The organism is Stenotrophomonas sp. 93052_Sma (assembly GCF_056481145.1).
Genome location: NZ_CM151134.1, coordinates 2401414 through 2514068, shown reverse-complemented (window position 1 = coordinate 2514068; position 112655 = coordinate 2401414). Strand labels below are relative to the sequence as shown.

107 protein-coding genes and 4 pseudogenes (1 of these 111 running past the window's edge) are annotated in these 112655 nt (G+C 63.1%); 70 read left to right on the top strand and 41 right to left on the bottom strand.

The genetic code is table 11. The annotated features are described in order from the left end of the window. From ACZK2V_RS11790 to ACZK2V_RS11780, 3 genes are all read right to left on the bottom strand, one after another. Positions 1 to 64, bottom strand: the start of a protein-coding gene (locus tag ACZK2V_RS11790) for a cysteine hydrolase family protein (protein ID WP_329810064.1). The gene continues 488 nt to the left of window position 1, outside the view; 64 of the gene's 552 nt are visible here — the first part of the coding sequence; it begins with the start codon at positions 62 to 64; its stop codon lies beyond the left edge, outside the window. A 3-nt stretch (positions 65 to 67) separates the two neighbouring features. Further along, complete coding sequence (locus ACZK2V_RS11785) at positions 68 to 706, bottom strand: DUF6766 family protein (protein ID WP_486322349.1); 639 nt, start codon at positions 704 to 706, stop codon at positions 68 to 70. A 99-nt stretch (positions 707 to 805) separates the two neighbouring features. Further along, positions 806 to 994 carry a hypothetical protein gene (locus tag ACZK2V_RS11780; RefSeq protein WP_080355380.1) on the bottom strand — a complete coding sequence of 63 codons (189 nt, stop codon included), beginning with the start codon at positions 992 to 994 and terminating at the stop codon, positions 806 to 808. Between the two features lie 148 nt (positions 995 to 1142). On the opposite strand from ACZK2V_RS11780, the gene ACZK2V_RS11775 reads away from it, so the two are divergent. From ACZK2V_RS11775 to ACZK2V_RS11750, 6 genes and pseudogenes are all read left to right on the top strand, one after another. Then, a complete protein-coding gene (locus ACZK2V_RS11775) occupies positions 1143 to 2306 on the top strand; it encodes a zinc-dependent alcohol dehydrogenase (protein WP_262082674.1) in 1164 nt (387 codons plus the stop codon). Positions 2307 to 2316: 10 nt separating this feature from the next. Beyond that, the gene (locus ACZK2V_RS11770) at positions 2317 to 2823 is read left to right on the top strand and encodes a hypothetical protein (protein ID WP_154352610.1); all 507 of its coding nucleotides are present in this window, start codon (positions 2317 to 2319) and stop codon (positions 2821 to 2823) included. Positions 2824 to 2925: 102 nt separating this feature from the next. Beyond that, positions 2926 to 3865: pseudogene (locus ACZK2V_RS11765) on the top strand (acyl-CoA dehydrogenase). Next, the gene (locus tag ACZK2V_RS11760; RefSeq protein ID WP_486322348.1) at positions 3853 to 4611 is read left to right on the top strand and encodes a PIG-L deacetylase family protein; all 759 of its coding nucleotides are present in this window, start codon (positions 3853 to 3855) and stop codon (positions 4609 to 4611) included. The pseudogene ACZK2V_RS11765 and the gene ACZK2V_RS11760 overlap by 13 nt, the downstream one beginning before the upstream one ends. Then, on the top strand, positions 4608 to 5195 hold the full coding sequence (locus ACZK2V_RS11755; protein ID WP_486322347.1) for a class I SAM-dependent DNA methyltransferase: 588 nt from the start codon (positions 4608 to 4610) through the stop codon (positions 5193 to 5195). The genes ACZK2V_RS11760 and ACZK2V_RS11755 overlap by 4 nt, the downstream gene beginning before the upstream one ends. Beyond that, positions 5192 to 5884 carry a glycosyltransferase family 2 protein gene (locus ACZK2V_RS11750; protein WP_486322346.1) on the top strand — a complete coding sequence of 231 codons (693 nt, stop codon included), beginning with the start codon at positions 5192 to 5194 and terminating at the stop codon, positions 5882 to 5884. Before ACZK2V_RS11755 ends, ACZK2V_RS11750 begins: the two co-directional genes overlap by 4 nt. 231 nt (positions 5885 to 6115) lie before the next feature. Here the strand turns inward: ACZK2V_RS11750 and ACZK2V_RS11745 are convergent, their stop codons facing one another. Then, positions 6116 to 6508, bottom strand: a complete 393-nt coding sequence (locus ACZK2V_RS11745) for a response regulator (protein WP_486322345.1) — start codon at positions 6506 to 6508, stop codon at positions 6116 to 6118. Between the two features lie 319 nt (positions 6509 to 6827). Here ACZK2V_RS11745 and ACZK2V_RS11740 point away from each other — a divergent pair, with 319 nt between their 5' ends. From ACZK2V_RS11740 to ACZK2V_RS11725, 4 genes are all read left to right on the top strand, one after another. Continuing rightward, positions 6828 to 7046 carry a hypothetical protein gene (locus tag ACZK2V_RS11740; RefSeq protein WP_486323323.1) on the top strand — a complete coding sequence of 73 codons (219 nt, stop codon included), beginning with the start codon at positions 6828 to 6830 and terminating at the stop codon, positions 7044 to 7046. Between the two features lie 100 nt (positions 7047 to 7146). Beyond that, a complete protein-coding gene (locus tag ACZK2V_RS11735) occupies positions 7147 to 7614 on the top strand; it encodes a BLUF domain-containing protein (protein ID WP_262226570.1) in 468 nt (155 codons plus the stop codon). Next, on the top strand, positions 7611 to 8378 hold the full coding sequence (locus ACZK2V_RS11730) for a DUF72 domain-containing protein (protein ID WP_486322344.1): 768 nt from the start codon (positions 7611 to 7613) through the stop codon (positions 8376 to 8378). The genes ACZK2V_RS11735 and ACZK2V_RS11730 overlap by 4 nt, the downstream gene beginning before the upstream one ends. After that, a complete protein-coding gene (locus ACZK2V_RS11725; protein ID WP_486323322.1) occupies positions 8371 to 9105 on the top strand; it encodes a DNA-formamidopyrimidine glycosylase family protein in 735 nt (244 codons plus the stop codon). The genes ACZK2V_RS11730 and ACZK2V_RS11725 overlap by 8 nt, the downstream gene beginning before the upstream one ends. Positions 9106 to 9144: 39 nt before the next feature. Here ACZK2V_RS11725 and ACZK2V_RS11720 read toward each other — a convergent pair whose 3' ends face one another. The 4 genes from ACZK2V_RS11720 to ACZK2V_RS11705 form a co-directional block, all read right to left on the bottom strand. Then, positions 9145 to 9642 carry a YciE/YciF ferroxidase family protein gene (locus ACZK2V_RS11720; RefSeq protein ID WP_049463394.1) on the bottom strand — a complete coding sequence of 166 codons (498 nt, stop codon included), beginning with the start codon at positions 9640 to 9642 and terminating at the stop codon, positions 9145 to 9147. Positions 9643 to 9955: 313 nt separating this feature from the next. Next, complete coding sequence (locus ACZK2V_RS11715) at positions 9956 to 10378, bottom strand: low affinity iron permease family protein (RefSeq protein ID WP_486322343.1); 423 nt, start codon at positions 10376 to 10378, stop codon at positions 9956 to 9958. Beyond that, complete coding sequence (locus ACZK2V_RS11710) at positions 10375 to 10629, bottom strand: hypothetical protein (protein WP_486322342.1); 255 nt, start codon at positions 10627 to 10629, stop codon at positions 10375 to 10377. The genes ACZK2V_RS11715 and ACZK2V_RS11710 overlap by 4 nt, the downstream gene beginning before the upstream one ends. 125 nt (positions 10630 to 10754) lie before the next feature. After that, positions 10755 to 11033 (bottom strand): hypothetical protein, encoded by a 279-nt coding sequence (locus tag ACZK2V_RS11705; protein ID WP_486322341.1) that lies wholly within the window; start codon positions 11031 to 11033, stop codon positions 10755 to 10757. Between the two features lie 179 nt (positions 11034 to 11212). Between ACZK2V_RS11705 and ACZK2V_RS11700 the strand changes: the two genes are divergently transcribed. After that, positions 11213 to 13861: an excinuclease ABC subunit UvrA gene (locus ACZK2V_RS11700; RefSeq protein ID WP_486322340.1), complete on the top strand. Its 2649-nt coding sequence runs from the start codon at positions 11213 to 11215 to the stop codon at positions 13859 to 13861. Positions 13862 to 14081: 220 nt separating this feature from the next. On the opposite strand, the gene ACZK2V_RS11695 is transcribed toward ACZK2V_RS11700, so the two are convergent. Then, a complete protein-coding gene (locus ACZK2V_RS11695) occupies positions 14082 to 14969 on the bottom strand; it encodes a LysR family transcriptional regulator (protein ID WP_100472358.1) in 888 nt (295 codons plus the stop codon). A gap of 225 nt (positions 14970 to 15194) precedes the next feature. Here ACZK2V_RS11695 and ACZK2V_RS11690 point away from each other — a divergent pair, with 225 nt between their 5' ends. The 3 genes from ACZK2V_RS11690 to ACZK2V_RS11680 all read left to right on the top strand — a co-directional run bounded on the left by ACZK2V_RS11690 (position 15195) and on the right by ACZK2V_RS11680 (position 17893). Continuing rightward, positions 15195 to 16157 (top strand): alpha/beta hydrolase, encoded by a 963-nt coding sequence (locus ACZK2V_RS11690; protein ID WP_486322339.1) that lies wholly within the window; start codon positions 15195 to 15197, stop codon positions 16155 to 16157. Beyond that, on the top strand, positions 16154 to 17368 hold the full coding sequence (locus ACZK2V_RS11685; protein ID WP_201119207.1) for an MFS transporter: 1215 nt from the start codon (positions 16154 to 16156) through the stop codon (positions 17366 to 17368). Before ACZK2V_RS11690 ends, ACZK2V_RS11685 begins: the two co-directional genes overlap by 4 nt. 186 nt (positions 17369 to 17554) lie before the next feature. After that, positions 17555 to 17893 carry a cyclophilin-like fold protein gene (locus ACZK2V_RS11680; RefSeq protein WP_201119344.1) on the top strand — a complete coding sequence of 113 codons (339 nt, stop codon included), beginning with the start codon at positions 17555 to 17557 and terminating at the stop codon, positions 17891 to 17893. Positions 17894 to 17992: 99 nt separating this feature from the next. Here the strand turns inward: ACZK2V_RS11680 and ACZK2V_RS11675 are convergent, their stop codons facing one another. Then, on the bottom strand, positions 17993 to 18946 hold the full coding sequence (locus tag ACZK2V_RS11675; protein WP_201119205.1) for an alpha/beta fold hydrolase: 954 nt from the start codon (positions 18944 to 18946) through the stop codon (positions 17993 to 17995). A gap of 169 nt (positions 18947 to 19115) precedes the next feature. Here ACZK2V_RS11675 and ACZK2V_RS11670 point away from each other — a divergent pair, with 169 nt between their 5' ends. From ACZK2V_RS11670 to ACZK2V_RS11605, 14 genes and pseudogenes are all read left to right on the top strand, one after another. Then, positions 19116 to 19685 (top strand): TetR/AcrR family transcriptional regulator, encoded by a 570-nt coding sequence (locus ACZK2V_RS11670; RefSeq protein ID WP_201119342.1) that lies wholly within the window; start codon positions 19116 to 19118, stop codon positions 19683 to 19685. A 61-nt stretch (positions 19686 to 19746) separates the two neighbouring features. Next, positions 19747 to 20223 carry a nuclear transport factor 2 family protein gene (locus ACZK2V_RS11665; RefSeq protein WP_201119204.1) on the top strand — a complete coding sequence of 159 codons (477 nt, stop codon included), beginning with the start codon at positions 19747 to 19749 and terminating at the stop codon, positions 20221 to 20223. 117 nt (positions 20224 to 20340) lie between these two features. Beyond that, positions 20341 to 20781 carry a hypothetical protein gene (locus tag ACZK2V_RS11660; protein ID WP_201119202.1) on the top strand — a complete coding sequence of 147 codons (441 nt, stop codon included), beginning with the start codon at positions 20341 to 20343 and terminating at the stop codon, positions 20779 to 20781. Between the two features lie 241 nt (positions 20782 to 21022). Further along, positions 21023 to 21859 carry a CHAD domain-containing protein gene (locus ACZK2V_RS11655; RefSeq protein ID WP_486322338.1) on the top strand — a complete coding sequence of 279 codons (837 nt, stop codon included), beginning with the start codon at positions 21023 to 21025 and terminating at the stop codon, positions 21857 to 21859. Positions 21860 to 21969: 110 nt separating this feature from the next. Next, the gene (locus ACZK2V_RS11650; protein ID WP_429000647.1) at positions 21970 to 22461 is read left to right on the top strand and encodes an RNA polymerase sigma factor; all 492 of its coding nucleotides are present in this window, start codon (positions 21970 to 21972) and stop codon (positions 22459 to 22461) included. Next, positions 22458 to 23507, top strand: coding sequence for a FecR family protein (locus ACZK2V_RS11645; protein WP_429000638.1), 1050 nt, complete (start codon positions 22458 to 22460; stop codon positions 23505 to 23507). The genes ACZK2V_RS11650 and ACZK2V_RS11645 overlap by 4 nt, the downstream gene beginning before the upstream one ends. A 113-nt stretch (positions 23508 to 23620) precedes the next feature. Continuing rightward, positions 23621 to 24355, top strand: a pseudogene (locus tag ACZK2V_RS11640) (STN domain-containing protein); the annotation flags it as partial. A 961-nt stretch (positions 24356 to 25316) separates the two neighbouring features. Beyond that, a complete protein-coding gene (locus ACZK2V_RS11635; RefSeq protein ID WP_486322337.1) occupies positions 25317 to 26687 on the top strand; it encodes a TonB-dependent receptor in 1371 nt (456 codons plus the stop codon). Between the two features lie 610 nt (positions 26688 to 27297). Beyond that, positions 27298 to 28155 carry a CehA/McbA family metallohydrolase domain-containing protein gene (locus ACZK2V_RS11630; RefSeq protein WP_486322336.1) on the top strand — a complete coding sequence of 286 codons (858 nt, stop codon included), beginning with the start codon at positions 27298 to 27300 and terminating at the stop codon, positions 28153 to 28155. A gap of 656 nt (positions 28156 to 28811) precedes the next feature. Next, a pseudogene (paoA, locus tag ACZK2V_RS11625) lies at positions 28812 to 29457 on the top strand (aldehyde dehydrogenase iron-sulfur subunit PaoA). Next, a complete protein-coding gene (locus ACZK2V_RS11620; RefSeq protein WP_486323299.1) occupies positions 29454 to 30404 on the top strand; it encodes an FAD binding domain-containing protein in 951 nt (316 codons plus the stop codon). The pseudogene paoA and the gene ACZK2V_RS11620 overlap by 4 nt, the downstream one beginning before the upstream one ends. After that, positions 30404 to 32613, top strand: a pseudogene (paoC, locus tag ACZK2V_RS11615) (aldehyde oxidoreductase molybdenum-binding subunit PaoC). The gene ACZK2V_RS11620 and the pseudogene paoC overlap by 1 nt, the downstream one beginning before the upstream one ends. 9 nt (positions 32614 to 32622) lie before the next feature. After that, on the top strand, positions 32623 to 33684 hold the full coding sequence (locus tag ACZK2V_RS11610) for an XdhC family protein (RefSeq protein ID WP_486323298.1): 1062 nt from the start codon (positions 32623 to 32625) through the stop codon (positions 33682 to 33684). Then, positions 33660 to 34166, top strand: coding sequence for a nucleotidyltransferase family protein (locus ACZK2V_RS11605; RefSeq protein WP_486323297.1), 507 nt, complete (start codon positions 33660 to 33662; stop codon positions 34164 to 34166). The genes ACZK2V_RS11610 and ACZK2V_RS11605 overlap by 25 nt, the downstream gene beginning before the upstream one ends. A 209-nt stretch (positions 34167 to 34375) precedes the next feature. Here the strand turns inward: ACZK2V_RS11605 and ACZK2V_RS11600 are convergent, their stop codons facing one another. The 3 genes from ACZK2V_RS11600 to ACZK2V_RS11590 all read right to left on the bottom strand — a co-directional run bounded on the left by ACZK2V_RS11600 (position 34376) and on the right by ACZK2V_RS11590 (position 36418). Continuing rightward, positions 34376 to 34846 (bottom strand): hypothetical protein, encoded by a 471-nt coding sequence (locus ACZK2V_RS11600; protein ID WP_486323296.1) that lies wholly within the window; start codon positions 34844 to 34846, stop codon positions 34376 to 34378. Beyond that, positions 34847 to 35203, bottom strand: coding sequence for a hypothetical protein (locus tag ACZK2V_RS11595; protein WP_486323295.1), 357 nt, complete (start codon positions 35201 to 35203; stop codon positions 34847 to 34849). Between the two features lie 459 nt (positions 35204 to 35662). Beyond that, positions 35663 to 36418, bottom strand: a complete 756-nt coding sequence (locus ACZK2V_RS11590) for a tetratricopeptide repeat protein (RefSeq protein ID WP_486323294.1) — start codon at positions 36416 to 36418, stop codon at positions 35663 to 35665. Between the two features lie 217 nt (positions 36419 to 36635). On the opposite strand from ACZK2V_RS11590, the gene ACZK2V_RS11585 reads away from it, so the two are divergent. Further along, entirely contained in the window at positions 36636 to 37412 is a 777-nt protein-coding gene (locus tag ACZK2V_RS11585; RefSeq protein WP_486323293.1) for a DUF4145 domain-containing protein, read from the top strand. A 105-nt stretch (positions 37413 to 37517) separates the two neighbouring features. Here the strand turns inward: ACZK2V_RS11585 and ACZK2V_RS11580 are convergent, their stop codons facing one another. Next, complete coding sequence (locus tag ACZK2V_RS11580) at positions 37518 to 37694, bottom strand: hypothetical protein (RefSeq protein WP_486323292.1); 177 nt, start codon at positions 37692 to 37694, stop codon at positions 37518 to 37520. Between the two features lie 757 nt (positions 37695 to 38451). Here ACZK2V_RS11580 and ACZK2V_RS11575 point away from each other — a divergent pair. From ACZK2V_RS11575 to ACZK2V_RS11560, 4 genes are all read left to right on the top strand, one after another. After that, positions 38452 to 39312, top strand: coding sequence for a hypothetical protein (locus ACZK2V_RS11575; RefSeq protein ID WP_486323291.1), 861 nt, complete (start codon positions 38452 to 38454; stop codon positions 39310 to 39312). Positions 39313 to 39316: 4 nt separating this feature from the next. Beyond that, positions 39317 to 41542 (top strand): UvrD-helicase domain-containing protein, encoded by a 2226-nt coding sequence (locus ACZK2V_RS11570; protein WP_486323290.1) that lies wholly within the window; start codon positions 39317 to 39319, stop codon positions 41540 to 41542. Between the two features lie 1297 nt (positions 41543 to 42839). Then, positions 42840 to 44582, top strand: coding sequence for a Mu transposase C-terminal domain-containing protein (locus tag ACZK2V_RS11565; RefSeq protein WP_486323289.1), 1743 nt, complete (start codon positions 42840 to 42842; stop codon positions 44580 to 44582). Between the two features lie 205 nt (positions 44583 to 44787). Further along, positions 44788 to 45798: an ATP-binding protein gene (locus ACZK2V_RS11560; protein WP_486323288.1), complete on the top strand. Its 1011-nt coding sequence runs from the start codon at positions 44788 to 44790 to the stop codon at positions 45796 to 45798. Between the two features lie 1753 nt (positions 45799 to 47551). On the opposite strand, the gene ACZK2V_RS11555 is transcribed toward ACZK2V_RS11560, so the two are convergent. The 4 genes from ACZK2V_RS11555 to ACZK2V_RS11540 form a co-directional block, all read right to left on the bottom strand. Further along, a protein-coding gene (locus tag ACZK2V_RS11555; RefSeq protein ID WP_086009122.1) for an IS3-like element ISPa39 family transposase occupies positions 47552 to 48711 on the bottom strand; the annotation gives its coding sequence in 2 pieces (ribosomal slippage) (positions 47552 to 48453 and positions 48453 to 48711; 1161 coding nt in all). Between the two features lie 203 nt (positions 48712 to 48914). After that, positions 48915 to 50048: a nucleotidyltransferase-like protein gene (locus ACZK2V_RS11550; protein WP_065723286.1), complete on the bottom strand. Its 1134-nt coding sequence runs from the start codon at positions 50046 to 50048 to the stop codon at positions 48915 to 48917. Beyond that, entirely contained in the window at positions 50045 to 50680 is a 636-nt protein-coding gene (locus ACZK2V_RS11545; protein WP_012480241.1) for a Cap15 family cyclic dinucleotide receptor domain-containing protein, read from the bottom strand. The genes ACZK2V_RS11550 and ACZK2V_RS11545 overlap by 4 nt, the downstream gene beginning before the upstream one ends. Before the next feature lie 167 nt (positions 50681 to 50847). After that, complete coding sequence (locus ACZK2V_RS11540) at positions 50848 to 51075, bottom strand: YegP family protein (RefSeq protein ID WP_049886009.1); 228 nt, start codon at positions 51073 to 51075, stop codon at positions 50848 to 50850. A gap of 188 nt (positions 51076 to 51263) precedes the next feature. On the opposite strand from ACZK2V_RS11540, the gene ACZK2V_RS11535 reads away from it, so the two are divergent. Continuing rightward, positions 51264 to 52157 carry a BrxR family transcriptional regulator gene (locus ACZK2V_RS11535; protein ID WP_044570182.1) on the top strand — a complete coding sequence of 298 codons (894 nt, stop codon included), beginning with the start codon at positions 51264 to 51266 and terminating at the stop codon, positions 52155 to 52157. A gap of 1 nt (position 52158) precedes the next feature. On the opposite strand, the gene ACZK2V_RS11530 is transcribed toward ACZK2V_RS11535, so the two are convergent. Both ACZK2V_RS11530 and ACZK2V_RS11525 read right to left on the bottom strand, forming a co-directional pair. Then, positions 52159 to 55122 (bottom strand): hypothetical protein, encoded by a 2964-nt coding sequence (locus ACZK2V_RS11530; protein WP_139103663.1) that lies wholly within the window; start codon positions 55120 to 55122, stop codon positions 52159 to 52161. A gap of 153 nt (positions 55123 to 55275) precedes the next feature. Beyond that, complete coding sequence (locus tag ACZK2V_RS11525) at positions 55276 to 56355, bottom strand: site-specific integrase (RefSeq protein ID WP_044570177.1); 1080 nt, start codon at positions 56353 to 56355, stop codon at positions 55276 to 55278. 105 nt (positions 56356 to 56460) lie between these two features. Here ACZK2V_RS11525 and ACZK2V_RS11520 point away from each other — a divergent pair, with 105 nt between their 5' ends. From ACZK2V_RS11520 to ACZK2V_RS11510, 3 genes are read left to right on the top strand one after another with little or no spacing between them, the layout of a single operon-like run. Further along, on the top strand, positions 56461 to 57405 hold the full coding sequence (locus tag ACZK2V_RS11520; protein ID WP_012480237.1) for a DNA-binding protein: 945 nt from the start codon (positions 56461 to 56463) through the stop codon (positions 57403 to 57405). Then, complete coding sequence (locus ACZK2V_RS11515; protein WP_049460393.1) at positions 57402 to 58298, top strand: hypothetical protein; 897 nt, start codon at positions 57402 to 57404, stop codon at positions 58296 to 58298. The genes ACZK2V_RS11520 and ACZK2V_RS11515 overlap by 4 nt, the downstream gene beginning before the upstream one ends. Beyond that, positions 58291 to 60201 carry a DUF4209 domain-containing protein gene (locus tag ACZK2V_RS11510; RefSeq protein WP_139103662.1) on the top strand — a complete coding sequence of 637 codons (1911 nt, stop codon included), beginning with the start codon at positions 58291 to 58293 and terminating at the stop codon, positions 60199 to 60201. The genes ACZK2V_RS11515 and ACZK2V_RS11510 overlap by 8 nt, the downstream gene beginning before the upstream one ends. Before the next feature lie 50 nt (positions 60202 to 60251). On the opposite strand, the gene ACZK2V_RS11505 is transcribed toward ACZK2V_RS11510, so the two are convergent. After that, positions 60252 to 60710, bottom strand: a complete 459-nt coding sequence (locus ACZK2V_RS11505) for a hypothetical protein (RefSeq protein WP_012480233.1) — start codon at positions 60708 to 60710, stop codon at positions 60252 to 60254. 443 nt (positions 60711 to 61153) lie between these two features. Here ACZK2V_RS11505 and ACZK2V_RS11500 point away from each other — a divergent pair, with 443 nt between their 5' ends. Then, positions 61154 to 61354, top strand: a complete 201-nt coding sequence (locus tag ACZK2V_RS11500) for a hypothetical protein (RefSeq protein ID WP_012480232.1) — start codon at positions 61154 to 61156, stop codon at positions 61352 to 61354. A gap of 143 nt (positions 61355 to 61497) precedes the next feature. On the opposite strand, the gene ACZK2V_RS11495 is transcribed toward ACZK2V_RS11500, so the two are convergent. Genes ACZK2V_RS11495 through ACZK2V_RS11485 form a run of 3 tightly spaced genes read right to left on the bottom strand, consistent with a single transcriptional unit; the run spans position 61498 to position 66197 of the window. After that, entirely contained in the window at positions 61498 to 64491 is a 2994-nt protein-coding gene (locus ACZK2V_RS11495) for a Tn3 family transposase (protein WP_486323287.1), read from the bottom strand. A gap of 24 nt (positions 64492 to 64515) precedes the next feature. Continuing rightward, on the bottom strand, positions 64516 to 65787 hold the full coding sequence (locus ACZK2V_RS11490) for a site-specific integrase (RefSeq protein WP_005413373.1): 1272 nt from the start codon (positions 65785 to 65787) through the stop codon (positions 64516 to 64518). After that, positions 65784 to 66197: a MerR family transcriptional regulator gene (locus tag ACZK2V_RS11485; protein ID WP_012480230.1), complete on the bottom strand. Its 414-nt coding sequence runs from the start codon at positions 66195 to 66197 to the stop codon at positions 65784 to 65786. The genes ACZK2V_RS11490 and ACZK2V_RS11485 overlap by 4 nt, the downstream gene beginning before the upstream one ends. Before the next feature lie 90 nt (positions 66198 to 66287). Between ACZK2V_RS11485 and ACZK2V_RS11480 the strand changes: the two genes are divergently transcribed. Genes ACZK2V_RS11480 through ACZK2V_RS11450 form a run of 7 tightly spaced genes read left to right on the top strand, consistent with a single transcriptional unit; the run spans position 66288 to position 74993 of the window. Continuing rightward, complete coding sequence (locus ACZK2V_RS11480; protein WP_012480229.1) at positions 66288 to 68246, top strand: FTR1 family protein; 1959 nt, start codon at positions 66288 to 66290, stop codon at positions 68244 to 68246. 24 nt (positions 68247 to 68270) lie between these two features. Then, positions 68271 to 68888 (top strand): cation efflux transmembrane domain-containing protein, encoded by a 618-nt coding sequence (locus ACZK2V_RS11475; protein WP_005413376.1) that lies wholly within the window; start codon positions 68271 to 68273, stop codon positions 68886 to 68888. After that, positions 68885 to 69241, top strand: coding sequence for a hypothetical protein (locus ACZK2V_RS11470; protein ID WP_012480228.1), 357 nt, complete (start codon positions 68885 to 68887; stop codon positions 69239 to 69241). Before ACZK2V_RS11475 ends, ACZK2V_RS11470 begins: the two co-directional genes overlap by 4 nt. Positions 69242 to 69296: 55 nt before the next feature. After that, positions 69297 to 70574, top strand: coding sequence for a TolC family protein (locus ACZK2V_RS11465; protein ID WP_012480227.1), 1278 nt, complete (start codon positions 69297 to 69299; stop codon positions 70572 to 70574). Further along, on the top strand, positions 70571 to 71521 hold the full coding sequence (locus ACZK2V_RS11460; protein ID WP_021201906.1) for an efflux RND transporter periplasmic adaptor subunit: 951 nt from the start codon (positions 70571 to 70573) through the stop codon (positions 71519 to 71521). Before ACZK2V_RS11465 ends, ACZK2V_RS11460 begins: the two co-directional genes overlap by 4 nt. 8 nt (positions 71522 to 71529) lie before the next feature. Continuing rightward, positions 71530 to 74721, top strand: coding sequence for an efflux RND transporter permease subunit (locus ACZK2V_RS11455; RefSeq protein ID WP_019184736.1), 3192 nt, complete (start codon positions 71530 to 71532; stop codon positions 74719 to 74721). Further along, a complete protein-coding gene (locus ACZK2V_RS11450; RefSeq protein ID WP_019184735.1) occupies positions 74718 to 74993 on the top strand; it encodes a hypothetical protein in 276 nt (91 codons plus the stop codon). The genes ACZK2V_RS11455 and ACZK2V_RS11450 overlap by 4 nt, the downstream gene beginning before the upstream one ends. Positions 74994 to 75008: 15 nt before the next feature. Here ACZK2V_RS11450 and ACZK2V_RS11445 read toward each other — a convergent pair whose 3' ends face one another. After that, complete coding sequence (locus tag ACZK2V_RS11445) at positions 75009 to 76106, bottom strand: UvrD-helicase domain-containing protein (protein ID WP_012480224.1); 1098 nt, start codon at positions 76104 to 76106, stop codon at positions 75009 to 75011. Next, complete coding sequence (locus ACZK2V_RS11440; RefSeq protein WP_012480223.1) at positions 76084 to 77664, bottom strand: ATP-dependent nuclease; 1581 nt, start codon at positions 77662 to 77664, stop codon at positions 76084 to 76086. The genes ACZK2V_RS11445 and ACZK2V_RS11440 overlap by 23 nt, the downstream gene beginning before the upstream one ends. 266 nt (positions 77665 to 77930) lie before the next feature. On the opposite strand from ACZK2V_RS11440, the gene ACZK2V_RS11435 reads away from it, so the two are divergent. Beyond that, complete coding sequence (locus ACZK2V_RS11435) at positions 77931 to 78917, top strand: DNA-binding protein (RefSeq protein ID WP_486323286.1); 987 nt, start codon at positions 77931 to 77933, stop codon at positions 78915 to 78917. 94 nt (positions 78918 to 79011) lie between these two features. On the opposite strand, the gene ACZK2V_RS11430 is transcribed toward ACZK2V_RS11435, so the two are convergent. Together ACZK2V_RS11430 and ACZK2V_RS11425 are read right to left on the bottom strand one after the other, a co-directional pair. After that, entirely contained in the window at positions 79012 to 79233 is a 222-nt protein-coding gene (locus tag ACZK2V_RS11430; protein WP_012480221.1) for a hypothetical protein, read from the bottom strand. Between the two features lie 39 nt (positions 79234 to 79272). After that, the gene (locus ACZK2V_RS11425) at positions 79273 to 79770 is read right to left on the bottom strand and encodes a hypothetical protein (RefSeq protein ID WP_254657487.1); all 498 of its coding nucleotides are present in this window, start codon (positions 79768 to 79770) and stop codon (positions 79273 to 79275) included. A gap of 126 nt (positions 79771 to 79896) precedes the next feature. Between ACZK2V_RS11425 and ACZK2V_RS11420 the strand changes: the two genes are divergently transcribed. The 14 genes from ACZK2V_RS11420 to ACZK2V_RS11355 all read left to right on the top strand — a co-directional run bounded on the left by ACZK2V_RS11420 (position 79897) and on the right by ACZK2V_RS11355 (position 91156). Beyond that, positions 79897 to 80247: a helix-turn-helix domain-containing protein gene (locus ACZK2V_RS11420; protein WP_043033515.1), complete on the top strand. Its 351-nt coding sequence runs from the start codon at positions 79897 to 79899 to the stop codon at positions 80245 to 80247. A gap of 174 nt (positions 80248 to 80421) precedes the next feature. Next, positions 80422 to 80841 (top strand): transcriptional regulator CopL, encoded by a 420-nt coding sequence (gene copL, locus ACZK2V_RS11415; RefSeq protein WP_012480218.1) that lies wholly within the window; start codon positions 80422 to 80424, stop codon positions 80839 to 80841. A gap of 113 nt (positions 80842 to 80954) precedes the next feature. Beyond that, positions 80955 to 82823: a copper resistance system multicopper oxidase gene (locus ACZK2V_RS11410; RefSeq protein ID WP_012480217.1), complete on the top strand. Its 1869-nt coding sequence runs from the start codon at positions 80955 to 80957 to the stop codon at positions 82821 to 82823. Then, complete coding sequence (locus ACZK2V_RS11405) at positions 82820 to 84088, top strand: copper-binding protein CopB (protein WP_005413421.1); 1269 nt, start codon at positions 82820 to 82822, stop codon at positions 84086 to 84088. The genes ACZK2V_RS11410 and ACZK2V_RS11405 overlap by 4 nt, the downstream gene beginning before the upstream one ends. A 12-nt stretch (positions 84089 to 84100) precedes the next feature. Then, positions 84101 to 84451: a hypothetical protein gene (locus ACZK2V_RS11400; RefSeq protein WP_254657486.1), complete on the top strand. Its 351-nt coding sequence runs from the start codon at positions 84101 to 84103 to the stop codon at positions 84449 to 84451. Continuing rightward, the gene (locus ACZK2V_RS11395; protein WP_254657485.1) at positions 84448 to 84852 is read left to right on the top strand and encodes a c-type cytochrome; all 405 of its coding nucleotides are present in this window, start codon (positions 84448 to 84450) and stop codon (positions 84850 to 84852) included. The genes ACZK2V_RS11400 and ACZK2V_RS11395 overlap by 4 nt, the downstream gene beginning before the upstream one ends. A 19-nt stretch (positions 84853 to 84871) precedes the next feature. Continuing rightward, complete coding sequence (locus ACZK2V_RS11390; protein WP_012480215.1) at positions 84872 to 85381, top strand: nuclear transport factor 2 family protein; 510 nt, start codon at positions 84872 to 84874, stop codon at positions 85379 to 85381. A gap of 14 nt (positions 85382 to 85395) precedes the next feature. Beyond that, positions 85396 to 85920 (top strand): DUF411 domain-containing protein, encoded by a 525-nt coding sequence (locus tag ACZK2V_RS11385; RefSeq protein ID WP_012480214.1) that lies wholly within the window; start codon positions 85396 to 85398, stop codon positions 85918 to 85920. A gap of 70 nt (positions 85921 to 85990) precedes the next feature. After that, positions 85991 to 86341: a four-helix bundle copper-binding protein gene (locus ACZK2V_RS11380; RefSeq protein WP_012480213.1), complete on the top strand. Its 351-nt coding sequence runs from the start codon at positions 85991 to 85993 to the stop codon at positions 86339 to 86341. Positions 86342 to 86519: 178 nt separating this feature from the next. After that, a complete protein-coding gene (copC, locus tag ACZK2V_RS11375; protein ID WP_005413416.1) occupies positions 86520 to 86903 on the top strand; it encodes a copper homeostasis periplasmic binding protein CopC in 384 nt (127 codons plus the stop codon). A 10-nt stretch (positions 86904 to 86913) separates the two neighbouring features. Next, positions 86914 to 87843 carry a copper homeostasis membrane protein CopD gene (gene copD, locus ACZK2V_RS11370; protein ID WP_017354978.1) on the top strand — a complete coding sequence of 310 codons (930 nt, stop codon included), beginning with the start codon at positions 86914 to 86916 and terminating at the stop codon, positions 87841 to 87843. A 247-nt stretch (positions 87844 to 88090) separates the two neighbouring features. Then, positions 88091 to 90226: a copper-transporting P-type ATPase gene (locus ACZK2V_RS11365; RefSeq protein ID WP_024957401.1), complete on the top strand. Its 2136-nt coding sequence runs from the start codon at positions 88091 to 88093 to the stop codon at positions 90224 to 90226. A gap of 28 nt (positions 90227 to 90254) precedes the next feature. Continuing rightward, positions 90255 to 90530 carry a hypothetical protein gene (locus ACZK2V_RS11360; protein WP_005413412.1) on the top strand — a complete coding sequence of 92 codons (276 nt, stop codon included), beginning with the start codon at positions 90255 to 90257 and terminating at the stop codon, positions 90528 to 90530. A gap of 74 nt (positions 90531 to 90604) precedes the next feature. Then, a complete protein-coding gene (locus ACZK2V_RS11355; protein ID WP_005995733.1) occupies positions 90605 to 91156 on the top strand; it encodes a DUF305 domain-containing protein in 552 nt (183 codons plus the stop codon). A gap of 29 nt (positions 91157 to 91185) precedes the next feature. Here ACZK2V_RS11355 and ACZK2V_RS11350 read toward each other — a convergent pair whose 3' ends face one another. Next, positions 91186 to 91392, bottom strand: a complete 207-nt coding sequence (locus ACZK2V_RS11350; RefSeq protein WP_005413410.1) for an arginase family protein — start codon at positions 91390 to 91392, stop codon at positions 91186 to 91188. On the opposite strand from ACZK2V_RS11350, the gene ACZK2V_RS11345 reads away from it, so the two are divergent. Beyond that, on the top strand, positions 91310 to 91750 hold the full coding sequence (locus ACZK2V_RS11345; RefSeq protein WP_486323285.1) for a TonB-dependent receptor: 441 nt from the start codon (positions 91310 to 91312) through the stop codon (positions 91748 to 91750). The genes ACZK2V_RS11350 and ACZK2V_RS11345 overlap by 83 nt on opposite strands. Positions 91751 to 91776: 26 nt before the next feature. Then, positions 91777 to 92607, top strand: a complete 831-nt coding sequence (locus ACZK2V_RS11340) for a DUF4198 domain-containing protein (RefSeq protein ID WP_012480210.1) — start codon at positions 91777 to 91779, stop codon at positions 92605 to 92607. A 104-nt stretch (positions 92608 to 92711) separates the two neighbouring features. Here the strand turns inward: ACZK2V_RS11340 and ACZK2V_RS11335 are convergent, their stop codons facing one another. The 5 genes from ACZK2V_RS11335 to ACZK2V_RS11315 form a co-directional block, all read right to left on the bottom strand. After that, the gene (locus tag ACZK2V_RS11335) at positions 92712 to 95852 is read right to left on the bottom strand and encodes an efflux RND transporter permease subunit (RefSeq protein WP_005413407.1); all 3141 of its coding nucleotides are present in this window, start codon (positions 95850 to 95852) and stop codon (positions 92712 to 92714) included. Then, entirely contained in the window at positions 95849 to 97363 is a 1515-nt protein-coding gene (locus ACZK2V_RS11330; RefSeq protein WP_012480209.1) for an efflux RND transporter periplasmic adaptor subunit, read from the bottom strand. The genes ACZK2V_RS11335 and ACZK2V_RS11330 overlap by 4 nt, the downstream gene beginning before the upstream one ends. Further along, positions 97360 to 98664 (bottom strand): TolC family protein, encoded by a 1305-nt coding sequence (locus tag ACZK2V_RS11325; RefSeq protein WP_486323284.1) that lies wholly within the window; start codon positions 98662 to 98664, stop codon positions 97360 to 97362. The genes ACZK2V_RS11330 and ACZK2V_RS11325 overlap by 4 nt, the downstream gene beginning before the upstream one ends. Before the next feature lie 73 nt (positions 98665 to 98737). Further along, positions 98738 to 99133: a hypothetical protein gene (locus tag ACZK2V_RS11320; protein WP_005413404.1), complete on the bottom strand. Its 396-nt coding sequence runs from the start codon at positions 99131 to 99133 to the stop codon at positions 98738 to 98740. Between the two features lie 137 nt (positions 99134 to 99270). Next, the gene (locus tag ACZK2V_RS11315) at positions 99271 to 99513 is read right to left on the bottom strand and encodes a heavy-metal-associated domain-containing protein (protein ID WP_224482004.1); all 243 of its coding nucleotides are present in this window, start codon (positions 99511 to 99513) and stop codon (positions 99271 to 99273) included. Between the two features lie 336 nt (positions 99514 to 99849). On the opposite strand from ACZK2V_RS11315, the gene ACZK2V_RS11310 reads away from it, so the two are divergent. From ACZK2V_RS11310 to ACZK2V_RS11290, 5 genes are all read left to right on the top strand, one after another. Next, positions 99850 to 100122, top strand: coding sequence for a BPSL0761 family protein (locus ACZK2V_RS11310; RefSeq protein WP_019184714.1), 273 nt, complete (start codon positions 99850 to 99852; stop codon positions 100120 to 100122). A 2-nt stretch (positions 100123 to 100124) separates the two neighbouring features. Then, the gene (locus tag ACZK2V_RS11305) at positions 100125 to 101066 is read left to right on the top strand and encodes an SseB family protein (protein WP_049401588.1); all 942 of its coding nucleotides are present in this window, start codon (positions 100125 to 100127) and stop codon (positions 101064 to 101066) included. A gap of 175 nt (positions 101067 to 101241) precedes the next feature. Continuing rightward, positions 101242 to 101871 (top strand): hypothetical protein, encoded by a 630-nt coding sequence (locus ACZK2V_RS11300; RefSeq protein WP_136191796.1) that lies wholly within the window; start codon positions 101242 to 101244, stop codon positions 101869 to 101871. An 88-nt stretch (positions 101872 to 101959) separates the two neighbouring features. Further along, entirely contained in the window at positions 101960 to 102391 is a 432-nt protein-coding gene (locus ACZK2V_RS11295; protein ID WP_031269101.1) for an NIF family HAD-type phosphatase, read from the top strand. A 1098-nt stretch (positions 102392 to 103489) separates the two neighbouring features. Beyond that, positions 103490 to 104119 (top strand): cyclin-dependent kinase inhibitor 3 family protein, encoded by a 630-nt coding sequence (locus ACZK2V_RS11290; protein ID WP_306341171.1) that lies wholly within the window; start codon positions 103490 to 103492, stop codon positions 104117 to 104119. A gap of 314 nt (positions 104120 to 104433) precedes the next feature. Here ACZK2V_RS11290 and ACZK2V_RS11285 read toward each other — a convergent pair whose 3' ends face one another. The 3 genes from ACZK2V_RS11285 to ACZK2V_RS11275 all read right to left on the bottom strand — a co-directional run bounded on the left by ACZK2V_RS11285 (position 104434) and on the right by ACZK2V_RS11275 (position 106575). After that, positions 104434 to 105108 carry a helix-turn-helix domain-containing protein gene (locus ACZK2V_RS11285; protein ID WP_005413401.1) on the bottom strand — a complete coding sequence of 225 codons (675 nt, stop codon included), beginning with the start codon at positions 105106 to 105108 and terminating at the stop codon, positions 104434 to 104436. 242 nt (positions 105109 to 105350) lie between these two features. Then, positions 105351 to 105878, bottom strand: a complete 528-nt coding sequence (locus ACZK2V_RS11280) for a DUF6988 family protein (RefSeq protein ID WP_031741319.1) — start codon at positions 105876 to 105878, stop codon at positions 105351 to 105353. 436 nt (positions 105879 to 106314) lie between these two features. Further along, positions 106315 to 106575: a hypothetical protein gene (locus tag ACZK2V_RS11275; protein WP_049401600.1), complete on the bottom strand. Its 261-nt coding sequence runs from the start codon at positions 106573 to 106575 to the stop codon at positions 106315 to 106317. Positions 106576 to 106636: 61 nt separating this feature from the next. Here ACZK2V_RS11275 and ACZK2V_RS11270 point away from each other — a divergent pair, with 61 nt between their 5' ends. Then, a complete protein-coding gene (locus ACZK2V_RS11270) occupies positions 106637 to 107251 on the top strand; it encodes a hypothetical protein (protein ID WP_033835133.1) in 615 nt (204 codons plus the stop codon). Between the two features lie 896 nt (positions 107252 to 108147). Here ACZK2V_RS11270 and ACZK2V_RS11265 read toward each other — a convergent pair. Beyond that, on the bottom strand, positions 108148 to 108597 hold the full coding sequence (locus ACZK2V_RS11265; RefSeq protein WP_141653545.1) for a hypothetical protein: 450 nt from the start codon (positions 108595 to 108597) through the stop codon (positions 108148 to 108150). A gap of 642 nt (positions 108598 to 109239) precedes the next feature. Here ACZK2V_RS11265 and ACZK2V_RS11260 point away from each other — a divergent pair. Together ACZK2V_RS11260 and ACZK2V_RS11255 are read left to right on the top strand one after the other, a co-directional pair. After that, positions 109240 to 110399, top strand: a protein-coding gene (locus tag ACZK2V_RS11260; RefSeq protein ID WP_086009122.1) for an IS3-like element ISPa39 family transposase whose coding sequence is annotated in 2 segments (ribosomal slippage) — positions 109240 to 109498 and positions 109498 to 110399 — 1161 coding nt in all. Because the reading frame shifts where the segments join, the coding sequence is not laid out codon by codon here. A gap of 72 nt (positions 110400 to 110471) precedes the next feature. Beyond that, positions 110472 to 111170 carry a hypothetical protein gene (locus ACZK2V_RS11255; RefSeq protein ID WP_257471010.1) on the top strand — a complete coding sequence of 233 codons (699 nt, stop codon included), beginning with the start codon at positions 110472 to 110474 and terminating at the stop codon, positions 111168 to 111170. Here the strand turns inward: ACZK2V_RS11255 and ACZK2V_RS11250 are convergent. The 3 genes from ACZK2V_RS11250 to ACZK2V_RS11240 form a co-directional block, all read right to left on the bottom strand. Further along, entirely contained in the window at positions 111167 to 111493 is a 327-nt protein-coding gene (locus ACZK2V_RS11250; RefSeq protein WP_323162603.1) for an HNH endonuclease, read from the bottom strand. The genes ACZK2V_RS11255 and ACZK2V_RS11250 overlap by 4 nt on opposite strands. A 284-nt stretch (positions 111494 to 111777) precedes the next feature. Next, on the bottom strand, positions 111778 to 111897 hold the full coding sequence (locus ACZK2V_RS11245) for a hypothetical protein (RefSeq protein ID WP_331852310.1): 120 nt from the start codon (positions 111895 to 111897) through the stop codon (positions 111778 to 111780). A gap of 153 nt (positions 111898 to 112050) precedes the next feature. Continuing rightward, positions 112051 to 112599, bottom strand: a complete 549-nt coding sequence (locus ACZK2V_RS11240) for a DUF3693 domain-containing protein (RefSeq protein ID WP_486323283.1) — start codon at positions 112597 to 112599, stop codon at positions 112051 to 112053. Positions 112600 to 112655 lie beyond the last annotated feature (56 nt).

Here is a 112655-nt window from a genome sequence, read left to right as displayed (position 1 = left end):
CTGGGAAGTCGAAACGACTGAACATGTCGACGATCAGCAGGGCGGTAGAAGGGCGGCGTGCCATGCCTCAATCTCCTGTCTGCGCATGCGGCGCTTCGACCGGCTTGGACTGTGGCGAATCCTTCTGGCGCAGGAAGATGGTCAGCACAACCAGAGACAGCACGGCCAGAAACTCACTTTGCCAGTTCTGCATCGATTCGAACCAGAACGTGCTGCTGGCCAGGTGCTCGAGAAAGCCCGGTACTGGCAGGCCCTGCAGCTGCTGCTCGGCCTGTTCGGCTCGCCAGCTTCCCAATGCGTGCAGCGTAAAGCTGGCCAGGAACAACAGGCCGAAGGCGATCGCAAGCGAATGGCCGTAGATGACTTTCCATGCGCCACCACGCCTGACGGGCCAAGGCGCCGGCCCCGGCTCGATGCGATTCTGTTCCTGCACAGGGTCCAAGGGCCGCGATTCGGCCGAACCGCGCTGGCGCAGGCTCACTGTCAGAAGAACATACATCCCCATCTGCAGGAACTCGCTCTCCCAGTTCTCGAATGTGGCGCTGACGAAATGCCCGGTTGCCAGGTAGTGCCAGAGATCGATCGGCGTGCGTCCGTGCTGCACCAGCTCCTGGTTGTGCACGTGATGTCCCGCAACTGCCTGCCCACCAATGAATACGACGGTGAGCACGAGCAACACCAGCGAGAGACCGTTGCGTTTCCACATGCAACACCTCGTTCAGGCTGTTTCAATGGCCGTGATGAAGCTTGCGCCGCCAGCGGGCCATGAGCTGTGAATCCGGCGCATCCAGTATGTGAGGCGGTCTCAACGTTTCCCTGTTGGATCGGGATCAGGACGCTCGTAGTCCTCGGGTACAGCCTTGGGGCCATCGCCGTCGTCGGGCATGTCGTGCTCCTTCCATCTGGCTCGATCATTGCGCCGCTTGTCCGGCGTATGTGCCTTCGACTGATCATCCACGTCCGTGGTCGGATTGAAGGGAAGCTTGTCGGTCATGGATGGCTCCTGCGGCGGAAACCTGCACCTTGCACCGGGCTGGGTTAACGCCACGACGCCGCAGAATGAACGCCGCGCACACCGGGATGTCACCGCGGCGGGATGGCGGCCTTGCGATGCTGGAGATCCGAACTCCTGGAGACGCACGATGCAGGCATTGACCTACCACGGCCGCAAGGATGTACGTGTCGAGACCGTGCCGGACCCGGTACTGGCCGCAGACGACGACCTGATCCTGCGTGTCACCGCTACCGCCATCTGCGGCTCCGATCTGCATCTGTATCGCGGCAAGATTCCCGATCTGCACGACGGCGATGTGCTGGGCCACGAGTTCATGGGCATCGTGGAGGAGGTCGGCAGCGGGGTGACCCAGGTGAAGCCAGGTGATCGTGTTGTCATTCCCTTCGTGATCGCCTGTGGTGAGTGCTTCCACTGTCGGCTGGCCGAGTATGCCGCCTGCGAAACCACCAACCCGGGCAAGGGCGCCGCGCTGAATCAGAAGGGCCTTCTGCCGCCGGCCGCGCTGTTCGGATACAGCCATCTGTATGGCGGAGTTGCCGGTGGCCAAGCGGAGTTCGTGCGCGTGCCCAAGGCGAATGTGGGTCCGCTACGTATTCCGGAAGGCGTTGCCGACGAGCAGGTCCTGTTCCTGTCTGACATCCTCCCCACCGGCTACCAGGCCGCGCTGAACGCAGGGGTGAAGCCGGGCTCAACGGTGGCCATCTTCGGTGCGGGCCCGGTCGGGCTGATGAGCGCGGCCTGCTGCCGCCTGCTGGGGGCCGAGACCATCTTCATGATCGATCATCTTCGGTACCGCCTTGACTATGCGCGCAGGGCCTACGGGGTGACCCCCATTGATTTCAACGAGATTGACGATCCGGCCGATTTCATTCTTGCCCAAACCAGTGGGCGGGGCGTGGATGCGTGCATCGAGGCTGTAGGTTTCGAGGCTGAGGGCAGTGCGCTGGAGTCAGCGTTGACCGCTGTAAAGCTGGAAGGCAGCAGCGGCGTGGCGATCCGGCAATGTATTGCAGCCGCACGCCGCGGTGGCGTGGTCAGTATTCCAGGTGTCTACGCCGGCTTCATCCATGGATTCCTGTTGGGCGACGCGTTCGACAAGGGGCTGACATTCAAGATGGGGCAGACCCATGTGCAGGGACTGATGCCGGAACTGCTCGACGCAATCATGGAAGGAAAGCTGGACCCGGGTGACATCATCTCGCACCGGATGCGCCTGGCCGATGCAGCGCAAGGCTATGCAATGTTTGATGCCAAGGACGACGACTGCCGCAAGATCGTATTGACACCCTGAGCATGCCGCAATGAGCGCGATCGTCATGGCATGCGTCTATGCGCTCTGGTTGGCCGCCGGTTGGCTCGACTTCCATTTCCACCGGCGAACCGACCTGCCGCACACTTCCGCGATGCGCGAAAGCCTCCTGCATGGGGTACAGCTTCTGCTGATCGGCAGCGGGGTGCTTGCGTGGCTGGCGCTGGAAAACACGTTGTCGCTCGTCACGTTCCTGACACTGCTGGTCATCGCACACGCGGTCGCCGGTTACTTCGACACCGTCAGCGCGGACGGCCGCAGGCGCATCAGTCCAGCGGAACAGCATGTGCACAGCGTGCTCGATGCTGCGCCATGGGTGCTGCTGGGCTGGATCGGCTGGCAGGCCCCGTCGCGGTGGTCGCTCAACGTGAAGGCTGCAGCACCGGAAATCTGGTGCCTGATACTGCTGCCGGCGCTGGGCCTGGTGGTGCTGCCATGGTTGTGGGAGCTGCTGCAGTGTTTCCGTGCACGAGAACAGCGGCGGCAGATAGGCGCGTGAGGATCGTTGCGCGGGGCATTCATGTGCCCGCCACACCTCCAAGACAGTCGTATGACTGCCTGCCGCCTACGTTCATGGCGTATCTCCATTGCAGACCCGCCCATGCAGGATGTGACGCCGCCTTCTCCGTTGTTCAACCACGCACGCCAGGTGCTGGTCCAGCAGCCTGTACTGCCTTTGCCCGGAGGCGGCCAGACGCTGCAGCGTTGGCAGGCGCTGGCGGCCTGGGGGGCAGAGGATCTCTGCCTGGCCAAGGTGCTGGAGGCCCACTATGACGCCCAGGCGATCATTGCCGAGCTGAAAGCGCCTGCCGTTGCAGAGGACCAGTTGCTGGCCGTCTGGGCTGCAGAGGGCCCGGCCAACACCCTTCGCATCGATGCCGGCGGTAGTCTCTACGGTGACAAGCCCTGGTGTTCCGGCAGCGCGTGGGTGGATGCGGCACTGGTCACGGTCCGCAACGCCCAGGGCGTATGGCTCTGCCATGTGGCGGCAGAGCATTGGCGCACACTTGCAGGCGAGCCATGGGCCGCCGTTGGCATGGCCGGAATCCCATCCACCACGGTGCGGTTTGACGCTGCACCGATGGTGATCCTGGGCGCGCGACGACTACCTGCAGCGGCCGGGTTTCTGGCATGGCGGGGCAGGCATTGCGGCGGTCTGGTTTGGCGCAGCGGTCGCGTTGGCCGAGCGCATGCGACAGGCCTGCACCGAGGGGAATCGAGCACGACTACTGGGTGAAGTGGACCTCGCATTGGCGCCGGCCGCGGCGCTGCTTCGCGAGCTGGCGGCACGCATCGATGCCGAGCCCGAATTGGCGCATCGCGAGGACGTGGTGCGGGTACGCTGCGTGGTCGAGCGTGCGGCCACCCGCGTGCTGGATCTGGCGGGCCGGGCGTTGGGCCCGGCCCCCATGTGCCTGGAAGACGCCCATGCCCACCGTTGCGCTGACCTGACCGTGTTCCTCCGCCAGTGCCACGCTGATCGCGATTGGGAATGGCTGGGCGGGCAGCGGGCGGCCCAGGAGGCGGCATGGGCGCTGTAGGCAGGGCACCGCTGCAAGGCGAAGGAACCCACGAGCAGGCATGGCTGCGCTGCCATTGGCTCCGGCAGCAGCCGATCACAACGGCAACCGCACTGTGCACCGGGCATGACCGCCTGGTAGTGGTCGCGCCGCATCCGGACGACGAGATCCTCGGTTGTGGCGGGCTGCTCCATCACGCAGTGGGGCAGGGCATGGATGTGAGCGTCGTTGCAGTGACGGATGGCGAAGCATGCTATCCGGGCGAGCCGTGGTGGACGCCAGAGCGCCTGCGGTCGGCACGACGGGCGGAGCTTGCCGCGGCACTTCGCGAACTCGGCATCGGGGCCGGCTCGGTGTTTCATCTGGGCATCTCCGACGGCGCGGTCAGCGCGCACGAACAGGGCCTGGAAGGCTGGCTGCAACAGCATCTGCAGCCGCGCGACCTGGTCCTCGCGCCTTGGCGGTTTGATGGCCACCCCGACCATGAAGCGGCAGGGCGTGCTGCCTGCAGCGCTGCGCGGGCAGTGGGTTGCCGCCGGCTGGAGTACCCGGTATGGGGATGGCACTGGCTGGATCCGGCCTGCGCACATATGGCGTGGGAGGTCCCCAGGCTGGTCGACATCTCAGCCGTGGCGGCCGCGAAACGAAACGCGATCGCCCAGTTCCGGACGCAGACGGGCGAAGTGCCGGAGCTGAACAGCCCTCCGGTGCTGCCCGCGCATGTACTGGCCCGGTTTTTCCGAACCTACGAGGTATTCCTTGCATGAGCGCACAGCCGTACTTTGATGACCTGCATGAGCAGGAGGACCCCTTCGGCTACCGCAGCCGCTGGTATGAAGAGCGCAAGCGTGCACTGCTGCTGGCAAGCCTGAGCCAGCGTCATTTCAACCGTGGCTGGGAGCTGGGTTGCTCCAATGGCGTGCTGACCGAGGCCCTGGCCACCCGCTGCGAGCGCTTGCTGGCGACCGACATCAGCCCGCGAGCGGCATTCCAGGCCCGCCGCAACCTGGCCCACCTGCCGCACGTGCAGGTCCACTGCGCCAGCCATCCTGAGCACTGGCCGCCGGGCCGCTTCGATCTGATCGTCTGCGGCGAGATGGGCTACTACCTGGGAGCTGGCGCACTGCGTGAGCTGCGCGCCGGTATCGGGGAAGCACTTCGCGATGACGGGCTGCTGGTGGCCTGCCATTGGCTGCCTTCGTTCCCGGGACGCGCGAGCCGCACCGAAGTCGTGCATCGATACCTGGGTGAAGGCCTGCAGGAAGCCTTCCACTATCGCGACGCAGACTTCGTACTGCAGGGGTGGACGCGCGGCGCGATGTCGTTGGCCCGCCTGGAGGGCCTGCGGTGATAGGCGTGCTGGTTCCGGCCCACAACGAGGCAGCCAGCATCGAGCGGTGCCTGCAGTCGATCAGGAGGGCGGCCCTGAATCCTGGCCTGGGCGGTGAAGCGGTGGAGGTGATTGTTGCGCTGGACGACTGCTCGGACGCCACGGAATCCATCTGCGGCCAACAGCGGGTCGATACGCTGCGGTTGGATGCACGCTGCGTCGGCATCGCCCGGGCCGCGGCCGCCGCTGAACTGCTGGGGCGGGGTGCGAGGTGGCTGGCGAGCACGGACGCAGACAGCGAGGTGCCCGCGGAGTGGTTGGTTGCACAGCTTGAGGGGCGCTGGGACGCTTTCTGTGGGCTGGTGGACATTGCAACGACCTGTAGGGCCGAAGAGCGCCTGCGCAAGGCCTTTCAGGGACGGCAGAAATGGGGAGACGATCATGGACGTATCCATGGTGCGAACCTTGGGGTTTCCTCCCAGGCCTATCTGGCGGCAGGCGGCTTCGCGGCGCTGCATTGCGCAGAAGACGTCCAGTTGGTGGAGACGCTGCAGCGCCTCGGCGCTGATGTGCGATGGGCCGGTGCGCCCGTGGTCATGACCAGTGCGCGCCTGGCAGGCCGCGCGGCAGGAGGGTTTTCAGCCTACCTGGCGGAGATGGGAGTGGCGGGATCCGCCTCGGCGGCAGGCCGGCCAATCGTGCTGGCCTGACGATCGGCCGTTCTGGCGCGCCGTGGCAGGCAACAGCGGAAATGCGGTGACGTCCTCAGCTCACCGGGCAAAGTGTGCCCAGTTCACGTTTGGCGTTTGCGGTCTCTCAACCGCACCGCCCTTGGACTGGAATCGATCAGCGGGGTCACCCGGTTCCTGTTGCCAGGACCGGTCGCATCTTCACACCCAAGCGCCCGGACACTGGAACAGCCGGGTGTCCAGGCAGCACAGTCAGTGCGTGGCCGAAGAGGTGCAGGTGTTTCCCACCACATGTTGAACGGCTTGTTGCAACTGGTCGATGTGGAACGGCTTGGCCACAAAGGCCGCACGCCGGTGGCGCTGCGGCACCAGCTGGTCATACACCGCAGAGACAAACAGGAAGGGGATGCCGAGCTCGGCCAGCCGATCGGCAACGGGAAAGACCACACCGTCACGAAGCTCCACATCCAGAACGGCGCCATCAAACGTCTGTGTTTCCAGCAGACCCATCGCATCAAACACGCTGTAGGCATGGGTCACCTGGCCACCGCTGTCTTCCAGCGCCTGCTCCATCAGCGCGGCCAGGTCGAACTGGTCTTCCACCAGCAGCAGGTTGCATCGGTGCTGGTTCGTATCGCGTTGCATGCATGAATGCCTGTCTTGCCTGGGGAGCTGCAGTGTGTGCTGCGCAGCATCAACGCCGCGAGTGTGGAATGTCAGCCCGGTGCGAAGCCACGCAGGTGGCACTGCTGCCGTCGATGTGGCGTGGAAAGAGGCCCGGCGTTTCTTGACGGCGTTTTGGCAGGGGCCATGGATTACTGCCGCCAACTTCCGCAATGGAGCTTCTGACATGCATCGCCCTGATCCCGCTTCGCCACGTGTGCTCCGTGTTGAGAGCATGTCACTGGACTGCGGCGGTGCCGCCGTGGTTGCAGAGCTGGACCGCACACCTGAACGGGCGTGGATGAAGTCGTTGAAGCGAGCCCTTCTGGCTGACAACGTTCTGGACGGCGCGCAGGCCAAGTTTGATGGCCGCTTCGTGTACGTCGTGGGCATGGAAGAGAGCGGGCATCGCGTCCAGCATCGCGTGGTGCAGGCGCTGGTGTCGGCGGAACCGGGGCGGGACCCGGCCAGGCTCAAGGGTTTCCCGGGTGCGGCACTCTCCGGTTCAGTGACCGCCTGAGTGCGGCCAGGCCACAGCTCAACGCAGCCTCCACACGGATCTCACCGCGCGTACGATCCGCGTCGCTAAGGTAGCGCTGTCTGCAGCAACCGGTGGTGTCATGCCCCTTCGTGCGATTGCCTATGTGAGTGAAGCCTCCCGCAACCTGACCGCAGAGCGGCTGCAGCAGCTTGTGGCGGAGGCAGTGCTGTTCAATGAATCTGTCGATGTCACCGGCACGCTGTTGTTCGATGGCTCGCGCTTCCTGCAGTATCTGGAGGGCCCGGAGTCCGGGGTCAATGCGGCATACGCGCGCATTCTGGCGGCCAGCAGCCACAGCGGGATGGTCGAACTCAACCGGGGCAGGCTGGGACGGCGACAGTTTCCGCACTGGCGGATGAACTGCGTGAGGGTGGATGAGCTGGCCCTTGGAAAAATCGCCATTTCCGACTGGACGGGTTTCGTGCGCGGCGCGTCGATGCTCGCCCTTGGGACCAGCGCGCTCGATCGGCTGCAGTGGGTGGCGCAGTCGCCTTCGGAAGGCGGGGGCGGCAGGTTGCTGGAACCGGACGGCCCGACGGCGCGATGAACGCAGTGCCTTCCCCGAATGCGCCAGGCCTGATACGCATCGGCTGCGCCGGCTGGTCGTTGTCGCGGGCTGGGCAGGCAGCCTTCGGCGCAGGCGCCAGCGTCCTGCAGCGCTATGCCACCTGCTTGCCCATGGTGGAGATCAACTCTTCCTTCTACCGTCCCCATCAGGCCGGAACGTATGCGCGGTGGGCCGCGAGCGTGCCAGGCGGTTTCCGCTTCGCTGTGAAGCTGCCACGCACGATCAGTCATGAACGCCGGCTGCGCAACGCGATGCAGCCGCTGGAGCAGTTCCTCGGCGGCGTGATGGCGCTGGGTGACAAGCTGGGTCCGCTGTTGCTTCAGCTACCGCCCAGCCTGGAATACGACCCAGCGACAGTGGCGGAGTTCCTGCAGGGCCTGCTTGTACGCACCACGCGTGATGTCGCCTGTGAGCCACGCCATCCCAGTTGGTTCACCCCGGAAGTGGACGCCCTGCTGAGTGACCATGGTGTCGCCCGGGTTGCGGCAGACCCTGCACGGGTGCCAGCCGCGGCGATTCCCGGCGGAGACTGCACGTGGAGCTACTGGCGCTGGCACGGGCAACCGCAGATCTATCGGAGCGCTTACAGTGAGCAGGTGCTTGAGGGCCTGGCACAGCAGCTGCAGCGTGAATCCGATGCACAACGTCCCATCTGGTTCGTGCTGGACAATACCGCGCTGGGACACGCCTCCGGCAACGCCCTGCGCCTGCAGGCCCTGTTGCGTGAGCCTGCGCATGCCTGAGGGCCCGTCCATCGTCCTGCTTCGGGAGGCTGCGGCTCACTTCAGGGGGCACGTGGTACGCGCCGTATCGGGAAACAGCCGGATCGACCTGTCATCGCTGCAGGGCCGCAGGGTCAAGGCGGTCCGCAGCTGGGGCAAGCACTTTCTGTTGGAGTTCAGCCACCAGACCCTGCGCATCCATCTGATGATGTTCGGCAGCTGGCGCATCGACGAACGGAAGCCAACCCCGGCGCGGGTATCCCTGGTGTTCGACAATGGGGAACTGAACTTCTATGCCTGTTCCGTAAAGCTCATTGGCGAGCCATTGGACGACGTCTACGACTGGCGCGCGGACGTGATGAACGATGCCTGGGATCCGAAGCTGGCCCGGCGCAAGCTGAAGGCAATGCCGGACGTCCTGGTCTGCGATGCGCTTCTGGACCAGACTGTCTTCGCCGGCGTAGGCAACATCATCAAGAACGAAGTGCTGTTCCGCATACGCGTGCACCCGGCCACTCGCCTGGGCAACCTGCCGCCGCGCAAGCTCACCGCCTTGATCACGCAGGCACGCGCCTACAGCTTCGATTTCCTGGAGTGGAAGCGCCGCTTCGCGTTGAAGAAGCACTGGCAGGTACATATGCGCAGGATCTGCCCGGTCTGCGGTGGCCCGATCAGCAAGCTGTACATGGGTACCACCCGGCGGCGCACCTTCTTCTGCCCGAACGACCAGGTGCTGTACGGACCCTGAGGCCGCCTTCCATGGCGGCCGTGCTGCATTCCACGCGGCTCAGGCAGCCTGCGCGGCCTTGGCGTTACCGCCGCCCTTGGCCAGCAGGGTGAGCTTTTCATCGGTCGCCTTCTCTTCCTCCAGCGTCTCCAGCAGCAAGGGGAGGGCATCCTTGTAGCCCAGCTGTTTGGCCAGCGCGGCGATGGTGCCGTAGGACGCAATTTCGTAATGCTCGACCTTCTGCGCGCCACCAATCAGCGCGGCATCACGCACAGGGCCCATGTCGATGCTGTCAATCACCTCCTTGCCTTCCTCTACAAGACCCTCCATCGCCGCGCACTTGATGCGCTTCAGGCGGATGCCAAGCACCTCCACCACCTGGTCGATGCGCTCGATCTGGCCCTGGGTTTCTTCCAGATGCGTTTCGAACGCCGCCGCCAGATCCGGATTCTCGGCCGCACGGGCCAGGCGCGGGAGGGCCTTGGTCAGCTGCTTCTCGGCGCTGTAGATGTCCGAGAGTTCGTGGATGAACAGGTCTTCCGCCGTCTTGATAGCCATAGTGGGCTCCGCGTTGAGTGGAGCGCTCAGCGTAGGCGTCGCCCGGTTGCGCCAAAGCAGGGGCCAGGTGAAGGCTGCATGGGAACGTCAGCAGAAAGCCTGTGCGCCGTCTTCACGAAGCGGCGCCCGTCACCGTGTGTGGCTGCATTTCGCTGCCGGCAGGCCTTCGGCATGGCTTCACGATGGCATCGTAGCTTGGGGCTGCTTGCGTCCCCGGTCGATGGCCTCCGTCGGAACAGCGCTGCAAGGCCCTGCCGGGCAGCGCCTTGCACCAGGACATCCCCACGCGGGTCTGCCGCCGTCGCGGCCCCCTTCAGGCCTCGGCGGCCGCGTCCGCATCGCAAGGCATGCAACGCTCTTTCTTGAACTTGATGTCTGCAGCGGTCTTCGCCAGTGCCTCGTAACGCTGGCGTATCTCTTCAAGGTGAGCGGGCTCCATCGATTCCAGGTTCAACAGCTCCTGGTTGGCATCCTTGCTGACCCGGATGAGTTCATCCAGCTTGATGTGCAGCGCGGCCGTATCGGCGTTCTGCGTATGCTGGATCAGGAACACCATCAGGAAGGTCACGATGGTCGTCCCCGTATTCACCACCAGCTGCCACGTATCATTGAAGTGGAAGGCCGGCCCGCTGGCGGCCCAGGTGATGATCCCCCCCAGCGCGGCGACGAATGCGCCCAGGCTGCCGGACAATCGTGCCGTTGCGGCCGCCACACGGGCAAAACCGCGCCCGATCACGCGTCACCTCCCGCGGCCTCCTTATCCGTGCGGCGGTCTGGCAGCGTGACCCGCTCCCCAAGGCGCTTGGCCTGCTCTTCCGGGGTTGGTGCAGCAACAAAGGGAGAGATCGGGTCACCGGCGGGGAAGGTTTCCTGCAGCGCTTCGTCATGGTTGCGGCGGTTGTGCAGCTTCGCCTGCAGTGGACTGACAGGATCGGGATTCTGCGCTTGCGGGTCCGGGTGGGGAAGGTCTTTCTGATCACGTTGCATGGTGCGGTCTCCAGGTTGGGTGCCACGGCTCAGGTGGCGCGCCCAGCATAGGAACTGCATCGTGAGCGGCCCCATCAAGGGCGGAGCAACGTGGCGTCAAGCCTTCAGGCAAAACGCGTTAACAATCAGCAGGGCGGGGGTGTTCGGGGTCGGCCACGACGGCGACAGGCCATCACCTGGCCCACCACGGCCGTCAACAGCAACATCGCATTGGTCACCACGAAGACGGTGCTGCCCAGCATCGCGCTGTAGACGGTAAACAGCGCGGACGCGGTCATCTGGCCCACGAACAGCCACTTCGATACCACCTCGGGGTTTGGCGACTGCCACTGCTTCACCATCTGCCGGATCAACGTCGCCATCAGGACCGCCGTGGCGATCCAGCCAAGTACATCGGGATGCATGATCGCCTCCTATCGTGCAGATGACTCACGCTAGCCCTTGGCCGCGCAACGGCGTAGCAAGGGGGGTGAAGGTGGCATTCCACCTCCTGCGCCCTCACACCATTCACTCCGCAGCAGCGAGAATGGCCTACCGGGCGCGCCCATTGCGCGGCCCGCCCGCCGAATGCAGGAACGCTGAAATGTCCAACACCCCCTTTGGTGAATCGTCATGCGCTGCCGCCGCCAGCGGTTGCGTCGAGGTGCGTGGTGCCCGCGAGCACAACCTCAAGAATGTCGACGTTTCCATTCCGCGTAACGCACTGGTGGTGTTCTCCGGCGTATCAGGTTCCGGCAAGTCATCGCTGGCCTTCGGTACCGTCTTCGCTGAAGCGCAGCGGCGTTACTTCGAGTCCGTTGCGCCCTATGCACGCCGCCTGATCGATCAGGCGGGCGTGCCCGATGTGGACGCCATCGATGGCCTGCCGCCGGCAGTGGCCCTGCAGCAGCAGCGCGGGGCCAGCAATGCGCGTTCGTCAGTGGGCAGCGTGACCACGCTGTCCAGCCTGGTGCGCATGATGTACTCGCGTGCGGGGGCGTACCCGGCCAACCAACCCATGCTGTATGCCGAGGACTTCTCACCCAACACGCCGCAGGGCGCCTGCAGCACCTGCCATGGCCTGGGGCATGTCTACGAAGTGACCGAAGCGCTGATGGTTCCGGACCCCTCGCTGAGCATCCGCGAGCGCGCCATCGCCTCCTGGCCGCCGGCCTGGCATGGCCAGAACCTGCGCGACATCCTGGTCACGCTGGGCTACGACATCGACGTGCCGTGGAAGAAGCTGCCGAAGAAGGACCGGGACTGGATCCTGTTCACCGAGGAAGCGCCCAGCGTGCCCGTCTATGCCGGGTTCACGCCCGCCGAGACCCGTGCCGCGCTGAAACGCAAGCAGGAGCCCAGCTACATGGGCACCTATACCGGCGCGCGGCGTTACGTGCTGCACACCTTTGCCAACACCCAGAGCGCGCTGATGCGCAAGCGCGTTTCGCGCTACATGGAAGGCCGGTTGTGCCCGGCCTGCCACGGAAAACGCCTGAAGCCGGAGGCGCTTTCGGTCACCTTTGCCGGCGTGGATATCGGCGAGTTCATGCGGCTGCCGCTGGACCAGCTGGCGGCGCTGCTGGGGCCCATCGCGCAAGGCGACTTCAGTGCCCACAGCACCGGCGCGCGTACCAGCAGGCGCGCGACACCCCGCGATCGCGCCCGTCGGGCCGCGAGTGGCCAGGCGACCCACGAGGGTGCCCCCGACGTGCGGCTGACCTCCGCCCTGTCGGAAGAGAAGCGCCTGGCAGCACAACGACTGGCAGGCGGGGTCATGGCCCGTGTACGGCAATTGCGTGACCTGGGCCTGGGGTACCTCTCGCTGGATCGCGCCACGCCCACGCTGTCGGCCGGCGAACTTCAGCGCCTGCGGCTGGCCACGCAGCTCAGCTCCTTGCTGTTTGGCGTGCTGTACGTTCTCGACGAACCCTCGGCCGGCCTGCATCCGGCCGACAGCCAGGCGCTGTACGACGCGCTGGAGCGCCTGCGCGACGGCGGAAACTCGGTGTTCGTTGTTGAACACGATCTGGAGCTGATGCGCCGCGCGCAGTGGCTGGTGGATGTTGGGCCAGAGGCGGGCGAGCACGGTGGCCAGGTCCTTTACAGTGGCGAGCCCGACGGCCTGCGCCAGACCCAGGGGTCGCGCACGGCGCAGTACCTGTTCGACCAGGTGCCCGCACCCGCCAGCCGGCAGCGCAACGCCAGCAGCTGGCTGGAACTGAAGGGCATCCACCGCCACAACCTGCGGGGCGTGGACGCACAGGTGCCATTGGGGCTGTTGACCGCAGTGACCGGCATTTCCGGTTCGGGCAAGTCCAGTCTGATGGCGCAGGCGCTGCCCGAGCTGTTGCTGCTGCACCTCGGGCATGAGCCCGCGGACGACAGCGCCGATAGCGCGCCCACCGACGGGCCAACCGTGATCGAAACGACCCGGGGCACATTGGCAGGCGACATGAACGCCATACAGCGGGTGGTGCAGGTCGACCAGAAGCCCATCGGCCGCACGCCACGCTCCAACCTTGCCACCTATACCGGCTTGTTCGATCACGTGCGCAAGCTGTTCGCCGCGACACCCGCCGCGCGCCGCCGCCGTTTCGATGCGGGGCGCTTCTCGTTCAACGTGGCCAAGGGCCGGTGCGAGACCTGCGAAGGCGAGGGTTTCGTCAGCGTCGAACTGCTGTTCATGCCCAGCGTCTACGCGCCGTGCCCCACCTGCCACGGTGCGCGATACAACGAAGCGACGCTGAAAGTGCAGTGGAACGGCCGCAACATCGCCGAGGTCCTGCAGATGACGGTGGACCAGGCGCATGCGTTCTTCAGCGAGGAAGAGGTCATTGCCCGGCCGCTGCAGTTGCTGCAGGAGATCGGCCTGGGCTATCTGAGGCTGGGCCAGCCGGCCACGGAACTTTCAGGCGGCGAAGCGCAGCGCATCAAGCTGGCCACAGAGCTGCAGCGCAGCCAGCGCGGGCGCACGCTGTACGTGCTGGACGAGCCCACCACCGGCCTGCATGCGTCGGACGCGGACAGGCTGCTGGTGCAGCTGCAGCGGCTGGTGGACGCGGGCAATACGGTGGTGATGATCGAGCATGACATGCGCGCGGTTGCGCAGGCGGACTGGGTAATTGATGTCGGGCCTGGCGCAGGCGGGGCAGGGGGCACCATCGTGGCGAAGGGCACGCCGCAACAGGTGGCTCGGGCCAAGGGCAGCAGGACGGCGCCGTTCCTGGCGCGGGAGCTGGCTTCCGCGTAGCGCCGAGCCATGCTCGGCTGTCGATTTCCGCCGCATCGAGCCTCCCAGGTAGCGGGTGCTGCGAACTCCAGTCCAGCCATGGCACCGGAAGGACAACATCGAGGCCGCGCTTCCAGATCTCGACTTGACCGAGAGTGTCCGCGGCTGGCCGAAGTCAGAGGTGCCGGCGCCAGACAACCCGGCCAAGAGTGCTGGAGCCCCCGATCGATCCTGGGCAGGCCTAGACGCGCAGCGCATCGACCACCAACCGGAATGCTGGCGATGACTGCCGTCGGCTGGGGTAATACAGGTGGTATCCGGGAAACGGCGGACACCAGCGTGCCAGCACCCGCACCAGTTCGCCCGTTTCGATGTGGGGCGCGAACTCATCTTCGGGCAGGAAGGCGACACCCAGGCCCTCCAGCGCCGCAGCAACGATATGGTGACTGGCATTGAAGATGACTTGCCCTTCGACGCGCACGTTCTGCTCTCGCCCGGCTCGCTCGAATTCCCAAACGTAAAGGCCGCCATGGGTCGGGAACCGGATGTTGATGCAGCGATGGCCGACCAGATCACGCGGCGCCTTCGGCGGCGGATGCTTTTCCCAGTACGCAGGTGAAGCCACTGCCGCCATGCGCAACTGCGGCCCGATGGGCACGGCGATCATGTCCCTGTCGATCTCTTCGCCCATCCGCACGCCAGCGTCGAAACGATCCGCCACGATGTCCCGCAGGCCATAGGAGACGTCGAACTCGATATGGATGTCAGGGTACTGGTGCATCAACGGCGTGAGCTTGGGCAACAGCGTCGTGCGCAGCACGTGGTCGCCGCTGGTGATGCGCACCGTTCCGGCAGGCTTATCCCGCAGTTCGGTGATGGCGTCGAGTTCGGCTTCGATCTCGTCGAAGCGATGCCCGATGGCCCGCATCAGGCGCTCGCCGGCAGGTGTCGGCGCCACGCTGCGCGTGGTTCGGGTGAGCAGGCGGATCTGCATCCGCGCCTCCAAGCCGCTGACCGCCTGGCTGACCGCCGATTGGGTGACTCCCAATTGGGCGGCTGCGCGCGTGAAGCTGCCCTCGCGCGCTACCGCGATGAATGCAAGCAGATCGTTGAGGTTGCTCCTGGCCATGGGGCCCAGTGTGCCATGCACATTCATTAGAAGCACTAATAGACGCATTCACTAGCCAGTACCTAGTCGCAGAAGCGTCCGGGGACCAGACTGCACCGGCAATGGTGGTCGCCCGACCCCCAGGAGAGCCATATGAAAGCCCTTGCTCTGTCCGCCGCGCTGCTATTGGCCCTGGTGCCTGTCGCTGGCAGCGCCCAGGACGCCCCGACATCAGGAGGATATGCCATGACACTGACGCAGACCTGGGACAAGGTGTTCCCGAAAAGCGACAAGGTCGATCACCGCAAGGTGATGTTCAAGAACCGCTATGGCATCACCTTGGCGGCCGACCTGTATCGGCCGAAAAATGCCAGTGGCAAATTGGCGGCGATCGCCGTCGGCGGCCCGTTCGGCGCGGTGAAGGAACAGTCGTCCGGCCTGTATGCGCAAACGATGGCCGAGCGCGGTTTCGTCACTCTGGCGTTCGACCCGTCCTATACAGGCGAAAGCGGTGGCGAGCCGCGCAATGTCGCCTCGCCAGACATCAATACCGAGGATTTCAGCGCCGCCGTCGATTTCCTCGGCCTGCAACCCAACGTCGATCGCGAGCGCATCGGCATCATCGGCATCTGCGGCTGGGGCGGAATGGCCTTGAATGCCACCGCCGTTGACAAGCGGGTCAAGGCCGTCGTGGCCAGCACCATGTACGACATGACGCGCGTCATGTCCAAGGGCTACAACGACCGCGTGACGCCGCAGCAGCGCACGCAGACGCTGGAGCAACTGAGTCGGCAGCGCTGGAAGGATGCGGAGGCCGGCAAGCCCGCCTACCAGCCACCCTACAACGAACTGAAGGGTGGCGAGGCGCAGTTCCTGGTCGAGTACCACGACTACTACCGCACGAAGCGCGGGTATCACGCACGCTCGGTCAATTCCGGCAACGCCTGGACGATCACGACGCCGCTGTCCTTCATGAACATGCCGATCCTGACCTACATCAAGGAGATTTCGCCGCGCCCGATCCTGTTCATCCACGCTGAAAACGCCCACTCCCGCTACTTCAGCGAAACCGCGTACGCCGCTGCGGCGCAGCCGAAGGAACTGGTGATCGTACCGGGCGCCAACCACGTCGACCTGTACGACCAGATGGACAAGATTCCGTTCGACAGGATGGCGGACTTCTTCAATCAGAACCTGGCGGCGAAATGAGCATGCCGGTGGATATGCCGGCGGTCGTCGACCAAGGCGGGGGGGCGGCGCAACCTGCACATTGGGGCGGGGTCTTCGCCATGACCCTGTGCGTGTTCGCGCTGATCGCGTCCGAGTTCATGCCCGTGAGCCTACTGACGCCGATGGCCGCCGACCTTCGCGTCAGCGAAGGTTGGGCGGGTTACGGCATTGCCATTTCCGGGGCGTTCGCCGTGCTCACGAGCCTGTCCATCTCCACGCTGGCCGGCAGCATGAACCGCAAGACCGTGCTGCTGGCACTGACCGGCCTGATGGCATTGTCAGGCACCGTGGTCGCGCTGGCGACGAACTATTTTGTCTATATGGCCGGACGTGCGCTGATCGGCGTGGTGATCGGCGGCTTCTGGTCGATGTCGGCGGCCACCGCGATGCGCCTGGTGCCGCCGGACCAGGTGCCGCGCGCCTTGGCCATCTTCAATGGCGGCAACGCCCTGGCCACGGTCATTGCCGCGCCCTTGGGCAGCTACCTGGGTTCGGTCATCGGCTGGCGCGGGGCCTTCTTCTGCCTGGTGCCGGTGGCGGCGATGGCGCTCGTCTGGCAGTGGATCAGCGTGCCAGACATGGACGTGGAGCCGGCAAGCAAGCCGGCGAACGTGTTCCGTCTGTTCAAGCGCCGATCGGTCGCATTGGGCATGGCTGCCTGTGGTGCGTTCTTCCTGGGGCAGTTCGCCTTGTTCACCTATGTGCGACCGTTCCTGGAAACAGTGGTGCGCGTGAACGTATCCACGCTGTCGCTCATCCTGCTCGGGATTGGTGTGGCCGGCGTCATCGGCACCGCAATCATCGGGACATTCCTCAAACAAGGTCTGTATCGAACCCTGATTGTCATTCCCGTCCTGATGGCGGCCATCGCCCTGGCCCTGATCCCCTTCGGTACCGGGCTCGGCACCTCGGCCGCCCTCCTGGCAATGTGGGGCCTGCTCGCTACGGCGGCGCCCGTAGGTTGGTGGAGCTGGATCGCGCAGGCCCTGCCGGGGGATGCCGAGGCCGGCGGTGGATTGATGGTGGCGGTGATCCAGTTGGCGATTGCCTTGGGCTCCACCATTGGCGGGATGCTGTTCGACGGCAGCGGCTATCAAGGCACCTTCGTGGTGAGTGCAGCCGTCCTCCTTTTGGGTGCCTTCCTGACCCTGCTGGCATCGCGCTCACAAGCGCCGCGGGGCGTTGCATGAGCGGCACGACCATGACCTCGAATTACTCTCGCCCCACCCTTGGACCGTCGGAGAAGAAGGCTCTGCGCGCTTGGCGTAGTGCTCGGCCTGTCGGTCATGGGTGGGTGCAAGGCCAGCCAGCCAGAGGCGTCCGTAGCCGTCGCCCAGGATGCCGTTACGGCATCCACCAGGCAGGAGGAGTCCCGAATGTGGATGACCATCGGCGAACGCCGCTTCGCCATCACCTTGGCCGACAACGAAACCGCAAGGACTTTCGCCACGCGATGCCCATTAACGCTGGACATGGCCGAGCTCAACGGCAACGAAAAGCACGCTGAACTCTCGCAAGCGCTTCCGGCCGATGCCAGTCGCCCCGGGACGATCCACAGCGGCGACCTGATGCTCTATGGATCGAGTACGGTCGTCGTCTTCTACAGAACCTTCCGCTCGTCTTACGCCTACACCCCGCTGGCGCGCGTGGATGATCCTGTTGGCCTGGGTCAGGAGCTCGGTCAAGGCAGTGTACAGGTGACTTTTTCGCAATGACCGCTCCTGGCCGAGAGCGGAAGCACACCAGGGCAGGGCGCCGTAATGACACTCTGCGGCCCGGGACGGGCTCCGGCGCGGTGCCGGAGCCCCTGTTGCTCACTTTTCCTGCAGGAACGTCAGCAGATCCTGGTTGACCTTGTCCTTGTGGGTATCGGTCAGGCCATGCGGCGCACCCGGGTACACAATCAGCCTGGCGCCCTTGATCAGCTTCGCCGACTGGCGGCCAGAGATGTCGATTGGCACGATCTGATCGTCGTCACCGTGGATCACCAGCGTCGGCACGTCGAACTTCTTCAGGTCGGCGCGGAAGTCGGTGGCCGAGAATGCAGCGATCGAATCGTACGTGTTCTTGTGGCCACCCTGCATGCCCTGCGCCCACCAGGCATCGATCAGGCCCTGCGACACCTTCGCGCCCGGGCGGTTGAAGCCGTAGAACGGGCCGGACGGGATGTCCTTGTACAGCTGTGCGCGGTTGTCCATCTGCGCCTTGCGGATGCCATCGAACACTTCGATCGGCAGCCCGTTGGGGTTGTCGGCGGTCTTCAGCATGAGCGGCGGCACCGAGCTGATCAGCACCGCCTTCTTCACCCGGCCGGTGCCATGGCGACCGATGTAGCGCGCCACTTCGCCGCCGCCAGTGGAGAAGCCCACCAGGGTGACGTCGTGCAGGTCCAGCGTGTTGATCACCGTGGCCAGGTCATCGGCGTAGTGATCCATGTCGTTGCCATCCCAGGGCTGGCTGGAACGACCGTGGCCGCGACGGTCATGCGCGATGACGCGGTAGCCGTGGTTGGCGAGGAAGATCATCTGCGATTCCCAGCTGTCCGAGTTCAGCGGCCAGCCGTGGCTGAAGGTAACCACCGGGCCGTCCTTCGGGCCCCAGTCCTTGTAGTAGAGCTGCACGCCATCGGCGGTGGTGATGTAGCTGGCGGTGCGCGCGATGCTGGTAACTGCCGCCGGCTTGGCCGGTTCGGCGGCTTGCGCGGACAGGCCGGCCTGGACCGACAGGGCGAGGGTGGCAATGGCCAGGGTGCGGGCGAAGGTGTTCATGCGGAAACTCTCATGGGTGGGTGGTGAGGCGTACTTTGCGCCTGCAACCAGGCGCCTGGGTGATGAACTGTCCGGATTTCTTGATGGATCGTCTTGCACGGTTGTGCGCGTACGAACCGCCCGCCATCGCTTGTTGACATGGGTAGAACGATCGTTCTACCTTGTGGCCATGAGCAAGGCTGGCACCGACACCCAACAGAAGATCCTGGCTACGGCCGAGGCGCTGATCTACCAGAACGGGATCCATGCCACCGGCATGGACCTGCTGGTGAAAACTTCCGGCGTTGCCCGGAAGAGCATCTACCGTCACTTTGAAAACAAGGACCAGGTGGCCGCAGCTGCGTTGAACGCGCGCGACGTTCGTTGGCTTCAGTGGTTCCAGCAGGAGTGCGACAAGGCCGACACCCCGGAGGCGCGCATCCTCGGCATGTTCACCGTGCTCAAGGACTGGTTCCAGTCCGAGGGCTATCGCGGCTGTGCCTTCATCAACACCGCAGGCGAGGTCGGCGACCCCGACGATCCGATTCGCCACATCGCAAGACATCACAAGCAGAAGCTGCTGGATTACACGCTGGAACTGACCGCACAGCTGGATATCGAGCAACCGGCTGCCTTGGCGCGGCAGCTGCTGGTTCTCATGGAAGGCGCCATCACCGTCTCGCGCGTGATGGGCGACTACAACGCCGCAGACACTGCAAGGGATGTTGCAGCGGTGTTGTTGGAGCAGGCCAGGCGCTGACGCCTGAGTCATCAAAACCCGTCGAAGCACCCCGTTCATCCATTTGATTGGAGGCCCCACCGTGTCCACTGAATCAGCCCGCCCGCCACTTCCCCCGTTCACCCGTGAATCGGCCATCGAGAAGGTTCGTCTTGCCGAAGACGGCTGGAACACCCGCGATGCCGACAAAGTCTCGCTGGCCTATTCGCTGGACACCGAGTGGCGCAACCGTGCCGAGTTCACCCATGGCCGCGAGGAAGCCCGGCAGTTCCTGGCCCGCAAGTGGAAAAAGGAGCTTGAGTACCGCCTGATCAAGGAGCTATGGGCCTTCACCGACAACCGTATTGCCGTGCGCTACGCCTATGAGTGGCATGACGACTCCGGCAACTGGTTCCGCTCCTATGGAAACGAGAACTGGGAATTCGGCGCCGATGGCCTGATGCAGCGCCGCTTTTCGTGCATCAACGACATGCCGATCAAGGAAAGCGATCGCAGGTTCCACTGGCCACTAGGGCGTCGGCCGGATGATCATCCGGGGCTGTCTGACCTGGGCATGTGAGCGACCGCAGTGGCGCCACCGGAAGTTCGCCTCGGCCAGGATGAAGCGGTCGGCATCATTCAGGGGGTTCCTGGCAGGATCACCATAAAAAAGTGCCCGTCGTGAGAGGTAGACAGCTTGACCCAACGAAACCTGCGTGCAGGACTGTTGCTTGTCTATATGATGCTTCTTGCCTTGCTGGCATCTACTCCTTGGATCTGGCAGAAGTGGTCGCCCGGTGGCTTTGCAGCACCCGGCCCATTCTTCTGCAAAGAGCTTTTAAGCTCGGGCGGCGATGATGATGTAATGATCATGGCGTTTGTCGTCTTTGCGCTGCCACTGGTGCTGCGAGTCATTCGCCTGCTGTGTCCCGTTGGGGTTTACGAGGTCTGGCTTTTCTACATTTGCGTGGGCTTTGTAGGCTTCTCGCTGATGCTGGCCAGCCTCGATTGCGCGGATGTCTTCTACACGGCGTTCGTGCTTCCTGATCCCGCGTTGGCAGCGGCATTGCTGGCGATACCCGTTGCGGCTTTGGTGCTCGCTTATCTCCGGGCCAAATCGCGCCCAACTGCGCGCTGAACTGCACCATCGTCATTCGCAGCTGTTTCCGCTGCCACGCGATGCTGCCCAGGCCTCGTGGGTGCCGTAGCCGCTCTGGCGCAGATGCGCCGGACGATGTCGATCACTGTATCGGTTGTCCGGCAGAGGTGGCTCCGTCCGTCGCCCATTGCGACGGTGGTGATACGGCGATGCAGCACACCCCCCCCCAAGGACTCGTCGTTGGTCTGTTCGCGACCGGCGGGTACACTCGGGCCGACCCATGCGATGGACAACCCCATGCCAGCCGTCGGTGCAGGGCCGATCATCAGCAAGCGCGCAGCAGCGTGAGTGCCAGGAGGCACTCCAGCAGCTTTCGCTGCTCGCCGATCCGCATGCCGCGATCCATTCCGTCCGCAAGCACATCAGGAAACTGCGTTCGCTGCTGGCGCTGGTGCGCAATCCAGCGTTCGATCTGCAGGACCTGGATGCCACGCTGCGCCGCCTGGGCGTCAGCCTGTCCGATGCACGCGATGCGCATGTCGTGGTGGAAGCGGCGCAGCGGCTGCAGCAGCTTCATCCGGCACCGGGCTGGGCAGCGGTGATCGATGTGCTCTCGGCCAGGCGTGCACGCATTCTCGAGCAGCTGCTGCGGCGGGATCCCGGGCTGCAGCGCAGGGCCATGACGCTTCGGCGCGTCGCCCGGCAGCTGCAGGACCAGCCCTGGCACGCACTGCGCCGTCGGGACGTCCGCGCCGGGCTGGAGCGGACCCGGCGCCGGGTCCGCAAGGCCGCAACCCGCGCGACCCATGGCGGTACCCACGACGTCGAAGGCGTCCACCGCTGGCGCCGGCGCGCGCGGCGGCTGCGCATGCAGCTGGAACTGCTCAAGGACATGAAGCTGCGCCCTGGACGCTCCCGCGAAGGGCCGGAACACGGCAAGGCCGCTCGATCGCTGCATCAGCTCAGCGATCGACTGGGCGACATGCAGGATCTGCGGCTCCTGCGCAATCTGGTGCGGGCGATGCCCGCCTGCAGCGGCAAAGCGGTGGTGCTGCAGCTGATCGACGCAGCGCGCCACCCGCTGCCCGTCGACGCCGACGCAGGGACCGGCGCCTGACGGCGAGGCGGCCGTCATGAACGCGTCATACGGCACGCTTACCTTGCGGCGCACTTCAGGGGGTAAAGGCGACGCAGGTGGCCGAGCAGGCAAGACGGCGCCTGGCGCGCATGTTCGAGGACCACGCGCCGCTGCTGCGCGGCTTTTTCGTGCGGCGCGGCGCGCGTCAGGATGCCGAGGACCTGGTGCAGGAAACTTATCTGCGCCTGCTGCGTGCGCATGAAGGCAAGGGCGAGCCGATCGCCAACCCGGAAGCGTACCTGTTCACTGTCGCGCAGAATCTGGCACGCGAGCAGGCCGCGCGCCGGCGCTGGTCGACGCTGTCCATCGAAGAGATCGAAGGCCCGGGCCAAAGCCTGGCCAGCGGGGAATGCGTGGAAGATGCCGCCGAACGCGAACAGCGCCGTCAACGCCTGCAGGCGGCACTGGGAACCCTTCCCGAGCACACCCGGGCGGTGCTGGTCATGCAGTACCGCGATGGATTGAGCTACAAGCAGATCGCCGAACGCATGGGTGTTTCACCGCACATGGTGAAGAAGCACGTGATACGCGGGCTGTCGGTATGCCGCCGGGCGATGGCCGAACCGGCGGGGAGGTCGTGAGCGTGGCCATTGAACACCCGTCGGCGCTGACCCGGGCCGCCGCGCACTGGCATGCGCTGCAGCGCGAAGGTGACCTCAGCCCATCGCAGCAGCGCGCTTTCATGCAGTGGCTGCTGGTGTCCCCCGACCATCTGCGTGAGTACATGGCCATCAGCGAGGTGGCCGGGGCACTGGCCGAGACGCTGCGCGGCATGCCCGATGACCTGGATGCGCTGTTGAGCGCGCCTGCGCCAACCCGCAACGACATCGACAATGTAGTGCGGTTGTCGCCACGGCCCGCCGTTGCAACCCGGGAACGCGTGGCGCGGCCGGTACGCGGGCTGCCCCGCATCGCGGTGGCGGCGATGCTGATGCTGGCCGTCGGGGTGGGCACCACCGTTGCCTGGACGCGCACGGGGCACTACGTGGCCGCACATGGCACGCCACGCCAGATCACCCTGTCCGACAGCACCGTCGTGCGCCTGGACGCGGAAAGCGAGATATCGGTGCGCATGACCCTGTTGGGGCGGCGCGTCGAGCTCGAACGTGGCCAGGCCAGCTTTGTCGTGGCCAAGGACCGGCGCCCCTTCGCGGTGCACGCCGCAGGCCTACAGGTCACCGATATCGGCACCACGTTCGATGTCTCGCTGCTGCGCGAGCAGGCGCGCATCGGGGTGAGCGAGGGCCGCGTGCATGTGCGTGGCGATGGTGGTCGCGGCCGCATGCTCGCCGACCTTGGCGCAGGGCAGGCCGCGCAGGTCGATTACCGTGACCAGCGCGTGCGCATCCGCGATGAGGACGCCGCCAGCATGACTGCGTGGTGGTCGGGCCGGGTGATCTTCCGCGACGAGGCGCTGCGCGACGTGGCCGACCGCTTCAACCGGCGCAACGCGCTGCGCCTGCATGTCAGCGACGACGCCGGCGCGCTGCGCCTGACCGGCAACCTGCGCGCCGATGACGTGGCATCGCTGCGTGCGTTTCTTGACCAGCAGCCGACGCTGTTCACGCAGGCCGATGCGGACGGGATCCACGTGCGGCTACGTGCCGGGTCGCCGCCGGCGCTGTAAGAAAAAATTCATCGAAAAAGCGGTGCCCGATCGGCGCGCTGCGCCCTCGTAGTTGGGGAAAGCAGGAACACATCCGTTCCGCGACCACCGCCATTCCCTCACTGGATCCCACGATGCGCCGCACACTGTTCCTTTCCATCGCCCTTGCACTGCAGGTCACCGCCACGGCCGGCGCCCACGCCGCAGAACCGGCCCGCATCGCCAGCGAGGCGATCGCCTCGCAGCCATTGGATGGGGCGCTCAACGCGCTGTCGCGCCAGACCGGCCTGCAGTTCGTCTACAACGCGCAGACTGCCGGCAATCCGCGTACCGCGGGCGTACCGGCCGGACTGAGCGCGGACGCGGCGCTCAGCCGCCTGCTGGCCGGGACCGGCCTGCGCTACCGCTATCTCAACGCCACCACCGTCACCATCGAAGCGCAGGATGCGGCTGCACCGGCATCCACCTCGGCGCTGGCAACGCCAGGCCCCGTGGGCGGCGCGGTCGCGGCATCGGCGCAGGCAGGGGCGGCGGCGCCCAGCGCGCAGGCGGCCAACCTGGAAACCATCCAGGTCACCGGCAGCTACAGCCGCAGCCTGGAGCAGGCGGTGGACATCAAGCGCGCCACCGTGGGCTTCTCTGACTCGATCGTTGCCACCGACGTGGCCGACTTTCCCGAACAGAATCTCGCAGAAGCGCTGCAGCGCATGCCGGGCGTGACCATCGAACGCAACAAGGGCCTGGGCACCAAGGTCAATGTGCGTGGCCTGCCTTCGGAGTACACCCACGTTTCGATCAACGACCTGGCCACCGCTTCGGGCAGCGGCGGGCGCGACGTGGAATTCGACATGTTCGCCTCGGAGATCATCCAGCAGGTGACCGTGCAGAAGTCGCCCACGGCTGCGGACGAGGAGGGGGGCATTGCTGGCTCGGTGAAGATTTCCACCGCGCGCCCGTTCGACTACAACGAACGCAAGCTGGTGTTCTCCGCCGAGGGCGCGCACAACAGCATCTCGGAGGAAGTGGACCCGCGCTTTGCCTTCCTCGCCGCCGACACGTGGGGGGACTGGGGCGCACTGGTGTCGTACTCGCAGTCCAAGCGCACCAACCGGACCGACTCCACTTCGGGCATCAACTTCCGCCCATCGTCACGCTTCCTCACGGCCTCGGGTACCCGCGGCACCCAGGCGCAGTCGGTGCTGCGCCGCGACGCAGGCGTCAACATCACCAACCGCAATGATGCCGAGCAGACCAACCGGGTCGTGTTCCAGGACAAGGTCGGCGACCGCGTCTACCTCAACGAGCAGGACAAGTGGGGCGCGACTGGATCGCTGCAGTACAAGCCGAGCAACAATTTCAGCCTGACCTTCGACGCGATGGTCGGTGGCTATGACAGCACCGAGGACGAGTACGACGCGGCCGCCTATTCCGCGTCCAGCCGCAGCACCTTCGACACCATCCATTCGTACGACGCCAGCACCCTGTCCGAGTACGGCATGGTGGTGCTGCGTGATGTGTCCTACACCGCCACCCAGCACGAGATGCTGAGCAAGGAGCGGATCAACAAGACCGACTACAGCCAGTACAGCCTGGCCATGGACTGGAAGGGTGACCGCTGGTACGTGGATGCGCTGGTAGGGTATTCGGGCGCGGAGAAGACTTCGGATTTCTCCAACCTCAAGCATGTGGCCTATGCGCCGTCGCGTACCCGCTGGACCGGCGCCAGTGGTGAAACCCTTCCCACCGGCGCCGCCGGCAGCTTCGACATGTACAACGATCCGCGCCGCTATCTGTTCGAGGCCTACGAGACCACGCTGGAGAAGGTGAAGGATGACAAGTACGCCGCCCAGGTCAATGTCACCCGCCTGCTGGACATGGCCTTCCTGCCCGCGCTGCACACGGTCCGGTTCGGCGCGCTACACCGACCGATCCAAGGAGCGCCAGTATGGCGAACTGAAGATCACCGGGCCGAGCGCTGGCAGCGCGGCCTGGGTCAACACCCGCACGATGGCCGACAGCCCGCTGCAGTACATCGACGACATCGTCCCCGGCGGCAGCTACTCCAACAAGGGGCTGGCGTGGCAGCAGATCTCCAACGACTACGCCCGCAGCGCATTCCGTTACGCGGGCTTCCAGACCCCGTTCGACCCGGGCCAGTTCTACCAGGTCGATGAGAAGGTGATGAGCTTCTACGCGATGGCCGACTTCGCCTTCGATATCGGCAGCGTGCCCTTCACTGTCAACGCCGGTGCACGCTACGTGGATACGAAGGTCGATTCGTTCGGCTACCACCCGATCCAGCTGCCCAACGGCAGCACTGGCTACACCGATACGCCGGTGTCCAAGGATGGCAGCTACGACGATCTGCTGCCCAGCTTCAACATGACCGCCGAGCTCGCGCATGGCCTGTTGCTGCGTGCGGCCGCGTCCAAGGTAATGATGCGCCCGGCGCTGACCGACATCGCCTACAAGCGCACCGCCAGCTGGAGTTCCTACCGTTTCACCGACGGCAATCCCGAACTGAAGCCGACCTACGCCAAGCAGTGGGAAATCGGCCTGGAGAAGTACCTGGACAACGGTGCGCTGTTCGCCGCCAGCTACTTCCGCAAGAACATCGACGGCGTGGTGATCAACTCGCTGACCGGCGTGGTCCAGGATGTGGCGGTGTACAACGCCAACGGCAGCCTCAATGGCATCTATGATTTCGACGTGTACCAGCCGGTCAATGCCAAGGGCGCCTACGAGGTCGACGGCATCGAACTGGTGGCGCAGCTGCCGCTGAACATGTTCACGCCGTGGCTGGACGGGTTCGGCATCAACGCCAACTACACGATGCTGGACAGCTCGCTGGCCGGCGAGTCCGACCTGGGCATCCGCACCCCGATGCCGGGGTTGTCGGAGAAGACCTGGAACTTCACCGCGTACTACGAGAATGAACGTTTCGACGCGCGCGTGTCCTACAACCACAAGGACGAGTACGTCGAATCGATCGGCTACAACCTGTACCCGATCTGGCGCGATGCCTATGGCCAGATGGACGTATCGATCGGTTACCGCATCACCGACAACATCAAGATCAGCCTGAAGGGCATCAACCTCACCAACGAGCGGACCAGCGGCTACACCATGGATCCGTCCTTCCCGACCATGGATGAGACCTCTGGCCGTCGCATCAGCCTGGGCCTGCGCGCGGACTTCTAAGCAAGCGTTCCCGCACGGGCGGCGTGCGGACCGGAGAGGGTCCGTGCGTCGTCCGTGCGCTTTCTCAGGAAAAGACTCATGAAGACCCCTCTGATGCTGGCGCTGCTCGCCGCAGCGGCCCCGGCGTTGTCGGCCACGACCCCGGCTGATGCCGGCCGCCAATGGCTGGCCGGCGACCACCACGTGCACAGCGAATGGAGCGTGGACTGGGACCGCAGCACCACGCCGCCCACACCGGTCCGCGGTGGTGACTCGCCCTACAGCCGCAGCCGCAACGCCGCCCAGGCCAGAGCGTTCGGCCTGCGCTGGATGGTCCACACCGACCACGGTGGCCCCGGCCACTCCGCGGTCACCCGCGACCAGGCATATCCCGCGCTGCTGCAGGCGCGTACCGACGTTCCCGAGGTGATCCAGTTCAATGGCATGGAATTCGACGTGCCCGCGGGCGAGCACGCCTCCCTGATCATCGCGCCGGGCCCGCAGGAACGGGAGCAGCTGGTCACCGCCGAGCGGGACTTCAGCCGCAGCGAACCGCTGCACGATAGCCGCGACAGCGAACAGCAGATGCAGGCCGCACTGGCCTACCTGGGGGCTGCGCCCGGCACCGCTGATGTTCATCAACCATCCCTCGCGCACCGCGACGGCGATGGGGCAGTGGGGCGAGGTGACCCCGGGCGAGCTGCGCGGCTGGCATGCGGCCGCACCCAATGTGCTGGTAGGCATGGAGGGTGCGCCCGGGCACCAGGCGATCCGCAGCGAACGCGGGCTGTACCGCAACGCGGCCGCCCCCACCGTAGGCGGCTATGACCAGATGACCGCGCAGGTGGGAGGTGTGTGGGACCAGATGCTGGCCGATGGCATCCGCTTCTGGATCACCGCCAACTCCGACTCGCATGTGAACCTGCGCGACGGTGGGCGCGACTACGACCCGGGTGAGTACAGCAAGACCTATGCCTGGGCGCGCCCGGATGCGGAAGACATCCTGGATGCGCTGCGCAAGGGGCGCTTGTTCACCGTCACCGGTGACCTGATCGATGCCTTGGAATTGCGCGTGACCGCTGGCGACTCCAGCGGCGGAATGGGCGATACGCTGGTGCTGCGGCCAGCGCAGACGATGCAGGTGGAGGTGCGGGTACGGCAGCCGGCCGGCGCCAACGCGAACGGGCAGCACCCGGCGCTGAAGCGCATCGAGCTGATCATCGGCGGCAGGGACGGGGAGGGCAGGCTGCAGATGCAACGGCGCGGCTTCGACGCGGCAACCTGGGTGCGGGAGGGTGACTGGATCGTGGCGCGCGGGTCACTGCCGGCACCGCCGCGCGGCGGCTTCGTGCGGGTGCGGGGCAACAGCACCGGTGCGGTCGATGCACTGGCGGACGCGCCCGGCGAGGACCCGTGGCAGGATCTGTGGTTCTACTCCAACCCGGTCTTCGTCACGATTGCCGGTGGTGTCATCCCGCCGCAGCGGTAACCTCGGATCGCCTGTTGGCGTGACGCACGTTGTCTTCTACAAGCCCACCTGCAGACGCAGACCGGAGGAAGGACCGCCTTGTCAGAACCCTATTCAGCCATGCTCCGCCTTCGCATGTGCCGCCAGGATCTTGCCCGATGGCTGGCCGCGCCAGTGCCTACGGTATCCCGATGGTCAGACTGGCGAGGCATCGCCGGGCAGTGGCGCATGCACAACGGCGGGTACCTGCTGCTGGCGAGCGTACTCATGGGGGTGTTTGTCTTCTCCTGTACTTTCTTGCACGTGACCACTTCAAGAGCCTCGGCTGGATGCTCGGCCCGTTCGACCCCACTCTGGGGTATCCCTCTGACGCGGCACCGTATCCGAGCGCCGCATGGCGCAGTTCCGCAGACCAGCCCACGGCGCGCCGTGCGCCTGTCTGGGCGGCTTTACCTGGGCATCAATACGCTGTCCACCAGGCGCACGTTTGCCAGAGGCGGCGTTGAAGATGACCGGCCAGTAGGCTCGGCCGACGATGCCGGCACACCCCGGACAGGCTTCACAGATCTGTACTACCCAGCCGGGCATAGTGCCCCTTGGGTAGTCTGAGCGCGTCCATCCAGCCACGGGGTTTCCCCGAACGCCAGGAGGTCACTGTGCCAAGTTGGGACGAAGGAATGAAGCTGACGCGTCGCCAGGTGATCGCCGGCGGCGCCACGACCGTGGCGATGTCCGCCGCACCGGGGGCGTCATCGCTCGCCGCCGAACTGGCGGCGTCCCCGCCGCCCAGGCCGCCGGTCATCAGCACGGTGGCGTTGACCGTCAACGGCGCGCCGGGAGCTTGAGCTCGACACGCGGACCACGCTGCTCGACGCCCTGCGCGAACATCTGAAGCTGACCGGGACCAAGAAGGGCTGCGACCACGGTCAATGCGGTGCCTGTACCGTGCTGGTCAACGGCGAGCGCATCAATGCCTGCCTCAGCCTGGCAGTGCAGCACCAGGGCGATGCCATCACCACCATCGAAGGCCTCGGAACCCCCGATGACCTGCATCCGATGCAGGCTGCCTTCATCAAGCATGACGGCTACCAGTGCGGGTACTGCACGCCGGGGCAGATCTGTTCGGCGGTGGCGGTACTGGACGAGATCAAGCGGGGTGTCCCCAGCCATGTGCAGGCCGATGTCAGCGCACGGCCCCGGGCCACCAACATGGAAATGCGCGAACGCATGAGCGGCAACCTCTGCCGCTGCGGCGCCTATTCCAACATTGCCGAGGCGATGGAAGAGGTCGCTGGCGCGACGCCTGAAGGGAGGCGCTCATGAGGGCCTTCAGTTACGAACGCGCGAAATCCCCGGCCGAGGCCGCCAGGGCCGTCGCCGGCACCGAGGGCGCGAAGTTCCTGGCGGGAGGAACCAACCTGCTCGACCTGATGAAGCTGGAGGTCGAGACGCCCGCGCACCTGGTCGACGTGCAGGACATCGGCTTGGACAGGATCGAACCCACAGACGACGGCGGCCTGCGCATCGGCACGCTGGTCACCAATACCGCGCTGGCCTCGCATGAGCGCGTGCGCCGCGACTACGCGGTGTTGACCCGCGCGATCGTGGCAGGTGCCTCCGGGCAGCTGCGCAACAAGGCCACCACCGGCGGCAACCTGCTGCAGCGCACCCGCTGCCCGTACTTCTACGACCCCCATCTGCCCTGCAACAAGCGCCTGCCCGGATCAGGCTGCGGCGCGCTCGAAGGGTTCTCCCGGCAGATGGGCGTGATCGGCACCTCGGACAGCTGCATCGCGACCTATCCGGGCGACATGGCGGTGGCGCTGCGCGTGCTGGACGCCACGATCCAGACCGTCAAGGGTGACGGCAGCACGCGCAGCATCCCGATTGCCGACTTCCATCGTTCCCCCGGCGACAAGCCGCAGCAGGACAACGTGCTGCAGCGCGGTGAGCTGATCACCCATGTCACGCTGCCGGAACCGCTGGGCGGCCGGCACGTGTACCACAAGGTACGTGACCGCGCGTCCTATGCGTTCGCACTGGTGTCGGTCGCCGCGGTCGTGCAGCGTGACGGCTCGGCGCGGTTCGCCTTCGGTGGGGTCGCGCCGAAGCCGTGGCGCATCGAGGCAGCCGAACCCCTGCTGCGCGACGGCGTCAAGGCCGCGACCCGGCAGGTGTTCGCCGGCGCCCGTCCAACCCGGGAGAACGCGTTCAAGATCGCGCTCGCCGAGCGCACCCTCGCCGCCGTGCTGGCCGAAGGAGAGCGCTGATGGCCCTTGAATTCAACGCCCCCGCCGGTGACAACCTGTTCGACAAGGCCAAGGTCGTCGGCAAGTCGACGCCGCGCATCGACGGCCCACGCAAGACCACCGCACCGGCACCGCCCCCTATGCCTACGAGCGCCATGACGTGGCGCCGAACCAGGTCTACGGCTACATCGTCGGCGCGGGCATCGGCAAGGGGCGCATCATTTCGATGGATGCCTCCCGCGCACGTGCCGCTCCCGGCGTGCTGGCGGTCATCACCGCACCGGAAACCAAGCCGGTCGGCAAATCGAACTGGAACAACGCGCCGCTGTTCGGCGGGTCCGAGGTCGCCCATTACCACCAGGCCATTGCCTGCGTGGTGGCAGAGACCTTCGAGCAGGCCCGCGCCGCCGCGGCATTGATCCGCACCCGCTACGAGCGCGGCAAGGGGCGCTTCGATTTCCCGGCGCTGGCGCCGTCCGCGCCACTGGCGAAGGGGCGCGACGGCAAGCCCGACCGGCAGGCGCTGGGCGATTTCGACAGCGCCTATGCAGGCGCCGCGGTCAAGCTCGACGAGACGTACCACACCTCCGACGAAAGTCATTCGATGATGGAGCCGCACGCCACCATCGCCGCCTGGGAGGGCGACACGCTCACGCTGTGGACGGCGAACCAGATGATCGACTGGGCCAGGCAGGGCATGGCGGCGATCCTCGGCATCGATCCCGACAAGGTGCGCGTGGACTCGCCCTATATCGGCGGCGGCTTCGGCGGCAAGCTGTTCATCCGCGCCGATGCAGTCCTGGCCGCGCTGGCCGCCAAGCAGGTCGGGCGTCCGGTGAAGATCGCGCTGCAACGCCCGTTGATGCCCAACAACACCACGCACCGGCACGCGACCATCCAACGCGTCCGGATCGGTTGCGCGAAGGACGGCAGGATCTCCGCCATCGCCCATGAGAACTGGTCAGGCAACATCAACGGCGAGGACGGCGAGAACGGCACCCTGCAGACGCCCAAGCTCTATGCAGGCGCCAACCGCCTGATCGCCAACTACATCGCCACGCTCGACATGCCCGAAGGCAATGCGATGCGCGCGCCGGGCGAAGCGCCGGGCCACATGGCGCTGGAAGTGGCGATGGACGAAATGGCCGAGAAGCTGGGCCTCGACCCGATCGCGTTCCGCATCCTCAACGAGCCCGAGGTCGTGCCCGGCGATCCGTCCAAGAAGTTCTCCGACCGCAACCTGGTGCGCTGCCTGCGCGAGGGCGCGGAACGCTTCAACTGGAACAAGCGCAGCGCCAAGCCGGCGCAGGTACGGGACGGGCACTGGCTGGTCGGCATGGGCGTGTCCGCAGGCTATCGCGGCGCACCGACCATGAAGTCGGCGGCGCGGGTCCGGCTTGACGGCCAGGGTGGGGTGATCGTGGAAACCGACATGACCGACATCGGCACCGGCTCCTACACAATCATCGCGCAGACGGCGGCCGAGACCATGGGCGTGCCGCTGGGCCGGGTCCAGGTCACCCTCGGCGACTCCCGCCATCCGGCCTCCGCCGGTTCCGGCGGCCAGTGGGGCGCGGCAAGCTCCACCGCAGGCGTGTACGCGGCGTGCGTCAGCCTGCGCCGCAAGGTGGGCGAGAAACTGGGCTTCGACGGCGACACCGCAGACTTCGCCAATGGCCTTATCCAAGCTGGTGGGCGGACCATCGACTTGGCCGAAGCGGGCACACTGTCGGCAGAGGACGGCATTGCCTTCGGCAACTTCAAGCAGGGGTACGACGTCGGCACCTATGCAGCGCATTTCTGCGAGGTTGCCGTGCATGCCTACACCGGAGAGACGCGCATCCGCAGGATGCTTGCCGTATGTGATGGAGGCCGGATTCTCAACCCACTGTCTGCACGCAGCCAGGTCATCGGCGGGATGGTGATGGGTGCGGGCGCGACCCTGATGGAGGAACTGGTGGTCGACAAGCGGCTTGGCTTGTTCGTCAACCACGACCTTGCGGGCTACGAGGTTCCCGTGCACGCCGACATTCCGTACCAGGAAGTGGTCTTCCTCGACACGCTGGATCCGGTGATCTCGCCGATGAAGGCCAAGGGCGTGGGTGAGCTGGGCATCTGTGGGGTCGGCGCCGCGATCGCCAATGCGGTCTACAACGCCACCGGTGTGCGCGTGCGCAACTATCCCATCACCCTGGACAAGCTGTTGCCCGGCTTGCCCGACGTGGGCTGACCCTTGCGCATGGACCGACCCGTGGCCTCACACGTGCTGGAGCCCTCTTCGGCAGAGGGAGTGGACCCCAGGGATCCTGCCGAACACCTGTCCGCAACGCCGGGCTTCCTCACCGAAGGCAGCCCGCGCGGCGTGCTCGAGGCGGCGGTGACGCACCTGCGCGCGGGGGAGCACGCCGTGCTCGCGCTGGTGCTGGAAACCGATGGCTCCACCTACGCCGATGCCGGCGACATGGTGCTGTTCTGCAACGGCAGCCAGGTCGGCTGGCTCAGCGGCGGATGCCTGGAGCCCGAGCTCGCGCGACGCGCAGAGCAGGTGAGCGCGGCGGGGCAGGTCGACTGGATCGAGATCGACACCCGCAGTGACGACGACCTGTTGAGTGGGTCCGCGCTCGGCTGCCGCGGCCGGCTTCGGATTGCGCTTCTGCCATTGCGTGCCATGACCGGCATCGACGCCGTGATCGAGGCTTGGCTGCGCGAGGGTGTGTCACTCCAGCGCGAGCTCCGCACGTCGGGGCAGATCGTTTTCCGCGCCGGCCATCGCGAGCAGGCATGGCAGCTGAACCCGATGGACGACACACAGCCCTTTGGAGAAGCAGTGTGGCGTTTGCCGTTGCCCCGGCTTCCGCGGGCGCTGGTGGTGGGGGGCGGTCCCGAAACGCCCTTCCTGGTTCCGTTGCTGCGGGGCCTGGGGTGGCACGTCAGCGTGGCCGAACGGCGAGCGCGCTGGGCCTCAGCGGGGCAGGGCGCGGATGCGCATCTCCAGGCCAGCCCAGCCGGGGCCCTACATGCCGACCCGTGCGACGCGGTACTGGTGATGCATCACGATTTCGAACTGGACCGGGAGGCGCTGGTAGCCCTGGCCGATACCGAGGTTGCCTTCATTGGACTTCTGGGTCCGCGGCGAAGGCGTGAGGATCTGTTCAAGCTGCTGACACCAGATCAGCGCCACCGCCTGTCTTCCAGACTTCGATCACCGGTCGGCCTTAACATCGGCGGCCGAGGGCCAGAGGCGATCGCGCTCAGCATCGCCGCACAGCTGCAGCAATGGCGCAGCACGGCCGGCAGGTGACGTCCGCGCATGCGGTCGTCGTGCTTGCGGCGGGCGGGAGCACCCGGCTTGGCCAGCCCAAGCAGCTTCTGACCCGGCAGGGCGAGACCCTGGTACATCGCGTAGTGCGGTTGTCCTTGGAGCTCGCGCCTTCGCAGGTGTTGGTGGTGGTGGGCGCGAACGCACAGGCCGTGACATCCAGTATTTCCGGACTGGATGCCACCCCGGTAACCAACCATCACTGGGAAAGCGGCCTGGCCAGCAGCCTCCAGGTTGCAGGCACACACCTGCTGCCCGCGGCGGCCGCCGTGATGGTCGTGGCATGCGATCAGCCCGCGATCGAGCACGCCCATCTGCAGGCGTTGCTTTTGGGTGCCCGCGCTTCGGCGTCAGGGTGCGCTGGCACCCGTCACGGAAACGTCCTTGGCGTTCCTGCAGTGGTGCCGCGCGCATGGTTCAACCCTGCGGGCGCAACTGGTGACCGCGGCTTCGGGCGCGCTTGAGGCAGCTTCCCATCGATGCCGTGCATGCCCTTCAAGCGCCGGAGCTGGGCCTGGATATCGATACGCCAGAAGATCTTGCGCGTGCGCGGCATTTGGGCTGGATCGATGCCGTGAGGTGAGTCGCGTGATCACTGGACCAATGCCCGCCGCGCAGGTGACTAGCCCCGAACCCTCGCAGCCGCGGCTCTCTAGAGTCGAGCCTGGCTCGACTACGGCACGCCACATCGCTCCCCAGCAGGCACATCACCAGCAAGAATCTGCAGCACCCGATCCAACAGAACAGGTTCCGGCACGCCAACCAGCAGCTGCTCCAAGTGGCCCAACGGTTGCAGCTGCCATTGGAGGAGCGCCCGCAACTGCACAACGGCGGGCGCCCGCTGCTCCGCGTCCAGTGAGACCTGCAACAGCAAATATTGCGAGCGCCTTTCCAACCACAGTACCGGTATACCTCGGCAATGAACCTGGAACTCGGCATCTCGATGCCGCTCGACGAACTGGAAGCCCTGTCGTGGCCGAGACTGCACGAACTGCATCACTTGGCGGCGCAGTTGTGAGAATCGATCGTCGTTGATGCTTTGGAACCCGACAGGCGAAGGCACCGGTGGCGCCGGCCACTGCGCCTGTGCCGCAACCACCGCGACGAGACAGAGCGCGGTGGCCGCCCAGCGATGCCGCGTCACTCAGCCGTCCGGGCGTACCCGTGTGCTGGCGTGCGCCACGAGGCCCAGCCCGGCCATGATCAGCCCTTCCATGACGCGCGGGCCGACGTATTGCTCCAACTCGCCGTTCTCGCGGGCACGCTGTGCGGCCAACAGGATTTCCAGCACCACGCGAAGGCCGGCCAAGGAGCAATCGGTATCGGCCAGGGCGATGCGTCTGCCCGGCATCTGATGGCGCTCAGGCCAGGGCTGGCCATCGGACGCGGCGCCGGAGCCGATGCTGTGCAGCAGGGCGATGAGCGTGTTCGGATCCAGCGCAGGACCGTTGGCAGGCGCGTCGTGGATCGGGTGCGGGGCAGGGGAGTGGGGCTGGTTCATGGCTGGGCTCCTTGCGTGCGTGCAGAAGCCGCCACCGATAAAGGTGGCGGACGATGCGTGGCTCGAAATCCGGTACGCGACTAGGCCCGGTGGGCACAAGGCCCCCACGCACCGCCCGCCATAGCCGGCCGACGGATTGCCAGCCGGCACCACGAGGCGTGGTGCCGGCTGGCAAGCGCAAACTACAGTCGCGTTACCGGGATTTCGAGCCCCGGCCACCGATGTATTGGTGGCACGAAAAGGAATACGCGCGGTCGTGGGTGATGCCAATGCAGTAAGGCCGATGCCGACACCACTTTCAACATTTTCAGAATCGTTGCATGCGGCGCAATGAGGCTGGAGCCTTGCGCTGCAATGCTATCGGCGATGTCGGTAGTGCAGGCCTGCGGACTGTCGGCATCCGCACGCAGGGATCATGAGCGAGGCGGATGCGACAGGATTGCCAAAGGCCGCCAGGCGTCAGTAGCCCTTCAACGCGGCCTTGGTCCGCTCCAGCCAGGCGGCATTGTGGCTGCGCGCGTGGCGCGACCAGTGCTGGGCATCGTCGATGATGCTGGCGAACAGGCTACGGGCCTGCTCACGATCGGCGGGCTGCGGTTGCGCCATCAGCCACTCGGCGTAGAGGCAGCGGGCCGCCGCATCGTTTCCGCATCCCACAGCGCGCTCGAACGCGGCGCGGGCGTCGGGCGACTGGGTGGCTGCCAATGCCTGCGCATAGAGCAGGGTCTGTTCTGGCTTGCGGCGCACGTCCGGATGGCGGGCGAACAGGCCGTCGAGAGCTTCGACCGCAAGCGCGGCGTGCCCGGATTCGAGGCGGGCACGGGCCAGGCCGGTAAGGATGTAGGGATCGTCGCCCAGTGGCGAGCTGGCCGCCTGCTCAAGCAGGGCCCTGGCCTCCTCCGCCTGGCCGGCATCGAGCAGCGTCATGCCCAGGCGAACACGGTTCTGTACGGTGGGCGTGCGCGCCAGCTCGGCGCGAGCGTTGCGCTGGTCCTGGCCCGGGTCCATGAGCTGCTTGGCGGAACGGACGACCTGCCGGGCGCCGCGGGAGTTGCGGGCTTCCGGGAAGTAGATCGCCAGGAAGTAGACGACGCTGCCGAGCAGCGGGAACGAGAAGAGCAGGATCAGCCAGTATAGGCTCTGGCCTGAGCGGATGGCGTGCACCGCAAAGTAGATGGCCGCCAGTACGTGGAGTCCGATTCCGATGTAGGGCATGTGTGCCGCCTCGTCCTTGTGGGGGCTGGAACTATAGTGGGGGAGGGGTGGGGCGCCAATGGGGTGAGCGTGACCGGGCGTGACGCGTCACGTTAATGGGGTTGGGTTCTGCGAGGTAGAGCGCTGCATGTCAATATGTAGCGAGGCTGGCAAGGCAGAGCGTACGCACGTCTAGGAGGCCGTTGGTACGCGCCACTCTGTCGAGTTGAGCCGCCACATGGACGACCAAGGTCTGGACTGCTTGCAAATAGTGTATGCAAGCTCATTTGGCGATACCAAGATCTGTTTTGGGGGCGATATGGCTGAGATTACGGGTGAATGCTCTAGATGCGGAACTCCGCATACGACGTTTGACGTTGGCGCAATCAATTGGAGGTCACAGAGCTTCGGATGGAAGGACGTGTATGAGGTCTTTGCTGTGTGCCGTGCTTGTAAGAAGGGCTCAATTCTGGTCGCGGCCACGAACGCTTACACGTCCAGTCAAGATTTAGAAAGGATTGGCGGGCTCGGGCTGGCAAAGGGCGTTCTGAATCATTTTGTAGACGTTGTCGGGGTTATCAACATCAAGGATGTTGCGTCAATTGCACCTCCCGAGCACCTTCCAGTACCAATCGAAGCAGCATTCTCGGAAGGGGCGTCTTGTCTCGCCATCGGTTGCGTTAATGCCGCCGCCGCGATGTTCCGTTTATGCGTTGATCTTGCAACCATTGAACTTATTCCCGCAGCGGACAAGGGCGGCCCCAATTCTCGAACCGCAAGAGAGCTGGGATTGAGGCTTGCGTGGTTGTTTGACAATGGAAAGCTACCGGAGGATCTACATGACCTTTCCGTCTGCATCAAGGACGATGGCAATGATGGCGTTCATAGGGGAACACTATCTTCCGCAGAGGCTGAAGATCTACTTGACTTCACTACCGAGCTTCTCCGCCGTCGCTACACGGAGAAGGAGAGGATTCGCCTCGCCCGCGAGCGCAAGGACGCGCGGCCAAGATAGTCGGGTGCAGGAGCGGCACCCCGGCGGGGACGCCTTGCACGCGCTGGCGGCGTTTCGGCCCCGGTACCGGCAGTATTGCTGTAGGAGGCTCGGCGTCGGGACCAGTCATCGCCGATGATTGCGAATGCCGATGTCGCGATTGAGCACATATCTGGAACTGTCGATCAACGGCGCCGCACGGGCTGCTTCCATCATGCGGCGCCATTCCTGTGCTTGGCATGCATTGAGCGCCAGCCAGGCCAGATCTTCGGGAAGCAGCTCGCGGCCTTCGGCTGTGATCAATCGGTCACCGAGGAAAGAAGAACTGGCTCAAGGGCCGGTCAGGTCGATACCGTGGTGCGGGATTGTGGTGCTTAGTAGGAGGATGGACCGTGGCAACTGCTTTGATTCCTGGGAGGGCTTCGGGATGGCCCGCCACGAACGCGGTGGGCCGCTGCGGTCCGCCTGCATGCGCGCCACGCAAATCGCTCATGACGGCGACATCCAAAGCGACGGGCAATTGCCGAGCTTCGCCAGCTCCTGTAGATGCTCCGGCCAGTCGCACCACGACAGGCCGATGTGAGCTGGCGAGAGCTCGTGTATCTTCGAGAGGCCTAAAGCACTCGTTGCTCAGGTCGATAAATACTGCGCTAGACCTACTTCAATCTGGAGAAAGCCACTGTCCGACAACGACTCCTATCAGTACTTGCCCGCCGATGGCTGGTATTTCACGCACCCAAATAACGAAAGAGCCAGCGTCGCGAGAACGTTCTATCGCGTGGCCCTTTGGCGAGTGGAAGAGGATGGAACCATCGTAGGCTTGATCTCGGTTCGACTTGGCCGTGAGCATGCGGCAGCTCCGGTGCGGTTAATCTCCCCGCCTCGCGGCGAGGGCGCTCAGTACGTTCAATTTGACGTCCTCACCGGTGAGGATAGGGCAGCGATAACAGATCGGCGCTTTTCATAAGCCTAGCTGCAGTGCGGATGGCCTCCGCACGCTGGAGGCGAGAGAACGGGGCCTGAAGTGAGCCCCATTTCACGGATGACAAAAGAGAAAGGGATGAGTGAATTCTTTAAGAAGATTGACGATGCGGATGAGATCAGACAGGGTGATGTCATCAGAAAAATGGATTTCAGAACCGGGAGCGTGGTCGCTCTGGGAGTGGTAATTACGGCCGACTGCGACATTGCGCAAGAAAAGGCCGGGGGGCGCTACAACTGGGTAGAGATTCTGCCAATGAAAACCTACATTGAGGGCCCTTGGGCAACAGAACAACTTCGAAGACTCGCCAAGAAGCGGTCTAAACAAGTGCTCGATTACCTAGGAGGCCATATCCGCCGAAACCTCCCAGACCTCTCGCCAATCACCCACAGCTCCCTTATTGAATGGTTGCGCACGAAGAGTCCTGAAGAAATTATCAAGAGCGTCAGCGGAGCCACCCCCGATCCAAGTGACAAGCAGTTGCGAGACCTGAAGATTTTCAATCTTGCAACAGCTACAAGCGGGGCACAGGCGGCTTTCGAACGCCTGAGGTCAGCCTGGGACCTGGCCGGGACGGCGCAGGAAGAGCGGCGCAACCAGATCGCGAATGCTCTGAAGGATGGCGGTGGATTTCAGGACTATTTTGTGCTACCTGAGCTCCCAAATATGGACGGGGTGGGATTCGTTGCGGTATTGCGATCAATGGGGACGATCATGAGCCACGAGCTCTTTCTGACTGAGAGAGACGCTCGAATCGCAGGCCAGTCGAGCGAGTTCCATAGATTGGGGCGATTGAGTGACGGAGTCCGCTTCTCTATTACTCAGAAAATGGCGTTCCTATTCTCACGCATTGGCATGCCAACCACATATGAATCTGCGTGCGAAGTTGCATGCGAGCTAGCGATCGACGATTGCTTCTACAACAAAGATGCGGTGTAAGGACATGAAAATGCGCAAGGAAGTAGTTGCAGTTGTCATTGACCACAAAGCAATTGGAGTCCTAGACCGGGCATACATCGAAGACTCTTGGCTGAAGGAGTTTGAGCTCCCGGAAAACACCGACGGTCTGCGCCGAGTTGAAAAAAAAGGAATTGTGTACATCCTTTCGAAAGATTCTCAGCTGGAAGACAATCACTTAGTCATCAATACGGCAGTCTTCTCACCCTCTGCCGGGCTTCCCAAGCCCAGGATTGCGTTCGAACGAATCATCCGCGTGGCACTGCGGCACTTCGACCGAAACATAGCGATTCCTATCCAGTGGCAGCCCTATCACAGTCGATCCCGACTCTCCGTGTTCGCCCAAGCATCGAGAGACGCACAGCAGCGGGTTTACTTTGACCAATCACCGTTCGGTAGCGCCAATCTCTACGCATTCGGAGTAACCAGCGCCCCAGACGACCTGGACGCTGTGCCTCAGGACAAGACTCTATACCTAAACGCTATGGAAGGCCTCTGTGACGCGCTACTGGAAGATGCACCAACAGCCAGCCCACCGGTTGGCAATTTCGGAGTTCTCCTTTCAAAACCTCTTGGCTTCCGGCTAACGAATGAGTGGACGCTCCAGGAGTGGTATGAGCAACGCCTCAACCGCGAACAGCGTGCCTTTGTAGACCGTCTGCATGACAGACCAGTACGTCTCAGGGGAGCCGCCGGCACAGGCAAGACTCAGTCCATGGTAGTCAAATGCCTTCGTGACCTATACGCAGATTCTGATAGTGGCGGAAGTAAAACCTTTGCTTTCCTGACCCACAGTTCCGCCTTGGCGAATACGGTAGTGAAGGGCATGCTTCATTCGTTGGACAACAGCGAGCGATGGTCTTCCCTGAAGACTCCGTCTGGCCAGCCAAAACTGTGGATCGGGACAATATACGAACTTGCTCAAGAAAAGCTAGGCTACGAAAAGAAAGGACTGAGGCCTCTTTCTCTCGATGGAACTGAAGGGCGAGATTACCAACGGATTCTCATTGATGAAGCCATTGGAGCGGTTGTCTCCGACGCGCGCATCGCGCTGGATATCTTCCCTGATTGCAGAGACTTCCATGAGCGACTGAAATCCCGCGCTACAGACCCATCGCTCATCGATGAGCTGATGAATGAGTTTGCTTGCGTACTTGATCTAGAAGCAATCAAGAAGGACACCCACGAAGCGAATCGCTACGCACGGGGTGCCAGAGAACCTTGGCAAATGCACTTGCCGAGTGAGCCTTATCGACGAGTTGTTCTTGAAATTCACGACATCTACCGCGGATTGCTCAGGAAAAACAAAGTCTTGAGCATGGATCAGATGATCGCTGACTTTGATGGCTACCTTGGCACTCACGAATGGGGAGCTCTGAGCGAGCGCGACGGGTTCGACCTTGTGTTCGTGGATGAGTACCACTACTTCACCCGCGCCGAGGCGATGCTTCTCCACAACCTCTTCAAGTCCAGGGCGCAGGTCGAAGGCCGCTGGCCCGTAGTCATGGCCTACGACATCAAGCAAGGCACAAACGACAATGCCGTGAGCGGGGGAGTAGAGAAGTTCCGTAACCCGGGTGTTGGAGAGTCCGTACTAAGCGAACTTAAGCAGGTTTATAGATCAACGCCGGAGATAACTGATTTCCTGCGTGACATTGACGCCTCCTTCCCTGCAATGGATCTGGAGGGTGAGTACGCCACCTACGTATCTCACTCGAAACAGGAATCTGGGAATAAGCCTTCTCTTACCGTCTACCGGACCGATATCGAGCTCGTCGACGGCGTCTTTGACCAAGCTACTCGAATTGCACGAGAGCTGGAAGGCGGAGGCAGCCAGGTTGCCGTTCTTTGTCTGAATGAGATTTTGTTCGAAAAGATCCGCACGGCAGGTCGGGTGCGCGACAAATTTGTGCCAATTACGACCCGCGAGGATCTAAGGGACCTTAGATACGCGAAGGGAAAATGCGTTTTCAGCATGCCCGAGTTCGTGGCTGGCCTCCAGTTCCACACTGTCTTTCTTATCCATGCCGATGGTGCAGACTTTGACGAAGATCAAGGCCAGGGAGCACGACGGCGCTACGTCTCACGCGTTTATCTTGGTGCCAGCCGCGCAGCGCGGGCGGTGCTTATTGCAAGTTCGAAAGAGCGGGGAGGGGCGAGCCAGCTTCTGGACACGTCACTGAACAATGGAACCCTTCTGCGAGTGAGTTAGAAACGGCTCTGTTCGTTCCCGGGGAGGGTCACGTGTTCCCAAGCAAGGGCCAAGGAAGGCTCTTGCTTACGTGCAGTTCTGTCTAATAGAGGGCAGCTTAAATCTGGACTAGGTTCGGCCGTGGAAGGGGCAACTTCTCCACGGCAGACAACGGCAGAAATGTGTGCAACGGGCCAATCGGCAGACAAAATTCTCTGCGTTGGTTCACGGCGAGCTCAGCAGGGCAAAATTGTCTGCCGACGAACACCATCCTTGCCCGCGGACTGAGGACGCAGGCAAGAGCCGAGCCAGAGGTGATGGAGCACGTATTCGTGTTACCTCGAAGTCTTTTCATTTCAACAGTCTACAGACGCAGACCTCCAATCCCTAACAAGCTGAATAGGTGAGCGCCCAGGGGTAAATGTGTTACTTGTACGCTAGCTGCAGGTATTTTTGTTACTAGTTCAGCTTGGGGTCTGACAGGACTCTCGGATCGGTTGCACCCCCAGCCTTTCAGGAGTAGCGTCCAGAGCATGTCAGCGATGCTTACTGACGCTGCTTTCGGCAGCGATTCAGGCCCGCGTTGACCATGACGCACCACCGAGACCGAATGCATCTGCGTAGGTGCCCAGACCACTGCCCCCCGCAGAGAGGTCTATTTGGAGCACGCGAATGAGTGTTACGACCAAGGCCAGGCAACGCCGACTAGGTGTGAGGCAAGCTCGGACAAGCAACTCGGCTAACCTCTGGACGCTGCAGTCTCCTATGGCGGAGTGCCAGGTGACGCTGAGTGGTGACCTGAGGATGAAGCTCTTCTTCTATTGCGAAGGCGACGCAAGCGTCCGTGACGCAGAGTATCGCGAGCAACTGATACAGGTGTCTCTAGGCAGCGGCTCAATCTGCCTTGATGCGCTTACTACCCTGACTGATGGCTCTATTCAGGCTCGGATGATCGACGATGGATCGGACAGAGCCAGGCGAGATATCGAAGCACTGGGCACGGAGTTTGGATATTCAGTCTCCGTCTTGAGCACACGTGAGCTGGGTCAGGCCAAGATGAGGATCCGCAACTGGCAGGCGGCAATATCTGCCTTTCACCGGTGCCGCGGTTCGGATCTTACTTCTTTGGCAAAGGAAGTCGAATCGGCGGTTCGGCGACGCGGCAAGTTGACCTTAGGAGAGGTCATACGAGGACTTAACTCAAGGCACCCAGCAGCGGTGGTGGGAGCTGCGGTTCTTGCGCTGCGCGCTCGATCCATCGGCTCGGATATGGATGCACATCCATGGTCTGTGCACACAAGGCTGCTCAGGTGTGAACATGACCGCTCAATCTAAGTTCAACCGGAGAACGCTTCCGGCAAATCTTGCGAACTATCGTGAGTGGCCGGCTTGCGAAACCAATCAGTTGGACCCGGCTGATCTGGCGCTGTTTGAGCAAAGACGGAAAGCCTTAGTTGCGTACTTAGGCGGCGTCCGAACTGCCGAGATTGCCTCGCAATTCGGGATCGAGCGAACTGAAGTCTTGCGGTACCTCAATCGATGCGTGGCGGTCATGGACGATGGCCGCATTGCAGGTTGGGCCGGCCTCATCAAGGGATTTCGCACGCAAGCGCCAACGCGGATCAAGCCCGTAGGCGCGATGCCAAGCCAGTCATTCGGCGGCTATACGGGCGCTCTGTCAGCATTACTTGATTCGCAGCCCAATGTGCACCTCGCCCTGGACAAGTACCTCGCCACTGGCGTCACTCCAGACGGGGAAAAGCGGGGGCGGATCACCAACAAGGAGGCACATCAGATCTTTCTTAACCTCTGTCGTGATGCCGGGCTGGGCAAGAATCAATGGCCGTTCTGTGTCGGCCGGTATGGCAGAGAGGCAATCTGGGTTTACGTGAAGCAATTTTTCAATTCAAACCACGAGAAGGTTGCATCCCTGCAGTACGGCGAAGAGTGCCGGCAGCGCTCAAGGAGGCCGGGCAAACAACCCGAGGGGCCCATTGCCCTGGCGCCATTTGAGATAGTAGAGGCTGACGAGCATACGGCCGACATCATCTTTGCCGTGGGTGTGAATACTCCAAAGGGAATCAAGTACGTTCCCAGCCGTCGTATGACGCTTATCGTCATCGCCGATAGGTTCACCAACTTCATTCTGGGCTGGGACATCGTTGTCCGCAGGACAATTTCCAGCTCCGACTTCCTCAGGTGCATCGATCATGCGTCAGCTGGACAGTGCCTATCGAACCAGCTGCAACACGCACTGGAAGCCACTCTCTCAGTAGAAGCTGGCGATCCAGAATTGCGCCTTGGTTTTGGCAGCCTCTTTGTAGACAACGCGCTCGCGCACCTATCAGACACAGTAGCCGACAGGGTCAGAGCGGAAACTGGCGCTGCGATCTCGTTTGGCGCAATTAGGCGACCGAAACGCCGTTCGCTCGTCGAGCGAGTGTTTGGCTGGATGGCATCGAGTGTTTTTCAGCAATCACCAGCGACCACGGGAAACAGCCCAACGGACCCCCGGCGCAACCAGCCGGAACGTCAAGCGGTCAGGCATAAGGTGACCCTTGAAAAGCTGATGGAAGAAACGGCCAAGGCCGTTGCGCACTGGAACTCAACGCCTACAGAGGCCAACTACGGCAGCAGTCCCACTGACCAAATGCTTGAGTACTACGCCCCTGGCTCCGGTTGCTTGGCCCCACTGGGGCCGCCGCGTCCCGTGCTGACACCTCCGCTTCGAGTGGATGTGGCCTCAGCCACCGTCAGGGGGTCCCAGAAGAAGGGCAGACTGCCTCGTGTCAGCTACGCGAGCGTCGAGTACGGATCCCCCATCCTGGCCACGCGCTGGGATCTGATTGGGCAGGCGGTCACGCTCCATGCAGATCCCTACGACATCTCACGTGTTCATGCATATGTAGGTGACGGACGGGAGCTTGGTGAGCTCGTGCCACTGAGGCGCGGTGGCGGTATCCGCACTCCCGAGAGCTCCGAAGACTGCTCAGATCCAAGATCGAAGGCGCTCGGGACGCGCCCTTTGCCGACATCGTTGGCGTGGAGCTTCAAGAATTAGCTCAGAAAGCCTTGGATACTTGCGCAAGAGCGCCCCGTACAACGCACGCGGCGACTGTCCTGGCCGAGGAGAAGAGGAAGGGGTACGCGCCGAGCAAGACGCCTACGAACGCCGGAAAGCGTGTCAATACGCAGACACTGGCGTCCCGTGTTCGCAAGTCTAGAGACATCGACTTCTCCATCATCGGAAAGTGAGGAGGTCAACAATGACGAGCCACGAGAGCATTGCCGCAATCCAGGCAACCTATCCATCATTACGGGATCGGCACCCCTTGCTCATGGCAGCGGCCATTCTTCCCACCGCGCCAGTCAAAGAGGTGGCTCGTCTGGTCTTTGATCGAGCGCAACGGCTTCGCTCCTCAATAGCATTCTGGGCGCACCCGTTGTGCGGCAAGTCCTCCTGCATCTCTGCGCTGGAAAAGCTGGCCCCTACCCAGTACCCGGGAGCGGCTTTTGTGATCTACGAGCCTTCGTCCAAGGACGTGGCCGCTGAGGGTGCTCTGATCGAAGATATGCTCTCCGCAATCGACTTCGAACCACGTGCATTGCGTTCCCTCGCGGGAAAGCGCGATCAGTTGCTGCGAGCCCTCTATGCCATGTCAGTCGCTGGCAGACACCTTTTTCTGGTGATTGACGAAGCGCAGAACCTGCACGTCAAGGACCTGGGCTGGCTCAAGCGCATGGTGAACTGGCTGAACACGCATGAGGTAAAGGTTACTGTCGTACTGTTCGGTCAGAGTCAGTTGTGCACGATGCATCAACGCTTCATGGCCGAGATGCCAGATCTGACCATCAGGTTCATGGCGGAGCTTGTTGAGTTCAGAAGTCTGCAAGATGCAGCAGATCTGCACGTGGTCCTTAAGTCATGTGATGACGAGACTGAGTACCCCCGTGGATCGGGCTGGTCCTATACACAGTACTTGTGGCCAAATGCACATGCCAATGGATTCCGCCTGGCGCGCAGCGCCACAGATTTGTACGACGCGTTTCGCTCTCAGTCCGGAGGTGCAGTTGACCAAGAGGGAATCAGCATGCAATGGGTGGCTGAGGCCCTGATGTTGGTGGGGCAGGATAGTGAGGGCAGCGATGCTGAAGGGATGAATATTTCGCGGGAAGTTTGGGAGCGCGCCATCGTTGACTCAGGCTATCGGAGCAGGACGCCTGCCGTGCTGGCTGCAACGGCAATCGGGAGAGGCCGCGCACGGAGGTCGCCGTGATTGCATGGAGTCGAGCTCTGATCGATGCCTACTGTTCCTCGTGGACCGTCATCCAGACGCTGGAACTATTCAACGGCTTCGATGCCAAGTGGATGAATGGTCGCCAGGACTGGTGCCTTCTGCTTTCGCGCTCCACCGTGTATCTCTCGGAGCAGAGGCTTGACGAGCAGCGCCCGCCCAACTGTTCGGAGCAGCTGCGCGATGTTCAGTCAGTCCTGGGTGAGCGAATCAGATGGTTGGATGCTGAAGCTCTTCGTTACTGTCCAGCTTGCATCCAAGTTGGGAGACACTACCAGTATCAACAAGATGACCGATTTGTTCGCTGCGTCCTGCATCGAGTGAGATTGAAGACCGGCTGCCCGTCCTGTGGAATTGCTTTGGACACGAAAGGGACTCTGGTGCACGGATTCACATGTAAATCATGCGGGAGCACCTTGCTGGAGTCCGACGTTTCCGGTGAATTGACCGCTCGCAAGGCTGCGTCATACGCGCGAACCCTAGACAAATTGCACCAGTGGCTCAGGACCGCGAATGACTCGCTCGCCGGTTGCCAGAGGGCTCACAGCGGTCTAACGACAATACGCTGGAACGGGAATCACGCTGTGAGCAACGCAGGCAGTTACTGGTACGCACTGATCCAGCTCCCGAACACGATGGTACGCAACGCGCTGTTGCCAACACCAACCTCCTTCACGCAGCGGCCAAAGACCGCACTCTTGCTACCCCTTCCTGCCGATGATCACGAGACTGCCATCAGGCCGTACGAGGAGCTTCTTAGGTGCATTGCACGTCAAATTAGGCGCACCTATCTCAGGGGACACTCCAGCTGCCGAGTCCATGCCATGAGAACAGTAGGCGGCGGCCGCACTCAGCGAAACAGATGGGCTCCAGTGACTCTAAGGCCGCACCTATGCTGTAGAGGCCAGGCATACGCCGTATGGCTACTGCAGCGGCGCGAGGAGCTTCGCGAGATCTCCGAGCGGATGAGCGTGTCTCGCATGGATCGTCTCCTTGGGCATCGACGCTCTGAGGTCCCTATGCGGTTGCCAGATCTGCACGCAACGGCGTCCAGTTACATAAGCTCGTTTGAGGCGTGGATTGCAAACCTTGCCCGTCTACATTCACTGATCGACCGTTCCAACAGGCAATCGGTGCTGTATGAGCAATTCCGCTGTTCTCCGAACTGGGCGCTGCATCAGCCGGGTGCCAGCAAAAGCTGCCCTATTCACCTGCGTCTGGACCAACAGAAGAACCGTGCTTATTGCGACAGGGGCCGCGTTCGACAGGAGGATCTAGCGTATGTCATCGCTCTGGGGCGAGAAAGGGAGCGGATTCTCAAGCGGGTCGATAAGATGCGCGATGACCCCACGGACATCACGCCAGACATCCTTCTCTGAGTGTGCCAGGCGGCCCTGACGCTAGATCGCCGGCGGCTGCATGAAGAACCACGTTGCCGGTCGCGTCGTTCGATACTATCTGACGAGTAGGCGAACTGACTTTGAGATGCTCCAGTACCTCAATCTAAGGGCTGAGGGTCACTGGCAGAACTGACGGGAAACCCGCGCGCATTGCGTTACCACGCCAGCAACAGCGACCAATCCGCAAAACTGCGGCCATCAAGCATTCCTGGCATGCGGGCCTCAACGTCCAGCCAGGCCAAGCGGTGGTGACGCGGACCTCTCGTGAGGGAGGGGGGGCGTGCGCGTGGCATACTTTTGTACCGCTGACCTGCCCCCTTTCTCAGGGCCACTAGCTACTTAGTAGAGTCCAGGTTGGGGAGCATACCGCTCCGGTGGGTCAGGTTTCGATCAGCGGTCGAACCAGTCAAGGCACCTTCGTTGCGCAGCGCGGCGGCGAACTCGGCAGGCGTGCATTTGGGCAGTGAGCTGTGCGGACGCACCTCGTTGTAGTCCTTGCGCCAGATGGCGATTACCGCCCGTGCGTGCTCGAGCGAGATAAACCAGTTTTCGTTCAAGCATTCGTCCCGGAACTTGCCGTTGAAGCTCTCCACATAGGCGTTCTGCGTGGGTTTCCCTGGCTGGGTCAGCACAAGCGTCACGCCGTTGGCGGTCGCCCACTGGTCCAGCGCCCGGCCGGTAAACTCGGGTCCCTGGTCGGTCCTGATCGCCGCGGGGTAGCCGCGGAAACGGCATACCGCATCCAGGATGTCGGCCACGTTCTGGCCATTTATCCTCCGGCCGACGGCGATTTCCACCGCTTCCTTGGTGCAATCGTCCACCACCGTCAGGCACTTGATCGGGCGCCCGTTGGCCAGGGCGTCGAAGACGAAGTCCATCGACCAGGTGTGGTTGGGCCCCGACGGCAGCTGCAGCGGACGGCGCTCGACGGCCACGCGATCGCGCTTGCGGCGCTTGCGCACCGCCAGGCCAGCGTTGCGGTACAGCCGGTAGATTCGCTTGTGGTTGGCGATCCAGCCCTCCCGTTCCAGCAGGATGTGCAGCCGTCGGTAGCCGAACCGGCGACGTTCGCCCGCCAACGCAACGAGCCTGGCCTGCAACGGCGCGTTCGCCATGCGCGGCTGGTAGTGCAACACGCTGCGTGACAAGCCCAGTGCCCGGCAGGCCCGCCGCTCCGACAGGCCCAGCTTCGCCCGCACGTCCGCGACGGCAGCCCGTCGCGTCGGCGGGCTCAGTATTTTCCCCGCGCCACGATCCTCAGCGCTTCGTTGTCCAACATCGACTCGGCCAACAGCTTTTTGAGCCGCGCGTTCTCCGCTTCCAGTGCCTTCAGGCGCTTGGCGTCGGGCACATCCATGCCGCCGAACTTGCGCCGCCACAGGTAGAACGACGCGTCACTGAAGCCGTGCTTGCGGCAAAGCTCCTTGACCGGCGTGCCGGCGGCCGCCTGCTTCAGGAAGCCGATGATCTGCTCTTCGGTGTATCGCTTCTTCATGTCCGTCCTCTTGTGAGACGGACTCTACTAAGATCAGGTTGGCCCGGAAAACGGGGGGCAGGTCACCGCAGGCGCCAGCGTGAGGAATCTACCTCATGCGCCCGATACTTCCCAAACCTGTTGAGTGCCCCCGTTGCTATTCGCGGGGCGTCAACGATCGACCTGCTCAGGTCAGTGGGATTTCATTCCCACGCGGTACGCTTTCAATCGACAACTGGCACAGAGGTTTGCTTGAGCGTGTTTAGCCAATCGTTTTGCAGGCTGGCGTGCGCTGTGCGCGGGGCGTGTTCCTCACTGACGGCGCGAGAGAGCTCCAGCAGCTCCTGCGCGAGCACCGCCGCGGCATCCAATTTGACCTGGGTGTCAAATACCCTGCGCGATCCATCTGGGGTCTGAAGCGTCTTCGCGTAAGCAGGATTGGCGACCAGATACACGAAGTAGTCGGTCGTTGCTGCGAGGATGCTGAGTTCCTTAACGATACCCGCCTGCAGAGTTCCAGCAGCAGCGTTCCACAGTGCAGAGGCAATGTCATAGCTGCTGATTTCAACTTTCTTTCCGTCGCTGATGGCGTCCGCCTTCAGTGTCTTGCAAAGCCTAATGGCCTTTTTAAGCCCGCCCCACGTTTCGTCATCACGTTCGCGCAGGCGTCGCAGATACAGGAAGGGCAGGTTGTGGATCAACTGACGCGCAGGCTTGTCGAGGATGTTGACGCCCCGGAAGTCCTCGGACTGTGTCCGCTGATACTCGGCGGTGTCATTCCATGAAGCTGGCACAACATCAACTTCGCGACGCAGAGATCCACCCGACAGCTGGATGGCCTTGGCACCTGTGCAGTCGACTTCCGCCGCCGGATAGGCGTCCTTCAGCGCCGCCTCCAGTCGGTGACGCAGATCGAGCAATGTATCGACGGCTGACGGCAGGTACGGGTTACGGTAGTGCCCAGCCAGCGCCAAGACCCCCGTCGCATCGTAGTGATGGAACCGCTGCTCCAGAACCAGGAAGTCGACATCACTGACGCCGCGGATATGAATGTTGCCCGGAACGGAGCCCTGCAGACGGAACGTACAGCTCAGCCCATCGCGGTCCAATCGCGTTGCAATTTGCGCTTGCACACGCTCGGCCTCGGCAACACTCAGGGCGGTGTAGCTGGCGGCTACTGCTTGCATGGCGCCCAGTGCATAGCGCGTATGGTACCCACTACTGCGTTTCTGATAGGTCTCGCTCAGGTGCGCGCGTGCCTCAAACCCGGAGGCGGAGTCGAAGATGACTGAGCTCCGATCGAAGCCATGGCGCCGCGCGTCAAGCGCACGCAAACGTTTGTTGATGTCCGCACTCATGGTGTCGTGGTTTCCTTTCGGGTCAGGGTGAGGGTTCCGTAGGTGTAGCGGCCGTGGCCGTTGAAGTACTCACCGGTGGCAGCGGTCAGGTCGGCGCGGAACAGCAGTTCTGCGCAGCCGCGATGCCCCTTGAGTTCAGGCTCGCCGATGCCCGGGTCGTTGCGATAGTTGTAGAGGACGCGGTAGCCATCTGTGCAGTCATAAATCAGCGCTGCCGACAGGCTTTTGGAGACGGACTGGCGCGTTCTGAGGCGAATCTGGATCTTGTCCCAGCTCTGTGCAATTTCGACCTCGCCTTCCCATGCCAGGAGGGGGCGATCGTCAGAAGCATGCAGGCTTTGCCCGTGGCAGACCCATGTGCCAGAAAGATTGGGAACGCGCAGCCACCTAGAAAGGCGCGGTATCCGCCACATCCACCGGTCAAAGAGCGCGTACAGCAGTAGATAGATCGAGCCGGCGGTGATCGGCCAGAGCACCAGTCGCGGCATTTCCACACCGAAATCCACAACCAATGCCACAACTAGGCCGGCCAAGGCGCTCACTGCCGCGGCCAGCCCGACAGAGGCCCCCATTACCCACTTGCCGACATTGGCACGGTTGAAGCCGCCCAAGACAGCGTACTCATGTTCCATAGACCGATCTCCGACGATGAGGGGAGCAGGGCACCGCGATTGCGAGTGCGAGGCGCCCGCACCCAACCGGGTGGGAAACGCCGCGAATGCCCCCCCGGTGCCAGAGCAGAGTCCGCTCAGGTGGCATGGGGGGGGCTGCTATGGCGCAGATTCGAAAGGCTGCCGTCTTAGAACGGATCCGGCCCCAAGCCCGAACGCGCGCTTTCGTTCAGCACGGTGCCGTCGCGCCGCTTGATCGGGGCGCTCGGAGCGAGCTCTTTCAGACGCCGCGCTGCGCGCACCGCGTTGTACTCGCTCGCATACCCTTCCCCGGAGTCCGCAATCTTGCGACCGTTGCTGGCATAGAACGTCCACCGCCATTCGCCGGCGCGGTCCTGGTAAATCTCAATACGCATGAACACTTCTCCTCTTCTGGATGGAACGCGCCACGTCCTTCCCCCGCAGCCCGGAGGCAGCTCAAGGGTGGGTAGCGCTTTCGAAGCAGGGCCGCACATCACCCGCATACATACTATCCGTGTAGTTTGTATGCGTGTCAAGTTTCTGTACGGATGCTATCGTTAGACATCCCAAAACCGAGGCGTCCATGTCTTCAGAAACCCATTCGCTGCGTTGGGGGCAAGCGCGGCGTATAGCCTTCATCGATCTTCGATTGCAATACGACGGTCGCTTGAATCGCCGCGATCTCATTGATTTTTTTGGCATATCCGTCCCCCAGGCGTCCTCTGACCTAGCTGAGTACGTCAAGATCGCGCCAGGCAACATGGAGTACGACCCGAGTGCGCGGGCCTACCGTGCGCAGCCAGGCTTTCTGCCGGTCAGCGGCCGCGCGACGTCCAGCCAGTACCTATTCGAGTTGTATGGCCTGGAGCGCGGCCTGCTGACACGAGATGAGAGCTTCATCGGCTATGTGCCGTTGACCGGCATTGTCGGCACCCCTGCGCGCCCGATTGCGGCAACGGAGATCTCCACGTGGGTGCGAGCCATCCGCGACGGCGACAGGTTAGAGGGCCGTTACCAGTCCATGGACGAGGACGCGCCCCTCAGCCTGACCATCTCCCCGCATGCGCTTGGCTACGATGGCCTCAGATGGCACGTCCGGGCTTACTGCCACACCCGCTTAATGTTCCGGGATTTCGCCATCGGGCGCTTCGAGATCCACACGATCCATGCCGACTCCCCCGCAATCGATCCAAGCAACGACATTGGCTGGTTCACGGAGGTCGGGGTTCAGCTAATCCCGCACCCCGCGCTGACGCCCAACCAGCGGGCGGCGGTGGCCCGGGACTATGCGATGCAGGATGACGTGCTGATTCTTCCCTGCCGAAAAGCAATGCTGTTCTACACGCTGCGCCACCTGAATCTCGATTCGCTGGAGATTCACCCCGATGCGGCTCGGCAGCATGTCATCGTGGGGAACCCCGACGAAGTCGCCCAATGGATGCGCGAAGATCGTCAGGGCCTGTCTGTGGGCGGCTGAGCTAGGTCAAGGCATTGGTCAGATGCGTAGGCAAATGGCCTACGACCACCCTGCGATTGAGCTCATCGACGTAGCAGTAGATCCGCAGGCAGCGGAGCGGATCGTGGGCGTTACTACCTGCAACATGCATGTCCATGGTGTAGGTCGACCCGCCTACGATGCCTCGATACTCACCCAAGTGGCGGGCTGCAATAACACCAACGCCGGACAACCGCAGTCGATTCTCTTTCAGGAATTCCTCCCACTCGTCGCGCGCTTGGCGACGACTCGCTTCGTCGTCTGCCCAGCGTGATCGCCAGTAGCTTTCAGACAGTTGTTCCAGACAGGCATATATCAGCGCGGTCTCGCTATGGGCCACGCGGCTGGCAGAGCGGAGCGTTTTTTCCGGGAAGACCACCCGAGGCCGCAGCGAGATTGCCCACTCCGCGAGCCCCTCCAGTGTGGCCGGAGGTGCGGCCCGCTCTGTTGTCGGCTCATCAGTGGGAGCTGCAGATCCCAGCCGCAGTTGTGCGCTGTGCAGGCGCCGCTTGAGCTCGACTATCTCATCGGTCGTTGTTTGCAGATCGTGCAGGGCGGAGTCTCGGTCTGCGACCGCAGCGTTTCGCTCGTCTTCGGCCACTTGCAGCAACTCTTCATAGTCCCTGACTTCCCTGGAAATCAAAGCCCGAATGTCTTCAGCGGTTGGAACTGGCGGAGGAAGAACGGCGTCGTTGAGTGCCGAGTCTTTCCCGTTGCTCAACGCACGCAACCTGGCTTCGGCTATGGCGTTCCGAATGTCTCGAAACGCAGGAACCTCAGGGCGGTGCCGAGCTTGGAGAGTCAACTCACGTAGCTGCTCCAGTCCCTGTCCCTTGCTTATGTCGACGTGTGCCCTGGTACCGCCAGCCTTTTGAAACACATGGACCGTGCTCGGAGCCAGCGCACCGTAATGGGTAGCATATTGGGCCCACATCGCCGGCTCAACGACATACATTCTGGCCAGAGCCTGCAGCGGCTTGATCAGCTCAAAGCGAGCGGCTACTACCCACAGAGGTGCGTCGCGACCGCTGTCTTGGACGGCGGCAAGCAGGCGCGACATACCCTCCTCATCACGGACGAATGTAGGGGCTCCAGCGGGCGCACCAGCGATAGCCAGCCCAGGCGAGCGGGCCCATTCACGGACAATAGCTGGAACCGTCCTAGAGGGTGCCGGAAGGGACACCAGGTCTCGTGCGCTTAGGCGAACGCCCACCATGCCGCCGACGCCCCCCATCCCCGCGAGGACAGTGGCCTCCATCCTCCACCACCGGGTTGGGTGAGTCGTGTCAGGGTGATCCAGCCGGAAAGCAAAGATGCCTTCACCCGATTCCAATTGAAGCGTGACGCCTTGGCGCTCAATCTCGTGTGCCCCTTCTCGCCATGTCTTGGGCAGGCTCAGTCCCATTCGAGCCTCTAGCCAACTGAGAGCCGACGTCACCGCATCGAGATGGGCCGACTCTTTGTCCACCAAGGCCCACTCGGAAGCCAACAGTGCGTGGTCTGACAAATCAAAGCGCAGGACGCGCTGTGAATTGCCAAACTTAACCGCGCCCACCCGTCTGCGAGACTGAGCGTTGCTTGCTCGCGGCACTGCCATGACAGGCGCAGCAGCATTCGCCTCGATCACAAGATCAACCGCTTCAATGCCCTCGATCTCTACCGCTGCACTCGGCGGAGGCGGCCTGTCTCGCGCAATCAAAGGAACGGGGTGCCGCGTCAGCAGCCCATCGATCGTTGCGCGGAAAGCTGCTCGGAGTGGGGCCGCGGGACTTGGAGCCCGCCGCTTCGAAAGCGACGATACCAGTTCAGGAATAGCAGCCGCGACGCGCGATTGCTCCACCTTAGGCAGAGATCGCCAGCACTCTCGGGCGAGCCGTATCCATTTCTGCGCGAGCGCAGGCCGATCATTCGCCCACTGCCTGGCTGCAAAAGCGGCGCCGAAGATCCGCGTTAAAGATCGCTCCAAGCTTGCGTCCGCTTGACCGGAGGGGCCAATATCCGAGGAAGCCAGCCAAAGCGCGATGGGGAGCGGAGATTTGCCGTGACGCGCCGAGTCGGTGACCACTTCCCATAGCCAACCCGGATCGATGGTGTCGTCACCGAAACTCAGGCCACTAGCATGACGGGCGCAAGCCTCGAGATTGTCTAGAAACAAGACATCGACAAATCCCTCTGCCGATTCGACATTGCTGGGGCCCAGCACGACCACTTGAAGGCCGGACTGAACGTCGATCGCCAGTCTGCTGCCGTGACTATCTGCGTACGTTCGCTGGAGCTCAAAATCTCCGTCGGCCTTGGCGATTGAATCGGCGCCGAGCTGCAGCGCACTTTCAAGTGAGCGCGATGTCGCATCTGTGGCAGCTTGCGCTTCCGCCGGCTTACCAGACCATAGCTCGATCTCACCGCTCTCTGCGGGAGGAGGGAGGGCGTCTCCTAAATCGGAGGAGGCCTCGATCTGAGCCTGAATCCAGGCCTCTACCTCAGCAGTTGCGCTCCTGAACATGTGGCCTTCACACATTGCGCGGACGCACCAGGCGAAGGCCGCCGGGCTGGCATAGGCAGTGCCGTTGATGCCACGAAAGTGGGCCGCCAGAATGGAAATGCCATAGCGATTGCCCTTGAGGGCCAATTGCCTGGCGACCTCAAGATGCTCACTAAGTGTTAGGCGAACAGCTTGGCGAGCCGTGACTAAACTGGCCGATGAGGTGCGGTAGACGCGTCCATCCTCTTCGTCGGCGACGAGCACGGTGTGATCACTCAGCGTGCCCAAAACCACTGCAGTTCGCAGCGATCTGCGCAAACCGACATGTCGGCCAGCCCTAGGGTGGGGGCCTTGATGGTAGCCATAGAGCGGGAGAACCAATCCGACCGTCTGTTCGTCCGGCGCGAGCTTCGCCTGTTCCGGCGCGGCTGCAGTCTTGCCACAGCTCTCATCTGCTTCCTGCATATCAGCGCAACCCACACTTCCCCCAAAAATGTGACCGACGCCCCATCATACCTGCCACGACACGGCGCAACACGCTTGGGATCATTGCAATGGCGATGGCAGGACAGTGCATAGCGCCAGAGTTGCCTCAATGGGCCGCCCAGCTACGGCCAGTTAAACGTCGTCCAACAGGCGTGCCGCTGGATTGCATTGCGCTCCACCCGATTGGTAGTAGCCGGTTACGCTCGCAACGGAGCGATGATCGGTCATGGCCATCAGCGCAGGCAGTGCCACGCCCTGCCTGGCGCCCTCGGTAACGAAGCCCGAGCGCAGGCTATGCCCGCCGAAGTCTCCGTCTAGACCGGCCTGCTTAGCGCGGCGCTGGATGATCAGTGCAATGGCGCGATCACTCAGTGCCGGACCCACCCGCGTCCCCCACACGCGACGGAACAGCGCCCCTTCGGTGAGCTTGGCCGCCTCCAGCCAGGCCTGCAATGCCACGGCGGCCGCGCCCACGAGCGGCTTATCGGGGCTGCCGCCGACCTTGGGGCCATCCTGCAGCGTCTTGCCCTGATCCAGCCGATAGACGAATCCGCCCTCGGGCAGCGGGCGCAGGTGCGCCAACGTCGCCGCGGCGACTTCGCTGCGACGGCGGCCGCCGCTGGCAAAGGCAAAGCAGAGCAGGGCGCGGTCACGCTGGCCGGCCAGGTCGTTTCCGCAGGTGGCCAGCAGCGCCTGCAACTCGATCCGGGTAATGGCCGCCTTCTTCTGCGGGCGTTCGCCACGCTTGTGCGCGCTGCGGCGGGCGCTGGCCAGCAGCTGACGCACCTCGGCGCTGTCGATGGGATTGGCCAGTTGCTGCAGTTGGTGGACCTTGCTCAGCACCGAGACGCGATGGGTGAGGGTGGCCAATCGCCAGGGTCCGGGGCGGCTCTTCAATCGGGCCGCCACCAGCGCCTTGTCCAGTGCGGCCGGCAACTCCCAGCGCACGCCCTCAGCGGTGTCGCGGGCCACGTGGTCGACGATGAATTGCACCACCGTTGCCGCCGGCAGCGGCAGCTGCAGCGGCCGGCCGTAACGACCCTGGCACCAACCGGCCCAGTAGCGCAGCGCGGTGCGGTAGCTGCGGGTGGTGTTGGCGCTGCGCGCAGCAGCCAAAATCTGCTCAGCGGCGGTGGCGGCCTGAGCCGACAACCGGGACGGGTCGGGCAGGGTGGGGAGCTGATCGACGGTCAATGAAGTGACGACTTTCATATGTACTATGTGATCCTCACTACAGATTCAGTGTCGTTGTTCCGATAATTCTACATTATCGGAAGTAGCGGCCCCCACCCGCCGTTTCATTGACCGGAGACTCCCATGGCCCGCGGCCTGACCGAACTGGATGTCCATAACGCCGCCGATGACCTCGTCGCCGGCGGCGAGCGCCCCACGGTGGAGCGCATCCGCGCCCACCTGGGCACCGGCTCGCCCAATACCGTGACCCGTCACTTGGACACCTGGTGGTCAAGCGTGGGAACACGCCTGCGCCAACGCGCCCGCGAGGCGGCCCAACCCGACGTGCCGGCCGCGGTGCTGACCCTGGCCCAGCGCTGCTGGGCCGCCGCCCTGGAAGGGGCGGGGGAGCATGCCCGAGCGGCGCTGAGCACGGAGCAGGCGGCGCTCGAAGACGAGCGCGATCGCCTGGCGGCGGAGCGCGCGAGCCGTGCGCAGGAGCAGCAGGACATGCGGGTAGCGCTCGCGGCCGCGACGGCAGCGCAGACCAGCATCGACCTGCTGCGCACCCAGCTCGCCGAGGCCGCCGCGCAGGCGCAGGAGCTGCGCGCCCAGCGCGATGGCGCCCATGCCCGCCAGGAACGGCTGGAAGCGCAGCTGGCCGAGCTGCACCAGGAGAAGGACCAACTGCAAGTGACCCATCAGCGCGAACGGCAGGAGTGGACTGAGCACGCCCGCAGCACCGAAGATCGCCTCAACGCGGAAGTCGACCGCCTGCGGATCAAGGCACGCCAGCTGACCCAGCAGGTGCACAAGCACACGCAACTGGCCCAGCACCTCCGCGAGCGCGAGCAAGTGCAAGAGCAGGAGCGTCGGCAGGAGCAGCAGGCGGCCGCCGCGGCGCTCACCGCCCAGACATTGCGCGCCGAGCAGTCGGCCGCCCAACTGGCACCACTGCGGGAGCTGGTGGCTACCCTCCAGCAGGCGGCACGGCGCCCCGCGACGACCGGCCGCACGCGCAAGCCCAGGGAAACCGGCGCTGTCGCCGCCACCGCGCGGCCGGCTCGCCGCGCGAGGCCCCGGCCATGACCCCGGCCGGCACCGTCCAGCTGGACCTGCCCCGGATCACCGCGACGCTCCAACGCGGAGTCCGACGGGTCGCGGCCTTCATGTCGTTGGGCTTGAATGCCGCCCGCAGCGCCACGCCGGCGTCACTGGAGCTGGCCCCGGCCGACACCCGCTACCATTTCATCCCCACCAACTTGAGCCACGAGGCCGTCGCCCACATTGCCGACGAGTTCCAGCTGTGGATCCTGACCAACGGGGTGCGCGAACTGTGTGCGTTCCTGGAGCGCTACCTGCACGATCTCTACCTGGCCGCGGCGCTGATCAGCCTCAGTCAGGGCGGCCGCCTGCCGCCGGACGCCCCGGTGCCCACGGTCCCCACGGCGTTCGAACACACGGGGATTGGGCGCAAGCTGGAATTGCTGCGGGAGACCTTCGGTATCGATGCCCCCCATAGCGATTGCCTGTCCACCTTCTGGGATGCACGCAACTGCCTGGTCCACCGGCTGGGGCTGGTCGGCCCTAAAGATCTCGTTGGCGGACGTGAGCACCTGTTGGTGAAATGGATTGGCCTCGATCTGTGGCTGCACCCCGTGGGCGGGGAGCCCCAGCTGATGCCGCTGGATCTGGGGGAGGGTATCTTCCTCAGGGACGGCGGCGAGGTGCAGGCGCGGACCGTCGAGCGTCTCCTGACCTTCGAGCTGGGGCACCAGGTGGGCTTCACTGCCCACCAGCTATCGGAGATGCTGGTCACCGCCCTGGGGCAATGCGAGGCACTGATGCAGAGCCTGCACGCATTGGCCGCATCCAAAGGCTTGCTGGACAACCCACCACCAGCCACGTCCGCGTCATCCGACTCCGGCAGCCCCGCCCCGCGCGCCGGTACCACGATCCATGAGGGAGAGCAACGTGAGTAGTGCAGAGACCTCCTCGGCCGCCGATCACGCCGACCCGCCTCCGGGTCCTGCGCCGCCGGCGGCGCGGCGGCGGTCGCTGCTGCAGATGCCCTTCTGCGCCGACTGGCTGGCCGACGGCGCCTGGGAGCAGCTCATCGCCGACGTAGACTGGAGCAGCGATGGATGGCGCTTGGCACAGACCCTGGCGGCCATCGCGCACCAGCAGGAATCCACCGGCGACCGCACCACGGCGGCGCTGCTGCGGCTGCTTGCGTGCCTGGCGTCCATGCACCTGCAGGTGGGCGGCGATGAGCTGCTGACCCCGCGCTACATCACCCCGGAGCGCTGGAGCGCTGGACTGCGCGACATGGACGCCAACGACTGCGCCGCCGTGATGGCAATCGCCCGGACCACCCAGCTGACCTGGATCCGGGCGCGCTGTGCGGAGGTGGTGTTGGCCTCGCCTCATGCCCAAGGGCGCGAACGTCACGCGTTGGCCGCGCTTGGGGCTGACGCCTACCTGCAGCTGGTGCGCGAGGCTGAGGCGACGACCGCGGACGTGGAAATCCACACCGTCACCCACCTGCGCCGGGCCTTGGCCCTGGGCTGGCCGGCAAAGAAGAAGGATGTCGCGTTCCAGCAGCAAGTCTGGCGCTCCTTCATGGCCCTGTTCCGTCGCACTTTGCGCGGCCCCTTCCCGGGCATGGCCGATGGTTACGTGACCGAGCTGCTCGACCGTCCGTCCGATCATGCGCGGGAAGCGGCCGAACTGCTGGAGACGACGGCGCGTGCGACCGCGCCAACCGAGGACATTGATAGCGAGATCCAACACCGGCTGTTCAGCCTGGCGCGGCGGTTGTGGGAGTCGGAGCGCGAACTCGCACGCGCTCGCGCCGCAGGCCGACACGCTGCGGAAGCGCTCGTTGCACGCGCCGGCAACGTCGCAAGTGCCGCCGTGAAGGCGGCCTGGCTTGCCCAGGCCATCGCCGAGCTGAGGCGCTACCACGGCGATGCCGAGCGGGTGCAGCGGCTGCAAAGCGAGCTCGCTGATGTCCGGCTGCGTATCGCCGACGAGGTGGGCGAGATCCAGCTACAGGTCGATGTCAGGCACATTCACGAATGGGCGCAAGAACACGTGGCCTCGGCCGATTACCAACTGGCTCTGCTGAAGATTGCCTTCGCGGCACTGGACCATCCGGACCCCGAACGGGAGCGCCAGCGCGCCATCGCGGAGAAGCGCGGGGAGTTCTTCGGATCCTTCTTTGGCAGCACCCACCTGGATGCGGAGGGAGCCCCCATCCGATCCCAAGGGCCCTTCGACGCAAACGACCCAGTACATGTGGAGGCGGCCGCCATCGAGCGCTTGTGCGACGAGCGCTACCCTCGCGTGCTGGCGCCATTGATCGACATCGCCCTGCGGACGCTGTCCGAGCGGTTCAGCAGCGCGTTCGATGACGTGCTTTCTCTCGTTCGGTACAGTCCGGCGACCCCGCACGGCCACGCCTGGCAGATTGCCCGCGGGCTGTACGCCGGACTACAGTTCCGCTGGATTGATGCGGCAATCAATCTCATTCCGATGGTCGAGGCCTTCGTCCGCGCCGACCTCAAGCGCCACGGCATCGACACGCGGGTCGCGAACGAGCTTGACGGGGAGAACGAGCGGTCATTGACCCTGCTGCTGGAGTTGGATGCTCAGCGCGGCATTCTGCCCGCCGGCATGAACTTCGAGTTGAAAGCCCTGATGACGCATCCCGCCGGTGCCAATCTGCGCAATCGGTATGCTCATGGCTTGATGTCGGATAGAGAGCTGAGCAGCCCTGCGGCCATGGCCGTGTGGTGGCTCATGCTACGGATCGTGCTCAGGCCATTTTGTGAGCTAGCTGAGCCCAAGCAGGCAATGGACGGCGAGGCGGGCGCCACCTAGATGAAGCGCCACAGCAAGGCCGACAATGGGTCGGCGTTCACGAGTCTTCGCTAGAGCCAGCGGCCTGCGGTCTGCTGCTGGAATATCCGCAGTGCAAGCTCATAGTTGATACAGGTCTGCCCGCTGTAGGGTGCGACCTTGACGAACAGTGCCAGTTCTTGCGGCGAGAACGACCAGCTCTCGGGGAGACGCAACTTTCGTTTAGCAGCCCCATCGGCGCTGTTGCAATCACCACAGATCAACGTATCCGGAAAGCGCCCGTCACCATGGCAATGATGCTCCGCCATGGTAATGCTGAATCCCATGCCATACGCATCGCCGAACCTGGCGCGCCACGAGGGCCCACGGATCTCCGTCCAGCGGATCAGCTGCTGCGCGGTCCGACCACAGCAGGGGCAGCGCCAGCCGCTGTCGACGGCGTCGCGGTACTTGCGCGCACAATGCATCCCAGTGAATGCCGCAATGTCATCTGCAGTCGGAATACGCGAGTACTTCGCTGATTTTGTCATTGCGATTACGCCACCATACGATCCAAGGGCAAGGGTACAACGCATCGGCACCCCCCGCGGGCGCACAGGATGATGCGAGGGCTCCGTCGTGGCGACACCGCAAATCGTGGCCTGCTTTGAGTCAAGAAGGCGCTCCCCATTCCAATAGCGTGCCCCTGCGCCTGGCTCCGGCCGCCTTGCCATCTGCCACTCGAGCTCGCGATGACTACCGGCGACTGGCGGGCTCGCGGGCTGGCGGTTGGAATTTGAGATGAAGTATAGACGCGCCGCAGGGAAGAACGAGCCCACCGCGTCCCGGCAGAGCGCATCGATGCTGTGGGAGCCACAGGATATGAGCCGGACATCCTGCGGGTCGTGGAGGAATATCAGAGCCGATCGATGCAGTAGACTGGCGCGCAGGCCCCGCCTGCACGCACATCGCCATACAGACACGGAGGACGATCATGCCCCGCTGGGACCTGACGCGTGAGCTGATTCATTTCACCCAAGGTGACACTCCGGACGCGGCCTGCAGCAGGCTGCGCAGCATCCTAGGCGACGGCTATCTACGGGGCAGCGATCACCGGATCACAGGGGGCTATCGCTGCGTCTGCTTCACCGAGGCGCCTCGGGCGGCGTTGGCGGCAGGGCTGGTCAACCGCTAGAACTACGGACGCTATGCGCCCTTCGGCCTGATCTTCGACAAACGTTGAGGGTCGGCAGGGAATCATTACGTACAGGGCCAAAAGCTGCCTAAGCGACTGAATTTCAAGGTTGATTGCTCGTCTCTCGATCAGGTTCTCCCCATCTATGGGGTCTGTTCAAGCACCTTGGCTGTGTAGCTCAGCGGCGCCACTTCCCTTTCAAGATCCAGGTGGTAGTCGCCGAAGCGATTGATGTGGCTGGTCCGATAAGGCGACAGGCCGGCCAGGATCTCGGGCGTCAGTTCAATCCCCTCCTTCCTCATCTCGGCCAAGGTCCGGCTCATGCCTTCCACGTTGTGGAGGATGATCATGTTGGCCACCAGCTGGCTGTACTTGATGATCTTGCGCTGCTCGTGTTGGACGTTCTCAGCAATGATCCCCTGGCTGCCAAAGAACACCCATTTCACGAAGCCGTTGTATTCCTCGCTCTTGTTGGTGGCAGCATGGATCGTTTTGCGGATCTCATTGTCATCAATGTAGCGCAGCAAGAACAGCGTTCGAACGGCCTTGCCAAGTTCCCGGAAGGCGAAGTACAGCTTGTTCTTCCGGCTGTAGGTGCCCAGCCGGCGCAGGATCGAGGACGCGGTGATCTTGCCCAATCGGATTGAGATCACCACCCGCAGCATGTCGTGGAGATGGGTGGCGATCAGTCGCCAGTCGATGCTGTCCCCGAACAGTGCCTGGATGTTCTTATAAGCCCTACCCGGTTCGGGCCGAAAGAATGTCAGGTCCTTGATGTTCCGGATCCGGGGCATCAGCTGGATGCCCAGCATGTGGGCCAGGCCGAAGACCGGATAGCTTTGGGCCTGCGTGTCGCCATGGACGATCTCAGGCTGGATGTCGGAAGTGTTGGCCAACAGACCGTCGAGGATGTAGATGCCCTCGTGCACGCCACAGGGAATGAAGTGGCTGAACAGCGCTACGTATTTGTCGGACACGTGGTAGTAGCCGATGCCACCGTAGCCGCCGTAGCGGATGTGATACTCCGACAGCAGGTTGTCCTCGTAGACGCTCCACTTCGTGCCATCAGCTGATGCGCTCTTGCCGCTGCCCCAATAGCCAGGCAGGTCGAATTTGTTGTAGGTATTGATGACCTCCACGATGGCCTTCTCAAGCACATCCTCGGTCACGTATTTCAGGTTGAGCCAAGCGACTTGGCGCCGGCTGAAGCCCTTGATCGACCGCGCCGTCTGCGTCGGCCCCAGGTTGCAGCCATAGCAGAATGGCGTGGTGATCACACGTCGGGGCAGATCTTCGACCTGGCTCTCGGTGCCGGCGATCGGGCGGAAGAAACGGTGCAGATCCAGCCATTGGCTGGCATCGATCAGGACATCGACGATGCTGGATTCTGGAAGCCGTTCGGCGATGAGGCGATCCACCGTGGTAATCGCGCTGGAGACTTCGGCGCGTTGCCCCTTCCGCAGCACCAGGCGCCCATCCAGGATGTCCGCATGTACGTTCTCCGGGAAACGCGCGTCGACCTCATCGGCCAGGGAGGTCAGTTGTGCACGTAATCCCGCCACGAAAGACTCGGCGTCGGTGGGCAGGCCTGACACCTGGCCGTAGGCTTCCAGTTCCTGGGCCAAGGTGGCTTCATCGACCAGCTGCTCACGGTAGTCATCAAACCGTTCGCTGCTGGGAATGAAGAGATCTCCGGACTTCAGTTCGTCCTTGACCTGCACCAGCACGGCCAGCTCGAAGTACTTAGGGTGCATCCAGCCGGCGCCGGCTGCACTGGCCCGCTTGCCGAACACGTGCTGACACCAGAGCTTGGACATCCAGTCAAAGTCCTTTTCCGGGTCCAAACCGAGGGAGGCGACCTCGATCAGCTCACGGCGCTGGTTGCGCAGCGAGAGCACCGCTGCGATCAGCGGCTCCATGCCGGCGTCGTGGCTGGTCGCCCGAAGTTTCATCAGCTCCAGCCCATTGAACAGCAGCGGCCTGACCGCGCCATAGGGCTGCAGCATGAAAGGCAGGTAGTTCTTCCCGGCGTAGGCCATATGTTCTTCGCATTCGGCCAGCAAGGTCGACACTTCCGCTTCCAGGCTGTTGTCGATGGCATCCACGCGCTGACTATCGCTGCCGTCTAGCTGATAGGCCTGCAGGATTTCCTTGAGCTGGCCGATGAGGAAGTCGGCCCGTTTGGCATGTTCGAGCTGGTAGGCCAGCAATTTCTGCTGGGCCGTGTTCTCCAGCCCGCGCACCTGCTTGATGAACAACTCGGCTGCATCATCCAGTGTCTTGGCATGCTGGGCGCGAATGAAGATGGTGGCCAGCGCATAGCGCTTGTCCGGAGCCAGTTCGGCCAGCTCGCTGGCGTCATAGGCCCGAGCCATTGCACGGAACTGCTTGAGCTTGGGCACCGGCACATCGATGGGAGGCAGCTGGTCGGCCAACTGCTGCAGCATGCGGATGTGCTGCAGGTAGAACCGAACTTCCTTGTTGGTGGGCCGGCCGGGCTCGCGCTTGAGTGATTGCCAGCCGGTGAACCTGGACCCTTCCGGTGCGCGCAGCAGTTCGTCGATGAGCGTGCGCGTGGCAGGCGTCAGCGCGTGGCTGATGCTGCGGTAGTAGCCCAGATTGACCCGCTCACGGGCGCCGATGGCGGCCAGCTCCAGAGTGCGGAAACCGGGCAGTTCGTAGCGATGGTGCACCAGCTCTTCGAGCAGGACGTTCACGATGTCCGGGATGGTGTGCTTGGTCTGGGCTGCTCCGGTGGCCACTGTGTCCAGCCAAGCCAAGCCCGATTTATCCAGGGGACGTACCCCGATGAATTGCCGAAGCTGCGGCATATGCCGGCGCTGGCTGCCGGAAGCGTCGTAGCGTTCGAGCTGGTCGGTGTCCAATACGCTCCCGAGTCGGGCGGCCTTGGCGATGTGCTTCCGGATCCGCTCGGGTACGTCGGCCAACAGCGTGAAGTAGCCCAAGCGTTGGAAGAGCTTGAGATGAATCAGTACCGCCAGCTGCGGACCCGGCTGGGTGGTCAGCTGCTTGGCGAATGCAATCTCAGCGGCGGTCGGGGTATAGATCTCCTCCAGTTCCTTGGCGGTGGGATCAGGCTTCAGTCGCGGGTAGGCGGTCTCGTGAAGGGTAGCCATTGGATCCGGAGGGTGTGAGGGGGATCAGTCCCAGTGCCGGCCGTCGTCTGTACTGAGCGACGCTTCCAGGAAGCACTGGTGCGTATCGGCCATGCGGTGCATGTCATCGAGCAACGTGGCCAGGATTTCATCCAGATCCCTTTCGGGATCGGTGGGAGCAGTCAACTGGTACTCGCTGCTGGCGGTGTTCAGGCGCACAGCCTGGAAGGGGGCCAAGCAGATCTCTTCAATTCGGCCTCGGGCCTTGGCCGCGCCGCGGCCCGTGCGGGCAAACGGGGTCAGCACCATGCGCAGGCGCAGCTGCAGGGCCGATTTGCCCTCCGGCGCCGGCAGTGCCATCGCCGGTACCGGCACGGTTGGACTGGGCAGGCTTGCTTCAATGCGGTCCCGGGCAAACGGGTCACGCCCGTCCAGGTAACGCATGGCCGACTGCACATCGCGCCAGCCCACGTACTCCATCAAGGCCTTCATGTCCCAGCCTTGGTCGTTGGCCCAGCTGGCAAAGCCGCGGCGCAACGAATGGCTGCTGTGGAGCCCCGCATCGGCAAAGCCGGCACTGGTCAGCAACTCGCGCAGCAGGCGCACCAAGCTGTTGGGATGCAGGCCTTCGGCGCTCACCTGGCCCCATTGGTTGACTGCCCGAAACACCGGCCCTTCTTGCAGGTCGGCCGCCTGCAGCCACGCCTGGGTCGCCTCCACCGGACATAACCGCGACAGCGCCGGCACCTTGTAGGTGACGCCGGCTGCCTGGCGATCACCCTTGCTGCGTGGCAAGAAGCAGGTCATCCCCTGTCCCGGCACCAGCGTGAGATGGGCCACGTCCAGACGCAGCAGTTCATCGCCACGGAATCCCCGCCAGAACCCGAGCAGCACCAGCGCTCGGTCTCGTTGATGGCGCAGCGCCGCCGGCCCATCGCCCCGGGCATGTGCCGCAGCGATCGCCGCGGCCAGCCAGTCATCGAGCTCGACCAGCCGCCGAATCTGGAGCGGCGCGGCTTGCTTGACCTGGCCCGGGTGCAGGGTCTGGATGCCTTTGAGCACCTTGCGCACCAGCGGCGATCGGGTCGGGTCGACAAAGCCGTGGTCGCGGTGCCAAGAGGCGATGGCCGCCAGACGTTGGCGGAGGGTGCTGGTCGCCAAGGTCTGCGCATAAGCGGCCAGGTACCGGGCCACGCTGTCAGGTGTCGCTGGGAGGTGGCCTTGCCATTCAACCTCGAAGTGCCGCAGCGCCGACGCATAGCTGCGCACCGTGTTCTGGCGCGTGGCCGCATCGAGGTAGCGGTCCAGTTCGGTCACTGGCGCGTGGCCTCCACCGAGGTCGTCTGGCGCAGCGTCGACAGGATGGTGCATTCCGCCCGCTGCCCGCCATGGCAACTGGCAATCACCCGTTCCAGCTCGCTGGCCATGCGCTGCAGGTCGGCCATGCGGGCGCGCACGTCGGCCAGATGGCTGCGGGCCAACCGGTCCACGTCCCCGCACGAAAGCTCCTCATCGCCGGCCAGCTGCAGCAGGCTGCGGACCTCCTCCAGGCTGAAGCCCAGGTCCCGGCCACGCGCAATGAAGCGCAGCCGCTCGATGTCGGCCGGGCCATAGACCCGGTAGCCGTTGCCCGTGCGCCCCGGGCGCGGCAGCAACCCGATCCGCTCGTAATAGCGAATCGTCTCCAAGTGGCATCCGCTGGCGTCGGCAGCCTCACTGATTTTCATTCGTAGTACGCTTGACTCCGTAGTAGCTACGGACTTTACGCTGAACCCGTATCCGCCGCCACTCCGGCCGCGGCGCTGCATGTGACGACCATGCCACTGCCCATCGCCTTGATTCGCTACTGCCTGATTGCCTTGCTGATCGGCTGGGTTCTGCCCGCTTCTGCTCAGGCGGAGCCTGCCGCAGCAGACCTGCGCCAAACCTGGCAGATGCTCGATTACATCGCGGTCGACTACCCCGGCGCGGTCCAGGCCGGTCGCGTAATTGCCCCCAACGAATACGCCGAAATGAGCGAGTTTGCCGGCTCCGTGCGCAGTCAGCTGGCAGCATTGCCCGGTGGCCAGAACCAGCAGGAGCTGACGGCCCAGGCCGACCGCCTGGTCCAGGCGGTGGCAGAGAAGGCCGACCCGGCGCAAGTGGCAACGTTGGCGCGCGGGCTCGGCACGACGCTGTTGGCCCGCTACCCGATCGGCGCTGTTCCGGCGAGCGCGCCGAAGACCTCCCAGGCCGCGTCCATCTACAGCCAGCAGTGCGCGGCCTGTCACGGCCCCACAGGTCACGGTGATGGCCCCGCCGCGCAAGCGTTAAGTCCGCCGCCGATCGCGTTCACCGATGCCACTCGCGCCGCGCAGCGAACGCCGCTGTCGTTGTACGAGGTCATTTCCCAGGGTGTGCCGGGTACCGGCATGGTCAGCTTCTCTGGGCTGTCAGAAAGTGATCGCTGGGCGTTGGCATTCTATGTGGGCAGCTTGGGGTACTCCTCGCAAGCCAAGGCTCAAGGTGAGGCGTTATGGCGCACCAGTGCCGAGGCCCATACGCACATTCCCTCGCTCGAAGCGCTGACACGCACGCGAGAGGCCGATCTTGCCACCACGATGCCCGCCGATCAGGCAAACGCGATCATCGCCTACCTGCGTTCGCAGCCACAGGCAGTAAACGAAGCGGTACCAGGAGCCGATCGCTTTGCGGTGGCGCGGCAGCGACTGGCCGCCAGCCAGCGCGCTTACGCTGATGAGGACCTGGCTCAAGCCAAAAAGCTTGCGCTCTCGTCCTATCTGGATGGTGTAGAGCCGCTTGAACCCACGCTGGCCACGCGCAATCCGTCATTGCTGCGAGAGATCGAGACGGCCATGGCAGGCTACCGCGCGCAGCTGGATCAGCATGCGCCCGCGGCTGACGTTGCCGGGCAGGCAGCGCAAATTGCCCAGCTGTTTGATCGCGCGGACGTGGCGCTGCAGGACACCCGAATAGGCGCCAGCACCGCGTTTCTAGGCAGCTTTACCATCTTGGTACGCGAAGGACTGGAAGCGCTGCTGATCGTGATTGGTATCGTGGCGTTCTTGCGTAAAGCCGAGCGGTCTGATGTGTTGCCGTATGTGCATGCGGGTTGGATCTGCGCGTTGTTGGCAGGCGCAGCTACCTGGGCAGTGGCCACTTACTTTGTTGATATCAGCGGTGCGAACCGGGAAGTCACTGAGGGCGTCTCGGCCTTGTTCGCTGCCGCTGTCCTGCTCAGCGTAGGCATCTGGATGCACCAAAAGAGCCTTGCAGGGCGGTGGCAGGAGTACCTGCACGCCAAGCTGACGACTGCGCTGACACGGCGCTCGGCTGTTTTCCTGTTCATGCTGGCCTTTGTCGCGGTGTACCGCGAGGTGTTTGAGACGATCTTGTTCTACATCGCGATGTGGAGCGATCAGGCGTCCACCGCCATCCTCGCAGGCCTGGTGGCGGGAATCGCGGTGTTGGCTGCGGTGGCGTACTGGATGCTGCGCATGAGCAGGCGGCTGCCGATTGGCCGGTTCTTTTCGATCAGCTCGATTCTCATCGCGGTGATGGCGGTCATCCTGATCGGTAAAGGCGTGGCCGCGTTGCAGGAAGCGGGCTGGATCTCTCAAACACCGCTCGCGTTGCCGCGCATCGAGTGGATCGGCCTGTATCCCACCTGGCAGTCGCTGCTGGCGCAGGTATTGGTAGGCACCGCCGCCATCGTGGGGTTCCTCGCCAATGCCCGTTCCGGTGTGCGTGGACAGCCAGGCGCAAACAAGCAATGAAACAACACAGCAGAGGACCAAGACATGAGTGATTGCGGGTGCCACCACGAAGCCAAGAACAAGGAGGAGCGACGCATCCTCTGGATCGCCTTGGTCCTGAATGCAGCGATGGCCGTGATCGGCGGCATTGCCGGCTGGATTGCCCATTCCACCGGGCTGCTGGCTGACGCGCTGGACATGCTGTCTGACGCCACCGCCTATGCCATTGGCCTGGTCGCTATCGGGCGCACGGCGCGCTTCAAGGCCAACGCCGCGTGGGTCAGTGGCAGCGTGCTGCTGGTGCTGGGCGTAGGCGTGCTGGTCGAAGTCGGCCGCCGGGTGATGTACGGAGCCGAGCCGGTCAGCGGTTGGATGATCGGTACCGCTCTGGTCTCGCTGGCCGTGAACCTGAAGGTGCTCCGTATGCTCGCCCCCTTGAAGTCTGGCGAAGTGCATCTGCGAGCGACCTGGCTGTTTACCCGCGCCGATGTGGTGGCCAACGTTGGGGTGATTCTGGCCGGCCTGTTGGTGTGGTGGCTGGCCAGCCCCTACCCGGATTTCGTGATCGGCGCCCTGATCGGCCTGTATGTGATCAAGGAGGCTTTCGAGATCTTGGGTGATGCTCGCCGGGCGCGTGCCGACGCGCGCAAAACGCCTGCATGACAGCGCTTGGCCGGCTGAGCTGTGGCCTGCGCTGGCTGCTGCTGGCGCACTTGGCCGTGGGCCTTGTGACGCAGCCGGTGCTGGCAGTGGTTGGCGAGCTCCATGCTCAAACCCATCTGGCCGCGGCCGACCATGACCCGGCAGTGGCATCACCAGCTTCCGAGCGTGGCGTAGACGCCGCGCTGCACCGGCTACAGCAGCTGGTGCTGTGCTGTAGCCAGGCCGCGCCGGCTCCAGAAATAGTGTTGGCCATTGCTCATATCGGCCGGCATTGGCCGTCGGCGACAGCCCATGCGGACAGATATCGGCATGAGCACCTGCTCGCGCCGTTCCGGCCGCCGATCGCAGGGTGATGCGCGCCGGCGTGCGCCGGATCCCTGTTGGCTATCGAAAATTCTGGAGTACTTCATGCATGTGCGATTGGCGGCCCTGGCCGCGTGGCTACTGTTGAGCGCGGCGGCAACGCCGGCGACAGCAGAAGAGCTGATGACCTTGGACGACGCGTTTGCACGCGTGGCCCAAACCCACCCCGAGCTGCGCCTGGTCGATGCGCGAGCCACGGTGCTCGCTGCCGAGCGCGACCAGGCCGTGCAGCGGCCACCGTGGACGTTGGGGGCGGAGGTTGAAAATGCGCTGGGCACGGGCGCGGCCCGTGGCCTGGACAGCGCGGAGTTGACCTTGAGCCTGAGCTCGGTCCTGGAGCGCGGCGGCAAGCTCGACGCCCGCCGCACCTTGGCCCAAAGCCGGATTGATGCACTGGCCGTGCAGCGCGAGACCGGGCGGCTGGACCTGCTCGCCGAGACGGCGCAGCGCTATTTGGCCGTTGTCGGTGCCGACCGGCAACGCAGCCTGGCGAACATGGATGTCGGCCAGCGCCAGCGGACCGTCGCCGCTGCCCGGCAGCGCCTGCAGGCTGGCGCGTCTCCCGAATCGGTGATGCTCACCGCACAAGCAGCACTGGCGAGAGCAGAATTGACCCGTGATCGGGCCGAGCAGCAGCGCATTGCCGCCCGGCAGCACCTTGCTGCCCTCTGGGGCGAACGTGCTCCGAGCTTCGAGGTGGCCGCGGCGGATCCCATGACCCTGCCGGCGATCGCGTCCATGCAGTCGCTGGCCGAGGAATTGGAGCGCACTCCCGAGTTGGCGCAGTTTGCCGATGCCCGCCGGATCGCGCAGGCACGACTGCAGCTGGCGCGTTCGGCGGCCTCGCCGGACTTGTCGTGGCAGCTGGGCGTGCGCCGCCTGCAGGAGACTGACGACACCGCGCTGGTGGCCAGCCTGTCCATGCCACTGGGCAGCCGCAGCCGCGCGCAGCCGGAGATCCGCGCCGGCGAAGCCGAGCTGGAGGTTCTGACGATCGAGCGCGAGGCCAAGGGCCTGTCGCTGTATTCCACGCTGGTCGAAGCCCATGGTCGCTACACCGTGGCGCAGGCCGAGGTGGCACGGCTGCAAGGCGAGGTGCTGCCGAAGTTGGCCCGGGCTGAGCAGGCCGCCGAGCGCGCCTATCGCGCCGGCGCGATCAGCTACCTGGAATGGGCACAGCTGCAGTCCGAACGCACGGCCATGGCCCAGCAGCAGCTGGACGTGGCGCTCGATGCGCAGCGCGCCCTGATCGAAATTCAACGCCTGACCGGCCAGGCGCTTGTCGCGCCGCCGGCGGCTGCTTCCACCGGAGAGACCCCATGAATCGCTTTTCCTGGACCGCACTGGGCATGGCCCTGATGATGCTGGCCGCCTGCAACGCGTCGGCCCCCAACGAAGCGTCCGAAGGCGGCGCCGCCGCTGAGGGCGAAGAGCACGGCGAGCACGAGGAAGCGCCGCTGGAAACCAAGATTGCCGCCAAAGCTGCGCAGGCAGCGGGTATCCAGGTCGCACCGGCAGGCCCCGGTGAGATTGCTGACGAGCATGAGGTGCAAGGGCTGTTGACCCCGATTGACGGTCGCATCGCGCAGGTCACGGCACGCTTCCCCGGACCGGTCCGCTCCGTGCGTGCGGGCGTGGGTGATCAGGTACGGGCCGGCCAGGCACTGGCCACGGTAGAGAGCAACCTGAGCCTGACCACCTATACCGTCACCGCGCCGATCAGTGGCGTGGTCATGGCGCGCACGGCCGCCGTAGGCATGGCCGCCGCTGAGGGCGCGCCGCTGTTTGAGGTCGCCGACCTGTCCACGCTGTGGGTGGACCTGCACATCTTCGGCGCCGACGCCCAGCACATCGGTGCTGGCGTGCCGGTGACGGTTACCCGCTTGAGCGATGGCGTCACCGCACAGACCACCTTGGAGCGCGTCCTGCCCGGCACCGCCACCGCCAGCCAAAGCACCATTGCGCGCGGCACGGTGGCCAACACCGATGGCCTGTGGCGGCCGGGGTCGGCGGTCAAGGCGCGGGTCACCGTGGATCGCCAATCGGCAGCGTTGGTGGTGCCGATCACGGCGCTGCAGACCGCAGAAGACCAGGACGTGGTCTACGTGCAGCAGGGCGAAACCTACCACACCCGGCCGGTGAAGCTGGGGCGCCGCGACGCCGAACGCGCCGAAGTGCTGGAAGGCCTCAAGGCCGGTGAACAGGTGGTGGTGGCCCAAAGCTTCCTGATCAAGGCCGACATCGAAAAGTCCACCGTGGAAGAAGAATGAGGCCCGCCATGCTCGAACGCCTCATTGGGCTGTCCATCCGCCATCGCTGGCTGACGCTAGTGCTCACCGCTGCGCTGGTTGCGCTGGGCGTGTGGAGCTACCGTCACCTTTCCATTGACGCCACACCCGACATCACCAACGTCCAGGTCCAGATCAACACCCAGGCCCCGGGTTACTCGCCGCTGGAGGCCGAACAACGGGTTACCTTTGCCATCGAAACGGCCATGGCCGGTCTGCCCAAGCTGGACTACAGCCGCTCGCTGTCGCGCTACGGGCTTTCGCAGGTCACCGTCGTCTTCAAGGACGGCACCGACCTGTACTTTGCCCGCCAGCAGGTCGCCGAGCGCCTGCAGCAGATCGCCTCCCAGCTTCCCGAAGGGTTGGACCCGGAAATGGGGCCGATCTCCACCGGGTTGGGCGAGATCTTCATGTACACCGTGGAGGCCGAGCCCAACGCTCGCAAGCCCGACGGCACCCCGTACACGGCCACGGACCTGCGCACCCTGCAGGACTGGGTGATCCGGCCGCAGCTGCGCACCACGCCCGGCGTCACCGAGGTCAACACCATCGGCGGCTTCGAGCGGCAGATCCACATCACTCCCGATCCAGCTCAGTTGGTGGCGCTGGGCTTCACGTTGAACGACGTGGTCGCCGCGGTCATGCGCAACAACCAGAACATCGGCGCCGGCTACATCGAGCGCAACGGACAGCAGTTCCTGGTGCGCGTGCCGGGCCAGCTAGCCAATCTGGAGGCAATCGGCAACATCGTGCTGGACCGGCGCGATGGCGTGCCCATTCGGGTGCGCGACGTCGCTAGCGTGGGCGAAGGCAAGGAGCTGCGCACGGGCGCGGCCACCCAGAATGGCCACGAGGTCGTGGTCGGTACCGCCTTCATGTTGTTCGGCGCCAACAGCCGGGAAGTCTCCCAGGCGGCCGCGGCCAAGCTGGATGCCGCCAACGCCAGCCTGCCTGCCGGCGTCCATGCCAAGGCCGTCTATGACCGCACCGCGCTGGTGGATCGCACCATCGGCACGGTGTCCAAGAACCTGATCGAGGGCGCGCTGCTGGTGGTGGTGGTGCTGTTCCTGCTGCTGGGCAATGTGCGCGCCTCGTTGATCACCGCGGCGGTGATCCCGTTGGCGATGCTGTTCACCATCATCGGCATGGTGCGTGGCGGCGTGTCGGGCAACCTGATGAGCCTGGGCGCGCTGGACTTCGGCCTGATCGTGGACGGGGCGGTGATCATCATCGAGAACTGTCTGCGCCGGTTCGGCGAGGCGCAGCACGCGCTGGGCCGCCAGCTCAACGATGAAGAGCGCTATGACCTGACCGCCTCGGCCACCGCCGAGGTGATCCGTCCCAGCCTGTTTGGCCTGGGCATCATCGCCGCGGTCTACCTGCCGATCTTCGCGCTGTCCGGGGTAGAAGGAAAAATGTTCCACCCGATGGCGATCACGGTGGTGCTGGCCCTGACCGGCGCCATGGTGTTGTCGCTGACCTTCGTGCCGGCGGCGATCGCCAGCTTCCTGCGCGGCCGTGTGGCTGAGCACGACAACCGCCTGATGCGCTGGTCGCGTGCCCGTTATACGCCGCTGCTGGATTGGGCCCTGCGTCGGCGCGTGGTGGTGCTGGCCGGCGCGGCCGTGCTGGTGGTGGGCTGTGGCGTGCTGGCCACCCGCTTGGGTTCGGAGTTCGTGCCGAGCCTGGATGAGGGCGACATCACCTTGCAGCCCATGCGTATTCCCGGCACCAGCTTGGAGCAGTCGGTGGCCATGCAGGAAACGCTGGAGAAGCGCCTGGCCCAGTTCCCGGAGGTGGCCAACATCTTCTCAAAGATCGGCACCGCCGAGGTGGCCACCGATCCTATGCCGCCGTCGATGGCCGACACCTTCCTGATGCTCAAGCCCCGCGACCAGTGGCCCGACCCGCGCAAGCCCAAGGCCGAGCTGGTGGAAGAGCTGGAGGCGGCGGCCAAGGAAATCCCGGGCAGCAACTACGAGTTCACCCAGCCCATCCAGATGCGCACCAACGAGTTGATCTCCGGCGTCCGTTCGGACGTGGCGGTCAAGGTCTACGGCGACAACCTTGACCAGTTGACGCGCCTGGCCAGCCGGGTCGAGCGAGTCATGCGTAGCGTCCCCGGCGCCGAAGACGTCAAGGCCGAGCAGGTCTCCGGCCTGCCGCTGCTGACCATCACGCCAGATCCGGCGGCATTGGCACGGTATGGCCTGAACCCGGGCGATGTGCAGGAAACGGTGGCCACCGCCATTGGGGGCAGTGTTGCCGGCCAGTTGATCGAGGGCGACCGCCGCTTCGACCTGGTCGTGCGCCTGCCCGAAGCGCAGCGCCAAGACCCCGCTGTGCTGGCAGATCTGCCCATTCCGCTGCCGGCAAGCACCAGTGTCGATGAGTCCAGCCGTCTGGCCGCCGGCGCCAATGGGGGGCCTCGCACGGTGCCGCTGCGGGAAGTGGCGAAGATCCAGGTAGAGCGCGGGCCCAATCAGATCAACCGCGAGAACGGCAAGCGCCGCGTGGTGATCACCGCCAACGTGCGCGAGCGCGATCTGGGCGGGTTCGTCGGCGAGTTGCGCACACGCATCGGCCAGGATGTCGCGCTTCCAGAGGGCTACTGGATCGATTACGGCGGCACCTTCGAGCAGCTGATCTCGGCCACCCAACGCCTGGGCGTGGTCGTTCCGGTGACACTGGCGTTGATCTTCGCTCTGCTATTCATGGCCTTCGGCTCGGCCAAGGATGCGGCCATTGTGTTCAGTGGCGTGCCGCTGGCGCTGACCGGCGGTGTGCTGGCACTGGCTCTGCGCGGGATTCCGTTGTCGATCTCTGCCGGCGTGGGCTTCATCGCGCTGTCGGGCGTGGCCGTACTCAACGGGCTGGTCATGATCGCCTTCATCCGCCGTCTGCGCGAACAGGGCGATCCGCTAGACGACGCTGTGCGCGACGGCGCCCTTGGACGCCTGCGACCGGTGTTGATGACCGCCCTAGTAGCCTCGCTGGGCTTCCTACCCATGGCCTTGAATGTCGGTGCTGGCTCGGAAGTGCAGCGGCCGCTGGCCACTGTCGTCATCGGCGGCATCGTCTCATCCACCGCATTGACCTTGTTGGTGCTGCCGGTGCTCTATCGTTGGCTGCATCGCGACCGAGCTCCCCGCGCCGGTAGCACTGCTTTGGAGTCCCCATGAACGAGCTCAACCTGGAACAGGTCCGTGCGGCGATGTTTACCGACCCGGGCGTGAAAGCGGTGGACGACCTGCGCCTGGTCGCCGGTGAGCATGGCCGTGCGATCGCGGCCACCATCACGGTCGCGGCGCCCTCGGTCGACCTGGACCTGGTGCATGCTGTGATTGCCCAGGTCCTGGCCGATCAATTCGGCATCGATCAGATCATGCTGTGTTTCAACGACCCGGGCCCGGTACCGCCGCCGCCCACCGCGGCGCCGTTAAAGAAGATGTGATCGCAGCCCCTGGCTCTATGCGTCTGCGCTGGCAGGCGCATAGAGCTGATGACCCGGCAACGCGCACGCGCCGGCATACACAAAGGCCACGCTTTGCCGCGCCCGGGTGAAGGCCACGTAGTATTTCGGCGGCGCGGTGATACGCGCTGCATCGGCCGTGCGCAGGTACTGCGTCAACGGCCCGTTCGGAAAGATGAGGACCCGACTGTAGGTGCGGCCCTTGCACTGCCCAAAGTTCACCGCCGGCAGTCCGTCGCACGCCTGCCGCCGGTCATGCCGGAGCACGGTGGGGGCGAACTCCTGCATGTACGCGGCCACATCCCCTGGAGCGACGAGGTAGATGCCATCGTGTCCGGTGACCTCGCCATTGCCTGATTGGGTCCGCGGCATCTGCGGATAGAGCGTGTCAGCCATATCGCACAGGGCCTGGACGCAGCGCAGACTGGTGAGGCGGTGATCCAGCCGGCATAAGCCGTCGGCCTCCCAAATCTGAAACAGCGCTGCCAGATTCGGACCACGGTATTGGCTGTACCTTTGCGCATAGTTGGTGGCATACGTGGCTTGGCGCGTATCGCCTACCAACGTGATGGCAATCTCGCTCTTCAACAGCCGTTCGACCAGATCCAGATCAAAGCCGGCCAGATCCTGGACTTCGTCGATGTAGAGCTCGTCGTACATCGCCGCCAATCGCGCCACGACCTGGCCTTGGGTCAGCTCATCGCAGCGCACAGCGAAATCGGCCGCTCGGTCCGAATACATCCGGTTGCCCGCCAGGTAGTGGCGCGCCACCTGGGTGCGTGGGGCGCGGTTGTTGGTGACACCTTCTACGAACAGGATGGTCTCGATGCGAGGCTCAGGGCAAAGCGCAGCCTGGTACGGGCGAATGCACTGGCGCAGCAGAAAGCCATACCAGCTGTGCAAGGTGACATGCGCGGGGACCGCGCCTGCGTGGGCCTCAAACGAGCGCCGGATCTCTTCCAGGTTTTCCAGCGTGTAGGTGACAATCGCGATGCGGCGCCCAGGTCGCTCCAAGGCCTGCCGGACCAGCAACGTGGTCTTGCCCGAGCCGGCTGCCGAGAGCAGGACCCGGTTAGGTGATGGCACGCTGGACATAGTCCGGGAACCTGATCGAGTGCGGGCTATTGAAAATCGCCAAGGCCGTATCGGTCTTATGGCCCTTCATGTACTTGAGCAGCGCCACCTCATCGGCAAAGGCCTTGCCCAGCACGGTATTGAGTTCGGCCAGCGAGTTGGCTTTGATCAGCTGCTCTTCCAGCGAAGGGGCGCTCTCGTCGGAATCGTAATAGATCGCGTTGATGTGCTCGGCATAGCGCTCTTGCACAACTGCGATATCACCGTCGTTGTCGGTGATCACCTTGGCCTGAATCCTCAGTCGATCGGCAATCTGCAAGAAGCGTTTGAATGCCAACGACTTGACCGAAATGATGTCTACGCCGTGAGCCATCGGCGCCACGCCGTGATGGTCACTGTAGGCACGCTGCACGATCAGTTCGTCGGAAGGGCCTTCCACCAGGATCGCCTGCTTGGCCAGGATCAACCGCAGCGTGTCGTGGCCCGGCAGCTTCATGAAATAGTCGTGGGTATCGCTGGGCAGCTGGTCCAGCTTCATCTGGCCTTGCGCGCTGAACAGGATCACGTTGTCCACGCCCAGCTTGTTCAACACGAAGCTGCTGTGGGTGGCGATGATCACCTGCTGGGCGGTGGAGAGGGCCGCAATCTTGTCGATCAGCTGGGTCATGCTGGAATAGGACAGATGGTTCTCCGGCTCCTCGATCAGCAGCACGTGAGCCGCGCCGGCCGCGTGCATCGCCAGCTTCATCTTCACCGCGCTTTGCTCGCCCTTGCCGGCCTGGGTGAACGGGAGCTCATCCAGGTAGGGTGACAGGCTGGTTTCCCACGTTGAGCGCGGCGATGTGTCCACGCCTACCGTCAATGCCCTGTGGCTGATGTCCCCGGTGTGCTCGGTCAAGTAGGCATTGATCGCTGCCACATCCGCTTCTTCGGAAAAGCTCTGCCGCATGCGGCGGAAGCTCAGCGACAGCGAGACGCGCTGCGCAGGCGTCAGTGCCTGCTCGATGATGCCGGCGATATAGCGATCGGCACCGGACAAGGTCTTGATGCCGTGCGTGTCGATGATGGTCGAGTCGAACGGAATACTACGGGCGGTGACGCCATTGTTGGCGAAGGAGTACCAGCGCACCGTGTAGTACTCCACCGGCAGGCTGACCGCGCCCTGGTGCTGCTGCAGGTAGGCGTTGAACTCCTCGCGGTAGTCGTCGTTGAGCTCGACCAGCAGCCGGATGCCGGCGGTATCCAGACGCAGGGAGTTGTTGGTGCCGCGTAACGACGCCAGCGCGGCGTCGGCGCCCAGATAGGCTTCGATGGAGATCCGTGGCGGCGAGGCCGGCGTGCCCGTGGCAAGCGCTCCCAAGTACTCCTGCACCGTGGGCTGGTGGAACAGGTAGCGCGTGAGCTCGTAGGCAAGATTGCGCCCATGCAGCTGGCCGGTGACCACCGCGTGGATGGCCTCCAGCAGGGTGGATTTACCGACCTCGTTGTCGCCCACCACCAGGTTCATGTGGGCATTGAGGGGCAGGTCCAGATGGCGAAACGACTTGAAGTTGTCGATGACGATACGTTCGATCGGCATGCACAGTCCTTTGATGGCCAACGGGCTCGGTGGCGGAGCCTGCCTGCACCCTGGCTGGCCTCCTTTCCGCTCTGGGCCATACTACCCAGCGATCGCCGGCCCTGGGCGGTTTCGTACTGCTTGGGACGCCGGGAAGGGTCAGAATCCGCCTTACGCGGGATAATTCAATATTATCCCGTATAACTATTTTCGCCGACGAGCGGTCGTCTACCTGCTTTAATAGTATGTAATTACATGGTATGTAATACATTACGAAATAAAGTGGGGTGGCACGATGGCGCGCAGGACTCTATAAGAGTGACGTCCAGAAGGCGCGCGACGCGCTGCTGGCCCAAGGCAAGAAGCCGTCAGTCGACGCGGTGCGAGTGGCCTTGGGCAACACGGGCTCCAAGACCACGATCCACCGCTACTTGCGTGAACTGGAAGGAGAGGAAGGCGGCGGTCCGGCGAGGACGGTAGCCGTTAGTGATGCTTTGCAGGACTTGGTTGCGCGCTTGGCCTCGCGGCTCCAGGAGGAAGCAGAGGCCATCCTCACCCAGGAGCGTGAGCGCCATCAGGCTGAGCTCCACAGTCGGCAACAGGCGCTTTCCGGTGCCCAAGAGGAGGCTGCCGCCTTGAGCAGTCGGCTGCAGCGCACCGAAGCAAGCCTGCACCAAGAGCAAGCTGCTCACGCCCTCCTTCAACAGAATCTAGGTGACAGGATCGCGGAAATCGCCCAGTTGAACGAGCGCATCGCTGGCATGACGGTGCGGCTGGCTGATCATGAGGCGCATACGCGTTCTCTGGAGGACAAGCATGCCCATGCCCGGGAAGCGCTTGAGCACTACCGCACTTCAACCAAAGAGCAGCGTGAGCAAGAGCTTCGCCGTCACGAGCATCAGGTCCAAGAGCTGCAAGTAGCCTTACGTCAGGCCAATGAAGCCTTGGGCGCGAAGAATCAGGAGCTGTTGGTGCTGAACCGCGACAATGGTCAATGGCTGGAGCGCCACGGGCGGATTGAGCGTGAGCTTGCCCAGCTACGACAGGCCCACGAAGGCCAACACAGCGAGGTCGTGGCGTTGCGCCAGACCGCGACGGACTATTTGGCACTGCAGGAGCGCTGGAAGACTGACGCCAAGACCTTGGATACCATGCGCAACGAGCTAGCTCAAGTTCAAGACACCCTTGCGCGGGAGCGTGAGCGCCGCGAGAGCGCTGAAGCCGATGCGTTGCGTGCCAATGCACGTCTTGAAGCGCTAGAGCCTCTCTACTGAATCAACTGACGCCAGCACAAAATGCGGTGAAGAAAACTCGGCGCGGCCATGCGCAAGATGGGGGAGCCGACTGACGAGGCTGCTCGTTTGTCTGCTAGCGGCTGGGGTGGCGCTCACCTGTCCAGTACGCCCATTCCATAGGGACGACCCAATCTACAAACAGTTTGGCTACTGAGGACTCCGGTGCCAAATGATAGGGCTTGAACATGCCTTGCTCGGGCGAACTGGTCATCAGGTAGCGCAGGCGCTTCTGGACCTCCTGAAAGATGGCTTCCCGCACATGGGCGCTGTCGTGCACGCCAAGACGCATCGCCACCGAGGCACCTTGGCGTACCGCCGCCCAGCAGCAGTAACGCTACCGCGCGATCGGCAAGCCCCGCGGTCCGGATTGAAAGACGAACCCCACATCACGTGCCCAGCCTGGGTCGAAGTGATGTTTGAGCAATTGCTGCTCCAGAAACTGCTCGGTCTCCCAGAGTGCAAGTTCATCCCACAGCTCCAGTTTCGCGTCCGCCAAGTCTACATCGTGTGCCATATCGTCGAGTTGGTCTTCCAGCACCGGGAGCAGGTGCCTGCGCTCGTGGGTAGACCAGGCGAAAGCCCATTGCAGATCTTCGATGGGCGTGACCTCGGCATCGGGGCGGATCTGCCATCGATCCGCTGGCCAGGGAACTTGGATCAAGGCCAAGTCTCGCAGCGTGTCCAGCACCAGCAAGGTGGAGCGGCGTGTGGGCGCCACCGGTAGGCGTCGTAGCTGCGCGGCTAACAGTGCGGCTAGGAAAAGGGTGCCACGAAGGCCCAACTCCTCGATGCTGGCGACCCCAGATGGCGTCATTGACGAGGTTCCGGGCATGCGGTTTCCGGGGATGAGGGAGCGGCGTGGCTCCTGGGGGGGGGGGGGGCGGCGCTACCGGTGTCGCCGGTTGCCTCAAAGCTAAGAATATCTTAGTATGCAAGGCAGGGTACATCCGCCATCCTTATGGGGTCTCCATGGGGTGCGCGCGTGACTTTGTCCGTCGACTCAACACCGACCTTCGCTCGACGCCTCAAACAAGCCCGCCTGCACACGGGTTTGTCGCAGAAGGAGTTGGGCATCCGGGCCGGTCTGGATCCTCACGTGGCCAGCCCCCGAATCAACCAGTACGAGCGTGGCAAGCACGAGCCCATGCTGGAGATTGCTGAGCGGTTGGCCCAAGCGTTGGGGATCCCCGCCGCCTTCCTTTACACCGACGATGATCTGCTGGCCAAGTTGCTCCTGCGCTGGGGCTCGCTAAGCAAGCAGCAGAAGCGCGAGTTGGTGAAGCTGATCGAGGCCACGCCCGAGAAGTAAACCGAACAAGCGCTCGCCCTATGGGCAACTCTTCGCCTCAACCCGCCCTTTGGGCGCTTCTGGAGGGAGCTGCAGTGTCCGCGGCTAGTGCGACTGACAAGTCGCGACATCTCAGGCTTACTTGAGATTTTGTTCACGACCGATACACACGCGCCTTGTCTAAAGTGATATACCATGTCGCCCGTGTCAGCCTCCTCACTTCTACTGCGACTGTTCCTGATCGCCATGCTCGTGCTTAACGGCGCGTGGTCGGCGTTTGCGTCCGTCAGTATGAACCCGGTCATGGAAGAGCAGGCCAGCGAAGTGGCTGCCGCGGTGCAAGTCGACGAAGACTGCTTCGCCCATCACAGTGCTGAGCATCATCCCGATGCCACATCGATTGAAAAGGCTGGCACTGGGCATGGCGACCATGCCGGTCCCGACTGTTGCAAGTCTTCTGCGTGCCGGTGCGCCTGCGTACACGCTTGCGCGAGCGCACTTCCTGCGCGCCTGCATGTTTCGGTGCAACTGGCCTTGGGCCTGGATGTCATGCCGCTGCCCCTAGGGCATGCGGCACCTGCCTTGCCTCATCTGATCCGACCACCGATCGGCTAAGCGTCCCTAGGCGCCGCAATGGCGCCGTTGGTGTGGCTTGCATGCCTGTTTAGGCCAGCCGCCCGCTCTGTACCACCGCCCGCCGGTGGCAACACGACGCTTGGAGCATTTTCATGTCGCATGATGATTTTCGTGGTCCACGCGGTGGACCGCTGCTGCCTTCGCGGCGGCGATTTGTCCAAGGCTTGGCCTTGGGAGGCGCAGTCGCAGGATTAGGTTTCTGGCCCAAAGCCAGTTGGGCGCTCAAGGGGCCGGGACAACCCAACGTACTATCGGGCACTGAGTTTGACCTGACCATTGGCGAGACGCCGATGAACTTCACCGGCAAGACCCGCACCGCGATCACGGTCAACGGGTCCGTTCCGGCGCCGTTGCTGCGGTGGCGGGAAGGCACCACGGTCAACTTGCGCGTCTCCAATGCATTGCCCGCTAACTCCATCCATGGCGCGGACACCTCCATCCATTGGCACGGCATCATTTTGCCGGCCAACATGGACGGCGTGCCGGGTCTGAGCTTTGACGGTATCGGACGTGGTGAGACCTACCACTACCGGTTCACCCTGCATCAGGGCGGAACCTACTGGTACCACAGCCACTCAGGGTTCCAGGAACAAGCCGGGCTCTATGGCCCGATCGTCATCGACCCATTGGAGCCGGAGCCCTTCAGTTTCGATCGCGACTACGTCGTGATGCTGAGCGATTGGACAGACCTGGACCCGACGGCCCTGTTCGATCGTTTGAAGAAGATGCCGGGCCATGACAATTACTACAAGCGCACGGTCGGCGATTTTGCGCGCGATGTGAAGCGCAACGGCCTGTCGGCCACGTTGGAAGATCGCAAGATGTGGGGCGTGATGCGGATGACGCCCACGGACCTGTCCGACGTCAACGCCAACACCTACACCTACCTGATGAACGGCACGACCTCACTGGGCAACTGGACCGGTTTGTTCCGCAGTGGCGAGAAGGTGCGCCTGCGTTTCATCAATGGCTCTGCCATGACGTACTTCGATGTGCGTATTCCGGGGCTGAAGATGACCGTGGTGGCGGCAGATGGCTTGTATGTCCATCCGGTTTCCGTCGACGAGTTCCGCATCGCGGTAGCAGAAACCTTCGATGTGATCGTGGAGCCCTCCGGGCAGGACGCATTCACCATCTTTGCCCAAGACTCCGGTCGCACCGGCTACATCAGCGGCACGCTCGCTGTGCGCGAAGGATTACGCGCGCCCGTTCCGTCTGTGGATCCCCGGCCGCTGCTGACGATGGCAGACATGGGCATGGATCATGGGTCGATGGATATGTCTGGCGGCAGCAAGGGCATGGAAGGCGGCTGTGGTGCGGCCATGGGCATGCCTGGCATGACCCCACCTGTCAGCGGTAACGCGACCTCGGCCCATGCAGGCCATGCGATGCCCGCCGCCGGCGATGGTGCCATGGCAGGCATGCAGCACGGGGGCATGCAATCACACCCTGCTAGCGAGACCAACAATCCCCTGTTGGACAACCAAGCCATGAGCGTGAGTTCGCGCTTGGATGATCCGGGCAATGGCCTGCGCGATAACGGCCGTCATGTGCTGACGTATTCCATGCTCAAGAGCACCTTTGAAGACCCTGACGGACGCGACCCCGGTCGCGAGATCGAGCTGCATCTGACCGGACACATGGAGAAATTCTCCTGGGGCTTCAACGGTCAGAAGTTTTCCGATGTCGAGCCGCTGCGGCTGAACTACGGCGAGCGTATGCGCATCGTATTGGTTAACGACACGATGATGACCCATCCCATCCATTTGCACGGCATGTGGAGTGACGTGGAGGACGACAACGGCAACTTCATGGTGCGCAAGCACACGGTGGATATGCCGCCAGGTAGCCGACGCACGTATCGCGTGCGTGCCGATGCGTTGGGCAGCTGGGCGTTCCATTGCCACCTGCTTTATCACATGGAAGCCGGAATGATGCGCACGGTGAGGGTCGACGAATGAACATCAATAGACGCGATACCACCCTGACTGCGCTGACGGCTATCTCGCTGGCCCTGGCCAATGCGGCCAGCGCCCAATCTATGCAGCACGGCTCCATGCAGATGGAGCAGGGCGCGCAGACCCAGACTCAGGATCACTCTGCACATCAGGCGCCGACATCAAAACCTGCGCCAGCCCAAAAGCCTGCAACACCGGCCAAGACGAGCGAAGCGACGATCGATCATGCGGCGATGGGCCACGCCGAGCCGCAGGCTAACGCAGCCGAGCCTGCCATGCAGGGCATGGACCATTCGCAGATGGGGCACGGCTCGCCCGCGAGCACACCTGCGGCGCCCACAGCGCAGGCGCAGTCGATGCAGGGCATGGATCACAGTCAGATGGCACAGCCCGCTGCAGCCGACACCTCCGGCACGGCCACGCCTGCGATGCAGGGGATGGACCATTCGCAGATGGGCCATGATTCGCCCGCGCCCGCTACACCAGAAGCGGGAATGCAATCGATGGAGGGCATGGACCACAGTCAGATGGGACACGGGCCTGCAGCGCCAACGCAGCCGCGCACCCCGATTCCCGCGGTGACGGACGCGGATCGCAAGGCGGCCATCGCGCCGGAACACGCGCATCCGGTGCATGACAACTCGATCAAGAGCTACGTGCTGCTCAATCGCCTGGAAACCTGGGATGCCGATCCGGGCACCGGGCTGGGCTGGGAGGGCCAGGGCTGGATCGGTACGGACCTCAATCGCGTCTGGCTCCGCAGTGAAGGCGAACGCACGGATGGTCAGACCGAGTCGGCTGATCTGGAAGTGCTTTACGGCCGCAGTATCTCCACGTGGTGGGATGTGGTGGCCGGTGTGCGTCATGACTTCAAGCCTGGGGCATCGCAGAACTTCGCCGCTATCGGTGTACAGGGCTTGGCGCCGATGAAGTTCGAAGTGTCCGCCACAGCCTATCTCGGCGAAGGGGGCCAGACTGCCGCCAATGTCGAGGCCGAGTACGAGTTGCTGCTAACCAACCGGCTGATCTTGCAGCCGCTGGTGGAAGTCACCGCCTATGGCAAGAACGATCCATTGCGCGGGATAGGTTCGGGTCTGAGTGCCGCTGAGGCGGGGCTACGACTTCGCTATGAGTTCACCCGAAAGTTCGCTCCCTACATCGGCGTGGTGTACGAGCGCGCGTTTGGCAATACCGCAGACATGCGACGCGAGCATGGCGAGTCCTTTGAAGACACGCGCTTGGTCATCGGCCTTCGTACCTGGTTCTAAGGGGAACTGACAATGAAATCCAACAAAAAGATGTGGGTATGGCTCGGTGCCGGCGTGGCATTGGTTGCGGTGGTCGCAACCGCCACGGTCTCTCTGGGCGTGTACAACGTGGCCGCCGACGATCCGCATAGTCGCCCGGTGTATGCGCTACTTGAAACGGCGCGCGAGCGTTCCATTGAGGTGCGCGCCGCCAAGCTTCAGCTACCCACGAACCTTGATGATCCTGAGCGTATCCGCCAGGGTGCGGGCAACTACAACGCCATGTGCGTGACCTGCCATCTTTCACCAGACGCGGCGGCCACCGAGATGAGCAAGGGCCTGTACCCCGACAGCCGGTCGCTCCAGCTGAGGCGTTCTGGGTGATCAAGCACGGCATCAAGGCCAGCGGCATGCCCGCTTGGGGCGGCAGCATGGACGATGAGTTCATATGGAACATGTCGGCCTTCCTGCAGAAGTTGCCCACGCTGGACGCGACTGCGTACAAGGAACTTGTCGACAGCAGCGAGGGCCATTCGCATGGCGGCGGCGAGACGCAAGGCCACCATGACGACGAAAAGGCCGAGGATCACCCTGCCTTATTCGAGCCGGGCAACAACTCCATGCCGCATGCGCACCCGCCGGGCGTGGACGACGATCACCACGGCCCGACACCCAGCGACACGGAAGTCGGGTTGGTGAGCCACGGCCATCCCGACGGCAAGGTGGAGTCGCACCCTGCACCACACACGCCCGTGGCCGATGACGGCCATGCGCACACCCATTGATCTCCTTGGAGCCCACGCAATGAACGCAACAGCAATCTCGTTCACCCTCGCACTGGCACTGGCCGTCGTGTCCCCCGCAATGGCGCAGGCGACACAGCCGCACGCACATCACCCCGCTGCCGCGGCATCTGCGGACGTCGACGTCCCAGTCACTGCAGAGGCCGCGGTCGCCGTAGCGGAGCGTTTCAACAGGGCCCTGTCTAGCGGCGATCTGGCCACGGTCGAAGCCCTGCTCGCTGCCGACGTTCTCATCCTCGAGTCCGGGGGCGCCGAACGCAGCCGCGAGGAATACATGGGCCATCACGCAGTCAGCGATGCGGCGTTCCTCAAGGGCGCCCATCGCCAGCTGCTCCGTCAGCGCGCACGAGCCGCTGGCGAGTTCGCGTGGGTCGGAACCGAAAGCGAGTTGCATGCCCAGAAGGACGGCCAGCCACTGACCGTCCAGAGCGCCGAGACGATGGTGCTGAAGGAGACCGCGGACGGCTGGCGGATCGTCCACATCCACTGGTCCTCGCGGACCAAGCGCTGAGTCGAGAGATTGAAATGACTACGCTCACATTGCACCGTCTGACTTTTGTGGTCCTTGCCGTGGCTGGTCTGGGTGCTTGCACCCAGGATGCTTCATCCGCGCAACCCACAACCTCGCCCTCCGCACAGGTTGTCGTCCAATCAGCCGACGCGACTCCAGCAGCCCTGCCACGCATGACCGTCCACAAGACCCCGACCTGCGGGTGCTGCGGTGTCTGGATCGACCACGTGCAGAAGGCGGGATTCACCGTGGATGTGCACGACATGGATGACCTGGGTCTGGTCAAGGAGCGGTTGGGTGTCCCCTATGCAAAGGGCTCCTGCCACACGGCCGAGATCGGCGGATACGTCATCGAAGGCCACGTTCCGGCCGCGGACATCAAGCGTCTCCTCGAAGAAAAGCCGAACGCACGCGGCCTGGTCCTCCCAGGGATGCCGCTTGGTTCTCCGGGCATGGAGGTCCCGGAGGGACGCCAGCAGCCGTTCACGGTCGAGCTGATCCATCGCGACGGAACCACTGAACCGTTCGCACAGCACTGATCCGTCGCAGCAACAGGGGACGGTGTTGCGGGCGCGCCGATTCTCGCCCGCGAGGAAGAAGGAGAACTACATGACTCACCATTCCGCAGCACACCGGCCCCAGGCCATGAACGAGTGCATCGACAACTGCACGCAATGCCATGCGATCTGCCTGGAGACCATCAACTACTGCCTGACCAAAGGAGGTGTTCACGCGGCCCCGGAGCACATCGCCCTGTTGGCGACGTGTGCCGATACCTGCGCAACCAGTGCCGACGCGATGCTGCGCGGTGCCAGCGTTCACGACGTGGTTTGCGGTGCCTGCGCGGAGATCTGCCGCCAGTGCGCCGATGCATGCGACGCCATGAACGACCCTGAGATGACGCGCTGCGCCGAAGTTTGTCGCCGCTGCGCGGAAAGCTGCAGCGCCATGGCAGCGTAATGCGTCGAGGATCCCGCCTGAGCCGGTGGGATCCTCGTCTCGCGAAAGCGGAAGTATCAAGAAAATCCGACAAATCGTGGTTTCAGTGACAGTCCGACATCTAACGCTTGTCGCATCGAACACAGCGCGGCCCCTCCCGAACGGGCTTTGCATCACATTCCAATGAGGATTTATCCATATGAAGTCGTCCAACGTCATTCGCTCCTTCGCGCTCGTCCTCGCAATCGCGGCCGGGCAGTTTTCGCTGCAGGTCGCGCACGCCCACGCCGCGCTGCAGCAGTCCACACCGGCGGCAAATGCGGTGGTGGCCTCGCCAGGCCAGATCGATCTCGTGTTCAACGAGACATTGATTCCGCGGGCGTCGCGTCTCAAGTTGCTCATGAAGCACGGCAGTTCCACCATGCCGATCGAGAATTTCACGACCGAGATCGTCAACAACGGCAAGACCCTGCGTGCCAAGTTGCCTGGACCGCTGGCTCCGGGCGTCTATACCGTGGAATACCGCGCCGTCGGTGGTGACAACCACCCCATGCCGGGCAGCTTCAGCTTCACAGTGCGCTGAGGAGTCGCGAATGTTCGACCTGTCGGCTTATGCACTGAGATTCTTGGAATACCTTGTCATCATGGTTCTTTTCGGGGTTCCACTCTTCGGTTGGTACGGGTCGCGTCGATCGGCACTCGCCGACGCCTTGGCCGGGTGGTCACTCATGGGCGTTCTATTGGCGGGTGCCGTAGCCGGTCTCGTGCTCACCGGGCTCGATGTCGTCTTCAAGACCGCGGGCATCATGGGAATGCCGCTTGCCGAGGTTGATCGCGCATCGCTTGGCTGGTATCTGCTCGAGACGTCCGCGGGCCGGGCAGCCATGGCGAGAGGCGCGCTGCTGGTCGCCCTGATGTTCGTGCTCGGATGGCATCGTCGCCGCGGGAAGGTGGAGACCGCCTTCCCGCTGGGGGCGATGCTGGCGGGCGGCGCACTCGCTTCGCTGGCATGGAACGGCCACGCCGCCGCTGGCGAGGGCTTGGCAGGCGCGGTCCGGCTTGCTGCAGGCATCGTCCATCTTCTCGCGGCAGGCGGCTGGATCGCAGCGGTCCTGATGTTCCTTGCCATGCTGCTGCGCGGCAAAGAGACGAACGGCAGCGGGCGTCTGCGATCAACGCATGACTTTCTGCATGGTTTTTCGACGCTGGGAACGATCTTCGTTGGTGCGCTCATCGTGTCCGGCATCGCGCACTACGGGGATCTCACCGCGTGGTCGTTTTCGGCCCTGTTCCAGAGCACCTACGGGAAGTTGCTGCTTTTCAAACTGGCCCTGTTCGCTGGAATGCTGGGTTTGGGAGCGCTGCACCGATGGACGCTGGTGCCGCGCTTGGAACGAGCGCTGACCAGCGGAGATCCCGCGCAGGAGGTGCGGGCTTTGCGGCAGAGTGTTACGGCTGAGGCCGCGCTGGCCATCTTGATCCTGATTGTTGTTTCAGTGCTCGGGACGCTCAGCCCCGAATAGCTGTGTAACCCGCAATGGCACACTGCCTTGGCAGTCCATCCCCACTAAAGCGAGCATCGGCATGAACTCACCGTCGTCCCATGACCATCACCATTCTGCAGGCGCAGCCCCTGTCGAGGCTGCGGATGGACGGGTCATCACCAATCCCGTCCGCTATACGGACGATGCTCCCCAGCAAGTTGAAGTGACCGCCCCAGCAGCGGTGGCCCAACCCAGCGGTACCCACGCCACGGTCTACACCTGCCCGATGCATCCGCAGATTCGTCAGCCAGGTCCCGGCACCTGTCCGATCTGCGGCATGGCGCTGGAGCCGGAGATGCCCTCGCTGGAGGAGGACGACAATCCAGAGTTACGCGATTTCACCCGAAGGTTCTGGTGGACGTTGCCTTTGACGTTGATCGTCCTGGTCTTGGCCATGCTGGGACACCGTCTGCCCGGCTTGTCCACGCAGGCGCGCACCTGGATTGAGCTCGTGCTGAGCGCCCCGGTGGTGCTCTGGGCGGGGTGGCCTTTCTTTGAGCGCTGCCTACAGTCCATCGGCAATCGCAGCCCCAACATGTGGACGCTGATCGGCATCGGCGTGGCCGCCGCGTTTGGCTACAGCGTGGTGGCCACCGTGGCACCGGACCTGTTTCCGGACTCTTTCCGCGAGCATGGACGGGTAGGGGTCTACTTCGAGGCGGCAGCGGTCATCGTCTCGCTCACCCTGCTCGGACAGCTGCTGGAACTGCGGGCGCGTTCCAAAACCTCGGCGGCCATCAAGTCCCTGCTGGGATTGGCGCCCAAGACGGCTCGCCGCGTCAAACCCGATGGGGGCGAAGAGGACGTTGCGCTGGATCACGTGCACGTGGGTGATCTGCTTCGCGTACGACCGGGCGAGAAGGTGCCGGTCGATGGGGAAGTCATCGAAGGCCGCGCCAGTGTCGATGAGTCGATGCTGACCGGTGAACCCATTCCGGTGGAGAAGGCTGTCGGTGATCACGTTATAGGCGCCACGCTCAACGGGACGGGCGCCTTAGTCATCCGGGCGGACAAAGTCGGATCCGGGACGGTACTGGCGCAGATTGTGCAGTTGGTAGCCCAAGCCCAGCGCTCCCGCGCGCCGATGCAGCGTATGGCGGACAAGGTGGCGTACTGGTTTGTCCTGGCCGTGCTGGCCACGGCGGTGCTCACGTTCTTCGGATGGGGTCTGTTTGGACCCGAACCGTCCTGGACCTTTGCCGTCCTCAATGCCGTATCGGTTCTGATCATTGCTTGCCCGTGTGCCTTGGGTTTGGCTACCCCCATGTCGATCATGGTCGCCACTGGCCGCGCTGCGCAGGTCGGGGTCCTGTTCCGCGATGCTCAGGCGATCGAGCAGCTACGTCTGATCGACACGTTGATCGTGGACAAGACCGGTACGTTGACCGAGGGGCGTCCAGCCTTTCGCGACACGCTCTCCAACGCCGGCTTCGACGCCGATCAGATCCTTTGTTTGGCCGGCAGCTTGGAGCAGGGCAGTGAGCACCCCTTGGCCGAGGCCATCGTGGCTGAAGCCCAGCGACGTGGCTTGAACCTGGTGGCCGCCCAAGATTTTGATTCGCTCACCGGCCAAGGCGTCCGCGGGCGCGTGTCCGATCAGGATGTCGTGCTCGGCAACCAAAGCCTGATGGCGTCGGTTGGCGCCGATGTAGCACCTTTGCAAAGCAGCGCCGAGCGTCTTCGGAAAGAAGGCGCTAGCGTGATGTTCCTGGCGGTCAATGGTCGGTTGGCCGGCGCCATTGCGGTGGCTGATCCCATCAAAGCCACGACCTTGCCTGCCTTGAACCTGCTACGTGCCGATGGCCTGCACGTGGTGATGGCCTCCGGTGACGCACAGGCGACGGCCGAGGCCGTGGGGCGCACGCTGGGCATCGAGGATGTGCGTGGTGGCGTCAAGCCGCAGGACAAGGCCGACCTGGTCCAGCAACTCAAAGCCCAGGGTCGTCGCGTGGCCATGGCTGGCGATGGCATCAACGATGCGCCGGCCCTGGCGGCAGCCGATGTGGGCATCGCGATGGGGACGGGCACGGATGTGGCCATGTCCAGCGCCCAGCTCACCCTGGTCAAGGGTGATTTGAGGCGCATCGTGCAAGCCCGTGCCATCTCGTCTTTGACGGTGGCCAATATGAAGCAGAACCTGGGCTTCGCCTTCGTCTACAACGCCATCGGCGTGCCTATCGCCGCCGGCTTGCTGTATCCCAGCTTCGGCCTTTTGCTCAGTCCGATGATGGCGGCCCTGGCCATGAGCCTGAGCTCGGTTTCGGTGGTCACCAATGCCCTGCGTTTGTCCGGCTCCACCGTTGTTGCCACCCCCCACCCTGACCGCGCCGATGAGCCTGCGCGCGGCCATTCCTGTCACTGATGGCTCATATCCCACAAGGAGTACTGCAATGAAGCGTTATGCCTCCCTCTCGATGATGGCCTTGTTCCTGATGGCGGGCGCGGCCTTCGCCGGCGGCCAGACCACCACGCCCACCACCGACCACGGTCAGCACAAGCCGGCGGCGGCCGATGCCGATTTCACCAAGCTCGATGCCAACAAGGACGGCTCGCTGTCCAAGGAAGAACTGGCCAAGCACAAGCTGGCGCCGCACTTTGGCATGCTCGATAGCAACAAAGATGGCAAGCTGAGCCCGCAGGAATTCGCTGCCGGCAAGGGTATGTAAGTGTTCTCAGCCCGGGAGCTGTTCCAACAGTTCCCGGGTTCTTCCGCCGTTCTGCCATTCCCACGGAGATTGTTATGTCCTCTTCGCACGGTACGCACGAAAACGCGCAAGACCCGCAGTCCCAGCACGCAAAACCGCACGCCTCACACCAACCTGCCCACCAGGCACAACAAGGGCATCAAGGCCATTACGGCCGCCTGTTGTTGATGATGGGCCTGTCTTTCGTGGCCATGTACGCATTGATGTACGCAATGGTCGATCAGTGGGCTAACGTCTATAACAACGTGAACCAGTTCTACATGGCGGGCCTGATGGCCGCTCCCATGCTGCTGATCGAGCTGTGGCTAATGTCCAGCATGTACCCCGATCGCCGACGCAATCTGATTCTGGCTGGTCTGACGGTGGCGTTCATGCTGTTCTGCTGGTGGGGCATTCGCACTCAAGCAGCGGTCACTGACAAGCAGTTCATCCGTTCGATGATTCCCCACCACGCTGGCGCCATCCTGATGTGTGAGGAGAATCGTCTGAAGGATCCTGAGTTGGTGAAGCTCTGCCAGGACATTATTACCTCGCAGACACAGGAGATCGCGCAAATGAAGCAGTTGCTGGCTGAGCGTTCCCGTTAGCTCACTGCCTTTTGCCAGCCGATATCACTTCACTGAGCCTGCGCACTGACCATTCGGTGGATCAAACGCGCGGCCACACGTGCGGTGGCTTGATCCGGATCCAGGGGCGGACACAGTTCCGCCACGTCGACCACACGTACCTTGCCCGAGGCCATGACCAGATCCAGCAGGGCTTCCAGGACCTCCAGACTCACCCCGCGTGGGTTGGGGGCGCTCACGCCCGGGGCCACCACCATTGAGTACGCCGGCAAGATCACCAGCGGCTTGGGTAGCTACACCCAGTGGCGTGGCTTGGGCTCACTGCGTATGGGCAAGAACCGTTGGACCGGCGTCTATTCGGCGCAGTACATCGGCAGCGCGGACGACATCATCGCCGTGCCCGACACGATCGGCTCGCATGTGTCCAGCGTGGTGTACCACAGCCTGCAACTGAGCTACGGCATCAAGAAGAAATGGGATAACTCCGCCGGCGTTGAAAAAGTGCTCGATAAGAAGGCGCCGTTCGTGAAGAACAACCCCAACACCGACACCGACACCATGACGTACGACTTGCTGGGTCGTCGCTGGAATGTCCGCTTTGGTTACCACTGGTAAGCCACGATCACGAGGAGCTACACATCATGAGAAACACGCAACTATCCGCCACACTACTGCTGTTCGCTGTGGCCGGCAGTGCCGGTGCGCACGACCTGTTTGTCGCTTTCTCCAAGCCTGGCACCGCAGCGGGCGAGGCGAACACCGCCTTGGTGAACAACGGCACCTTCGATGAAAGTGCTGGCGCAGTCACCCGAGCGCGTCTACAGGACGTTTCGCTGAGCCAGGACGGTGCCAAGGCCGCCCCGGACCTGGCCAGTTGGAAAGAGATCGGCAAGCAAAGCCAACTCACCGTCCATCCGGCGGGCGAGGGCACCTATCTGCTGGGTGTCTCGACGATGGCTTCCACCAGCACACGTACGGCCAGCGAGTTGGGCAAGTACCTGGAGCTGGAAGACTTGCCCGATACGCTGGCCACCTATGACGCAAGCAAGTTCCCCAAAGGGGTCACCTATAGCTATACCAAGCATGCCCGTGCCATTGGACAGGTGGGCACGAAACTGACCGACGACTTCGCTGCCTCGCTGGGCTATCCGTTGGAGATCCGCTTGACCCGCAATCCTGGAAGCGTGAAGGTCGGCGATCAGCTGTCGTTCCAAGTGCTGCAGCAGGGCACGCCAGTGCCCAACCTACGCGTGTACGTCGGTCATCGTGCTGATGCACCGGTCAAGGGCGGGCACGGTAGCGCTACGCTCCTGCGCACCGATGCCCAAGGCCAAGCCAGTTTCCAGGTGACCACCGCCAAGACCTGGTACATCCACACCAATCACATGGTGCCCTCTACACAAAAGGCTTTGGATTTTGTGTCGGATCGGGCGTCGCTGAGCTTTGAGATTTCCCCGCACGCCGGGCACTGACAAGTAGGCACGTAGGCGGTACTCTCCCCTTTGACGCCAGTCATGACTTCTTCCATGACTCGCGTCTTTTTGTGGGGACGGACCTCAGGTGCTCAGTCTGTCTCTCATTGGTCGCCCCGCGCCGCGCGCAATCCACGTCGCCGCACCAGATAGAACGCTGCGGGAATCACCACCATAGAGAGCACCGGTGCGGTGAGCATGCCACCCAGCATCGGCGCGGCGATACGTTGCATGACCTCCGAGCCGGCACCGGCACCAACGAACAGCGGAAACAACCCGGCCAGGATGACGGCTACCGTCATCGCCTTCGGGCGCACCCGCTGCACGGCACCTTCGTAGATAGCCTCTTGCAGGGTAGACACATCTTCCGGCGCACCGCTGGCCAAGCGCTGCTCCCAAGCATGACGCAGGTACAGCAACATGATGACGCCGAACTCAGCCGCAACGCCACCCAGGGCGATGAATCCGATCATGCTGGCCACCGAAATCGCATGGCCCAGCCCCCAGATCAACCAGAAACCGCCCACCAACGCCAAGGGCAAGCTGAGCAGGATGATGGATACATCGCTGAGCCGGCGAAACACCATCCAGATGACCAGGAAGATGATCGCCAACGCCGCGGGCACCACCCATTGCAGGCGTGCCAAAGCCCGTTGCAGATACTCGTACTGCCCCGACCACGCCAGACCATAGCCGGCAGGCAAACTCACCTGGGTCTGCACCGCGGCTTGCAGGTCCTGGACCACCGATCCCAAGTCGCGATCGGCCACATCCACGTAGATGTAGCCCACCAACCGGCCGTTATCGCTCTTGAGCATCGGCGGGCCTGGGCTGATTGACAGCTCCGCCACCTGGCTCAAGGTCAGTTGCACACCGCCTGGCGCGATCAGCGGCAGATCCTGCAAGGCCTGCAACGAGTCACGCTGGCCACGGGGGTAGCGCAAGACGATGGGATAGCGTTCGCGCCCCTCGATCGTTTCCCCGATTGGATCACCGCCAACGACCGTGGCAATCAGTTGCTGGAGTTGGCCTTGAGTGAATCCGTAACGTGCAGCGATTTCCGGGCGCACCTGTACATCGACATAGCGCCCACCCGTGACGCGTTCGGCCAGTGCCGAACTCACGCCGGGCACAGTCTTGGCCACCTGCTCGATCTGCTGGCTCAGGCGCTCGATCTGCTCCACATCGGGTCCGGAGACCTTGATCCCAATCGGGCTCTTGATGCCGGTGGCCAACATATCGATGCGATTGCGAATGGGCGGGACCCATAGGTTGGTCAGACCGGGAATCTTGACCGCTGCGTCCAACTCCTGGCGTAGCTTCTGGGGGGTCATGCCCGGGCGCCATTGATCCCGCGGCTTGAAGGTCACGGTGGTCTCAAACATTTCGATCGGTGCCGGATCGGTCGCACTTTCGGCACGGCCCGCCTTGCCGAACACGTGCTCAACCTCCGGTACGGTCTTGATCATCCGGCCCGAGAGCTGGAGCAACTGACGGGCCTTGTCGGCGGACAGGCCGGGCAGGGCCGTGGGCATGTACAACAGGCTGCCTTCTTCCAAGGGCGGCATGAACTCACTGCCCAACCGGCTAAAGGGGATCAAGGTGAGCACTAGCAGCAGGCCGCTGAGCAGCAAGGTGACACCGGGATGTTTGAGGACCCACAGCAGGATGGGCCGATAGCCAGCGATCAGGATGCGATTGATGGGGTTCTGCTGTTCCGGGCGGATGCGGCCGCGGATCAGGTAGCCCATCAAGACGGGGATCAAGGTCACCGACAACCCTGCTGCGGCGGCCATCGCGTAGGTCTTGGTGTAGGCCAGAGGCGAGAACAATCGCCCTTCCTGCGCCTGCAGGGCAAAAACCGGCACGAAAGACAGGGTGATGACCAGCAAGCTGGCGAACAGGGCCGGTCCGACCTCGGCCGCCGAGCGGGCCATCAGCTGCCAGCGCTCCTCACCCTGAGGTTCCCGGCCGTGCGCCTCCCGCCAGTGCTCCAGATGCTTGTGTGCATTTTCGATCATCACCACCGCTGCATCGACCATCGCACCAATGGCGATGGCGATGCCGCCTAATGACAGCAAGTTGGCGGAGATCCCCTGGGCGTGCATCACGATGAAGGCCGCCAGGATACCCAAAGGCAGGGTGATGACGGCCACCAACGCCGAGCGTAGGTGCCACAGGAACAGCAGGCATACCAGCGCTACGACCAGAAACTCTTCGCCAAGCTTGTGGGTGAGGTTGCGTACCGCATCCTGGATCAGCTCGGAGCGGTCGTACACCGGCACCACTTCCACGCCCTCGGGCAAGCTGGATTGCAACGCCTGCAGTCGCGCTTTGACGTTCCGAATGGCCCCCAAGGCATCCTTGCCGGTCCGCAGGACGATCACGCCGCCGGCCACCTCACCTTGACCATCCAACTCTGCGATACCACGACGGAAGACCGGCCCGCGACTGATCGTGGCCACCTCGCCGAGCAGGACGGGGATGCCGTCGTTGCCGGTTACCGGCACCTGTTCGAACGCCTCCTGTGTGCGCAGGTAGCCTTCGCTGCGCACCATCAGTTCGGCTTCGCCTTGTTCGATCACCGAGCCCCCGGTAGCGCCGTTGGCCGCATCCACCGCCTCGATGAGCTCGGCCACCGTCAGTCCACGGGCCGCCAACGCCTGCGGATCGGGCTGGATCTGCCAGGCGCGCACCGCACCGCCCACACTGGCTACTTCAGCCACGTCCGGCACGGTTTTTAGCTCATAACGAAGAAACCAGTCCTGCAACGCACGCAGCTGCCCCACATCACGTTGACCTGTCCGATCCACCAAGGCGTACTGGTAGATCCAGCCCAGTCCTGTCGCATCAGGACCCAGCGCCGGATTCACATTCGGCGGAAGTCGATCGCGTACCTGGCTCAAGTACTCGAGCACTCGAGAGCGCGCCCAGTAAAGATCAGTGGCATCGTCAAACAGGATGTAGACGAATGAATCACCGAAGAAGGAGAAGCCGCGTACCGCCTTCACGCCCGGCACGGACAACATCGTGGTGGCCAACGGGTAGGTGACCTGGTCTTCGATGATGCGCGGGGTTTGCCCCGCCCATTGCGTGCGGATGATGACCTGGGTATCGGACAGGTCCGGCAGCGCATCCAGCGGCGTGTTCTTTACCGACCAGATACCGACCACCGCCAGCAGCGCGGCGGCAACCAGCACCAGCACGCGATTGGCGATGCAAGCATGGATCAGGCGCGCGATCATGGTGTGCCCTCCATCGCTTCGGACATGACCTCGCTTGCCTGGCAATCAGCGGCTGCGGCGGGGCCGAACTTGGGTACCAACTGCATATCCATGAACGGTGACTTGCCCGGCTTGTCGAAATGCTTCTCCGGCACCATCGGGTCATACCAGTACTGCACCGGGCAGCGCGGCGGCGTAGAGGTGGAGGTGTCTGGCGCGACAGGCGCCGGCTGTCTGGACGGTGACGGCACGACAGTGCGTGGTTCGTGCCCGGCGTCATGGCGCTCGTGCACACCTGATGCGCTGGCAGGGCGTGTCGGTTGTGCAGCACCCAGGCGCTCCAACGCACCGGAGAGACTGGCTTCGGAGTCGAGCAAGAACTGACCCGAGACGACCACGCGTTCACCACCGGCCAAGCCTGCCACGATCTGCGTGCGCCCTAGCACGCTACGTCCCACACTCACCCGCACTGGCCGGAAGCTCCCGTCCGGATCCTGCACGATGACCCGGCTGTCCCGCCCGGTGGCGATCAGCGCCTCCGTGGGAACGACTGGCAGGGCCTGCTCGGCGTCGGGCTGCACCAGAACCTCGGCGAACATGCCCGGCACCAGCCGACGCTGCGGGTTGCGCAGCACAATTCGCGCCCGCTGCGTGCGACTAGCCATGTCGACCTGGGGAAGCAACGCCTGGATCTGTCCGGCAAAGCGCTCTGCCGGCCAGGCACTGACCGTGGCCTGCACTGAGGTCCCCGGCCGCAAGGTGCCCAGCGCTGCCTGGGGTACCGAGGCCTCCAGCCACAACGTGTCCAGCCCATTGATCTTGAACAGTGGCGTACCGGGCATCACCGTCTGTCCCTCGCGTGCCAGGATCTCGGTCACGACACCACTGTGGTCTGCGCTAAGCACGACGCCACTTCTGGCCGAGGCGCCAGAAGGAACACCCAACGAACGCAACCGTTGTTGCGCCGCACCCTGCAGCTCACGCGCGCCCGCGGACTGAGCTTGGCTCATGGCATGTGCTTCGGCGATGGCCGCGTTCCATGCCGGGGCCTGCACGGTGGCCAGCGTTTGACCACGACGAACCTCGGTAAACGGCGCCTTTACCTGCACGTGGGTGATCAAGCCTTCCATGCGCGCACTGATCACGCTTTCCTGGGTCAGATCCCACGTCAGTGTGCCCGGCACGCGTACGGCAGTCCCTAGTAACTCTACCGTCACTTCCTGAGTGCGTATGCCCACGTTCTGCTGCAGGCGCGGATCGATCTGCGTTCCGCCCCCTATGGCCTCATCTGCGTATTTGGGCAGCAACTCCATATCCATGAACGGAGATTTGCCCGGCTTGTCGAATCGCTGCTCCGGCGCCATGGGGTCGTACCAGTACAGCACCTTGCGTGCTTGATCTGCGACGCTCGTGCCGGGGGGCGGGGTGGTATCAGAGGTTCGAGTCATCCAGGCGTAGCCGCCGGCAAAGCCGAGCGCCAGCAACCCGAGGGCCACGGCGAGCTGTGTGAGACGCGTCTTGGTCGGGCTCATGGCGTGTTCTCCTCATGGGGTAGCAGATAGGCCAGTGCCGCCCAGGCACGGCCCTGTTCGCCCAGCAGACGGGCGTTCTCCAGGTGCAATTCGATCTCATCGCGCCGCGCTTCCAGCCACGGCTGCAGGTCGGCACCGGCGCCGTAGGCGGCCAACGCCGTGCGTGCACGATCGCGCGCCAAAGGCAGGCTCTGCGTGTTCTGGCGCTCCAACTGGCCGGTTAACCCGCGCCATCGCGCTATCGCGCGTTGCACCGACTCGGCTTGGATGCGCCGGGCCTCATCGCGCTCTGCGGACACCGCCTCCAGCTCGGCCCGCCGTGCCGCGATGCCTCGTGCTTGGCGGTTCTTCTGGAACAGCGGCAGGCCCACACCCACTTCCACCATGAGCATGTCGCTGCGCGCCATGCCGTCGGGTGCGCGCTCGCGACGTCCGTAGGTGAGCTCCACACTCCAATCCGGGCGGGTTTCGGCCACGGCCGCATCCACCTGGGCCTGGGCTAAGCTCTCGCGTGCCTCCCAGCCCAGTAGTGGCGTGTGTTGGTCCAGTTTGGCCAGCAGTTGGGTGGGCTCCAATGGCAACTGCGAAAAATCCGGTGCCGCACCACTGGCCAAGATCGCCTCTGGTGCAATACCCAACCACCGCGCCAGGCCGGCCTGCGCGGCGGCGTGCTCCGCATGTACCTGCTCCAGGCGATTGTCCAACTGCAGTAGGGCGGCCTGGGCGGCAAGCACATCACTGGCCCCGGCCGTGCCGCCTGCCAAGCGAGCACGCGCCGCACGCTCGGCTATACGGGCCGGCTCGCGCAGACCTTCCAACGCATCTACGGCTTGCTGCGTACTCCACAGCTCGATCCAGGCCAGCGCGGCCGCTTGGGCCACCATCTGCTGTTCGGCCATCGACAGTGTGCGCGCTTGCGCCAGCGTCGCTTGCGCCAACGCGTGCTCGGCACGTCGTTTCGCACGCGCAGGAAACTCCTGCATCAGACCGATTTGCTGGGTGGTCATCTCATCGGCCCGCAAGCTGAAGGCATCGGGTCCGCTGACGGGCCAGTTCGCCAGCCCCACGATCAAACGTGGGTCGGGAAGCGCGCCAGCACGCGCGGCTTCTTCGGTACTGGCATCGATCTGCGATCGGCGCACCTGCAGGGTTGGGGCGTTAGCAAGCGCCCGTTGTAGGGCTTCTGTGTAGCTGATCGGGATAGCGGGCGATGCCGCCAGCACAGGACCACTGAGCGCCAGGGCAAACACGAACCCACACGCCATCTTGCGCCTTGCACGCAAGAAGAAAGACATCTCCATAAGACCTCCGGGAAACGACAACGAGCGCGCTGCAACGCATGCAGCACGAGCACGGGTCAATCCAGGAGGGGGCTTAAATCAGCAGGCTACAGAAGCGCTGCAGGGGAGGCGGATCGGACACGCACACCGGAACATCCCGATACAACTGCGCGTGTACCGGTGGCAACAGAGCCTGCACCAGCGCGAAGGCGGCCAGCGCGGGCTGGTAAGGCACTTGAGGGGCCTTCGCATCGGCCGTGGCGATGTGATCGCGCTGGCAATGCTGGTCGCACAACGCCGGAGCATCGGGATCCGGCGTGGACATCTCTTCGCAACCGACCATCAGGGTCGCTTGTCCAGCTTCCACCGATTCCAGCGGACAGGCGTAAGCCACCAGCGCGAGTTGCTGCAGCAGCAGCGCCCACAGTCCCAGCCATGCCAGTCGGGCACGAGAACGGGGTCGCCGCCATCGCCTCAGCAGCCTCACCATGACAGCTCCCGCACGCCCGAAGCAGCGCCTGCGGACGCTGGGCAGATCAGGGCAGGGGACGTGCGAGCTCTCATGATGGCCAGTCTAGCCCTCTTGGGGCCGACTGTCATTGATCAGGATCAAGCCCTCGCGCGGACTCAGCGGTGGCATCCGCCGCAGCAGGAGGATGCGACGGCCGGGGCGGCCGGCGTACCAGCCTCAGAAGGGAGCACCGCAGCGATCACATAGCCTTGCCGCTGGATAGCCTCAACCGCCTGTTCTACGGCAAGCAGGCCCTCGATCTTGACCACGCCACTGCCCAGATCGACGTCCACCTGGGCGTGGGGGTCAAGGGCCTGAATGGCTTGGGTGACCGTTCGGACACAGTGACCACAGGTCATACCTTCAACAACGAGATTCATGGACAACCCTCCAAAAGCATCGGCGGTTTGCCGACGGCGTGACGATGAGCCTTCCCACGGTGGGAAGGTCAAACGACAGGCAAGTTGAGTGGTAATCCGTCCCGCGTTGTTGACCTTCCCATCATGGGAAGGCTCAGGCTACCTGCTCGTTCCTATTGGCCCTCACTCCATGGACATAACGCGCACTTATGCGAATTAAGTTATTGATTATATTACATTAATACAGGAATCGCAAGGTCTGTAGTTGCACCGTGCCCTGGCCGGCCACAAACGCGATAAGCTAAGCATTCCTTAGTGCTAGTCATTCTTGATGTCATGACGATGCCATCTGAGCGCACCCGCAATGTGCTGCAGGCGGGCGCGTTCCTCAGGCAGCTAGCGGCCAGCCAAGCCGTGCCTAAAGAGGTGCGGCAAGAGGCATATCGACTGCTGCGGCACTATCCAACCGTCAGCGACATCGAGGCGATTGCTGAGCACGAAGAGCGGCTGCGAGCGCTGACCCAGTCGGCCTTCGTACGACCCTACCTGAGCAGCGAGATCGAGGCGGATTGGTTCTCCGGGTACCCGCTTGGCCCTCATCGCATCTGACCATGAAGCAACCGAGCAGGCCGCGTGGAAGAGGGACTACGTCTGCGGAGACAGCGCTGGAGGCTTCCTTTGAACGGGCCCGCGACAGTGCGGCCGAGGAACGCGCATTCTTCAAGCGACTGATGGATGCGATCGTGTACGTGCATGCGCCCATCTCGGACGACGCGCAGACACTGCGGCTGGTCCAGTTCCGCCATCCTGACGGTTTCGATGCGATCCCTTTCTTTACCTCGCTCGACAAGGCGCAGGCGGCCAGCTCGTCTGCTGTCAGAATTCTGGGAGTTTCAGGCCGTGAGCTGCTAACCGGTACTCGCGGCGCGACGTTGATGCTCAATCCCAACTACGGCGGCGTTGTCCTGTACCCGGAAGAGGTTGCGACATTGTTGGATACGGGCTTTCTGGCCAGGGTGGAACGTCTGGCGCCGGCGGAGTTCGCGGTGAGACCTGCCCAGGCCGCGCCGGCTTGGCTCGCTCCGGCCATCAGCGGCAGCCTTGAGCACGCCGACTTCGTCTCGTCGGCCTATCTCCTGGAAACTCACTCGTCAGGGGGCGTCGAACAGCCTCCCGGTCTGTTGATCTGGCTGGTGGTGGACCTGGCTTTCGCCGAGCGGGCGGCTCGTCTGGTGACCACCGCCATACAGCCCTTATGCTCAGATTTGGACGTCATCATCGACTTGGCGGTCCACGACGTATCGCTGCCTTTGCCGGCGGGCTTGGATGATCCCCAGATCCTGCCCATATTTTTTCACGAGAATCAAGCCAACTTGAGCACAGCTCATCGGCCTATGAGCCCTGAAGATAAGCTACTAGCACTCCTTCCGGGATTGACCGAGGAAGAGAAGGAACGGCGGACCCGCGAGGGTATGGCCGACGTCGACGCTGGACGTACGATCCCGCACGAGGAACTACTGCAATGGATCAGGCGACGGTCAGAGCCTTCTTGAAGGTTTCCGTTGGGTCAGGAGCGTGGAAACTCTTGAATCCAATATTCAAGAAGGGCACGCGTGCCTGAGCAGTACTCCAGGAATGCCTGTGTCACGCGGCTTCTGGTTCAATCAAGCCTAGGTCTGTAATCCACGAACTGCCTGACGTCGAGGGGTGTTTCCTCGTTGAATCATGGTGTTAGAGACGATTCGGCTGTTTTTCTCACGAATCCCTGCCGACCTTCTTGAAAAACTGAACCAGACCTACCCAAACGCTTCCGTAAGGCAGGTGGTGAGAGGGCAGGTTAAGCACATCAGGGATAGCAATCCCAAGGAGATAGAAGCGCTACGACAGGAGGCCAACGATCAACTTCCTACTATCGCCGAGCTAAAGAGGGTCAGTGCGGTTGATCCAGAGTTCCGGATGGAAAACAGCTTCTTTGGGCCCAAGCCAGTCATCACCGCCCGCATCATCAACCGCTCAACACTGCCATTGAGCGAAGCGAGCTGGAATGCGGCGCTGTACATCAATGGCGATGTACAGCCTGTAGCCACGTCGAAGGTGCGCAGCGATTTCCGTTCCATCGAAGGCCTCAAGCCCGAACACCATGTTACGGCTCGATTCACTGTCGGATTCGTCAAGGGCGATAAGGCCTGGACCACCTTGGCGATTCGTCAAGCTACATCCACACGCGTCGAGCTGGAGATGATCCCTGAGACAGCAATGGACTTTACGGACAAAGCCTATCTAAGTGCCGATCTTCAGAAGCGCATTGATTTCCTTGAGAACCAACTCAAGCAAGCGAGCGAGTTCGAAGATGTCTGATGCTACCAAGCCCCGCCGGCGGATCACCCTCCGGCGGGGCTTGGTAGCGGTACCGACGTTCACCCCCGCCAAAGAGGACCATTACACAATGCGCCCGTCCATCCTCGCCTTGGACTTAGAAGGAACGCTGATTTCCAACGCTGTAAGCCAGATCCCGCGCCCGGGCCTCTACGAATTTCTGGAGTCGGCAAAGTCGCTCTTTGAGGGTCTAGTCATCTTCACCACAGTTCCGGAGCCTAGATTTCGCGAGATTGCCGACCTATTGGCTTGCGAAGGAGCGGCCCCGGGTTGGTTTGCCCGCTTGCCATACATAGACTGGACTGGGCCGACGAAGGATCTTGCCAACGTTTCCCAGCCCATCGGCTCTGCATGGCTACTAGATGATTACGCCCCCTATGTACAACCGGGACAGGAACATTGCTGGGTCCCGGTTCAACTGTTTTGTTCTCCTTACCCCGAGGACGACGCGGGACTGGACGATGCCATCGAGGCAATCCGTAAGCGACTGAACGAGTACTAGAGGGCCATCTCTTGGCCAGCGTCCAATGGGCCACAGGCTCGCCGGTCAACCAAGGTCCAGCGCTTCGTTGGAGAACCGTCGATATAGACCTGGGGGGGCGTTTACCGCGATAGAGTCCTGAGCCCCCTCAAACCATCTCATGGACCCGTGGCAGCTGGTCGGTCTACTCAGACTAGAAGCTAAAGCTGCCAACTGCCGCTAGGTTCCAGCCAGTACGCCATGCCCAGCGGCAGGAAAGTCTCCATTGCAACGTCCAGGATCAACGGCTGACGCCAACCCTGACCAGGCAAGAAGCAAAAATCCTTCCGGGCGAGGGTTCCAGCTTGCTCGCGTCCAGCTAACCAGATGCATCTGCGTTTTATCTCGCGATCAAGTGCTCGCCTCGCGGCATGCTCATCCAAACCGCTTTGTATGAACTCCGAGGCAGAATTTCGCATGCTCGCCCACAGCACGTAGCGCTTACGCCCCAAGCTGAGCGCATTCCATTCAGGCGATCCAATCGACTGAAGCCCGTCGCCTAGCTTCGGGTCCAACCGATGCTTCCGCAGAAGGTTTGCCAAGTACGCTCGAGCTTCGGTGGATGCCAGTGAAATTCCGAGATTCCGCCTCGCACTGGGCGTGCACTCAGCCGCCCACTGGGTGAGCGACCGGGTCAATGCCGACTCAAGGTTCAAGTCACTGCGAGACCACGGAGATTTGTAGGACCAAGCCAGGGGCTCATACAGAGATCTTGCGGCAAGCCGAGAACATTCGACTGGTTCGCGATGGAGGACGCGCAGCGTCGCAAGCGTGTCAAGTGCCTGCGAGGCCAACCCCTCAGCAGCTACCGGCGAACTAGCCGTTCTTGAGCGCTCTAGCGCGCACCACGCGCACGCAAGAAAGGGACCTATTGAACGAACGAAATTGTCCAGTTCTGGCCAGGGCGCGATGAGGGTCGGTTGGCTAACGACATAGGCCACACAGCCCTCAAATCGCGATACCAGTTGTCAGGATATCAACCTGCCCACAGACTGTCTATCTGACTTTCCGATATTGACCCTTAGGTGTTCTCTCCAGTTCAACGATATCTGAACATCCGATATCCTAGCCGTGCAGCGAATGAGCGGGGAGCGCCCCGGCGCACGACGCAGAACGTTACCGCATGTTGGGAGAGCCGAAATGATGCGCACCAGCGCTAGCCACCCGTTACTGATTGCAGAGTTGCCTGTTGGAGCCCATGGAGGCGGCATAGGGGTGACATTTGCGCCAGGCAAGTACCAGGAAGTCGCCATGACTGGAGCATGGGCGAGAGACCTAGATGTGGACGTCTCGGCTATTCAGGACTGGGGTGCCACTCACCTAGTCACCTTGCTTGAGCCTTGGGAGCTCAAGGACCTTCGAATCGAGAGCTTACCGGCGATAGTGGCGGGGAAGGGCATCTCTTGGCATGGACTGCCAATCACTGATGGAGCCGCACCAGACGACAGACTCCTCAAAGATTGGCTACAGCTAAGTGCTGAGCTCGTCGCTGACATGCTGAGCGGTCAAAGGATCGTGGTCCACTGCAAGGGGGGGTTGGGACGCGCGGGAACGGTCGCTGCCATGCTTTTGCTGCAGTCTGGCGAGGCCAAGCGGGCATCGGATGCCATCCACATGGTGCGGCATGCCAGGCCAGGCGCAATCGAAACGATTGCTCAAGAGGAGTTCCTAGAGTACTGGGCGCAGAGCCTTCACCCGGGCGGAGCTTGACCACTCAGGTGCGCAGTCAGGAACTCAAGGACGAGTTGCCTGTGGATCCAGAACTCGAGGGCTTCTTAGGTCTGGATCCAGAAATCGACGGCGTCTCCATAGTGGATCTTCGCGAGGGTTCAGGGCACATCAAAAATTCGCTGCCTCGAAAGCTAAGAACCTTGCTGTCGCACGAATCAGGGTCTTGTGCTGGGGCCGGACCAGCGCTATCGCTGACTAAGGCAGGGCAACCTCCAGGGACTGTACTGCGACGGCGCGATCAATAGACATCTGTCAGATGTATCGCCACCACTATCGATCTAATGAATGCTGACTCAGCCGATGCGTGCTGCCTTAGGAGTTACGATCTGACTGCACTCGTGGCCGAGGCGAAACGCCACGACGTACAGGACCGTGGCATCCATCGGCATACCTGAGCCCATCCGAATGACGACCTTACGCTGACCGTGCGACAGTGATACTCCCAGTTCCCGCAGGACCTCAATGCGCTGCTGCAGCCCGTCGTAGATGTCTAGCTTGTCGACTTCTGAATACAGGTCTTGGCAGTCGCGATACTCACGGTAGTAGTCGACCAGTGCAGCAAACTCGCTCGCCGCCTCGCGCGACAGCTCGAAAGCCGGTTCGGACAGATCCATGTCGCACGAAACGATCAGGCTGGCCAGCTCGCGCCCAGCAGCAAGCGGGGACACCGCCAGGGTGATGTAGTCGCGCTCAAACTGCGCTTGCGCCGCCTGCAGTTCCTCGTCTGTCGGCAGCGAGAAAGGCTTGTTGAGTGCATCGATGTCATTGAAATCGAAGGCGCGCGCCAGTGCGCGACGGGTGTCGAAACTGGCCGAGTCACCCTGCTCAACCCGCTGAACTGTTCGCACGTTCAGGCCCGAGATCTCGGCCAATTGTTCTTGCGACCAATGACGCAACTGGCGGAACTGGCGAATGCAGGCGCCAACCTCAGCAGCGGTAAGCAGGCGAGGCGGGGTCTTGGTGGTCATAGAAGATAACTCCGGAGGGGTAGGGAGCCCAGATTAGGAGGGTGCCGAACTTGGAAACATGACAGTCGCCCGACAGGCCCCCGACACAGATCAACTGCCAGGACTTGCCCCAACGAGAAATCCGGGGCAACTGCTTATGCGCCCGTGATGTTCTCCCCGTGCCCCCAGAGGGGGGCGAGGCCCAACTGCCTAGTCACTCACCACAGACCCCACCCTAGACGCGCAGGCGATCCGGGACAGCTCTATGGCGAGGGCTGATGGGGGGTCAATGGCTCCAACTCTGGCAAAACACCCCCAAATTGATGATGCAGTGCATTCATCCATGCCAGAACTGGTTCGCCTGGCCACAGGTGCGCCAGATTCAGAAGGGTTAGCATGGCAAGCGCATTGCTGTTCATGGCCACCCCCGCCAGAAGCGCGCCCGGGTAGCCATTTAACTGCCTTGCCAAGGGGTGAATCCCGGCATGGAGATAGGAGTTCAAGCCGACATAAAGGCATTGTCTGGCTCTGCCCAACAACTGTGATGCTCCTCGGGGCCCAGAGGACTCAAGCTTTACGAGCATGTCCTGAACGCCAGGGAGCCTCTTTGCCGCTTGCTGACTCTCCAGAGTCAGGGGCGCAAGAAGCTTCTCGATGTCGGCGTCGGTAGCTGCATAACATGCCCAGGTTGCACGCACGAGGGCCTCATACTGGGACCGGACCAGCGAGATTGCTGACTGGGGCAGAGTAGCGATCAGGGACTGTACTGCCACGGCGTGATCAAGGGACATCTGGCAAAGTGCCGCCACCGCCGTCGATCTTCGGTCACGTCCATGCTCTATCTCCATCCAAGCGGCTCGAATTTCACCCAAGAGCTCTAAGGAGCCCTCCAGCACAGACGCCCGATCCTGGTCAGCCGATTGAGGCACAAGTCATCCTAGAATCGTGATCTGCAGGCAAGAGTAACGGCTCGTCCATCGGGCAAAGCCCTCAGTTGGCCGGCTGGGCTGCAGCATCTGTTAGCCGGTAATCTCTGCATTGCATCATCCGTGCATCAGCAATTTCTGCGTTGCGTCAGTCGCAAGTCAAGTTTTTCTGCAATGGACCGTCTTGCACTGAAATTTTATTCCTCAAAAGCTGAAATCTCTGCAATGGCACCCTAAGAATGTCTGCGATGAACAGCGTTCTGGTCCGCGCGCGATTGCTTCCTATATTGCAACCATACGCTCAGCCAGCCAACCGCCGGGATCCATGATCGCGCGAGCGGACGATCCCGGTCGCAAATGGCTGGCTGCCGTCACTCTCGTGGCTTTGAGCGATCAAGGGGAGCAGTCTGGCCCACGTGTCGAACAGAAGCCTTGGATCTTGGTGGATCAGAAGCGAAACCCGCAGCGCATCTTCCATCGCCTTGAGGTAGCCGCGGCGTATCTCAAGTGCGTTCTCGCAAGCATTGGGGCGACCAAGAATTTGTGTGATCGCGGAGGCCATAGCAGTCTGGACAGGAGGGGAGGGGAAGGCGATAGTCTGCAAACGTCTAGACGATCCCGCAATGAGCATCCTCAACGTTCTCCTCACTCGTGACCACCTCGTCGTCGCAGCGGATACCCTGGCAGAGGATGCTCTCACAGGGGCGTATTCCGCGGGGGCAAAGCTGCTGCTGATCCCTCAGCACAACGTAGTGCTTGCTGCGCGCGGGTCTACGCAATTCTTCCTCCGCATCTACGAGCTTGCACTGCAGGCCAGCTTCCGCGCAGATTTCACAATAGAACAGCTATCTGCCGAGCTAGGGCTGGTGGTGGACCAACTCTGGCCGAACTTTGAGAAAGCGGTTAGCGAAGCGGGATTGCCGATCGAGCAACTCGGGACCGAGTTGGTGCTTGGTGGATGGTCGTTGAAGAACGGCCGGATGATGGCCACGGCGTATGCGAAGAGTGACAGCCGGCGCCCTTGCGTTGTCCAGCCGATCGGGGGGCAGATGGCGTCGCCGGGCGAACCGCTCCAGGCCGCGACCCCTAGCATGGCCCAGGTGGATCTGCTGGCCCATGCGCGTCTCCAGGTCAGCTACCTCAATGGGCAATTGGGCCGGAAAGTAGCAGGAGGTCGACTGCTAGTTGGGTTTCTGCAGAAGGGGCAAGCCCTGCTCAAGGATCTAGGAGAGATCTAGGTCGCGGGAGTCAAATACGCTAGGGGCTGAAATCGAAGTTCAGGTCTGGCCCTAAGGCAGAAGGCCAAAGCAGACCAAGGTCGTCCGTGGATTTGGGATGTTTATCGAGGGCAGGGTGGATGTCCGCTTCTGGCCGGAAGCGGACATTGGGCGGCGACCGGCCCGGTGATGGCATCCGCCTTCGACCCAAAGCGGGCATCGTTCTCGACACACCTGAGTTGATCCGTACTCCAAAGCCTGTTTCCGCTACCCCTTGTAGTGCTCGACGTAGAGCCCCAAAGCTGCCAACGACGCATACACGGCGGACCCAGCGTTGGTCGCGTACAAGGCAAAGGGAACCGGAGGATCGCAGGGAACTGTTGCGATGAACCACGGAGCTGAGCTCGTCAAGCTCGTCCTAGGTGATGTGAGGAATCCTAGCTCCCTACGCATACCTAGCGCCTCGCGGACGTACGCCTTGTTCCAGCCGCCAGTCTTGCACGAGACCCCAAGAAGTAACTCCGTAAATGCGGGATAGCGACGGGTCTTAATCGGACGATATACACCGACGTCAATCTCGTGACGGTCAGCCGCTTTGACCACCGTCGTGCCTTTCCAGCTATGGCTTAGTGTGGTGACCTGCACTGAAATCCTAATCTCGAGCTTCTCAGTAGACGTAGATCCACTGATGTAATCGTGATCCGGATGGTTTGCTTTGCATGGAGATCCTCCAAACGTCAGGACGCCTGCCATCTTGGGGGTACACGTGAGCTTGTAGCCCGCACTATCGATGATTCGCAGAAGCCTAAGCAGCACCCGAAGTTCGTAAGCCTTTCCTTGCGCGTAGGGAGACCCGCTCGCCTTAGCACGCGAAATGGCTGCTTTCACAGCGTTGAGGATTGCTAACTTACTGATCGTCACAGTCGCGGTCCTCGTGGCGCGTGTTCCTCGCGAGGGTCGTCCGGTGGCAGATATCGAGCGATATAGGCCTCAAGATCTGCCTGCTCGTGATCCGTCAAACGCTGGGGTGATACAGTTGGTAGATGTGACCGGATTGAGCGAACTCGGCGACCTTCTGGTGTCTCAACAGTGTAATGAACGTCCTCCAGTCCGGTGAGACCTTCGACCAGCTTCCCGATCTCACCCAAGGTTTGCGAGAGGGCGTCTTGGGTCGTCACAGGTCTAAAATCGAGAACCGCCGCAAGTGCGGCTGCAGCTTGTGCATTCGTGTCGTCCTCGTAATCAGACATCGCCTGAACAATCGCGGAGCGAAGCGATCTAACAATTTGTGGATCAAGCTCAGACGCAAGGGCTAGCGCCTTCCCTATCTCCCTAATCACCTCTTCACCACCTTGATCTTCTGCCATTCACAACTCCACAGCTGTAGACATTAACGGGCCGCGCGGGATGAACCGCCCGGATTCTCTAAATTCAATTGCCGAAGGTTGCCGTTGGCAATGTTCCTTAAGAGTAAGGCACAGTGCGGTTTGGTTCCATAAGCGGATCGCGCTGGCTGTATCCCGAAGTGTGCGATGACGCCGAAGCTGGATAGTGTCGCTGAATTGGACCATCAGGCACTTAGGTCTGAGCCCTGATACAGATTGATGATATGACTCCAAGTCGCGTACGGGCTGCGAAGAGCACCGGCTACTTTGGTCCGCTTCTGACCGAAAGCGGACATTCGTTTAACCAAGGGTGAAGGAAACTTTTAGGGCCAGGATGGACTTCAACTCTCTCGTTCGCTCGCTTCTATCCGATGCGAAGATGCGCCGTAACAAGCCTCTGCGAGACTAGTGCGCGAGCCAGGTCGCTGACATTGCTCCATGGCCTATGACGTGCCCCGCACCCGCTGGTCAAATGGAACCGCCCTCGGCACCATGGGCACGACCATCTAAGGAGTTCTTCATGCTCTACCAAGATAAGTACGTCGCCTTCATCGACATGTGACCTGCCCCCCGTTTTCCGGGCCAACCTGATCTTAGTAGAGTCCGTCTCACAAGAGGACGGACATGAAGAAGCGATACACCGAAGAGCAGATCATCGGCTTCCTGAAGCAGGCGGCCGCCGGCACGCCGGTCAAGGAGCTTTGCCGCAAGCACGGCTTCAGTGACGCGTCGTTCTACCTGTGGCGGCGCAAGTTCGGCGGCATGGATGTGCCCGACGCCAAGCGCCTGAAGGCACTGGAAGCGGAGAACGCGCGGCTCAAAAAGCTGTTGGCCGAGTCGATGTTGGACAACGAAGCGCTGAGGATCGTGGCGCGGGGAAAATACTGAGCCCGCCGACGCGACGGGCTGCCGTCGCGGACGTGCGGGCGAAGCTGGGCCTGTCGGAGCGGCGGGCCTGCCGGGCACTGGGCTTGTCACGCAGCGTGTTGCACTACCAGCCGCGCATGGCGAACGCGCCGTTGCAGGCCAGGCTCGTTGCGTTGGCGGGCGAACGTCGCCGGTTCGGCTACCGACGGCTGCACATCCTGCTGGAACGGGAGGGCTGGATCGCCAACCACAAGCGAATCTACCGGCTGTACCGCAACGCTGGCCTGGCGGTGCGCAAGCGCCGCAAGCGCGATCGCGTGGCCGTCGAGCGCCGTCCGCTGCAGCTGCCGTCGGGGCCCAACCACACCTGGTCGATGGACTTCGTCTTCGACGCCCTGGCCAACGGGCGCCCGATCAAGTGCCTGACGGTGGTGGACGATTGCACCAAGGAAGCGGTGGAAATCGCCGTCGGCCGGAGGATAAATGGCCAGAACGTGGCCGACATCCTGGATGCGGTATGCCGTTTCCGCGGCTACCCCGCGGCGATCAGGACCGACCAGGGACCCGAGTTTACCGGCCGGGCGCTGGACCAGTGGGCGACCGCCAACGGCGTGACGCTTGTGCTGACCCAGCCAGGGAAACCCACGCAGAACGCCTATGTGGAGAGCTTCAACGGCAAGTTCCGGGACGAATGCTTGAACGAAAACTGGTTTATCTCGCTCGAGCACGCACGGGCGGTAATCGCCATCTGGCGCAAGGACTACAACGAGGTGCGTCCGCACAGCTCACTGCCCAAATGCACGCCTGCCGAGTTCGCCGCCGCGCTGCGCAACGAAGGTGCCTTGACTGGTTCGACCGCTGATCGAAACCTGACCCACCGGAGCGGTATGCTCCCCAACCTGGACTCTACTAAGTAGCTAGTGGCCCTGAGAAAGGGGGCAGGTCACATGCTCGGGTTCTCCGCACTTGTCCAAGAGTCGGCAGCCGACATGAGCAAGCTTGATGAAATAGCAGAGGCCATCGACAGACTAAAGAACACAGCGTGCTGCAACCCAGCAACAGGACTTTTGTTCACTTACTTCAGCGACTGCATCGTCATATCAAGCAGCCGCTCTCCTGCTGGCCTTGCCGACATCCTGAGCTGCATCAGAATGTTGGCCGAGAACCTGCTAGTGGTTGATATATTGATACGTGGAGGGCTCACAGTTGGAAGCATTCATCATGATTCTCAGATGATCTTCGGACCGGCGATGCTGGACGCCTATCGCATGGAATGTAAGGAAGCACGCAATCCCATGGTGCTCGTGAGCGAAGAGGTGCGATCGGATGCTCGCGCTGCGGGGTTAAGCAACCTGTTGACGTGGGATGACGAAGAGCCAGACCGCCACTATGTCCACTATCTGATCTCGTACAGCGCTTATGACTCTAATCCAAGGGCGGGCGTCGTGATTCTCGATAGCCAGGCCGCTCTCATCCGGCATTTCATCGCCAAGAGGCTGCTAGGCGCTCCGGGTAAGATCCTGGATAAAGCCGAGTGGATGGAACGATATTGGAACGAGAAGGTGGCGACAGGTGGAATTCTCGGACGTGTTGACAGGGTCGCAGACCTTGTTAGGCCCAATGCGCGACCATTTCGCAGCAGACTCGCCGTTCTAGCACCGCAACCGGGCGCCACTAGTGTGGACTAGCGAATCAGGCAAGCAGCTGCCGATTCCTTGCAAAGATTCAATTCAATTGGCCATACGGAAGCACGTGCAATCCCTGATGGCAGTCGGGACCACCATCTCCCCATTGCCAGCCGCGTCTGAACCAGCGCCCGGAACGCTTCAGCGGAAGGGGCTGGTCCCTTCCGCTGGTGCCTGCCCTGGTTGCACCGGCTATGCGCGGCCACCACGTTCCCGGACACGTCTCTGCCCCCGTCCTGTTGGGCCACCAGGTGCTCGGCGGTGCATTGAAAGGCTCGGGCCTTACTGGCCTTCAGCCCGAGCTCTGAGGGTGCAGTGAGCCACATCGGCAGGCCGCAATAGAAGCAACGGCCCGATTGGGCGTAGAAGGCAGAAGTGCGAAGGGATCTGCGGCGTTTGGCGGTCATGGATGGCTCCGGAATCGAAGGATTCCCGTGCCCCCATTGGGTGGACCTCGGGCACCCGGAGCCTATTGGCTATGCGGGCACAACACCGGCGCTTTATAGCGACTGGCTAAGGCGTTATAGCTCAGCGCTTGAGCCGCTACAAGGCCCAGATGCCGACCAGAACGGGAGGGAGTCACCGACGCCCAGTTAAGGTCAAAGCTTGGTCAGGGGGGCGAGCGACGCGCTTGAGCAGGTGGAGCGGGGCGTGGCGCGTCACCCAGGGAAGTCGCGGTGTTGTAGTCCTGCTCAACCCGCTGAACTGTTCGCACGTTCAGGCCCGAGATCTCGTCTAATTGTTCTTGCGACCAATGTCGCGACTGGCGGAACTGGGAAGTGCAGGCGACAAGCTCTGACCGATCAGGTGCGCAGTTGGGAACTCAAGGGCGAGCTGGATGTGGAGCCAGAAATCGAGGGCGTCTTAGGTGCGGATCCAGGAATCAAGGGCATCTTTGGGGGAGATCTGGAAATCGCGGGCGTCCTTGTGGGGAAATACGGGCGGACAGCTGTGGGATCTGGGGCGTTTCCGTTGTGGCAGTCAAGGGAGGCAAGAGCCAAGCCAGAGCCGCAGCCATTGCCACGCAGACCCGGCAAAGGCCCATACTCGACGGACACAGCATTTCGCATAATGTATAGACCGTGGACTTATCAAAGCCCGTGACGGCGGCCTGAGCCTTGTGGGGCAGGGCAAAGCCGACTGCCAGGCACAACGCCATGGCCGTGACTGCTAAGCGCTGGGCCAGCGCTGCCCACGCCTTGCCCGCCTTGCCATCGGCGCGCACTGCCTTGATGGCTACTAGCCATTGCACCGGATCATCCCCGGCCATGATTGCCATCTCAGCAATGTGCTCTTCATCCGGGTAGGCATCACCGTTTCTCCACTTCGACACGGCTTGCCGATGCACCCCAAATTGCGTCGCAAGGGCGCTATCTGATGCGATCCCGGCTCGCTGCCGCGCTTTGTCGATGAGGGTGCTAACGATGCTCATGTCCCGTACCTAGTTGACAACATGTCCCGCAATCAGGTTACATGCTCTCCGTCCCG

Excerpts from the sequence above, each read along its gene's own strand:
- ACZK2V_RS11425 (WP_254657487.1), bottom strand. The coding sequence starts at position 79,770 with ATGCCCGGAACCTCGTCAATGACGCCATCTGGGGTCGCCAGCATCGAG.
- ACZK2V_RS11290 (WP_306341171.1), top strand. The coding sequence starts at position 103,490 with ATGAGCGGGGAGCGCCCCGGCGCACGACGCAGAACGTTACCGCATGTT.
- ACZK2V_RS11780 (WP_080355380.1), bottom strand. The coding sequence starts at position 994 with ATGACCGACAAGCTTCCCTTCAATCCGACCACGGACGTGGATGATCAG.
- ACZK2V_RS11670 (WP_201119342.1), top strand. The coding sequence starts at position 19,116 with ATGAGCAAGGCTGGCACCGACACCCAACAGAAGATCCTGGCTACGGCC.
- ACZK2V_RS11515 (WP_049460393.1), top strand. The coding sequence starts at position 57,402 with ATGACCCCGGCCGGCACCGTCCAGCTGGACCTGCCCCGGATCACCGCG.
- ACZK2V_RS11445 (WP_012480224.1), bottom strand. The coding sequence starts at position 76,106 with ATGTCCAGCGTGCCATCACCTAACCGGGTCCTGCTCTCGGCAGCCGGC.
- ACZK2V_RS11275 (WP_049401600.1), bottom strand. The coding sequence starts at position 106,575 with ATGGCCTCCGCGATCACACAAATTCTTGGTCGCCCCAATGCTTGCGAG.
- ACZK2V_RS11400 (WP_254657486.1), top strand. The coding sequence starts at position 84,101 with ATGAAATCCAACAAAAAGATGTGGGTATGGCTCGGTGCCGGCGTGGCA.
- ACZK2V_RS11505 (WP_012480233.1), bottom strand. The coding sequence starts at position 60,710 with ATGACAAAATCAGCGAAGTACTCGCGTATTCCGACTGCAGATGACATT.
- ACZK2V_RS11305 (WP_049401588.1), top strand. The coding sequence starts at position 100,125 with ATGAAGCAACCGAGCAGGCCGCGTGGAAGAGGGACTACGTCTGCGGAG.
- ACZK2V_RS11770 (WP_154352610.1), top strand. The coding sequence starts at position 2,317 with ATGAGCGCGATCGTCATGGCATGCGTCTATGCGCTCTGGTTGGCCGCC.
- ACZK2V_RS11595 (WP_486323295.1), bottom strand. The coding sequence starts at position 35,203 with ATGAACCAGCCCCACTCCCCTGCCCCGCACCCGATCCACGACGCGCCT.
- ACZK2V_RS11500 (WP_012480232.1), top strand. The coding sequence starts at position 61,154 with ATGCCCCGCTGGGACCTGACGCGTGAGCTGATTCATTTCACCCAAGGT.
- ACZK2V_RS11320 (WP_005413404.1), bottom strand. The coding sequence starts at position 99,133 with ATGGTGAGGCTGCTGAGGCGATGGCGGCGACCCCGTTCTCGTGCCCGA.
- ACZK2V_RS11270 (WP_033835133.1), top strand. The coding sequence starts at position 106,637 with ATGAGCATCCTCAACGTTCTCCTCACTCGTGACCACCTCGTCGTCGCA.
- ACZK2V_RS11685 (WP_201119207.1), top strand. The coding sequence starts at position 16,154 with ATGAGCATGCCGGTGGATATGCCGGCGGTCGTCGACCAAGGCGGGGGG.
- ACZK2V_RS11525 (WP_044570177.1), bottom strand. The coding sequence starts at position 56,355 with ATGAAAGTCGTCACTTCATTGACCGTCGATCAGCTCCCCACCCTGCCC.
- ACZK2V_RS11530 (WP_139103663.1), bottom strand. The coding sequence starts at position 55,122 with ATGCAGGAAGCAGATGAGAGCTGTGGCAAGACTGCAGCCGCGCCGGAA.
- ACZK2V_RS11365 (WP_024957401.1), top strand. The coding sequence starts at position 88,091 with ATGCATCCGCAGATTCGTCAGCCAGGTCCCGGCACCTGTCCGATCTGC.
- ACZK2V_RS11495 (WP_486323287.1), bottom strand. The coding sequence starts at position 64,491 with ATGGCTACCCTTCACGAGACCGCCTACCCGCGACTGAAGCCTGATCCC.
- ACZK2V_RS11700 (WP_486322340.1), top strand. The coding sequence starts at position 11,213 with ATGTCCAACACCCCCTTTGGTGAATCGTCATGCGCTGCCGCCGCCAGC.
- ACZK2V_RS11735 (WP_262226570.1), top strand. The coding sequence starts at position 7,147 with ATGCCCCTTCGTGCGATTGCCTATGTGAGTGAAGCCTCCCGCAACCTG.
- ACZK2V_RS11250 (WP_323162603.1), bottom strand. The coding sequence starts at position 111,493 with ATGTGGCTCACTGCACCCTCAGAGCTCGGGCTGAAGGCCAGTAAGGCC.
- ACZK2V_RS11380 (WP_012480213.1), top strand. The coding sequence starts at position 85,991 with ATGACTCACCATTCCGCAGCACACCGGCCCCAGGCCATGAACGAGTGC.
- copD (WP_017354978.1), top strand. The coding sequence starts at position 86,914 with ATGTTCGACCTGTCGGCTTATGCACTGAGATTCTTGGAATACCTTGTC.
- ACZK2V_RS11650 (WP_429000647.1), top strand. The coding sequence starts at position 21,970 with ATGTTCGAGGACCACGCGCCGCTGCTGCGCGGCTTTTTCGTGCGGCGC.
- ACZK2V_RS11690 (WP_486322339.1), top strand. The coding sequence starts at position 15,195 with ATGACACTGACGCAGACCTGGGACAAGGTGTTCCCGAAAAGCGACAAG.
- ACZK2V_RS11705 (WP_486322341.1), bottom strand. The coding sequence starts at position 11,033 with ATGCATCCCGATGTACTTGGCTGGATCGCCACGGCGGTCCTGATGGCG.
- ACZK2V_RS11655 (WP_486322338.1), top strand. The coding sequence starts at position 21,023 with ATGCGATGGACAACCCCATGCCAGCCGTCGGTGCAGGGCCGATCATCA.
- ACZK2V_RS11520 (WP_012480237.1), top strand. The coding sequence starts at position 56,461 with ATGGCCCGCGGCCTGACCGAACTGGATGTCCATAACGCCGCCGATGAC.
- copL (WP_012480218.1), top strand. The coding sequence starts at position 80,422 with ATGTCGCCCGTGTCAGCCTCCTCACTTCTACTGCGACTGTTCCTGATC.
- ACZK2V_RS11350 (WP_005413410.1), bottom strand. The coding sequence starts at position 91,392 with ATGGTGGTGGCCCCGGGCGTGAGCGCCCCCAACCCACGCGGGGTGAGT.
- ACZK2V_RS11390 (WP_012480215.1), top strand. The coding sequence starts at position 84,872 with ATGAACGCAACAGCAATCTCGTTCACCCTCGCACTGGCACTGGCCGTC.
- ACZK2V_RS11730 (WP_486322344.1), top strand. The coding sequence starts at position 7,611 with ATGAACGCAGTGCCTTCCCCGAATGCGCCAGGCCTGATACGCATCGGC.
- ACZK2V_RS11545 (WP_012480241.1), bottom strand. The coding sequence starts at position 50,680 with ATGGAACATGAGTACGCTGTCTTGGGCGGCTTCAACCGTGCCAATGTC.
- ACZK2V_RS11785 (WP_486322349.1), bottom strand. The coding sequence starts at position 706 with ATGTGGAAACGCAACGGTCTCTCGCTGGTGTTGCTCGTGCTCACCGTC.
- ACZK2V_RS11440 (WP_012480223.1), bottom strand. The coding sequence starts at position 77,664 with ATGCCGATCGAACGTATCGTCATCGACAACTTCAAGTCGTTTCGCCAT.
- ACZK2V_RS11605 (WP_486323297.1), top strand. The coding sequence starts at position 33,660 with ATGGCGCAGCACGGCCGGCAGGTGACGTCCGCGCATGCGGTCGTCGTG.
- ACZK2V_RS11635 (WP_486322337.1), top strand. The coding sequence starts at position 25,317 with ATGACAAGTACGCCGCCCAGGTCAATGTCACCCGCCTGCTGGACATGG.
- ACZK2V_RS11480 (WP_012480229.1), top strand. The coding sequence starts at position 66,288 with ATGCCACTGCCCATCGCCTTGATTCGCTACTGCCTGATTGCCTTGCTG.
- ACZK2V_RS11240 (WP_486323283.1), bottom strand. The coding sequence starts at position 112,599 with ATGAGCATCGTTAGCACCCTCATCGACAAAGCGCGGCAGCGAGCCGGG.
- ACZK2V_RS11315 (WP_224482004.1), bottom strand. The coding sequence starts at position 99,513 with ATGACCTGTGGTCACTGTGTCCGAACGGTCACCCAAGCCATTCAGGCC.
- ACZK2V_RS11710 (WP_486322342.1), bottom strand. The coding sequence starts at position 10,629 with ATGCAACGTGATCAGAAAGACCTTCCCCACCCGGACCCGCAAGCGCAG.
- ACZK2V_RS11695 (WP_100472358.1), bottom strand. The coding sequence starts at position 14,969 with ATGGCCAGGAGCAACCTCAACGATCTGCTTGCATTCATCGCGGTAGCG.
- ACZK2V_RS11255 (WP_257471010.1), top strand. The coding sequence starts at position 110,472 with ATGAGCAAGCTTGATGAAATAGCAGAGGCCATCGACAGACTAAAGAAC.
- ACZK2V_RS11590 (WP_486323294.1), bottom strand. The coding sequence starts at position 36,418 with ATGCCCTACATCGGAATCGGACTCCACGTACTGGCGGCCATCTACTTT.
- ACZK2V_RS11630 (WP_486322336.1), top strand. The coding sequence starts at position 27,298 with ATGTTCATCAACCATCCCTCGCGCACCGCGACGGCGATGGGGCAGTGG.
- ACZK2V_RS11420 (WP_043033515.1), top strand. The coding sequence starts at position 79,897 with ATGGGGTCTCCATGGGGTGCGCGCGTGACTTTGTCCGTCGACTCAACA.
- ACZK2V_RS11725 (WP_486323322.1), top strand. The coding sequence starts at position 8,371 with ATGCCTGAGGGCCCGTCCATCGTCCTGCTTCGGGAGGCTGCGGCTCAC.
- ACZK2V_RS11455 (WP_019184736.1), top strand. The coding sequence starts at position 71,530 with ATGCTCGAACGCCTCATTGGGCTGTCCATCCGCCATCGCTGGCTGACG.
- ACZK2V_RS11575 (WP_486323291.1), top strand. The coding sequence starts at position 38,452 with ATGAGTGAATTCTTTAAGAAGATTGACGATGCGGATGAGATCAGACAG.
- ACZK2V_RS11720 (WP_049463394.1), bottom strand. The coding sequence starts at position 9,642 with ATGGCTATCAAGACGGCGGAAGACCTGTTCATCCACGAACTCTCGGAC.
- ACZK2V_RS11745 (WP_486322345.1), bottom strand. The coding sequence starts at position 6,508 with ATGCAACGCGATACGAACCAGCACCGATGCAACCTGCTGCTGGTGGAA.
- ACZK2V_RS11340 (WP_012480210.1), top strand. The coding sequence starts at position 91,777 with ATGAGAAACACGCAACTATCCGCCACACTACTGCTGTTCGCTGTGGCC.
- ACZK2V_RS11610 (WP_486323298.1), top strand. The coding sequence starts at position 32,623 with ATGGACCGACCCGTGGCCTCACACGTGCTGGAGCCCTCTTCGGCAGAG.
- ACZK2V_RS11280 (WP_031741319.1), bottom strand. The coding sequence starts at position 105,878 with ATGTCCCTTGATCACGCCGTGGCAGTACAGTCCCTGATCGCTACTCTG.
- ACZK2V_RS11470 (WP_012480228.1), top strand. The coding sequence starts at position 68,885 with ATGACAGCGCTTGGCCGGCTGAGCTGTGGCCTGCGCTGGCTGCTGCTG.
- copC (WP_005413416.1), top strand. The coding sequence starts at position 86,520 with ATGAAGTCGTCCAACGTCATTCGCTCCTTCGCGCTCGTCCTCGCAATC.
- ACZK2V_RS11265 (WP_141653545.1), bottom strand. The coding sequence starts at position 108,597 with ATGGCAGAAGATCAAGGTGGTGAAGAGGTGATTAGGGAGATAGGGAAG.
- ACZK2V_RS11325 (WP_486323284.1), bottom strand. The coding sequence starts at position 98,664 with ATGGAGATGTCTTTCTTCTTGCGTGCAAGGCGCAAGATGGCGTGTGGG.
- ACZK2V_RS11775 (WP_262082674.1), top strand. The coding sequence starts at position 1,143 with ATGCAGGCATTGACCTACCACGGCCGCAAGGATGTACGTGTCGAGACC.
- ACZK2V_RS11465 (WP_012480227.1), top strand. The coding sequence starts at position 69,297 with ATGCATGTGCGATTGGCGGCCCTGGCCGCGTGGCTACTGTTGAGCGCG.
- ACZK2V_RS11360 (WP_005413412.1), top strand. The coding sequence starts at position 90,255 with ATGAAGCGTTATGCCTCCCTCTCGATGATGGCCTTGTTCCTGATGGCG.
- ACZK2V_RS11335 (WP_005413407.1), bottom strand. The coding sequence starts at position 95,852 with ATGATCGCGCGCCTGATCCATGCTTGCATCGCCAATCGCGTGCTGGTG.
- ACZK2V_RS11620 (WP_486323299.1), top strand. The coding sequence starts at position 29,454 with ATGAGGGCCTTCAGTTACGAACGCGCGAAATCCCCGGCCGAGGCCGCC.
- ACZK2V_RS11410 (WP_012480217.1), top strand. The coding sequence starts at position 80,955 with ATGTCGCATGATGATTTTCGTGGTCCACGCGGTGGACCGCTGCTGCCT.
- ACZK2V_RS11540 (WP_049886009.1), bottom strand. The coding sequence starts at position 51,075 with ATGCGTATTGAGATTTACCAGGACCGCGCCGGCGAATGGCGGTGGACG.
- ACZK2V_RS11675 (WP_201119205.1), bottom strand. The coding sequence starts at position 18,946 with ATGAACACCTTCGCCCGCACCCTGGCCATTGCCACCCTCGCCCTGTCG.
- ACZK2V_RS11310 (WP_019184714.1), top strand. The coding sequence starts at position 99,850 with ATGACGATGCCATCTGAGCGCACCCGCAATGTGCTGCAGGCGGGCGCG.
- ACZK2V_RS11345 (WP_486323285.1), top strand. The coding sequence starts at position 91,310 with ATGACCAGATCCAGCAGGGCTTCCAGGACCTCCAGACTCACCCCGCGT.
- ACZK2V_RS11450 (WP_019184735.1), top strand. The coding sequence starts at position 74,718 with ATGAACGAGCTCAACCTGGAACAGGTCCGTGCGGCGATGTTTACCGAC.
- ACZK2V_RS11565 (WP_486323289.1), top strand. The coding sequence starts at position 42,840 with ATGACCGCTCAATCTAAGTTCAACCGGAGAACGCTTCCGGCAAATCTT.
- ACZK2V_RS11535 (WP_044570182.1), top strand. The coding sequence starts at position 51,264 with ATGTCTTCAGAAACCCATTCGCTGCGTTGGGGGCAAGCGCGGCGTATA.
- ACZK2V_RS11740 (WP_486323323.1), top strand. The coding sequence starts at position 6,828 with ATGAAGTCGTTGAAGCGAGCCCTTCTGGCTGACAACGTTCTGGACGGC.
- ACZK2V_RS11550 (WP_065723286.1), bottom strand. The coding sequence starts at position 50,048 with ATGAGTGCGGACATCAACAAACGTTTGCGTGCGCTTGACGCGCGGCGC.
- ACZK2V_RS11680 (WP_201119344.1), top strand. The coding sequence starts at position 17,555 with ATGTGGATGACCATCGGCGAACGCCGCTTCGCCATCACCTTGGCCGAC.
- ACZK2V_RS11485 (WP_012480230.1), bottom strand. The coding sequence starts at position 66,197 with ATGAAAATCAGTGAGGCTGCCGACGCCAGCGGATGCCACTTGGAGACG.
- ACZK2V_RS11560 (WP_486323288.1), top strand. The coding sequence starts at position 44,788 with ATGACGAGCCACGAGAGCATTGCCGCAATCCAGGCAACCTATCCATCA.
- ACZK2V_RS11330 (WP_012480209.1), bottom strand. The coding sequence starts at position 97,363 with ATGAGCCCGACCAAGACGCGTCTCACACAGCTCGCCGTGGCCCTCGGG.
- ACZK2V_RS11385 (WP_012480214.1), top strand. The coding sequence starts at position 85,396 with ATGACTACGCTCACATTGCACCGTCTGACTTTTGTGGTCCTTGCCGTG.
- ACZK2V_RS11755 (WP_486322347.1), top strand. The coding sequence starts at position 4,608 with ATGAGCGCACAGCCGTACTTTGATGACCTGCATGAGCAGGAGGACCCC.
- ACZK2V_RS11570 (WP_486323290.1), top strand. The coding sequence starts at position 39,317 with ATGAAAATGCGCAAGGAAGTAGTTGCAGTTGTCATTGACCACAAAGCA.
- ACZK2V_RS11475 (WP_005413376.1), top strand. The coding sequence starts at position 68,271 with ATGAGTGATTGCGGGTGCCACCACGAAGCCAAGAACAAGGAGGAGCGA.
- ACZK2V_RS11285 (WP_005413401.1), bottom strand. The coding sequence starts at position 105,108 with ATGACCACCAAGACCCCGCCTCGCCTGCTTACCGCTGCTGAGGTTGGC.
- ACZK2V_RS11460 (WP_021201906.1), top strand. The coding sequence starts at position 70,571 with ATGAATCGCTTTTCCTGGACCGCACTGGGCATGGCCCTGATGATGCTG.
- ACZK2V_RS11355 (WP_005995733.1), top strand. The coding sequence starts at position 90,605 with ATGTCCTCTTCGCACGGTACGCACGAAAACGCGCAAGACCCGCAGTCC.
- ACZK2V_RS11295 (WP_031269101.1), top strand. The coding sequence starts at position 101,960 with ATGCGCCCGTCCATCCTCGCCTTGGACTTAGAAGGAACGCTGATTTCC.
- ACZK2V_RS11760 (WP_486322348.1), top strand. The coding sequence starts at position 3,853 with ATGGGCGCTGTAGGCAGGGCACCGCTGCAAGGCGAAGGAACCCACGAG.
- ACZK2V_RS11585 (WP_486323293.1), top strand. The coding sequence starts at position 36,636 with ATGGACGACCAAGGTCTGGACTGCTTGCAAATAGTGTATGCAAGCTCA.
- ACZK2V_RS11405 (WP_005413421.1), top strand. The coding sequence starts at position 82,820 with ATGAACATCAATAGACGCGATACCACCCTGACTGCGCTGACGGCTATC.